Source organism: Paenibacillus glycanilyticus NBRC 16618 (assembly GCF_004000805.1).
In the GTDB taxonomy this organism is placed as follows: Bacteria; Bacillota; Bacilli; order Paenibacillales; family Paenibacillaceae; genus Pristimantibacillus; species Pristimantibacillus glycanilyticus.
The window spans coordinates 1-115,343 of sequence record NZ_BILY01000013.1; the positions used below are offsets into that span (position 1 = coordinate 1).

Below are 115,343 nucleotides of genomic sequence, written 5' to 3' on the forward strand. Positions count from 1 at the left end.
ATCCATAAGACCCTCTCAGGGTCTTATTCCGTATTTCGCCTGCTTCCGCGGGCCCTTTTCGGCTACCCGCAAATGCGATAAGCCCCCATGAGGGTCTTATCATCACCATTTAGCTCCTTGAGCTTATCCATAAGACCCTCTCAGGGTCTTATTCCGAGTTTGGCCTGCTTCCGCGGGCCCTTTTCGGCTACCCGCAAATGCGATAAGACCCCATGAGGGTCTTAGTCCTATCCATGCTCAGCAATCGGCCCTCTTACGCAAAATGACTTAGTACAAACACCGCAGGCGAATTCCAGTAGATCGTCACTTCGTTTGTCGAGTAGCTTTCCATCACATCGGCGAAGGAAGCGGCAGGTGCTCTGCCTGCCAGATGCTCGCGGGCATAGTCGTCCTGAATGCCAAGGTTGGGCCCGCCGGATACTAGCCCCGGAACCGGATCGTCCACGCCATCGCCTTCGGATGGGCGATGATGCGGATGTTTAACCGGCCGGCTGCCGAATCCCGTTACATAACTGATGCCCATTACGTTCATCCCGAACAGATAATGAACGTGATCCAGCGCCAACTCCGCATACGCAACGGTTCCCGCCACGCGATCCGCGATTAGCAGCAGCATCGCACGGTTAAGCACCAGCATGTTGCTGCCCCATATGTACTCCTCCGGCTGTAAAGATACGCCGTAGCCGTCCTTCCGGCTTACAGCGGCCAGCCGCTCGGCTCGTTCCAACAGACCGGCCCGCAGCTGTTCTATAACAGCCGGATCTCCCTTCCGTTCCGACAACAGATACGAGATTGTCCCGTAACCGCCCATATCGGCCCAGCCCAGCTCATACTTGTCGAATTCCCGCTCCGCCAACTGAAGAAAAGCCTCGTGATACCGTTCTTCTCCCGTTGTACGATATAGCTCGGCCGCCGCCCAATACCGCTCATCGGTGTCCACCTCATCACCATATTCACCGGTTACGATCTCCGGCGGATTACGGAAGCCCGGCACCTCCGGATGCTTCTGAAGCCAATCCCATGCCCGTTCGGAGGCTGCTTTGCATTCGGCAGCAAACGCTGCATCAAAACCTCCGTACACGCGCGCCGACATCGCCATAATAGCAGCAAAGCAGCCCGTTGCCGTGGCCGATACCGGTGAAACGTACAGCTCGTCCGTATCGTCTTCCGGCATTGTATCCGAAGCAGGGAAGCGCAGCGTTGTCAGCTTGTGGAATACGCCGCCGGACTCCGCATCCTGCATGCGGTGCATCCATTCCAGCTCATACCGGCATTCATGGAGCACATCCGGCATCACGCCGTCTGTTTCAGGCAAAGGCACCGCGACAGAGAAAGCTCCCGGATAATATTCATAAGCCAGCAGCAAATCCGCAACGGCTTTTGCACCCGGTCCCACGTATTTGCCATAGTCGCCGGCATCATGCCATCCGCCCCAAGCATCCACTTGCCTCGTTTCATCTCCGTATACGATCGCAGGCGTCAGATGGCAGGCATCATGCTTCCATACTCCCGCATACGGCTCTTCCAGCTCGATTCCGCAGCGGAAATAATAAAACGCTTTCAATAATGCTTGATGAGCAGCCTTATAACCCTCGTCTCCAATGACAAACCAATCCGAGACTCGCCCTTCCTCCGTCTCCAGCTTATAGATCCCCGCTTGCTGCACACTCGAAAAATCCGCCCGGCAAACCTTCCTGCCGCTGGATCTGTCCTCTACGGCAGTCCCGGTTTCCCCCGCCAACACCACTTCGCCCGTTTCCTGGCTAATCAATCTGAACGTTCCGCCTTCACCCTCTATAACAGCCGTTTTCCGGTCCAACCGCCGGAACCCAAGCTGATTAACCGCAATTTTATTCCGTTTCTCCCGTTGCATAAGCAATCCCTCTTCTCTCAGGAAATCATTGATGCCGCTACAGTATAGCTCATCCTCTCGCGAATGGAACTACCGAAACTATAGAACATCCTGCAGGATCTTCACATCTCTCCATTCCAACAACGTTCCCAACGAAAAAAAGGCCCTCATAGCTGAGCAGCCTTTGCATCCAATCGCTTCTATTTCCTAGCGGAACAACACCTTGTCCACATTGTATTTCGCCCGGAATTGATTGATCAGGTAAGTCTCGTAAATTTCCCGCTCCACCGGATCTTCATTCACGTAAATCTCGATCTTGGTCACTTCGTCGCGGTGATTCTTCATTGGGGATACGCTGTCTTCGAAATGCTTCTTAATGCGCGGTCTCAGCTTTCTCGCTTTGCCCACAAAGAGCACGTCTCCTTTGAAATTGTAGAAAATAAAGAAGCCGCCCTTTTCACGCGTAATCAGATGGAAATCCGTAAAGTTGTAAATATGGCTAAGCTGCGGGTTCGTCTGCTTGTAAATCGTAACGTCCGGTTCCGGAATCGTAATCGTAATCAAAAAAATTCACTTCTCTTTCCTTAGTTAGGTCTCCATCGTATTGTATCACATCTTAGGGGAACCAAGCCTTACGCAACCCAATAATTCCTTCACGGATTTTTTGCTCGTTTAGTCCGCCAAATCCAAGCATGATGTACGAGGGCGGACATGCCTCCGGGTGCAGCCAATGCTTCCTTGGCGTATAAGCAATAACCCCATATTCCAATGCCTTCTCCACAAGCTCATCGCCGGAGCGCCCATAGACGTCAAGCAGCAGATGCATGCCCGACCGCTCTCCGATAATGCCGACTTGGCTGCCGAGCTGTTCCTGAATCGTACGAAGTAGCATCCGGTGACGGGCCTGATACAGCTTTTTCATCTTGCGGATATGGCTTTCGAAATACCCTTCCTTCATGAACCGGTACATGGCGGCTTGAATAAGCGGCGATACCGACTGGCTGTACGCTTGCAGCTTGCTTCTGAAATCTTGCGCAGCCCGTTCCGGCATCACCATATAGCTGAGCCGTATTCCCGGCAGGAACGACTTCGAGAAGGTCCCCAAATAAATAACCTTGTCCCCGGTGTCCAGCGCCTTAAGCGCCGGAATAGGCTGCCCTTGATAACGCAGCTCGCTGTCGAAATCATCCTCAATGATATAGCCGTCCCGCTCATATGCCCATTGAAGCAGCTTGATCCGGTTGTGAACCGGCATGATCATCCCTAGCGGAAATTGATGGGAAGGCGTCACGTATACCATACTCGCTGCGCTTTCCCTCAGATGCTCGACCGAGATTCCGTCATGCTCGAGAGGCATAGGAATGATCCTTCGCCCCATGTTCATCAGAACCGTCCTAACCCCGTTATACCCCGGCTCTTCCATCGCAATCGCCTCAGGCAGAGGCAAAAGCTGGGCCAGCAGGCTGACCATCGTTTGCGTCCCGGCGCTCAAAAAAATTTGATCCGGCGCGCAGACCACCCCGCGTGACTGGTACAAATAACGGGCAATCTCCGACCGGAGTCCCTTATGCCCCTGACGGTCGCCGTAGCCGTATACCTCCGTCGTACATTCCTCCAGCGCATCCACCAGGCACTTCTTCCACAGCCGCACCGGAAAATGCTCCAGCTCTACATCGCCGTATTCAAAGTTGATCGCGTTAGGAGGCAGCCTCACCGCGCCGGACTTTACCTCTGGTCTGGCCGGCTTTGACTTCTTAACTCCCTCAAGCTGATCAAGAGGCATGACGTATAAGCCGCTGCGAAGCCGGCTCTGTATATAGCCTTCCGCCAAAAGCTGCTGATAGGCGGTTTCGATGGTATTTTTGCTGACGGACAAATAAACGGAGAGCTGCCGGATCGAAGGCAGCCGGTCATTTTCGCGCAGCATGCCCAATTCGATCTGTCCTTTTAAATAGGCAAATAGCTGCTGATAAAGCGGAATCCCACTCTGTTTATCCAATTCCGGCGTTAAGCTGATCATCCTGTCACCTCAATCTGTACCCCTTATTCCGAACAAAACTGTACCTTTTGACAGGGACAGTTTCCTTCTACAATGATAACACAATGAACAATAAAGAAAGGCAGTGAAGTAAAATGTTTCCCATCCGCTTGCAAAAAAGAGCCTGCACCGATGCTGGCAAAATCGAACGCTTCCTGGGGCAGGCCCGGACCGGATTTCTTGGCCTTGCCTCGGATAATGTTCCTTACGTCGTGCCTTTAAACTTCGTCTGGAAGGATAACGCCATCTACTTCCATGGTGCATCCGAAGGACGAAAAATCGAAATGATTGCCGAAAACCCGGCGGCCTGCTTTACGGTCAGCGAAGAGTACGGCACGATCGCGGATCCCACGCCAGCCCATGTGGATACCGCTTATATGAGCGCCATTATTTACGGGACCATCGAGAAAGTCGTTGATTGGGAGGAAGCAACCGCGGCGATGCAGGTCATGCTGGACAAATACGTTCCCGGTTATTTCGACCGGCCGCTTGCAAGAACCCATCTGGAACGGTACGTCTCTTCAATGGGCAGCAAAACCTCCGTATTCAAGCTGGTATCCAGCTCCATCTCCGCGAAGGAAAGCGAAGTGAATCCGGCAAAAATGTACTTCGAGGGCCGGAAAAGCCACGAAGACCGGCATTAACACCGATCGGAGTCTACAACAAAAAAGAGGCTGTTCCCTCTCAGGGACAGCCTCTTTCGCTTTTAGTTTTTCAATTCCGGAATGACGTATTGAGGCTCTCTGCCGTATAAAGCATCCACAAGGTTGCGGGCCGCAACCATAGCCATGTCGTTCCTCGTCTTCTTCGTTGCCGAGCCGATATGCGGCAGCGTCACCACATTATCGAGCTGAAGCAGCGGATTGTCCGGGCTGACCGGCTCCTTCTCGTACACATCGAGGCCTGCCGCATAAATGCGTTTCGTGCGCAAAGCCTCAATCAGAGCTGCTTCGTCAACCGTCTCGCCGCGCGATACGTTAATAAAGATCGCGGTCCGTTTCATCCGGTTAAACTGCTCTTCGCCGATCATATGCTTGGTCTCCGGCGTAAGCGGAGTCATCAGCACGATAAAATCCGACTGCTCCAGCAGCTCGTTCAGCGCCAGGTAATTTACGCCGAGACGCTCCTCCGTCTCCGGCTTGCGGCTGCGGTTATAATAGGAAACCTCCATATCGAATCCGAATTTGGCGCGCTTGGCAATCTGCTCGCCAATGCGTCCCATCCCGATAATGCCAAGCTTGGCATGATGCACGTCAAGTCCAAACAGCTGCTCGCCAACACCGCGCTGCCATTCTCCTGCACGGACGAGATTATGCAGCTCCGTTACTCTGCGAGCTGCTGCCAGCATAAGGGCAAGCGTCAAATCCGCCACCGTCTCATCCAGCACGTAAGGCGTATGAGTGCCGATAATGCCGCGTTTATTCATCGCGTCCAGATCGTTATGGTTGTAGCCAACCGAAATATTGCTGACTGCACGCAGCTTCGGCGCTGCGCTTAACAGCCGCTCGCTGATTGCATTTCCGGCTGCAAGCAATCCTTCCACGTCGCCGATCTGTTCGGCAAGCTCCTGCCCGGTAATCGCTCTCTCCGGGTTTTGCCACATTTCGCATTCACAATATTGGTCGAGGTATGCTTTTACCTCATCGGATACTTTGGATGATATGTACACTTTTGGCCGCATGCCGTCATCTCCTCTCGCGTTCTGACTCTATTATACCTATCTCCCCGGCGATTTGGCGAATGGTTGCCTTTAACGCCCAAGCCCACTACAATGAAGAAGGCAACCTGTCGCCTGCTGGCGGCAAGTGCGGAATTAAACTTCAACGTAAGGTGGGACCAGCAAAGGTGGAGCCGTTTAACGAGAAAGTTGTCTATGAAAACCCTTTGTTATCCTTGCGTGTCTGGCAGCCGATCCGGAAGGATGACGATTTCACCAACTGGCATTATCACCGGCAGCTTGAGCTGCTCTATATCATAAAAGGCAGGCTGGATGTGGATGTCGAGGAAGAGAGCTACCATCTGCAGCCCGGCGACATCATTATGATCGGCGCTTCCCAGCTGCACCGCGACAAGAGTGTCGGGCATCTCGACTACATCGTCCTGCAGTTCGAGCTGGAGCCGTTTTTCGATCAGAGCACGATTGCTTATATGCGTTATTTCTCCGAGACCGAGAATCCGCTCAGCATGGCCAATTATATTTTCCAAGAGAACGGCAAAGTGAAGAAGCAGATCGGAGATTACATCCGCCAGCTGCATCATGAGGCGGAACGCAAGGAGACCGGCTATGAAATCGCGGTTAGCGTGCTGATCAAGCAGATTCTGCTGACGCTGCTTCGCAACGATAACCGGAAGATGCTCGCCGAGCAGGACGATTTCGACCGACTGCGGCTGAAGCCTGTCCTGGACTATGTCGAGAACCGGCTGACCGACCGGATTCAGGTAGAAGAAGTATGCCGGATCGCCAACATGAGCTATTACTACTTCGTCAAGTTTTTCAAGAAAACAATAGGGATGTCCTTCACGGAATTCGTCAATTACCGGAAGATCAAATGGGCGGAACGTATTCTTCTTACGAAGGATCTAAGCATTACCGAGGTCGGGGAACGGATCGGAATGCCTAACATGGCCCACTTCTATAAGATGTTCAAGAAGTACAATGACTGCTCCCCCAAGCAATTCCAGCGCAAGATGCTGGATTGGAACCGGCAATAGCGCAAACAAAAAACTCGTCCACCTTATCCCTTTGGTGTGACGAGTTTTTTTGACATGACTAATTTATAACCGACGCCGCGAATCGATTCGATCTGTACGGATTGGCCAAGCTCCAGCTTCTTGCGCAGCGAACTGACATGGACGTCAACCGTACGCTGGCCGCCGATATAATCAAAGCCCCAGACTACGTTCATCAAATCATCGCGCGTAATAACCATCCCAGGACGCTGTACGAGATACAGCAGCACTTCGAATTCCTTCGGACGAAGCGGAACGGTCTCCCCGTTCAGAATCACTTCGTACTTCTCCGGATAAATCGACAAATCTCCCACGGTAATGACCTTCTCCGACGTCTCGATCGGCACGCTGTCATCCTGCTGCGTCCGGCGCAATACCGCCGATACCCTCGCGAGGAGCTCCGCAACGCCAAACGGCTTCGTAATGTAGTCATCAGCGCCATGCTTCAGCCCTTGAACGACCTCTTCCTCCGCATTGCGGGCGGTCAAAATAATAATAGGCGTCTTAACCCCGTTCTGGCGAAGCCTTGTCAATATTTCAAAGCCGTTCAAGCCTGGCAGCATGATGTCCAAAATAATGAGATCAAAGGTGCGCTGCAAAGCAGTTTGAAGCCCGGTTGCACCATGATCAATAACAGTCGTATCGTAACCCTCTTGCGTCAGATTATACGATAATAGTCGCGCGAGTGTCGGTTCATCCTCAATAACGAGCACTTTATGTGACATGAGTACCTCCAGCTTGTCCAGCCTGGACACAAATTTTCTACCTTAGTTTAGCACGATTTCATGAAGAATGGGTAAATTTTTCGGCTGGCTGTTATTGCTGGAGAACGGGCAGCTCAATGACAAATGTGGAACCAACGCCTACGGCGCTTGTCACCGCTATTGTGCCTTTGTGCAGCTCAACCAGATGCTTGACGATCGACAGACCAAGCCCGGTGCCTCCTGAACTGCGGGATCTTGCTTTATCCACCCGGTAGAACCGCTCGAAAATCCTCGGCAAATCCTTCTTCGGAATGCCGATGCCGGTATCGCTGATCTGAATCCGGATATGATCCTCATCGATGCTTTCGATATGAACCGACACTTTACCGCCTTCTGGTGTATAGTTTACGCCATTTGCAATGACATTCATCATAATTTGTCGTAAACGGTCCTCATCGGCTTCCACGTACAAGCCATGCTCCATCTCCAGCTGCAGCTTGATCGATTTCTTGGCTGCCTCCGGCTCCATCATCGTAACGGTCTTCGTCATGAACGAATCCATCTCCACCGGCGAGAAATACAGCGGAACACGCTTCGATTCGATTTTCGACAACGCCAATATGTCCCCGATGAGACGGTTCAGCCTGTCGCTCTCGTCATAAATGATTTGCAGGAAGGAACGGGCGGTCTCCTCATCGTTAACCGCGCCGCCAAGAAGCGTCTCGGCAAAGCCTTTTACCGCCGCGATTGGCGTCTTCAGCTCATGCGATACGTTTGCCACGAATTCGCTGCGCATCCGCTCAAGCCGGCGGATCGCCGTCACGTCCGCAAGCACGAGCAGAACCCCGCCGAATTCCTGGTTCTCCTGAAGAATCGGCACCAGGTTAAGCTCCAGCAAGCGTTCCTCCGGGAAGTAGAACGTAATCTCCTCGCGGATATGCTCGCGGCCCTCCAACGCCTCCTGAATCAGCTGGGACAGCTCGTATTGCTGCTTGGCTTCCGCGTAATTCCTGCCGACAAGCTCGCCGGTCGAAATACCGAGGAGTTCTCCGGCGCGGCGGCTCATGAGCAGAATCTTGCCGGCCGGGTCGATCATCATAACGCCGTTAATCATGTTTTCAAGCACGCTCTCCAGCTGGCTTTCGTTTTGCCGGATCCGCGTCATCTGTACCTCGAGGCTTTCGGCCATGGCATTAATAGCATGACCTAGCTCGCCAACTTCATCCTGCTTCCTGACCTTCACCCTTGCTTTATAATCCATTTGCTTGATACGCTGGGCAACCTTCGTAATTTGCTCAAGCGGACGTGTTAAGCTTAAGGCGATCCGGTAACTGATAAAAGCGGCAACGATAAACAAAATCAGCAGCCCGATAATCAATACGGTCCATAGCTGATCGATACTCTTGTCGACTTCCTTCAGACTCATTGCAAGACGGATAACGTTAGAGTGAGGATCGGAAGGATTCACCGCCAAGGCAACGTATAATAAATTCTCCTTCAATGTGTCGCTGTAGCGTATAGCCCGTCCAATGCCGTCCTTATGAGCCTTCACAACCTCAACCCGGCTGCTGTGGTTATCCATCGTTTCCGGAGCATGGTCCGAATCGCCAAGGACGGTTCCGTCTCCTGCTATGAAGGTAACCCTGGTATCCGCATAGGTCTTAAGATTCTCGGCTTCCTCCGTGAAATAAGGGAACAACGACGCGTTATCTCCCTGCTTCCATTCGGTCTTGGCCAGAATGATATGCATCTCCCGGATCATATTGTCCTCAAGCGCATTAATATGGTTATCCTTAAACGTTTTTGCCATGAAGAGGCCGGCTGCGGTTACGGATAACGCAAGGATAATGATCATGGTTAACGTTAATCGGTTGCGAAAGCTGTTCATGGCCTTTCATCTCCAATATGCCTATTTGTCACTCGTTTTATCGTACATGCCGTCATGCGGCTTCGCTAGTCTTGTTTTTGTTAAGTTTTTGTAAAACAAAATGATGCACCGTCGCAAGCGGCTGCTGCACAAGGATAGAGAGCACAACCGGTACGGCAGCCAGCGGGCTGAAATAGCCCAGCGCCAGCACGATGCCAAGCGAAATATTTCGCATGCCGGTGGCATAGGAGACGGTTACCTGCACCTCTTTGCCTCCGAATTTGGCCGTTCCCAGGAAGCCTACTGCATAACATACCCCCACAAGCACGATAACAAGCGGGATCAGCTTCAGCATGTCATGCTTTAACTGGTCGACATACGGCGCAATAGCCGAAGCGTTTAAAGCGACCACCGCAACAAAGCAAAGCTTCGAGATTGGCATGGCAACCGGCTTGACCTTCTCCTGAATACGTCCCTTGCTGAGCTCGTACAGAGCTACGCCAATGATAGTCGGCAGAACAACGATAACAAACAAGTCGAACATAATCGGGCCAATCGCAATATCAACCGAGGTATTAAAAAATAAATGAATGCCGTAAGGCACAACAAGCGGGCTTAACGCGGAGTCCAGCACGACCATCGCAAGCACAAGCGGCACGCTTCCGCCTGACATCCCGACCCACAGAACGGTGGATACGCCAAGCGGAATGATCGTAAAGAGTACAAGCCCAACCACATAAGGAGAGGACGCTCCAAAACATAACGAGCCAAGCCCGTAGGCGACCAGCGGAGACAATAGATGAGCCAATATCAGCGTCCATACCAGGATGCCTGGCTTTTTGACCACCTCGTATAAATGCCGGAGTCCGCAGCCAATGGCCATCGTCAAGGTCACGTAAGCGAACAAATACGGTACGGCTTCCACCATCGGAGCAAGCGTATCGGCAAAAAGAAAACCCAGGACAAGCGATCCCGGGATCAGCAGAAACATCCATCGTTCGAAAAAGTGATTAAACGCAAGTCCAAACTCCCTCGTAAGCCATCCCTCGTTTCTATATGATGTCGATCAACATTATAGCCTTTATAATAGCATACTACTTGAGAGATAACTGTCCGAAAACAAAGAAAGACACCTGCACATTCCGGATGCCTCTCTGATATCTTCCTTCATTTACCGTCACCCGTTTCATCTTGATTCTGTACGTTTGCGGCGGGCAAACAAATATGGATCGTAGTCCCTTCGCCTTCCGTGCTTGTTATATCAAGCGTTCCGCCATGCGAATGTATGATTTGCTGGGTGGCCATCATGCCAAGGCCCGTCCCGTTCTCTTTGGTTGTATAGAAGGGAGAGCCAATCTTTGCGATAAGCTCCTGCGGGATGCCTTTTCCCGTATCGGACACCTGAATCATTAGCGTTTCCGGGCTTGGGCTGGAGGCATGGATATGTATGACCCCGCCGCTAGGCATAGCTTCCATGGCGTTTTTAATCAGATTGATAAATACTTGCTTCAGCTGCGCCGCCACGCAACGAATTTCCGGCAGACCATCCAGGCCCGTTATTCGGAGCTCCACGTTATTCATTAAAGCCTGTGAGCTCATGAGCATGTTAACATCCTGGATGATTTGGCAGATTCGTTCATCCTTGAATTCCTGAGCCTGCGGCTTAGCCAGGTATAACAGCTCGCTCGTAATCAGCTCGATTCTGCGCAGCTCGTCCTTCATAATCGTAAAATAATTAGCGCTAACGCCCGATACAGTCTGTTCGATGAGTTGAACAAAACCTTTCAGCGAAGTGAGTGGGTTCCTGATTTCGTGAGCAATGGAAGCTGCCAGCTGGCCAACCGCCGTCAATTTTTCCGCTTCCAGCAGCTTTGTTTTGTTTTGATTTTCCTGCATAATGCTTTTGGCAACGCCAAAGACTCCCACGGATTCATTATTGACGATAATCGGCATGTTCGTTACTTTCACGTCAATAACTTTGCCGCTCTTGTGAATTGCCTTTGTTTCATAATGCTGCGTAATCCCCTTTGCTGCCAGCTTGAAGAGACTTTTTGTTTTCTCCAGCTCCTCCGCGGGAATAAGCGGAATATAGGACATCTTCAAGAATTCATCCGCCTCATAGCCTAACAGCTGCTCCATCGCCGGATTTACGCTAAGATAATTCCCCTCCAGATCGAAGGCAAATACCGCATCCGGATTATATTTGAAAAGCGAGGCGTAGTGCTGCTCCTTAAGCAAAGACAAGCCTTTTTTCTTCGTAATATCATGCAGGTATACGGAAAGACCGCTCTCGGAAGGATAAGCTTTTACCTCCAGCCACATCGAGATGGGCGGACAGTAAGCTTCAAATTCGACCCGAACCTGCTCCTGCATCGCTTTAAGATAATGCTCGTAGAAAATGCTATAAATCTCTTTTGGATACGCACTCCATATGCATTTGCCAATCGCTTCTTCCGGCGTGCAAGAAAACAATTTGGCTGCTTCTTTATTCATATAAGTAAATTCCCAGGAGTTATTGAGAGCAAAGACGGCATCTGTTATTCGATTAAGAACCTCGCTTCGTTCAACATAATGGCTCATATTTCCTACTCCTTGTCCGAAAATAATTTACCCATAATAAAAAACCTAAATACGAGCCGCATATTGCAGCTTTTATTTAGGCTGATGTCCAGCGATCTATCTGGTTCATTACCGCCAATCATTGATTCGGATTTAAAATGAACACCATGACGCTTTTATCCAGATGGAAATCCCAGTCAACAAACAGATCTATAACCTTTGCGTTTAAAAACTCCTGAAAATGACCATTGTTATGCAGATGCCCTTTTTCAAGATTGCGCTTGGCCAGTCTCAAGCTTTCTTCATGTCCGATCCGGATCAATTCTTTCTCGATGCTGATCAGAATTCCCACCCGAATAACGAGTAGAGTTCTATCATTGATGAGGCAAGAATACAACTCGTCCGGGCGCTTCTGGACCTGCTGGCTGATTAGACTGATTTCGTGCTGGAGCTCATCTTTCCCCGTATATTCGCAACCGAGCAAGGGTTGGCCTTGGGCATCCCGGCCCTCAACGCCAACCATAACGCCCGAATGATTGTGCAGGCCCCAGTCATAATAAAATTCCTGAATATCCATGCCTGCCAGCAGCAGCAGGTAGGCTTTGATCTCGGGAATCAACGACTTCATTAATAGGTCTCTGGTCGATTGAATCGAGTGGATTTGATCTTGCTCAAGAAGAATCTTCTCCGTCGGCGACAGGAAGTTTCTTAGATATAATACGACAAACGGCCGATTGATGCTGACATAAATGGATTGCGGTCCTCTCCCGAAAGCCTCTCTCAGCAATCTGCCAACATAGCTCGCTATTTCGGCTTGAGCCTCTTTTTCCAAGATCATTCATCCTTAATTTAGGCAAAAGCATTATTTCTTTCGCCCCAGATTTATTGTAGTAATATATTCGGAATAACTCAACCGAAACTTTACCTATTATTTTCCTTTGTCCGCATCTTATCCGTTTCTTCATTTAGGATTCGGATTTAGAATAAATACGATAACGCTTTTATCCTCATGGAAATCCCAATCTACAAACACGTCTAAAATCTGCGATTTGATGATCTCCTGGAAGCGGCTGCTGTTAATCAAATAGCTTTTTTCCAGGTTACGTTCCGCAAGCTTCAGGCTTTCTTCGAATCCAAGGCGGATCAACTCCTTGCCGATGCTGATCAGGATTCCCCTTCTGACGACCAGGAGTGTCCGATCATTGATCATGTAGGAATAAGTTTCATCCGGCTTCTTTTGGATTTGGTGACTAATGCGATCGATTTCATCGTGCAGCTCCTCTTTCCCCGTATACCGTTCCTGCGGTCTGAACCCGAGGGAATCATCCTCCGCTTCAATGCCAACAAGCATGCCGGAATGATTATGAAATCCCCAGTCATAATAAAACTCCCTGATGTTCATACCCGCAAGCAGGTGGAGGTAGGCTTTTATTTCCGGCATCAGCGATTTCATGACCAGGTCACGGGTATGCTGCACGGAATTCACCTGATCCTGCTGAAGAAGAATCTTTTCGGTTGGCGATAAGAAATTCCTCAAGTAGATCACGATAAACGGGCGGCTGATATTAACAAAAATCGATTGCGGGCCTTTTCCAAAAGCTTCTCGCAGTAGTCTTCCAATGTGACTCGCAACTTCTTTTTGAATTTGCTTTTCATTTTTTTCCAAAAAATCCATCCTTAGTTTTAGGTAAACCTGATCTTTACCTTCAATATAAAATTCTAATAGAGACAAAAAAAGCCTAAATAAAAGTTGTAAAAAACCAACTCTTATTTAGGCTTATGTCCAGCTCCATCTCTGGTTCATTAATGCCGAATTAGTCGTTAACCGTTAAAAAGCAATTTAAAAAGGCAAAAGCTTTATTTCCTTTACCCAAGGATTATTTTAATGATTTTTTTAAATTAAAACAAGATAAATATTTAAATAAGTTAAGTTAACAAGGCTATTTGGCTATTGTTCTCCGTTTATAATCTTAGTTACCTCTTCGGTGATCGAATCGCCGCCAAGCTCCTTCCACTTCAGGAGGAAATGATCAAACGCATCGACCGGTTTGTCTCCAACAATGATCTGCAAATACATGCTGCCCCTTCCCGTATGGCCGTAAACCATCCGCCTCCTCTTACCGCGAGGCTAACGAAACTACGTATCGTTATTTCGCCTAATTTGCTGTTTCCCATTTCTAACGAAACGTAGTATCGCTATTGGGCTGCATTTGCTCATCTGGCGGGCTTTTTCCAGCTGATAGCGTGTCTGCGTTTCGTTAGAATTCCGAATGCCCTCTTTTCGGGCAAATAAGGATACGTCGTTTCGTTAGAATTTACCGCATGTATGCGGGAGTCCGCGGAATTATGGTAGGATATTGTAAAACAAGTACTGATGCACGAGGGATTAGAGAGGAGTTTGCGTAACGGATGGAAAGTCATTTTTTCGCCTATATGTACCGCCTGAAATATATTGAACGCTGGAGTCTGATGCGAAATACGACCAAGGAGACCGTTGCGGAGCATTCCTTCCACGTAGCGCTGCTTGCCCATATGCTATGCGAGATCGGCAACAGCTTTTTCGGACGCAGCTATAACGCGGACCGCGCCGTAACGCTGTCCTTGTTCCATGATGCGACCGAGGTCTTTACCGGCGATATCCCGACTCCCGTGAAGCATCACAATCCGAAAATGCTCGCAAGCTTCCGCGAGATAGAAGCAATGGCAGCAGAGCGGCTACTCGGCATGGTGCCGGAACAGCTGCAATCCTCGTATGCCCCGCTTCTCGGCAAGCCGGGAAGCACGTTATCCGAAGAAGATCAGCTGCTCCACAAAATCGTAAAAGCCGCAGACCTGCTGGACGCTTACTTGAAATGCCTGACCGAGGTATCCACCGGCAACCGGGAATTTCTCGTGGCCAAGGGGCAGACGGAAGCCGCAATGAAGCAGCTCGGGCTTCCGGAAACGGAGTGGTTCCTCGCCCATATGGCGCCAAGCCTCGGCATGACGCTGGATGAATTATCGTAAAGAGCAGAGTCCTGCTCTTTACGTTTCAGTAGAAAACAGCAATGTTTTTGGGGGGAGTAATCATGACGTTCAGAATAACCAGAGGGCATGTCCTTTTCTTACTCGGAGTTATTTTCCTATTACTCCTTCTCGGGTGGAATTATTTCAGCGGCTTATACTGGCTCGCTGCTGCCGTATCTCTATTCCTTGGTTTCTATCTTACCGTAAGCTGCAAGATTCAAGATGGGATACTTACGAAATCGACGCTATTCTTTTTCAAGAAAAGCCTCGTAATCAAGGACATTAAGTTAATAGAAGCCGTTACCAAAAAGAAACTGGGTTACATCTATATCAATCTCACAAAAAATCCGACGGAAGATTACTACCTTTTACTCTTTAAAGATTTGACGACCTGCAAACTCGATTCTCACTTGTACTATAAGGGTCAATCAATAGGCAGATTCCTGGCCAAGGAGTATAAAATCAAGCTAAAAGAAAAAGAGGTCATGCAGTATCTGTACGGAAATTGATTAACCAAGGCTGGTGAGTCTTATGTCCATTCAAAACACGATGGAGCGGATTAATAGTGAGTTAAATCAGATATTAGGTGAATACGAGTATTGGTTTGCTGCTCCGGAAGCTTTGCAAATGTACCAGCCTCTCGAAGGATGGAGCATCGCTCAAATTCTGGAGCACGTTACTCTTACGAACCATTTTCTGCTGATCCTCATTCGAAAAGGAAAAAACAAGGCCCTTATGCTCGCAGCCAAATTGAATTTGGAAGATTCGCTCAATCATTATCAAGATAATCTGGGAGAGCTGGATCAGATCGCGGAACACAAATCTTTCAAATGGATCAGGCCGGAGCATATGGAGCCAAGGAGAGAAATGCCGCTTGATCAGGTTCGCAAGTTGCTAGAAAGTCAGGTTGGGGAATGCCTGGACATTTTGCAACAATTAAGCAATGGCGAAGGAATCTTGCATAAAACGATGATGAGCGTAAATAACCTAGGCAAAATCGATGTGTACCAGTACATCTATTTCTTGGCTCTTCACGCCAAGCGGCATATTGCTCAGATGCAGAGGGTAAAAACGGAATACGAGCAACAATGAAAAATCGGTCTCCGTGGGAGACCGATTTTTCATTACCGCAATAGAGCAGCCGCGATAGTGGTTTTTCTTAGATTTCCTGCCATAGCCGCTTTACGTTATCCATGGCAATGCGGGAGGCCATGCGGCACTCCTCCATCCCTTCGAATTCGACAGTCAGATAGCCATCGTAGCCGGATTGCTTGATCTGACGGAAGATTCGCCGGAGGTCGAGATCGCCGTGGCCGGCAATCGCGCCGCGCAAATAGGTGCCATGGGCGGACTTGAACCAATCGCCGCCTCCCGGAGACTCGTCGCTAGGACGAATATAAAAGTCTTTAATATGGATCAGCGATGCATAGGGCAAGTTGCGGCTCACGCCAACGAGCGGATTCTCGTCGACGCACAGAAAGTTGCCAACATCGAGCGTCGTCTTGAAGTTCGGACGGTTCACCTCATGCAGCACGCGTTGCACGCGGTCGCTTGCCTGCACGCTGAAGCCATGGTTCTCGATGGTTGTCGTAATGCCGTACGCCGCAGCGTAATCGGCGATCAGCCGGCTTCCCCTCACCATGTGGTGCAAATTCTCCTCGAACCATTGAATCGTCATGCTCTCGGGAGGAAGCGTAAACGCCGTCACGTCATGACGTATGTGCTTCATGCCGAGCCTATTTACCAGATCGACATGATCTTTAACCCGCGCGACTTCAGCCTGGAACGCGTCTTCGCCGTCTTGCACGAAGTTGGCCGGCATCGAATAGTTGGACAGCTCGACTCCAGCTTCCTTGGCCTTCTCCCGCACGGCATCCGCAAGCTCCGGCTGATCGACAAGCGTAAAGCCGTAAGGAACGATTTCCATATGCTCGCCGCCGTTCCCGGCAATCCACTCCACAACGTCAAGCACCGACATGTCCCCCGCCTTAAGCGCGGGGAGCAGACTGTATGTACTTAATCCAACCTTCATAACGTCTCCCCATCTCCCCGAAATGCGTCTTGTATGGCATTCAGCAGCCGGCGGGTCCGGTCGCAGCCGAATTCCCAGAACATCAGACCGCCTAATCCGCTAGCTTTCACGTAATCGCACTTGCGCCGGATCGATTCCTCATCGTCGTAAGAGATAAAGCTTGAACCGTTAAACAAATAAGGCGCGCGAGCTTCCTCGTCCCAATAACGAACAAAGCCGTTTTTGCCAATGTATTCTTCAGTTAAAGCCGTGAAGTCCGGCCCGTACCCGCCAACGCTGCCGGCCATCTGGTGAAGCCCGTTGTTCCGGTCCGGCACCTGATTCCACATCCGCGAATAGAAGGCAGCACCGATTACAATCTTCTCCTTCGGCACCCCGGCACGAACAAACAAATTGACGGAGGCATCCGTACTGATCCGGAACAAGTCTCCCGTCGGTGTATAAAGGTTGGTATGATGACCGGTCAGCACCTGAAACCCGCCGCGCATATCGTAGGTCATAAGCTGAATCAGATCCAGATATTTCTGTGCCTGATCCATCTGGGTTCCGTCAATGTAATACTGATCGGCTCCCGCCGCGATCGTAAGCAGATAATGCCTGCCGTCCAGCTCCCCTAGCTTATCCAGCGCTTCCCGGATGGCAGCGAGCAGCAGCGTAAAATTCGTGCGGTCCTCCGGGCTGGCCCCGATTCCGGCTTCCCCATAGCAAGGATACTCCCAATCCAGGTCAATTCCGTCAAAAGGATGCTCGATCACCACGCGAACCGCCGATTCCGCCATGCGGTTTCTTCCTTCTTCCGTCGACGCCGCTTCCGAGAAACCTCCGGCGCTCCATCCTCCGACGGAGAGCAGGATATTCAACTGCGGACGTTCCTTCTTAATCCGCGCGAGCTCGTCCAGATGGCGCAAATGATCGATTGAAATAGCATCGCTCTTGACATGGCCAAACGCGACATTCAGATGCGTAAGCTTCGCCAAGTCTTCTACAGTCAGCTCGGCAAGATGGTTATCGCTCGCATAGCCGGCGACCACGTAGTTCTGCTTTGTCATTTAAGATTCACTCCCTTTCGCTTGCGATGATTCGTTGGTCTGCCTTACGGCAGCCAGCGCTTGCCATGCCTCTTTCCCCATTCCGATCTTATAGCCCGACGCGGCATAACGGATGCGATCCTTGCCATCCAGCACAAACAGATGCGGGTAGCCCGCCTCGCTGACCGCCGCCTGCGGCAGGGAGACCTGTGAGCGATCTCTCGCGAATCGTACCTCTGTCGGCAATAGCTCGTATTTCGAAGGATCAAACGACGAGGTCCATTCCGCATCGCCGATAATGAGCAGGATCACTCCTCCGAGCTGGTTCAAGGAAACGGCTAGCTCCCCCAACTCGCGAAGCAAATGCTTCGTTGGCTCGCGCTCCGGCTCGATCCAAGCAACGACCGCGCCATCCTCCATGATCTGTTCGCCTATCGTCAGCTCCGAGCCGTCCAGCCCTTCGAGCGGTCTCGCCCGGTCCATAACGCCAAGCACGGGAAGATCGCGGGTGGCCTTGCGATAGGTGAGCCATACATCCGTATTCTCGCCTGCGCGTACGAGGAAATAGGTAAACCGCGCCAATACCGTGCCGTCCCGAAGTCGCATGCCCGTCGTAAGCCGGTACGAACCCGGCTCTGCCTCAAGCAGCTTGCCGTACACATCGCCAAATTTGTCCGGATAGACTAACGTTTTGTAGAATCCGTTCTCCTCAAGACGTGCAACCGAGAAATTCTCGGCATACGACGGCTCTGGCGCATCATCCGATGCTTCGGGATCGCGTTGCAGACGAATGCTGCCCTTGCTCCCGATCGAAGACTGAAGCGCATTCGCGCCTTGCATCGCGTCCCGCCATTCGCCGTCAGCCATGTACTGCGAGGTTAGCTCATGCGGATGCAGCCGCGCCGGTATGCCTAAACTTCGGCAGACGGCTACGAAGAGAATGTTCAGCGAATCCGGGTCGCCCCATTGCAGCTTAAACGTGCCGACCGGATTGCCTTTCCCCTTCAGATTCGGAAGGTCCTCCCATTCGCCATGCCTTTCGCTCAGCCAGCGCATTAGCGCAGTTGGGTCCAACCGAAAGGCTTCCCGCTCCGGCTTCGTAAAAGCCGCTTGGAAAAACTGCCGGTACGGCACGATCAGCTCGTTCAGCACGCGCGGACAAAGCACGTAAGAAACGAAATCCCCGTCCGGCAGGCTTCCGCAAGCGGCAAGTGAGCCGATCAGATGATCGTCCAGCGTGTCCTTTCTCGTATCGATCCAATCTTTCTCGCGGAGGCTCTCCAAAAGCAGCAGCGGCCACTGCCCGTATTCGGCCGTCCGCTCCCGCAGGAAAGACTCGATTTCGCGGAAGTTCCCGCGCGAGCGGCTCAGAACATTCCACACCCGTTCTCCCGGAAGCCCAAGCGAAGCAGCCAATGCCTCGGCATCCTGCTTGCTTGCGAACGTGCTCTCATAGACGGCGCGAAGCTTCGCCCCTTCTTCAAGCCGGCGAGCATGCTCGCTCTCCCGCTCGCCGGACAAGGGTTCTGCAGGTTCGCCTTCGCCTTCCGGCGGAGGAACCATATCCAGATCAAAGATGCCTTCCGGCTGCCCCGTTCGATCCATAACCAACTCATGGAGGTAATCCCCATAAGCAGCCAGCTTAACCTCGCCCCATCGGCCGTTCCAAGCACCGCGGACCAGCAGATCGCCATACCCCGTCTTAAAGCTGACTTCTCCCCGTTCGTCCGCCAAGAGCGTCGCGATCGGATAAAATTCAGCCATGTTGTAAAGCTCGAAGCGCACTTCGGCGCCCGGGACAGGATTTCCGGCACTGTCTTTGACCGATAGATTAACGGTACGCGTTGGGGCGTAGTTTTCGAGCAAATTAATCTCCGTAAACCAATCGCTTGCTACCGTAATATCCTCCGGACCCGGATAGTCGGCCAGGATGCGCGTATTCAGAAGCATCGCCCGTCGGGCCGGCGGGCCGAACCACCCTTGGTCGAGCCGCGCTTCCGGCTCGCAGGCGCCGAGGTAATGCCATTTTCCGTCGGCCCAAGCCTCTACCCAGGCATGATTATCGTCGCAATGCGCCCACCTGGGCGTATAAACCTGGCGGGCGGGAATGCCGATGCTGCGCAGCGCCGCAACCGCCAGCGTCGACTCCTCGCCGCAGCGGCCCCTTGCGCTCTTGATCATCGTAAGGGGCGACATCGTTCTCAAATCGCTGCCGGTATAGGCAGCCTTCTCGTGACACCAATAATTCGTCTCCAGAATGGCCTCTTCCATCGTCAGCGACTTTATGCGATAGGCTAGCTCGTTGAACAAAATGCCGCGGTGATCCTCGATATTTTCCGTATTGACCCGGTAGGGGAGAACATAATGCAAGAACAGGGAGTCGGGCACCCGATCGCCCCAAGGGACAAGCCGGCGAATCGCCAGCGTCCTGCGCACATGGCTCAAGAACAAAGCGCCGTCATAATCCGCGAGATCGTTCACCGGCATATAGGCAAACAAATATTTGAGCGCCCAGCACTCTTCCTCCGTCAGTTCCTCCCGAAATACATCGAATAACTCGTGTTCCCTGGCCTGCGCCAGCTGGCGTTTTCTATTGAATTTGCTCTCGATCAGATCCCGCTCCGCCCGATTCAGCGAAAACGGCGAAGTCCAAGTCGTCATGGTCCCACTCTCTCCTTCCACAGCTTCCCGTCCTCGCGAATGCACCACAGCGACGTTCCATCCTCCGACAAGGCCGAGATTTGAAACAGGCTGCGCGTCGTCTCGACGGCTGCTTCGATGGACCACCCATCGCCTTCCATCAATCGCTTCGCATCCGCTTCATACCTGCCTTCAGCCGCGTAATGGTTGCGCTGGCGGTAATACAGCTTCCGCAGCTCCCACTTGATGCGCTCGTCCTCCGGCATCGCAAAAGAATGCGGACCGTCTTCGCCGGAAAACACCACATAGCCCCACAGCTCCGGGTAATGCATGTTCACTATGCCCATCGGCGACCACACCCAGTTGTCCTCCGGATAGGGCTTGCCGATCTTCGGATTGATCACCTTGCGGTAGCCGCCTTCCGCCGGCTCCGCCTGCCATTCCACCCTGGAAAAGTTAATGCGCCAGAACTCACCGATAAGCGGCGGCCTGCTCTCCGCCGCGCACTCCCGCAAGCTGGCCCAAGGAATAGCGATTTCGACGCTCCACATGCGGTTGTCCGCCGCTGGATTGTTCAGCTCGCCTTCGATATAAACGGCGCTCCGGAGTCCGGCTATATCCCAGCCGTTCACCGGCGGTCCGCCGTCGCGGTACGGCTTGACGAGAAGCAGATCCCATACCGTATTCAGCGCATTGATCTCGATCTCGTAATAACCATGCGTGTCCCCGTCAGGATCGATAAAAATTTCAAAATCGTTATCGTAAAAAATAACCGAGTCCCGCTCAGTAAGCGTTGCCCAGATCTGATCCTCAAACAGCTCCGCTCCGACATACAAATATTCGTCGTCCCACAGCATTTTGACGCGAGTCCGCTTCGCCGGCTTAGGTCGAACATCCCCTTCGATATCCGTAAAATCCTCGGTCCAGTCGGCCGCTTCCCAGAACGGCTTGTTTAAGCATCCGTCAAGCGCGAGCGGCCCTGTGGCACGCCGGCAAATATAATGCCTTGGCCCGTAATCGATCACCGGCTCCGGCACTCCGCTAAGCATCATGTCCTGTCCCCCGATCGCATTGTTCTGGCTAGTTATGGGTCACTACGGCTCCTGCGCCTCCGTAAAACTTTACTTCCTCGTCAAATTCCAGCTTCAACACCGTTACGTGCTCATGCGTGTCTTCCGCCGTTAGACCGATCCAGGTCGTTCCCGGAATATCGAACCAAGGAACGCCTCCATGAATGTGATGCGACAGTTCTTTCCCCGAATGCAGCACGGTAATCCGCTTAATCGGATTGCATAACCCTTTCAGGCATACATGTTCCTTCGGATCGTCATAGACGAACAGGTAGAGTGTCTTCTTATCGGGGGTCAACGTGCTTCCGCCCAAATAATAACGCGTCATGATGCCTTCTCTCGTTCCGTAAACCGCCTCCGCATGCTGACGGATCCATTCGCCGAGGCCAAGCAAAATATCTTCCTGACGCTTGTCGATTGTACCGTCCTCCCGCGGCCCGATGTCCAGCAGCATGTTTCCGCCCATGGAAATGCAGTCGCAGAACATCCGGATAATCATGCCAAGCGATTTATAACGGTTGTCGGTCGGCACATAACCCCATGAGCCGTTAATCGTCGTGCAAAATTCCCAAGGCCCTTCCGGTCTCGTAATGGGAAGTCCTTGCTCCGGCGTCTTGTAATCGCCATGTCCCTGCAGCCGCGAGTTAACGATCACATCGGGATTAAACGACTTCAGATACTGCTTGAACGCCGGCAAATTCCATTGGTCAGCGCTTCGCTCCCAATCCCCGTCGAACCACAGCAGATCTACCCGGCCGTAATTCGTCAGCAGCTCCCGAAGTTGGCCTTCATTGAATCTTAGGAACCGCTGCCATTTGTCCCCGTCCTCGATACCGTCCGCCGGACTGGAAAACCGGTTGACCTGGCTCAGATCCTCGGGAATCCTGCCGTCCTGATAGACGCTTGGATAATCCGGGTGCGACCAATCAATCAGCGAGTAGTACAGGCCAAGCCGAATATCCCGCTTCGCTATCGCGTCCGCGAACGGCTTGACCAAATCCCGTTCTGCCGGCGTCTTCTTCACGACATTCAGGTCGCTAAGCTGCGTATCCCACAATGCTACGCCATCGTGATGCTTGGTCGTCAGAACGGCATACCTCGCACCCGACTTCTCGATCAGATCGGCCCACCTTTCCGCATCGAAGCTTGAAGCCGTAAACCCGCCAAGCTGCTTCATATATTGCTCATAGGTCATGTTCCCGTTGTAGAAGGACCATGATTCCGCCACGCCGTCAACCGCGTAAATTCCGTAATGAATGAATATGCCCAGCTTGGCGTCTTCGAACCAACTCTGCATTCCGAATCATCCCTTCTAGCGATAGTTATGCATGAATCCGGAAGACATGCGCGATTGGCGCTTCCTTCGCGGAGCGCTCCGTTTCCGGCAGACGAATGGCAATCCCGCTTTCGGTACGGCGATAGGCAAGCCGCTCCTCTCCGCCGACCAGATCGATGCTTCCGGCCTCTCCGTTCCAAGGAATAACAGTCTCCTCCGGTACTTGCTCGTTTGCGTCCTTGTACAGGTAAAACGCATAGACGACGCCGTTTTTCTGAGTAAAGCATGTATTCCCCTCCGAATACGGCTCGCAGACCCGAGTGCCATAGATCGCTTCACCGTAAACGTTCAGCCATTTTCCCATTCCTTTCATGCGGGCGATCGCTGTCTCGGGCAATCTGCCATCCGGCTGAGGGCCGATGTTAAGCGCCAGGTTGCCGCCTTTTGCCACAATTTCGATGAGCAGCTGGATAAGCTGACGCACCGATTTGTAACGGTCCTCGTAACGGAAAGAAAACGACGTCCCCATCGTAATGCAGCTCTCCCACGGCACATGCAGCGCCCGTTCCGGCAGCGTCTGCTCCGGCGTGATCAGGTTCTCGTAAGGTCCTCCGACGGTCCGGTCCGCCGAGAGCAGCCAAGGCTGGATTTCTCGCGCCTTCTCGACCACTTCTCCCAGCCGGATATTTTGTTTGCGGTAATCGTTCACCCAGCCGGCGTCCAGCCACAGCACGTCTATCCGGCCGTAATTCGTCATCAGCTCCATAATCTGCTCATGCGTAAATTGAACGAATTTCTCCCACAGCCACGGGTATTCCGTAGGATCGTAACTCGGTCCTCTGGATGTCTTCGTATCCGGCCGTATTCCCGGCGTCCAATAATAGGGAGAATGCCAATCCGCTTTGGAGAAATAGGCGGAGATGCCAAGCCCCTTGTCCCGGAACGAGTTGAACAGGTGCTTCACGATATCCGCGTGCTTATGGGTATGGAACGGACATTCTTGTCCCGTAATGCGATATTCGGTCGTGCGCGTATCCCACATGCAGAACCCGTCATGATGCTTGGTGGTGAAATTCAAATATTTGAAGCCGTTCTCCGCCGCAAGCTCGGCCCACAGCTCGGGCTGGAAACGAAGCGGATTAAACGTCTTGTTCAAGGCAAAATATTGCCGCTTCAGCTCTTCCGAATCGATATCCCAGTCGATACCGTCCCGGGACCAATCCCCGTCCTCGTCGCTCAAAGCCCATGATTCAACCAGGCCCAGCTGGGAGTAAGGCCCCCAGTGCATCATCAAGCCAAGCTTCTGATCCTTGAACCACTCGAGCCGCTCGAGCAGCAGGGGATCCTCCGGCTTCACCCAGCTCTCCTCGCTGCTGTAGTTATGTACCCCTTGCTCGACTGCTTCTTCCGATTCCGCAATTGCCTGTTCCTTCTCACTCATCCTAATTCCTCCTAAAAAACCATTCTTTCAATCCGATTAACGTTGTATAATAGATTTAATTTTCAGATATTTAAGATTTGTAAAAGAGATAGATAACCGTTGTCAGGGGGCGTACCATTTGAACCGGAACTATTTCAAGTCCAAGCTTTTTCTGAAATACACTTGGTCCTATTTATTCATCTTGTTGATTCCTTTGATTTTTACGTCGATCTTTATTTATGAAAACGCATCGCACCGCCTTCGTTCCGAAATCGAACGCTCCCATCTCGACCAGCTGACGCAAGCCGAAACGATCATCGACGGTCGAATGAAGGAACTAAGCGAGATTGCGGTCCGCATCTCGTACGACCACAGGCTTGCCTCTTACCTCGTGCACGATCCGATTCATAGCGGAGAAGCCATTGAAGCCCTTGACCAATACAAAGCGACAAGCTCGATCATCGGGGAGCTGTACTTGTATTTCCACAAGGACGACCGCATTTATTCCAGTGAAGGGATGAACCATTTCGACGTATTCACGAGCAATCTTCTGTTCCAGAATTGGAATAAAGACGCGGTATACCAGGATTTAAACGACGTCAAATTCCCGACAATGCGGCCTGCCGATATGGCAAGCAACTCTTCCGGCCGGAAACAATCGATGCTCGCCTATCTGATTCCGATCAAACCTAATAATCCGAATCCATACGGAACGGTTATGTATTTGATCCAGAAATCCGAGCTGACGAGCCTCATCGATTCCATTCTGGGCAATTATCAGGGCCAGTCGTATATTCTCGATAACCAAGGCCAAATTCTGGTGGACAACCTCCAAGGCGAGACGTTATCGGATACGGACACCCGTTCTTTGTTCGGTCATTTGACCCCGGGTATTCAAAAGCATGTTCTAAACGGCAAGGAGCATTCGATCGTCTCCGTCCAATCGCCGGTCAACGGCTGGACCTACGTGACCATCATGCCAAGCGAGCAATTCTTCAGCAGTGTCCTGCATGTTCGCAGCTTTATCATTATGCTGCTCATCTTTGTTGTGGCCGCCGGAGCGGCAATCGCGCTGCTCTTGGCCCGCATGCAATACCAGCCGATTTCCACGCTGGTTGAGTTCGCTGCCTCCAAGAGCTGCAAGCCTCTGAGCCGTCCCGGCGAGTCCCGCAACGAATTGGACCGAATTCGGACAACGCTGCTGGAATACAGTGCCCGGGTCGATCTGCAAGAGCCGTTCGCCCGCCATCATCTGCTCTCCATGCTGCTCCGGTTCGGCAGCTCGCGGATTCTGACGCCGGAGTTAAGAGAGGCGCTGGACCTCCGATTCGACCGCTCGCTTCACTTCGTCATGGTGATTGGCTGGATTAGCAGCGAAAAAAACGGCGTATTGGAGCATCAGCAGATACTCGATCTGTTAACGCATATGGAGTTCCCGAATCTGAACAGCCACGGGTACGGCGTCGAGCTTTCCCAATTAGGCCAGATCGGCGTCCTGGTCAGCTTCGATCCGGATGAAGCTGCCGGCGAATTCGAACACAAGCAGCTTATCGTTGAAGCTTTGCGCAGTCATTTGACGGACTCTTGCCAGATTCAGCCGGTCATCGGCGTCGGCACGAGCTATTCCGGTCCGGAGGGGCTGAATCAAAGCTATATCGAAGCCTGTTCCGCCTACGACCTGCGAGTATCATCGAGCGCCGGATCGGTGAATTATTTCGAGAAACAATCGGTTGCGACGGAGCAAACCTTCTGGATACCGAACAACACATTGTTAAAGCTCTCCCAGAGCTTAAAGCAAGGCAGCTTCGAAGTAGCTTCGCAAATGATCCAGTCGGCCATCCTGAGCCTGCGGCAGTCCGAGCAGTCCACGCTGCTCATCCGCTGCATCGGCATCGATCTGTTGAATACCATTCTGAAGACCGCCTCCGAACTCGAGAACCAGCGGCTGATTCAAGAAATTGCGCCGCAGATGATCTCGGGCCAATCGCTGGACGAGCTGGAGCGCAATCTCCTTCATTTGGCTTCCCGGCTATGCGAGCAGGTGGAGCAGGCCAATCAGAAGGAAGAACAATCGCTTACCGACCGGATGATCGCTTACATCGAAGAACATTTTGCGGACAATGCCCTTAGCCTCGAGACGGTCGCTTCCGAATTCAGCCTGTCGCCGTCCCACGTCAGCCGCTCCTTCAAGGAGAAGATGGGCGTGAACTTCGTCCAATACATCTGGCAGAAAAGGCTGGAAGAAGTGATGCACCAGTTGAAGACGACGGACGATTCTCTCAAAGACATCATTGTCCGGGTCGGCTACGTGGACGCGCCTAACTTCATCCGCAAATTCAAGAAGGAGACCGGCTACACGCCGGGGCAATACCGCAAAATGTTCGCGTACGTCCAATAGAATCAACCGCCAACGACCGGGGTCGTTGGCTTATTCCCGTTACTTGCCCGACTTCCAGCGGTCGTACGCGCCTTGGTATACTTCCGCTATACGGTCTCCGCCCATTTTTTTAACCTGCGCCAGATACTTGTCCCAGCCCGACATCGGCTCTTGTCCTGTTACGAACTTCGCTTCCATCTGCTGAACGTAAGTGTCCAGATCGGACAGCAAGGACGTAATTTCGCTTTGCTCGTCATTGGTCAGATAGACGTTAGGGAACGGAGCCTTGCCGATTGGCTTCAGCTTTTCTTCGCTTTCCTTTTGAATCCAATTATCGAATTCGGTCGTAAGACCATTCGTTAGTTCGTTAATTTTGATACCCGGCGTTAAGATCCCGAAGTTTGGCGTAAGCGTGCCGCGGAAATCTTCGCGATCCTGGCCGTTCGGAAGCTCGACCCATTCCTTCTCGTGCGTATCCTTGTTCTTGTACTTCCAGAGCATGCCTTCAGGTCCTTGGTTCATAAGCGTTGCGCCTTCGTAGCTGTATTGATAGTCAACCCAGCGCATGGTCGCCTCCGGATTCGGATCCTTGCTCGTAATGGCAAACGTTCCGTTCGCGGAGATGCCCGGATGCATGCCATAGACCGGCGTTCCCGCGATTTCGCTGCTGACCGGCGTCATAAGCGGATTATCCCCGCTAGGCTCGCCTCCAAGCGTGAAGTAAGGGAAATAGTCGTTAAACAAGGCGATCTGGTTATTCTGGCCTTTCGCTTTTTTCTGGTCGGAGGTTTGCGAGAAGGTCTCGTGATCCAGCAGGTTCTCGTTCCACAAACGATTCATGAACGTCAGGTAACCCTTATAGCCTTCCTCTTGCGGCGAATAGTGAACCTTGCCATCCTTATCGGCATAGATCGTCTCGTCATACATGCCCCAGAATCCAAAGAAGAACATGCGCAGATCGTCCAGCTTCACGGAAGTGAGCGGGATTTCGTCCTTCTTCCCGTTCCCGTTCGGATCCTCGTCCCTCACCCGCTTCAGAAAGCTGTACAGCTCCTCCGTCGTCTTCGGCAGTTCCGTTACGTTTAACGCCTTGAGGAATTTGCCGTTGTACCACATCGGACTGCGGTACCAGATCGCCGACAGATCGATATACGGAAGAGCATACATATGTCCGTCAGGCGTCGTAAACGATTTGCGGATGTCCGGATGCTCGTCGAAAATTTTCTTGAGATTCGGCGCGTAGCCCTCGTCAATATACTTCTCGAGCGGAATAAGCACGCCTTGGGTTCCGTACGTCACCTGTTCAGCCGGCGTCAAATCCGGAGCGTAGAGGACATCCGGCAGGTCTCCGCTCGCGAATACGAGGTTCTTCTTCGTGGAGAAGCTGTCCAGCGGCGTCAATTGATAGGTGAACTTGATATTCGTCAGCTTTTCCATTTCCTTTAACGCCGGCATGGTGTTCCAGTCTGCTTTGCCCACGTCCTGCGACATCATCTTAAGAGTGATTGGCTTGTCTACGATAGGAAAGCCGTCTTTTTTTACGCCGCTATCGGTAGAAGCCTCGGGTGAAGAAGAATTTGCAGAAGAGGATGGCGAAGCGGAATTGTTGTTCTCGCCCGAAGAACTGCAGGCAGCCAGCATGCTGGCTAACATGGTAACGCTGAGAATAACGGATGATGCCCTGGAAATCCTGTTCATGCAATACACACTCCCTTTTATTAGTTGATTGATATGGGAAGATCAGCCCTTAACGGAACCGATCATTACACCCTGAACGAAATAACGCTGCAAGAATGGATAAATCACGATAACCGGAATGGTAGCGACGATAATAACGGCATATTTGACGAGCGCCGCAATCTCCGCCTTGCTGTTCATGGCCGTTGCCGAAGAGATGTCGATCGCGCCTCCCCCTTGCGCTCCCATCTCCTGAAGAACCAGGATTTGACGCAAGACAAGCTGCAGCGGATACTTTCCGGCCTCGTTCAGATAAATCAGCGCCGAGAAATAACTGTTCCAGTTGCCTACCCCGTAAAACAACGCCATTACGGCGATGATCGGCAGCGAGAGCGGCAGTATGATTCTGAAAAACAGCCGCATATTCGAGCAGCCGTCAATCTGCGCGGCTTCCTGCAGCTCCTTCGGAATGGAGCTTTGAAAAAAGGTGCGGGATACGATTATATTCCAGATGGACGCGGCGGACGGAAGAACGATCGCCCACATCGAATTCATCATGCCTAGTTCCTTCACGAGGAGATAAGTTGGGATCAGACCGCCGCTGAAGAACATGGTAACCATAAACATGCCCATGAAGAAGTTTCTCCCGACGAAATCTCTGCGGCTTAGCGCGTAAGCTGCGGGCAGCGTCACGAACAAGTTGATCGCCGTCCCAACTACCGTATAGATGATGGTATTTTCGTAGCCAATCCAGATATTGGTGTTCTTGAACACCATCTTGTAGCCTTCTAACGTAATGCCTTTCGGCCACAGCCACATCTCTCCCGAAGCTACGGCCTTCGGATCGCTGATGGATGCGCTGATCATATACACCAGCGGATAGAAAACGATCAGAAAGGCGAGAAAAACGTACAAGTAATTGCAAGCGAGAAATAGTTTATCGCCCCTGCTCTCTTTAATGCCATGGAACATGCGTCTCCAGCCTCCTTCTTCGTAAGCTTTCACTTTACCACAAGCTGTTCTCGCTCGTCCTGCGAACAATCTGATTTACGGCTATCAGCAGAATGGCGTTTATGACGGAATTAAACAGGCCAACCGCTGCCGAGAAGCTGTATTGGGCATTCTCCAGACCGGAACGGTAGACGAAGGTAGCGATGACGTCGGAAGACTCCATATTAAGCGGATTCTGGAGCAGCAGGATCTTTTCGAACCCAACCCCGAACAAGCTCCCCATGTTCAAAATAAGCAAAATGGTCATCGTCGGAACCAAGACGGGTATATTAATGTGGCGAATGCGCTGGAACCGCGAAGCCCCGTCGATAATTGCTGCTTCATGAAGCCCGGGATCCACGCCGGATAAGGCGGCCAGATAAATGATCGTCCCCCAGCCCGCGCTCTGCCACACATTCGAGAATACGTACATTGTCTTGAACCATTTGGGATCGGTAAGAAATTCCGGCGTGCCAAAGCCAAGCCATTGAATGACATGAACCAGAATTCCGGTAGACGGCGACAGGAAGGATATGATCATCCCGGCCATGACGACAACCGATATAAAGTGAGGTGCGTAGGTGACCGTCTGGGCCATCTTTTTGAAAAAGCCGTTGCGTACTTCATTAAAGGCCAGCGCCAGTATGATCGGAATCGGAAAGCCAATCGCTAGATCATAGAGACTGACGCTCAGCGTATTCCAGATCAAGTCCCAGAAATAATAGGAATGGAAGAACCGGTCAAAATGGTCCAGTCCAACCCAAGGACTTCCCATTATTCCTTTGGTCGGGATAAACGATTTGAACGCGATCTGGACGCCGTACATCGGCAGGTAACAAAAGATAAGAAAGTAGAAAAAAGCCGGTGCAACAAAAAGGTACAATTCCCAGTTCTGCACGATCCTTCTTCCGAGCCGCTTGGTCGAAGTCCCGGATCGTAGCGCCATGCTGCCCGTTGCGGCAGCCTTCGAATCTTGCATCGGATCACCTCTTCCAAATAGGTTCAAGTGCTCTCGCCGCGAAGGAACGTTTGCTTGTCCTTGTCAGCGCTTACTTCCGAGGATAGAGCATGGAGTCGGCCAACGTAAATATGTCGTTTTCGTGAACGTGAAAAGCACCACCCGGCAAGGCCGTAGCGATGATGACAATCTCTACAGACAATCGGACAATATGTTGTTTTCGCAGCGGGATTAGGCGCCCAGCCTGTCCTTGTCAAAATTGACATATTCGAATCTATCCGAAGACAAAGAAAAGCCGGGTCAACAAGGACCCGGCTTTCCCTATTATAAGGGCAGCTTTTTCGTTCTGACAATGGAAACATTCCCTGTTAAGGCTTCAGGCAGCTGAACATCAAGCTCAATCTCTTCCGGAGCCGAAATTCGAAGGGACATGGCGTCATCCGCGATGCTCCAGTCCACCTCGATGGTTCCTCCGTTTGGAAGCGGTACTGCGCCTCTTGCCCATTTCAAATCGCATGGAGCCGGCTCGATCCTCACTTTGCTCCAGCCGCTGTCCAGCCGTTTGACTCCAAGCACGTTGCGTCCCAGGAAATAAGCCGGGCCAGCAGACCACGCATGACAATGGCTGCGGGTAAGCAGATCGGCATTGGCACGATTTTCCGTAAAATTCGGGTACATCTCCCAGCATGTCGTTGCATCGTTTGCGATCATCAAGCCGTAATTGCGGCGGATATCGTCAAGCATGGCGGGGATATGCCGCATCGCTTCCAGCGCTTCATAGTAGAAGAACGACATAAACGGACTGCCGATCTGCACAAACGAAGCCGGGGGCTGAAGAAGATAGGATTCCAGCTTTGCTCTGCGCTCCCCTTGAGCGATGCCGCACAATAGAGCAACGACCTGCGTCTGCATGCTATAGATGTCCGAGCGCCGTCCGTCCGCATGAATGCAATCGAGGTAAGCTCCCCGCTCCTCATCCCATAAACGGTCATTTATGGCTTGCTCCAATAATCCGGCCGCTTCGGCAAAAGAAGCTCCTTCATCCGCTTTCCCTGCTTCGACGGACATTTGTGCCGCCTGCCGGAGCGTCTTCGTCAGGAACAGATTCTGATGGGTGACAATCCCTTCGTTCGGCTGGTCAATCGGCGCCCAGTCGAGCAGGTTCCAGCCCCGCATGTCGAGCAGCCCATCCGCATTGATATGGGTCAAATAATGCTCGAGCGTAAAGCGGACATGGGGCCACATCTCGGCGGCAAAAGCCTTGTCTCCCGTATGCTCCACATATTCCATCGTCGCGAGCACCCAGAAGAACGTCCAGTTCGGAATAACGCTTGTCCAGCCGCTTGGCACCTGATCCATATAGAGCGGGGATCTGTCCTTCGAGCCCGGGACAAGACGCAAGCAGCGTTTCACGATATCCAGCTCGCCAAAAACATAATAGTTAACCAATGCCTCGTTTCGGCTGTCTCCCACCCAGTAAGTCTGCTCGTAAGAAGGACAGTCTACAAACGTATCCTCCATGCAGTTCCGGGTCGTGTGCTGGCTGATCGCCCAGATGTCGTTCAGCAGCGGGTCGGAGCTATGGAATGTTCCGGCTTCCGCAACCGGATAAGTGCTCTGCACCATATAGACCTCATGCAGATTAACAGGCCCTGCCGCTCCTCTAATGGTCAGCACCGCGTAACGGAACCCGCGCCGGACCGGCGATTCGTATTGCTGCCGGCCTTCCCGGCAAACGTATCTGAACGTATTATCGAGACCAAACGTATGCTGGCGGAAATCGGCTTTTAAGTATTCAAGGCCGTATACATCCACAACCGTCCCAGCCGGAGCCTCAAGCTTGAAGCCGAAAAAGCCGGTCCGCTGCTTGCCGAGATCAATGACGAGCTCGGTATCTCCGTCTTGGAAGCGAGGGATTACCGCATATTCCCGCGCTGCCGTCAGGCAGGCATTAAGACCGGAAGGCATCGCATACCGCTCGGCTTCCGGACGCCATACATTGGAGCCAAATACGTCCTGTTCGGTATAATAAACGCCTTCCAGAGGGCGGATCCAAGACTGAACGGCAGCAAGCTCCTCCATTGAAGCGGCTCCTGCTGCTTTTATATAGTTAGGCTCATTCCTGTCAATCTGCCTGTTTTCCCTCGTATCGACGTATTCCGTATCGTCAAAAGGTCCAATTAGCAGCCACGGCGTCTCCCCGGCCGGATCGAGAGAATGAAGCGAGAACTTCCGCTCCGAATGGATCGCTACGTGGTAAGCCCCCCCATGATCCCCTTGGGTAATATCAAGCAGAAGAAAATGCTCGCCGGCTTCCAGCTCTACCTCGTAGTAACGCTCCGGATCGTTGCCGTAACTCTTCTCAATCCGTTGTCCGTCGATCCAGAGCTTCTCGCCGCGGGATTGCAAGATGCCAACCGTTACCTGGCCGGCTTCAGCAAGCGAAAGCGTCGTTGCCATGTAGCCCATATATTGAATAGGATTGGCATGCTCCACCGAACCGGGAACCATTGCGTTACGAAGATCAATAGCTGCCGTCCAGGCAGGCGGCTTGACCCGCTGGAGGGACTCAATGCGGGAAGGATACAGCTTCTCTTCCGTCAGGAACGGGATATCGCGGGGAATCAGCTTCTTCCACGGCCCTTCCCCGACTTCAGCAACGTGTGAAGCCTGTAACCAAGAAGAATCGTCGTAGGCTGTCTCCGTCCAATCGCCATCCGATTCCCTCGCATCGTAAATTTCCGCAAAGCCTTGCTGACACGACATCCGGGGAGCCGCGGTATGATGGCCTCTCAGCTTCTCCGTCTTCCAGGACGTATCCGTCGCTGCCAGCACGTCAGCGCCTGAAGCGATTTCCGCGAGAAGACCGCCCTTCCCCCGCAAATAATAGAAGTTGGTTACGCCAAAATGCAGCACAAGAACGGCAATCGTGTTCCTTCCGCCCGACTGAAGTAAATGACCGATGGAATAGGTATCGTAAAACTGCTCCTCCGGCCAAGAACGGACCGGACCTCTGCCGACTTGCACCCCGTTCACATAAGCAACGTATCTCGAATCCGCACTAATTCGCAGCTGCGTATCGGATGCTCCCTCCCCCGGCACGTCAAACGTTGAACGGAAGCAGCGCCATTCGTTGCGAGGGCTTTCCTCCTCCCCTCCCCAAATCCATCGAGCCTTCCAAGCCGTTTCCTTCATCGTCTTTTCCTCCTCGTCCTATTGAAAGCATTTTCTGACTGCCTTGTCTTCACCGCAACTTAATTCCAGTTATTGGCGTTAAAGGAATAGAGCTCATACCTTAACTACCAAGGAGGAATAGGTTTGTCGGACAAGCTAATGGGCGCCGCAGCGATTATTACAAATACCGAAGGCAAGGTGCTGCTGGTCAAGCATAGTTATGGCAAGAACAATTGGGATCTGCCGGGAGGCAAATCGGAAGCTAACGAATCGGCACAGCAGACTGCCGCAAGAGAAGTGGTTGAGGAGACCGGGCTGACGGTCGAGATTGGCGCGTTAACGGGGATCTATTACGATCCGGCTTATGATATGCACCACTTTGTCTTCTTGGCGGATATTCATGGCGACCAGCATCCCGTGCCAAGCTCTCCGGAAATACTGGAATGCCGCTATTGCGATCCCGCTGATCTCCCTCGGCCAATTAGCGATTTTACCAGCAACCGGATTCTTCATGCGCTAGATTCAAACCGCAAGTCTCTCTTCCATACCATTGGCCCTAGGCAATGGATTTAAGAGAATCCTCTGGTTAAAAAACAAAGCTCCTTCGCATCCAGCTCATGCTGGCATTAGAGGGAGCTTTATTTTGTTTCTTATTTTCTGCCAAGGGCTTGCCGGATGAGCCCCACTTCCTGCGTTGTCAGCGGCTCTCCCGCCGCCAACGCGTTGGATTCCACCTGACGGATATTTTTGAAGCCGGGAATGACGCATGCATTTGGAGATTGTGCCAACGCAAATTGAATAGCTGCTCTAACCAGATCCTGCGTGCTTTCGCCAAAATGCTCTTTAAGAGGCTGAAGCTGTCTGCGGATCTCGAGCAAGCGTTCCTTGGAATAGGATTGATTCGTTGAACGGATATCCCCTTCCCCAAACTTTGGAGGATGCTCCGGATCGAATTTATCCAGCAGCAAACCTTGAGCAAGCGGTCCGAATAAGACCATGCCTAGATTTTGCTCTTCCGCCCAGCGGAATAGATTGGTATTCTCCCGATCAAATTCATTGCCGAAGGCGTTGTAATGGAACTGCAGCACATCCGGACGAGTTACCGGACATACCCGCATAAAATCGGCATAGCTGTATGCCGATTGGCCAATGACGCGAACCTTGCCTTCCTTCTGAAGCTCGCGCATCGTATCGGCTGCTTCCTCCAGATAGCGGTCTTCCGGGCCAAAGTTCGTATTATGGAAATAATAGAGATCCACATGATCCGTTCCGAGATTCGTAAGCGTCTGTTCCAGCTGGTGGCGGATATGCACCGGCTGCATCGCGTTAGGTGCGGTTCCTCTGAACCATCCTACCTTGGAGGCTACAACGACGGAGTCGCGGGGAACATCCTTCAGGAACTGTCCGATTACCCGCTCCGAATGGCCGTTGCCGTATACATCCGCTGTATCCAAATGGTTAATGCCTAGCTCATGCGCTCTGCGCAAGCCGGCAAGAGACTCGTTGTCATCATTGCCCGACCAGCCAACGGGTTCACCGTCCCGCCACGATGGCCCGCCAATTGCCCAGCAGCCCAAGCTAATCTCGCTTACCTTCAATCCGGATCGTCCTAGTACACGGTATTCCATGACTATCACCTCTAAGTGAAATATGAATATTTGATATAACATATGATTCCATTCATTATAACATTAGAGATTTTGCGGAATAAGAAGTGAAAAATTATTTACTTAGTTACTCCAGGATACTGTGGGATTGCGACATCAATATGAAGACAATTGGCTTTAAACCGCAATAAAAAACCCCTTCCGGGCTACCGGAAGGGGTTGCTAACTCGGGATAATGGAAGTTTACCCTCGAAACAGGAATATTTGCTTTACGTACCTTAAAAAATGAACATCCGTATAGGATGCCAGTCGTTTGTTTAGATCGCGATATTCCTCCAGTTTGTCTGAATGGCGTTTACTTCGTTCATCGATCTGCCTATCAAAGAGATGAAGCTCGCTCTTAAGCCGGGTTCTGGCAGCCTCCAATTCACTCGTTAAGGAAGCCAGCTCAGGATGATGGGCCTGCTTGATCAAATCTAATTTTTCCTGTGCTTCGGTTTTATACGTTTGTTCCGTATCGGTTAATTTTGACTTTCGACCCTTATACTTTAACGCTATGGCAGAGATTTCACTGTGAGGAAGAACTGCAGGAATTTTAGTCCGGTACTTGCGTTCGATTTTTCTTTTCCAGTCGACCAGCGCCTTCGCTTGAGACCGGCTCATGCCTACATGAACGGAACCGCCGTTTTTTAAAATCAAATAGGCCCTATCGATTTGTTTGCGGCCATAGGACTGATTGATCGTAATGTCCATGAAATCGGCCGGCGTTCGAATTCCGTTCGTTCTTAAACGGCGTTTCATTTCATCGTCGATTTCCGGAATTTTTTCCTGGCTTATCTTATGTTTCGTTATTTGCTCTTCCAGCCATGTTTTTTGGAACGAGGCCAATTTGCCGGACAACTCCGTTTTTTCCTCATGGTCAATGTTCCGTCTTTCGCCAAATAACCCGTTTAAATGAATATGAAGCTCCTTCTCCACCGCTTCCTTTTCATGCCTTTCCCGATAAGCGGCTTCCTCGAGCTTTTGTACGCAATCGTAGATCGATTCCTCTTCCATTTGACTAAAGCTTTGCTTGTTATCGTTTAATTCCTTCAATTCGCTTCTCAGTTCGGACAGGACAAGCTCCAGCCTTTTTATGTTTTCGCGCGTTTCTCTCTTTTCCCGGACGGCGGGAACCTTTCCGTAACGCCAGCTTAAAAAGGCCATCTCCGTTCCAAAACCTATAATCGAACAGAAGAGTAGCGCTGCAACCGGGGCACTGCCGTACAAAGCAGCCGCGGCTAGCGCTGCCGCGAGTAAAATCAGGTAAGAAACGAAGCTGTCCCGCAAAAGCAAATACGTTGATCGCTTCTTGCGCGGCGCCCTGTCCAACGTAATATGGTCCAACACCCAGGACGTCCCGCCGGAATACGAGGTTTCCGGCGGCGATATGACGGCAGCCTTCCTTGGCATTCGCTTCAAGAACCGATCATACAAGACAATTAGTGAATTCTTAAAAGCCCTATTTTTGGAGGTGGATGAGATATGGAGGCTTGAAGGCTGCATATCCTTCTCTCCCTGATCAGGAACCGAGAGTCTAGGCACCTCCGGCACTTCCATGGCCGCGAAAACGCGGAGAGCGTTTGCTGACTTGCGTACCGCTTCTTCCTCAACCATCGTCAGTAATTCGAACGCCCGTGAAACATCCGGACTAACAAAGTCATTCCGCCGAAAAAGAAGGCTTTCCTCCGCCTCACCCGCTTCAAGCGAATGCCATAATGAGGGATCGGAACGAACAGCTTCGATCGATATCCAAATCACCCATGCCGAAAAGTGATCGATATAGGGGCCGAAATGTCCTTCATTCCTTCCCGGGTGCTGGTAGTTTCGATGACCAAGCTCGTTGCTTGGCATGCCGTTTAAAGCGGGGACATACATCCCGTCGTAATCGATCATTATGATTTCATTATTGTGGATCAATATATTTCCATGCTGCAAATCGCCATGCCCGATATTGGCCAAGCTCAACTCGCGGGTCATTATTATCCATTTATCGGAGAGCTCCTGCAGCAGGTCGGCACGATGCAGGTTCCGCTCCATGTAATCGAGCAGCGACTCTCCTTCCACCCACTGCATTTTTACGATCGGAAACCACTGGCCGTTAATGTTGATGCCTTCGGAAAGATATTCGAATGGGACGAGATAAGGAAGAGGATTGGAGCGTAAATGCAAGCTGATGGCATCGTAGCGGATCTTCTGATCCTTCACATTGTTAGTGAAGCACCTGACCGCCCACTCTCTTTCGCCACAATTCAGTTTGTACACGCTGGCGAAGCTTCCCGATATCGGACGGGGGAGGCCGAGCTTATCCAATTCAGGAAGGCCAGCCTGCAGATCCGGGTCCTTGAAGCAGATACGCGGATTTTGGATGGCTTCCCTATAATCCTGCGGAGTGGGCCAGAACAATAGCCTCACTTCCCTTTAACCAGTTTTAGACGAATGAACGTAACATCATCATTTCTAAGATAGAAACAGCCTTCACGATGAGGCCGCCGTCTTTCTTCATGCACGAGAGTGTTAAAGTCGCGCTCGCCGGCCAGCTTTTGTATGATGCTTATTACGCTGCTATCTTCCTTGTATCGAGTGAGCAGCCAGCAGGCTAGGGCATCGGTCATCAACCAGAACTCGTCTCCCGCTTCCGCGGTACCGCTCCATTTGCGAACAAACGCATGAAGCTGGACGTTATTGGCCGCGTTACTCGAGATGAGAACCGGACGACTCCCGAAATCATCGGTTGTGCTTAAAGGAAAGGAAGCGATCATCGTATCCTCTCGAACATGAAAAATACAGCTGTCGCCGACCGCAATCGCGTCAAATGCCGCGGACTCCGCATCCACCGCGAATCGGAACGTAATCCCCGCTAATGTGGAAAACGCCCCGCTGCTGAGCTTCTCTTGCGCATACCAGGGAAGGCTTTTGCCGCTGGTTTTTTTCTGCCAGGCTTTCGATAATGGGGAGACTGATCTATGGATCTGGTTATCTCCCAATCTGCCAAGGCAATAACCCTTTACGAGCAATCTCGCCCATAGTTCAGCAAACGAGGACTCGCTTGCCCCATCGGCTATGGCGAATCTACAGCATGTCGTCTCCTTGTGAACATGCGTGCTGCTATGGGAGGCATCCTCGTATTCATCGGTGCGATTTCCTGCCTTCGGCAATAGAAAACATTCGCTTTCGATTCGCATAGCTTTAAGCTCTATCGCAGATTGGCCGGACGCGTTCCGATATCAAGCGCCTGGATCACGAGAGTCAAATCCGCATTGAGGACAAAACCTCTGGCTCCATCAGAAAGATTCAAGTCGTATTCCTGATTGGCGACTCGGATCATAAAAGGCGTCAGCGAACTTGAGCCTTCGTAAAGCATCCTGGAATACGCGTCGGGCAGCGCGTCCGCGGTTTCCGGAAAGCGGAGCTCCACCGCACTTGGACTATCGGATATGTGCAGGTTGAATAGCAGGACATTTCCGTCATCGGTCGAGAGTGCTCTAATTTGTTCCATTTCAAGTGTAGGATCGCCGTCGGTCGATTCCCCATCCGTGATATGAATGACAACCGGCGGAAAACAATGCGTGTACTCGCTGATCCATTGAGTCAGAACGGTTTGAGCCGTTCTCATCGCTTCGCACATCGGCGTGCCTCCGTTTGCAACGGGCTCAAACCAGACCGGAAACTTGACGAGCTGATCAACCAGTCCGCCTGCCCCATCCGGCACTTTTTTCAACCGCTTATCCAGCTTTGAAGGGTTATCGGCAATTTCGCTAATCGGCACCACTTCTTTCCCCGCTAAAACACCTCCGAACGCCGGACCTACACCGGCGCCGTAGCCAATTACGCCAACATGATAGTAATCGCGTATCCCTTCCGACTTCGCGCACTTGATAACGAGATTTTGCAATAACCGGTTGATGGCGTCCGAAACGCTCTCGGACTTCGTGCTTGCCCCAAACGGATCGGACATCGACCCGGATTGGTCGATAATAAACAAGATACACGATGGATTCGAACGGCTGATTTCAGCTGAATACATGCGCTCACCCCTCCTAATAGATACATAGTTATACCTATTCGAAAAGGGACAAGATATTGACAATAAATCATTAATAAGGACTCTTGCATCATTCAAAATCTACGATGTTGCTGATCTTTCATGGTTCTACTTGGAGTTTTTTCAATTCGTCGATAATTTCCTGAGGCTCCATTCGTTTCATGAAATCCGGATTGACGTACGCACGGCGGATTATCCCTTCTTTATCTATAACAAACGTCGCTGCAAGCGGCAAAATCCAGCGATCGGTTTTGTTGAACACGGTCAGATCCAAACCGAAATTCGAGAAGGCGTCCTGTAGGTAATCGGGCAATTCATACAAAACACGGTAACTTTCAGCGACTCGGCCGTTCAAATCACTCAGTACCTGGATAGTCAGATTCTCCTTCTCTTTATGCGACAACGAATTGTCCGGGCTTTGCAAAGATACAGCAATGAGCCGGCCGCCAAGCTTCTCCATATCCGGCAGCGATTGTTGGTAAGCCCGAAGCTGAATATTGCAGAACGGACACCAGCTGCCGCGATAGAAGGTTAGAACAACCGGTCCCTTCGCAAGCTCGTCATATAGGTTCACTTGCTCATCGAGCGGATTGGTTAGCGTAAAATCAGGAGCTTTGTTCCCTTCCTTTAAACCGAAAACAATACCAGAACCCTGTTGCTCCTTAATATGCCGAAAAACCTGCGAGTACACCTCTTCAGGTGCTTTGGCGATAAAGCCTTCCTTCGCTTGATCCAATTCATCTTGAACCGCCATTGTACAACACTCCTTTTATGTTTTGTTCATATAACCATTCAAGGAAGTTCTTTCCTCCTATTTTAATCTAAGACTGAAATAACACTAAAAGAACCTGCGACACAGTTCTCGCCGGCGTTCTCCACGCAGCTGGGCCCTTTACTTCAACAAAACAAAGCTGCAGCTGATCTTCCGATCTGCTGCAGCTTACGACTACAAATACATATTTTATCTAAGATTATGCGTATTGAAGTACCCATTCTTTAATTTGAGCTGCTACAACAGCTACTTCGGCAACCGTAGTATCGACAATAGGCATTGGTGGGCTATATTCTTTATCTGCATGATCAACTAACCATTTTGCAAATTCCTTATAGTCCTGAATCATTTCTTCCGGCCAGTTTCTTGCACGTAATCGTATTTCACGAGTTTCATCATCACAGTGTAAATTTAGATAATATACATGTTTAAAATAAGGGTAATCCACACACTTTTTAATATCCCATGGCATTGCTGTTCCACATATTATTGTCATCCGTCCACTTTCAGCAGTATTTCGTGCAACCCTAAGCCATACGTTTCTTATTTGTTGTTCGTCAGTAATGCCGACTTCGCGGAGATTATCGATATCAAAAATATTGAAATGAGGTAATATTTTTCGAAGCTCATCGATAACATAAGTTTTTCCGGAACCGCTTGAGCCTGTCACAATGAATAGCGGTATTTTTTTCTCCATTAGAAAGTTTTGTTCATTGCCCATATATAGTCCACCTTTACGCAAATGTAATTCGCTCACTTAACCCTCATCACGTATGAATCTCTATATTCTTGCGGTGAGCAGCCTGTTGAGCTTTTGAAGAACCTTGTAAAGGAGGTAGCTGATTCATAACCTACTTGTCTGGCAATCTCATGTATTTTAATGTTTTCATTCACTAACAATTCTTTGGCTCTTTGAATTCTGGCTGCATCAATGAATTCCGTTAAATTCTTTTTCGTTTCTTGCTTAAATATTCTTGATAAATATGAGGGGTTTAAATACACTTGCTCGGATAATCGAACAAGAGACAAATCCTCACCGAGATGTGAAACTATAAAATTTTGAATAAACGAGATTACATTATCAGCCCTTCTTTTTTGCTCTAGCTTTTGAAGTTCAAAAACGCATACGGAAAGCTTTCTTATATAAGTGACTGCATCGGCCCAACTACAAAAACTAACCGTATTAACAAACCGGATTTCACCTATTTTGCTGATTACCTTGTCACGCAATCCCCAACGATTCATATAAGACAATAAGCACATTGAAATAGAGCAATACACTTGCTGGGCAACCAGATTATTTTTATTTTTTATCAAGCTTAAAGGCAGCAAAATTTGCTCCAGCTCTTCAAAATACTTATCCTTCAGCCCTGATTCTAAATATTGCTCTATGAAAGTAAACAAATTGGTAGTTGTAAGTGACAGTAATTTTTGCTCTGCTTCAAATTCCTCATCGTTAGAGCATTCCGCTTTATTCTCCGCTGCAGCAGTCGAGGGCACTTCATCATCTACTAATAATACCGTATTCTCTGTTCCAATTCGGTAATTCAAAAGGGAATGCAAGGCATGATATTGCTGCGAGATATCATTCCATGTCGTCGGTTTACTGCCAACGGTAAAGCTGATAGAATGATTGAGCTTATCCTGGCAGCTTTGCTGGACGGACTCAAGCATTCCCTTTATATAGTGTAACGTATGGACATAATCTTCCGTAGCCGGGTTTACGTTTTCCTTCGGTTGTATAAGGATCGTAAATCTAAAATGATCGTCTAAAATGATGACGCATTTCAAATTAGTGGTAAGATACCGCTTGATCATTTGTCGAACAGAGTAAATTTGCTGTATTTTCTCTAAATAGTTATCGTCTTGGAGCGATAGATCATCTAATTTACCTACAACAAGGATAACCGGGGCTTCATCCGTAATGGGCAGAGAAAGCTGGTCAAATTGCTCCTTCGTTGCCTTTACCATGGAGCTCCCCTTTAATAAGTTAAGCAGATAACCTTCCTGAAACAGTTCCAATGCGATGTGAATTTTTTCTTTGGCTTCTCTGATGAGATCACCGGTTTTGATTTCCTTACGGATTTTAAACACCGTCTCCTCAACAACTTGTATGATCTTATCGATATCCTCCAATTTCAGAATATAGCTTACATCGGGATGCTGGATCGCTTTATAGATATAGCTAAACTCGCTGTGACCCGTTAAAAAGATGATTTTGCATTGCGGCCACTGCTTAAATATTTCATCCATCAGTTGCAGCCCGTTAATATTCGGCATATCGATATCCGTCAACACAATATCCATACGGGTGCGATGCAGCCACTCTATCGCTTCTTCACCGCTATATGCCTTATACACGTCAAGCGATAAGTGGTCCATCCCTCTAAATACCTCAAATAAATGATTAACTATAATTTCCTCGTTATCTACAATCAAAAGTCTTAACATGGCTACTCCCTCAGCTTAGCATGAATTTGCAATCTGACTAATAATCCGCCCAGCTCACTTCTTGCTACCTGCAGCCCATACTCCTCACCATAGATCAGTTGCAATCTTCGATGAATATTGTTCAGCCCAGACGATTCGCTGCTGTGTGCTTCCATGAATTGTTTTTCTAGATCCAGCAATTTTTCATCGGTTAATTGCTTTCCATTATCCTCGACAAAAATCGATAGCTTATCATCTGTCGTTTGGAAATAAACCCGAATGGTGACGGGACCTTTTGAATGCTCTACCGCATATTTAAAAGCATTTTCGATAATTGGCTGTACGATTAATCTAGGGACGCTGATTTCCTTAAAGAAAGGCGGACAGTCTTCAAATTCAATCGTCAGCTTGCTTGGATAACGCATTAACTGAATATCGGCATAGGTTCTTGCATGCTCAATTTCCTCATACAAAGAAATAAAGTCGGAATCATTTTTAGTAATAAACTGAAAATACTCCCCTAATAGCTTGGTGAAAGGAATCAAATTCTCATCCTTTACTTTCGCCATCATGTTCATTAAGAAAAAGCTATTGTATAAGAAGTGGGGGCTGATTTGAGATTGAAGATGCTTTAACTCGGCTTTTTGTTCAAGAATTTTGTGTTTATACACTTGATCAATGAGATTCGAGACGTTTTGAACCATGGAATTAAAGCCCTTGTTTAAGTAATCAAATTCATTGTTGTGATTCACTTCCACTTTGACATTGAAATTGCCCTTTTCAACACTGCGGAACGATTTCACAAGCTCCTTCATCGGACGTTGAATTAACTGGTAGGTGTAAGCATAGATAAACGTGACAAGGATGAGTACTACACCCGTAAACACCCATAGCCACACGTAAAATCCTTTTGTCGGAACCAGTACAGCATCTTTAGGTATGAATCGAAACAGCACCATATTTAAGTATTCGGATTTCTCCGCGATGATAAACGTGTCGCCATGACTAATCACTTCGCCAATTTTGAATTCGCTTTCATTTCTTGCGAACGAATGAACGACATCGTCGAACATGTGATCCTCGTCGCTATATATCGTTAACCCGTTTGTTAGATCCAGCAAAATCGACTGACTGTCGGGATAAGTATCGAACTGCTTTAACGCTTCCCGGAATACTTCCGTATTTAGTTCGATTTCGATCATAAACAAAGGGCTTAACCCCATGTTGCCCGATAGAAATGTACTGAGATGAAGGTTCCCATTATACATTAATAATTGAGCGCCCTTCATCCCTTCCGGAATTCTTAGTGCTTCAAATTTGTCCCTATTCAAAGCGCCCACTGATTTTTTGGAGGAAATGGTCTTTTGTATAGGGTAAATATGCGCGCTAACATTTGAAATATAAGCATTGCTATTTTGTATGGATACCAGGCGATGATGCAGCTTTCTCATACTCTCCATCTTTTCGTAATCGTCCATAATCGTATATCGTATCGCAAGCTTATTTAAATCCTCATCATTTAAAACATCATATTGCAATATTTTTATTCGATCGATTTCTGCCTCCAGCCCCTCTAAATAAAAGGTAACCTGAGCCGTCGTTGATTTGTAAATTTCATCTTTAACCGTCTTTAAGCTCCAGTTGTACATATAAATACCTAAAGCGACAATGACCAAGATTGCGGCTAAAAATGTAGCCATTAATCTAACAAAAATGCTAGATTTAATTGCCACCCCCTCCTTCTATTTCTTTTCCTACATATTAACAAAAAATCATAGCACAAAACATGACTATTTGTTTCACCGCTAGCGGCCTCTTGGACGGCTGATCGCGATCAGCCTTTAACACTGCCTAGAACCATACCTTTTACGAAATACTTCTGTAAAAATGGATAAGCGCAAATGATCGGCAGAGCACCTAAAAAGATCTGTGCGGACTTTAACGTTTTATCGGAAATTTTAGCCATTACTTTCGCTTCCTCAGGTGTTAATGTCGTAAATGATTTTTGCACAACAACCGTTTGCATATAGCTTTGCAGCGGATAATTGCTTTGATTATTCATATAAATGAGCCCATCAAACCAGCTATTCCAATGACCAACCAATGAAAACAATAAAATCGTTGCAATAGCCGGCATGGATACCGGAACATAAATGCTCCATAACGTTCTCCAATGGCCTGCTCCGTCTATAAATGCGGATTCGCTTAATTCCTTTGGGGTTAGCCTAAAGAAATTCAAAAGGACGATTACGCTAAATACAGGTACCGCACCAGGCAATATTAATGCCCAAACCGTATCGATGAGTCCTAATTCCTTGACCAGCATGTAGGTTGGGATTAAACCGGCACCAAAAATCATCGTGATGAAAAAGGTCCATGCATAGAAGGCTCGAAAACTAAAGTCTTTCTTTTCCTTGGATAAAGGATAGGCAATCGTTGTCGCTAACACCACATTAATTGCGCCGCCAAGAGCGATGCGCTGCAGGGATACAAGCATGGAGTCCCAAAAGGCTTTACGCTGAGCAACAAATTCATAGGAGGTTAATGAAAACTCTTTGGGCCAAAAGGTTACCGTACCGGTAGACGCAATCGCGCTTGACGATAAGGATATCGCTAAAATATGAATCATCGGAAGCACGCAAGCCGCAGCGACCAGAAGGAGAAAGATATTGTTAATGACTAAAAACCAGTCTAGTTTTTTTTTGATTCGCATTCCTATACCTCCTAAAAGATTCGATAATCAGCAAATTTATAAGCAAAAAAATAAGAGGTTGAGACAAGGATCAATGCAATGACGGATTTAAACAAACCGACTGCCGTAGCTACGCCAAACTGCGCATCCAACAAACCGATCCGATAGACGAAAGTGTCGAGTATGTCTCCACTCTCATAGACCATCGGGCTGTACATATTAAAGATTTGGTCAAAGCCTGCATTCAGAAGATTCCCTAAGCTCAAGACCATCAATAATACGATAACCATCTGAATGCCGGGTAAGCTAATGTGTATCGTCTGCTTCCAACGATTCGCCCCATCCATTTGAGCCGCCTCGTACAGATTCGGATTAATCCCGGTTAACGCAGCAAGATAAATAATCGTTCCGTACCCGAAATCTTTCCAAGTATCCGTTAATATCATCGTATACGGGAACCACTTATTGTCACCCAAAAAGAATATGGAATCAAAGCCAAGCTTATTAATCAACGTATTAATAAGTCCATTTGTAGGGGACAGGATGTCGATAAAGATGCCGCCCAATACGACCCAGGAGAGGAAGTGCGGCAGGTATATCGCCGTTTGAATGCTGCGCTTCAATAGGACATGCTTCATTTCGTTTAACAGCAACGCAATCACGATGGGAACAACTAAGCCCAAGATGACCTTCAAAGACGCAATATAAAAGGTATTCCACAAAATATTGTCGAAATTGGGCAGGCTCATCACATATTTAAAATTTTTCAAACCGACCCATTGTTGATCGCCAAAGAGCCTTTTAGCCGGAATAAAGCGTTGAAACGCTATAATAATGCCAGCCATAGGAACATAGCTAAATAGGATGACGAATAGAAACCCTGGCAAGATCATGAGATTTAACGGCAATTCTCTTTTCAATTTTTTTAAATTCAGCTCAATCACCTTCTCCTATGGATTAAGAAAATGGAAAGCAAGGATGCTCCTTGCTTTCCATAACGTGTTATTTGTTTGATGCGTACCACTCATTGACTTCTTTCGTGATGTCTGTTCCGCCAACTTTATACCAGTTGTCCACGAATTTATCGAAATCATCCAAAGGCACCGCACCCATAATAATTTTGACGAATGTTTCTTTCTCCAATGCCTCTAATGTAGATTTTCTTTCAGCCATCGTTTCTGTCGGCGGACCGGCAAACGCTTCATACTTGAATCGTTCATTATCCATATAATTAACCCCATGCCTGTAAACGCCCTCTGCTCCGTAGATCTTAGGCCAACCCCATTGCGAAACATCCCCGTCTTCGAAAGCTTTAATATTGCGATAAATAGCTAATGCTTCACCCGTTAAGCTGTCAAAGCTATTATCTTTTCTAGCCTTTTCGATTTCTTGGAAGGCTCGAATGTTTTTAAATGCTGACGCGGGCTGAACCGGGGAATACTTCCACACCCCTACGCTATCATTTGCTGCCGGCATGTAATAGTAGTCAAAATCTCCTGTTTTGCCCCAGTTAAGCTCCACGTGTAAATTGAACATTTTGATAAGCGCCTCAGGGTTAGAGAATCCCTTTCTAACTACCCAATAGCTGTCCGCTTGGAATCTTTGCGGAGAAAGGGCCGGTTTACCGTCTACGGAAACAAGAGCATAACCTACCCAGTTGGCATTTGGATCATTTTGATAATTGCTGATGAGCGGATACATGGGATTCCATTGAGCGCCAAAATCAATGCCGATTTTACCGGCTGCAATACTCTCGGCTACTTTGCCACCGTCTTTAACCCCGAACTCTTTATCAAGCTGACCTGCCTTATACATATCGGAAAGCGCTTTCAATGATTCCTTAACTTCAGGGAGCGTGCTGCCCCAAACTAACTTTCCTGAGCCGTCATCAATCCACATATTCGGATAAGCATGGTAGCCCGCAAAAAATCCTTCCAAGCCCATTGCGCCGCCGTATAAATCTTTTGTTAAAGCTAAGCCATACGTATCATTTACCTTGTTCCCGTCTGGATCCTGTGTTGTAAACGCTTCGGATATTTTCAGCACATCCTGCAGGGAGGTTGGCTCAGGAAGCTGTAATTTGTCTAACCAATCCTTGCGGATCCATAAATAAACACCATCACCGTAAACGTCAGCCTTACCAAGCCCCACAATCTTTCCGTTAACTGCAGCAGAATTAAGCACAGCCGGTCCTTGTTCAGCGTAAAGTTTCTTTAGATCTTCCGATGCGTACTGCTCCCAATATGGCGTTAAATCCTCGATTAAATCCGCTTCGGCTAGCTGCTTCATTTGCGCTGGCGTTACGCGAAGCATATCTGGCAAGTCACCGGATGTTAACGTAACATTCATTTTTTGGGTATAAGCATCGCCGGTGCTAACTGTCCAGTCATACGTAACATTAATGCCCAGCTTCTCAGAAAACGCTTTCAACCATCTGTTGCTTTCAATCGTTTCTCCTGGAGTTTTAGGAATGATATTATCTTGGGTGTCATTGTCAACATCACGAGTAAAGCGAATCGTAAGCGGCGTTTCATACTTGCCGAACGGATCAGCATCTCCGGAAACCGATTCCTTCGGTTCATTGTTGCCCGTACTACTGTTGTTTGCTGGACTTTGAGCTCCCGTATTCGATTGTTTCTCGGGTGAATTGGAGCTGCATCCTGAAATAAAGCCCGTTGTAAGCATCAGCGATAACATAAGAAGTATTGCTTTTGAAGACGGTTGATTTTTCTTCACCTTAAAACCCCTCTCATATAGTGTGAATACTAAGCACATTTTAAATTCTATGTTATTTTTTACTGATCGTATATTTTCAATTTGTTACTTCATTATCATCTCTTTACTCCATGCCATTTCCCTATGCTTTCACTTTTTTAGATCGTTGTCATTTTTTTACCTTCTCGTCTAAAGCACGCATGCCCGTTTCAAAACAAAAGCTGCAGCAGATCCTCCGATCCGCTGCAGCTTTTGTGATTAAACTATAGTTGATATCGCAACTCCGCTATTCTTCATTTGACTGTAGAGCCGTTTAAACTATTGTCTCCCATAGCTTAAAGATAAAAAGGCTTTATTTTCATCCGGTAGACTCCTGCCTCACCGAGAAAATCATCTCTTATAACTTTCCGGAATCCAATCTAATAATTGCTTTGCATCCCCTTCGAAAACCTCTTGGTCTATCCTATTTATACCTTCCTTCCAACAGTCCAAATTAAAATCAAGAATTTTTACGTCTCCATATAGGTTTGTAATCTCAGTTTTAGAAAGGATCTGATCACAAGATAGAAAAAGGGATTCTTGATTTTGTGGGAACATTCTTGGACCAACAAAAGGGGAAATAATGAAGTCTAAGCTATTGTGTAATATCAAAGCTGTTTCAATTGTACGTTTGGTTGGACTTACAAGCATCAAATCATCAGGGTTAATTATTACTTTCTCTAGCAGTTGAGCTACCTGAAACTCGCCGTATTCTGTCAGACTAGGGTGTAAAGTATTCAACCGATTAGGATAATCGTTGAGGTGTTCTCCGTGACCGTGTCGAATAAATAAAAACTCCATCTATCTGCCCCCTAGCTTTATAACTCCAATGGCTAATCACCTATAAATGCTTTTCATAGAAAACCATTGTCATTTTGTCGTTAATTACTTTTGTTGCACCTGTTTTTTTATAGCCTATCTTCTCATACAAATAACAGTTTCCTTGCTCTTGTAGGATGGTACCCAACTTCCATGACTTTGCATCATCATATAGCTGCTCAACCATTGTAAAAACTTTTTGAGCTATTCCTTTTCCTTGATGTTCTGGCAGTATAAAAATTGGGCTAATACTATAAATTTGATTATCTTTTTTCACGACTCTAATTCCACCAACAGCAGCCTCAAGATAATGAATGATGAAATAATCCATGGAAGATTGATTGATTTGAGTGATAATTCTTTCTAAGGTTTCATTGGCGGGGCTTGTTTCAAAATCCTGATATTTTTCCAACAAGGGCATAAACGCTTTGACCTTCATTTCATGAATATTCACTGCATCTTTTAAATCTGCTTTACATAATGAAACCTCCATTAAATAGATCCCTCCAACATTAAGGATTAGCATAGCCTCTTTCAGTGCAGCTCCTTTAAGTTACACGATCGGAAGAGAGTAGAATAATGATTATTTTCGAAAGATTTCCCGGAGCAAGCGTTTCCATAGATTCTATATTTTGACAGGTTGTAAACCTGGTAAATATACAACATCATATAGTTGGGCGTTTGTCAAATTGACAAAGTGTCCGAATACGATGCGGTAAGCCGTAGGCGCACCGGATCGAAAAATAAGGAGGATTTTCATTTATGTCAAAACGATTTGGCAGAATGCTCGCGTTCCTCTGTTGCTTGGTAATGGTGGCATCGCTAATGTCTGCCAGCTTTGCCGCCGCCAATGACAACAGCGAGTACGCAGAAGCACTTGATGGCGACCTCAGTTCTACAACTCTTGCAAGCTTGCAGGCGAATGAAACGCCGACCGCCATTTTCGGAACTCCTGAACTCGGGTCAAACGACCCACTGTGGGCTTTGACAATGGAACATCCCATCAACAAAAGCACTGTACCCGACGACCCTAGACCCCATGCCACGGGCACAGCCAGAATCCTTTGGGACCACGACTACCTGTATGCCCGCGTAGTTGTGGAGGACAGCAATCTATATAAGGGAGCCGGCGGAGATTACCAGTACGACAGCCTGGAGTTTTATGTCGGCAATGGATCCGGAGGCTCAAACCAATGGCGTGTCAGCGCGACGGGTGTGTTTTCAGGACAGTCCGCTCCTGGCAGAGCTGCGTGGACCCAGATCACGGATACTGGATATATCGTGGAGATGAGAATACCCAAAGGAACCTTGACCTTACAGGAAGGTAAGCTTACCTTCGAGGTCTATATCAATAACTCGACGGAAAAGGGCGGTGACCGCTATGAAGTCGTTTCCTCTTTCGGAGTTCCGGACGCGGGTTATTCCAGCGATGCTTCATTTACAGACAGCCTGCAGCTCACTTCAGCCAATGAAGAGGATACCAGATTCTCAATCACCGCCACGGCGGGACCGGGCGGTACAATAACGCCGGACCCTCCCGGCGATGTTCTGAGACTTGCTAAGGGCTCAAGCAAACCATTTACGTTTAACCCCAATCACGGCAAAATTGTGGATACCGTAACGGTAGACGGCGAGGCCGTGACTCTAACTGCTGGCACTTATACCTTTGCAAACATTGAGGCTGACCATACCATTCACGTGACATTCAAGAACGATCCGAACGCGAAGCAGCTTCCCTTTATCGTATGGAATGACAACTTCGCCCGTGGCGAGTACACGACGGCCGTCATCATTGACTTAGGCGATGGGAAGGCGGCGTTAAGCTCCGCGCTTAAACCGGGCTTGTTTACCGTATCGGCTAGGAACACGACCCTCAGCGGCGACTCGGTGACCTTTGAAGGGACGCGCAAGATCACAAGGGTATACGCCAACAACGAACCAAAAGTACGCGGCTATCTGGGCACGGTAAGCCATTCACCGGATTATCAGGAAGGACTGGCAAGCGGCCGTTACATCGTAGTTGAGTTTGAGTTTTATTCAGAGAGCGGCGGCAATATAACGCTGGACGGCAACAGTAACTCGACAAAGCAGGTTTACAACATCGTCCAGAACGACGAGATCCAACTAACAGATGGGAGTTCGCTTCGCAACGTGGTTTTTGAGCAGGACAAAGTTGTGAATCCAATCCTTGACAAGTTTACGACACCTACGGGCGATTCGGTCAATCGCGCGCTCTACCTTCACAAGGATGGCAACGGTAACGTGGTGCAACGATTGCCGCTGTATGTCTATACCCATGGCCGGTCACGCGGCGGCACAAACGCTGAAACAGACCCTAAAGCGGCCATGAAATCCGCCAATGGCTCGGTCGCTTTAATGAAGAAAATGGAGGAAAATCCTAAAAAATACGCCAGCCATATCCTGAATATTTCCTATAATGGCGTATCTACTCCCTCCACAGCCAATGTTAAGAAGGTTATAGACGACCTGGTTGCCAGCGGCGCAGTAGACCCTAACCGTATTTACGTGGCCGGCTTCTCATGGGGCGGCTTGTATACGAACACCTTAGTTAACGACTACCCCGGCTTCTTCGCGGCCGCAGCACCTATGTCTCCGGTAAACGGTTCACCGAACGCGAGCACCAACGACGCTCACGCCAAACTGGCCTATTGGATGTTTATTAATGCGAATAACGTTGGAATATACCAGACTAACCTCGCTACCTTCATAAACACCAATATGCCGAAAATGACCAACGCGAGAGCTTCCCGCTTTGAGAGCAATGAGGCTCTTACATGGCCCTACAATCAATATGATCAGCCGAGTCAGAGGCCGAATCCGGCCAATACACCTGCCCTGCCTGATTATATAGCGCACGAGGTTGAAGCTGCCGTTCTTTACAACCAGATAACGATGGGGAATTGGAGCATAGCTCCAACGGCGCAGTCCCCTAACTTGCCGACTTGGAGCAATGACTACACAGACGTCTTTGATTGGATGTTCGCGCAGAGAAAAACGGACGGTCCCGGTGCTCCGGGCAGCTTCAAGGCAACGGCGGGCGACGGACAGGTCGCATTAAGCTGGACTGCTCCGGCTATCGACGGTGGCAGCGCGATATTGGGTTACAAGGTCTGGTATGGCAGCGTGAAGCTAGTCACACTGGGGGCAGCGGAGACCAAATATACCTTCACGGGCCTGACAAACGACCAAGCCTACACCTTCAAGATCGTTGCGGTAAATGCGAAGGGCGAAGGCGCGGAGATCAGTGCAACGGCTACGCCGACGATGACGACAACTTCTGGTGGCAACAGCGGAAATTCGGGCAACGGGACAGACGCGGGATCGAAGTCGAACTACACTTTGAATACACCTAAGGATAAGCCCGCGGTCACAGACAAAAACGGCAACACCACCCTGCCCGGCGGCGGCGAGATCGTGATCAAGGGTGGAACGAAAATTAAGGCACCCGAAGGCACAACTATAGACTTAAACGATAAAGTGACCATTCCGGCGGGCAAGAACGCCGAAGTAACGCTACCCGGCGGCATGTCGCTGAACCTCCATGAGGGTACGGAGCTTGTGTTAGATGACGACACCCCGCTGGGCTTCCTCGTGATGTCGGGTAATCCTTTCAGGGATGTCAACAAGGACGACTGGTTCTACAGCTACGTAAACTTCGCCTACACATACGGTCTTTTCAACGGCACGACGTCCACGACGTTCTCACCGGGCACCTCTATGACACGCGCGATGTTCGTGCAGGTACTAGCCAATCTTGAGAACGTAAACCGCTCCGACTACACGAGTTCCCGCTTTAGCGACGTGACGGACGGGCAATGGTACACGGCGGCAGTCGAGTGGGCAGCCGAAAGCGGCATAGTCAACGGTATAAACACAGACCTGTTTGACCCCAATTCACCGATGACGCGCGAGCAGATGCTGGTAATCCTGTACAACTACATGAAGTACAAGGGCTATGAGATACCTGAAAGCCAATCTAAGTCCTTCGCGGACGAGGGTGAGATGAGCTCATGGGCGCTTAAGGCCGTTCAGGCGCTGCGGGGCATCGGCATTGTATCAGGCAAGCCGAACAACCTCTTTGACCCGAACGCCACCGCCACCCGCGCCGAAGTAGCCACTATCTTTGTAAGATTCGTCGAATATATGGCTAAGTAAAAGCGTAAACAGAAAAATGCAGCCCCTTCCGGCTGGACGCGACACTCCACATGCGCTGTCTGAGTAAATCGTCGCGGGATATGCTCGAGTAATAAATCGATTAGATTGCTAAAAAATAGAAACAGCGGTAGCCTTGGACTCAGATATGTAGTCCAAAACTACCGCTGTTTCTTGTACTATCGAAAATCCCCATTCCACATTTTTGTTACTTCTTTTAGTTCTAAATTTTCAAAACTTAATTTATAAATATCCGGTTTCTCTAGTCGATTAAAAAAATCCAAACCATAACTCGAATCAAAATAGTTCATCATCAATGTCATTACAAGCCCATGAGTTCCGATAGCTATTTTTTTCCCGGAGCGTTCTTTTAATAATTTTTTTATCACTGATACAGATCTATTCTGGCATTCATAATTAGACTCCCCACCCGGTAAACAATAATCGAAATCATAAAATTTCTCATGAATAACCGACATTAAATCTTCAATAACTTCGCTAGCAAAATGCCTTTCCCTGAGATCTTCAAATATTTCGATATCTAATCCCACGTATAGTGCCAATCCCTCGATACTCAGAATTGCTCGGCTATACGGGCTGGATATGACGACATCAATTCCTTCTTCTTTGAGAATTTCTGTAACTTTTTCAACATCGTCCTTGCCCTTATCGGTAAGTCCCCTTGTTCTTTCTGTTCCTTCATTGTATGGTGATTCAGCATGCCTGACCATATAGATGATGGTGTTCATATCGTCCTCCTTAAATTGTTAACTTATGGTCCCGGTTTCGAAGCTTTAAAATACTTATCATCTACTTTTATTGCAATGGCTTGATTGGGGTCTATTCCTTTTATTTCATACAAAATACTTCCTATTGGTATGCGCAGGTCATTTGAGTCACCATTTTTTTTCGGCATAGGGGTTGTTTATATTATTCCAGGCAACAGCGCTTGGATATGATGAGCTTGACTCTTTATTTTGGTCACTGCAACCCGCTAAGAGGAAAGACACTATCAAAACTAATACTATCATCCTCATAGATTCCCTCCTCCCCGAAAGTAAATTGGAAAATATCTCCTTCACAAAAAACGTAAAAGGATATTGATTTGTTGCAGGTAACTCTTGCCTCTTACCTTAAAAAAATGCCCCTGAACGTCAATCATGACGAGATCAGAGGCATTTCTATTGTTACAGCGCTACATTCCAGCCAAAAGGGTATTGCGCGGATAGCTCAAGCGGTAATGCGCCGCTTGGCTTCAGCTCGCCGGTTAATACTTTGGCGGCTGATTCCAGGGCAAGCGGACGGCATTCATATACGGCCAGGTAGGCTTTCGCATCGGGATATACGTTCAGATCCAGCGGATTGCGGACAGACACCGCAACGGTGCGGTCGCCTGCCAGCTTAATGACTTGCTCTGCGATCTCGCGTTCAATCGGATGTTTTGTTGCATCGTAAGTGACAACAACAATCTGCTCGAACGTTTCCACGCCGGCAAGCGGATCCGAGCCGCTCATGGAACGCTCCTCGATTTGATCAAGGCGATCCTTCAAATAGTCCCCAAGCGTACCGTCTCCCGACAACATCTCATCCGCAACGGATACCGGCTTGATATCCGGCCACAGCACAAGCGTACGGGCTTCCCGGCGCAGCGGAAGCAGCGAGCCTTCATTTTTCACTAGCGTAGCCGAGGCTTCGCTCCACTTCCGTGCAACCGCTTGGTTGCCGGAGGTTGCAAGCTTTGGCTCAACCGCTTCCCAAGCCGCAAGAGGCGCTTCAATCTCATAATCCTGCTTCAGCTGCATCACTCTGGCGAGCGATTCGTTAATCCGCTCCTCGGACAGCTCGCCGTTCTCAACCGCAGCTACCACGGCTTCAAGCGCAGCCACTTGCTTTTCATACGTATGGCTGACGAGAACCATGTCCGCTCCGGCTAGAATGGCCTGTACCGCGCCATTCGCCGGTCCGTAAAATCGATCAATGGCATCCATCTCGAGGCAATCGGTGACGATAACCCCTTTGTAGCCCAGCTCTTCACGCAGGAGGCCGGTTAAGACCGGCTGGGACAAAGTCGAAGGCTTACCCGACGGATCGAGCGCTGGCAGGCAGACATGCGCCGTCATAATAGCAGCTGTTCCAGCCGCAATTGCCGCACGGAACGGCGCCAGCTCGATCGCATCCAGCCGCTCCCGGCTATGAGGCAGCACCGGCAAATCATGATGGGAGTCTACCGAGGTATCGCCATGGCCCGGGAAATGTTTTACCGTTGCGGCTACCTTTGACGCCTGATAGCCCAGCAGGGCAGCTTTCCCAAGCTCGCTGACAATGTGCGCCCGGTCGCCATAGGAACGGACGTTAATAACCGGATTATCCGGGTTATTGTTAACGTCAAGACATGGCGCGTAGTTCATCGTAACGCCTAACAAGCGAAGCTCTTCGCCGCATACGCGGGCGGTCTCTCCCGCTCCCTCAGCCGAACCCGTTGCTCCAAGCGCCATATTGCCGGGCATCAGCGTGACCCCGTCTACAATCCGGGCCACCATGCCGCCTTCCTGGTCGATCGCCACAAGCATGTTCGGCCGGCCGGCACGACCGGCAATAGCCTTCAGCGAGCTGGACAGCTGATGAACCTGCTTCGCATTGCGTACGTTGCGTCCGAAGTAAATCGTGCCGCCAATGCCATATTTTTCAATTAACGATGTGATCTCTTCCGTAGGTTCATAGCCGTGAAATCCGAATACAAACAGCTGTCCAACCTTCTCCCTTAGCGACCAGCCGTTCCAATTATACTCTCCCATTACCTTCCCCTCTTTCCCCGCTAATCTAGCTTTCCTGCTCCTCCTGAACCAACTGATGCTTGCTCCGGTAATCCGTCGGATTCTCCCCGGTATACTTCATAAAGACCTTTGTAAAATACCGCCGCTCCGCGTAACCAACTTCCTTGGCGATCTGAGCGATGCTTTTCATCGTATCGGCGAGAAGCGATTTCGCCTTCTCCATCCGTTCGCGGGTCACGTATTCAATAAAGGTTTCGTTATAGGTTTGTTTGAACAGCAGGCTGAAATAAGAGGTGCTTAAGCCGACATGGGTCGCTGCTTCCTCTACGCTCAAATCCCGGTAGAGATTGCGGCCGAGGAATGCCTTTGCTTCCGCCATGGAGCGTTCGGACTGTTTTTTCTTGTCCGTCGACTTCTCGGCAACGGCCTTAGTCACCTGCAGGATGACCGACAACAGATCCTTAATGCCGAACCTGCGGTCGAGCTTCAGCCAGAGCAGATCCTCCTGCTCGCGCGAAAAAATCCCCATTTCCTTCGTTTCGCGCATCAGATTTAATACAAAGAAATGCAGCATCGGCTTAAACCGGCCAAGCGAAGTCTCGTTCATCAACTGCAGCTGGGCGGTCAGATGCTTTAGTTCCTCGTCAACAACCGATGTATCGCCCCGTTTGACAGCCCCAATCAGCTTCTCGGACGTATCCCAGAAAGCTTGGTCTTCCCTTGAAGCCCCGGCGCAATCATTCGGGTAGACGGAAATCTGCTCCTGCACCGGCGTAAGCTGCATCCCCTGCTGTACCATTTTGTATGCCTGCGACAACGCCTTGATATCCGCATAATCCCGATAAATGCCGGCATACAGCGATAGCTTGACGTGATTTTTCACCGCCGTAAGGAGCAGCTCCGTCCAGATCGTAATTTGCTTCAAATTGTAAGCTAACGTCTTCTCGCATTCGATAAGCACGCACCACTCGCCGTCGCGGATTTGGATTACCGCATGATGCAGGCCGTTCTGCTGAAGCCTCTCCCGAAGGACATTGCAGACCGCGAAGTTCCACAGCTTCCGCTCCTTGTCCGACCATTCCCGCCAATCCTTGGTTCGCTCCGAGCTGACGTCGAGATCAAGTACGATCAGCACATACTTCTTATCCAGCTCCTGCTCTTCCCCGTTAAACAGCCAGTTGCCGCTTGTAACCTCGGTATAGTCCATCAAAATATCATACAAAACCTTCTCGCTCGCAAGATCAATCATGCGGCCGATTTTCTGCTGCTCTTCGCTTTGCTGCTTTTTCTTCTGGCGCTGATTAGCCATTACCCGGGCAATAACTCCCGTTAATTCGTCATAAGGGATAGGCTTTAAGACATAATCCTTCACGCCGTATTGAATAGCAGCCCGGGTATAGGCAAAATCCTGATAGCCGGATAGCATAATAATGTCGCTTTCCGTCCCTTTTTCCCGAATATGCCTGACAAGCTCCAGCCCGTCCATAACCGGCATCCGAATATCGCATAACACGAGATCGAACGATTCCGATTCCAGAAGCTCAAGAGCCTCCATCCCGTTTTTCGCCGTTCCGCCAACGGTTAAGCCAAGCATCTCCCACGGAATAACCTTCTCGAGATTTCGGGTAATATGCGGTTCGTCGTCTACGAGCAATACTTTGCCGTTCATAATCGTTCACCTCTGTTCTTCGGAATGGTGCAGCGTATAACTGTGCCATATCCTTCCGCGCTGCAAATCCTTAATCCGTAAGATGGACCATAATGAATGCGAAGGCGATCCGCCACGTTGCGGAGCCCCAGTCCCCGTCGTTCTCCAAGCTCTGCGGCATTGCGCCGTTTCCCGCTTGGCAGCTGCTGTTCTCGTTCGGCGAATTTTTTGAGCGTCTGCTCGTTCATGCCATGTCCGTTATCGCTGACCATAATAACAATCTGATGGGCTTCGACCGTGACTTCAATCGTAATTATGCCTGCCCCGTCTTCCAGCCCCTCAAAGCCATGCTGGATGCTATTCTCAACAAGCGGCTGAAGCGTCAGCTTGAGTATGGAATACTCCAACGCCTCTTCCGATACGTTTAATTCATACGTAAATAAATCCTCGAATCTATACTTCTGAATTTCCAAATAACTGCGGACATGCTCGATCTCCTGGCTGAGGAAAATCTCTTCGCTATGATGCATGCTTGTGCGCAGCAGATTGCTGAGCCGCCGCACCATCATCATAATCTTTCCGCCTTCATTCTGAGCAGCGAGCGCATTAATGGACTCCAGCGTATTAAACAAGAAATGCGGCTTGATCTGCGCCTGCATCAGCATCATCTCGGCATGCTGCTTGCGCTCTTGCTCCGTTCGAACTTCCGTGAGCAGATCGCCAATGCGCTGCACCATGCTGTTAAAGCTGTTGGCGAGAAGCACCGTCTCATCCTTGCCCTGCGCATTAACGCGGATATCCAGAAGACCTTGCTCAACGAGACGCATTTTGCGGACGACCTTAATGATGCTTTTCGCTACCCGGTTCACGAAAAAGATATTAAACAGAATAGCCGACAGGATACATAGAATCGTAATCATCCCAATCCATTGGACAAAACGTTCGTTTTCGTTCGTCAGCATATCCCATGACTTTACGGATACGAGCACCCAGTCGTTAAAGCCGAGATTATAGGAAGAGACAAGGCTGTCTTCCCCGTTAAAACGCAGTCTTGCGCTGGAGTAATCGGCCGTATTTTGCGGTAAAACGCTGGAGTATTCCGATATATTGGTCCCTTCGAAATGCTTGCCGCTGTCCAGCATGACAAGTCCTTCGGAGTTAACAATAACGTATCTGGAATTGGGGCCTTCCGCCTCCGGATTGAGGAAGGTATTCAGCATCGAATAAACTTCTTCGGTCTTATACTGCGTGATCATAAGGCCTAAGTCGTCAAGGGTTTCATAGTCTTTAACAAGTCTGAGCTGGGTAAATAGAGGCGGTTCAACCCCAGTCAGCTCTTGATGCTCATAAGGGCCAATCCACTTCGGACGGCCTCCTAATTGAATCGTTTCATTATATAAGGACTGATCCTTTAACGCTTCGAAGGCAATCGGCCGGAACGTCGTTGGATCATTGCGGAATGCGCGGAACATCGTTCCATCCATCGCATACAGCACCACATAGCTTACAGCCGGATGCTGAAACAGGATACGCTTCATTTCCTTCTCGGATTGGTTAATGGCAATCAGGGTGCTGGCGTCATCGCTGGAATAATATTTCGTGTAATTCAGCGTATCCTGTACCTCGGAGCTCGTTAAATTAGTGTCGGAGAGCTGATCAAGCTCCTTGAAGAAGTACTTGATATTCCCTCCGACAGCCTTGAGTGAGATCTCGGTCTGCTCGCTGTACTTTTTCTCCAGCACGGCTTCCGTATTAAGAAAAGACACGATGCCAAGTCCAATCATCGGAACCACGACCAGAAATATAAAAGCAAGCATCAGTTTCGGTCTCAAGTTCATCTAGCGGGCCCCTTCCGGTCATCCTCAGCCCTTCACGCTTCCCGCCGTCATGCCTTCGATAATTTGCTTCTGCAAGAAGAAGTACACAACAAGCACCGGAATAATACTCATAATAACGGCAGCCGATAATGCGGCGAAATTCGTACGGTAACCGTCATTAAAGCTGGCCATACCCGTCGGCAGCGTGCGGAGCGATTCGGATGTTATAAATAATTGGGATAAAATGTATTCGTTCCAGTTGCCGATAAAATTAAGAATCGTTACCGTAACGAGCGCCGGCAGGGAGATTGGCAATACAACCTTGACGAATAAGCCGCCGGCCGTCAGCCCGTCCATAATTCCAGCTTCCTCAAGCTCACCCGGAATAGATAACATAAATGCATAAATAATAAATACGGTTATGGGCAATGCATATGTGCAGTATACCAAAATAAGGCCGAAATGCGAATTGTATAAATGAATGCCGCCAAGGCTCATTTGCTGAATCAAACGGTACAGCGGAATGAACAGCGCCCCCGGCGGGACAAGCAGGCCGAACAGGATAAACTGGTACACCGCTTTGTTCATTCGGGAGTATTTCATGCGGGACAATGCGAAGGATGTCATCGCCGCAAAGAGCAGCGTGACCAGACAGGCGATAACCGTAACTTTTACGCTGTTTAATGCGTATAGGCCGATTTTTGCCGTCTCCCAGGCTTGCCGGTAGTTGTCAAAATTGAAATGCTTGGGGAAGCCCCACGTATTAACCGTTATCTCGCGGCTCGTCTTGAAAGAGGACATTAGCAGCCACACGAGCGGGAACAGCGTTGCGATAATGTACACGATCAAGGAAAAATGAATCCAGAACTTTCCTCTGCGAAGGCCCGTAATTGCTGCATTCATCAGTACTGCACCTCCTCATGCTTCGTCAGTTTTTGCAGGATGCCCGTAAGCACGAGAATCAGAATAAACATCGTAACGCCAATCGCGCTGCCGTAACCAAGCTCCATCGAGCGGAAGCCGACCTTCAGCATGTACGTGGACATAACTTCGGTCGATTGGAACGGACCGCCGTTCGTCATAATCTGAACGATATCAAGCACCTTCATCGTGCCGGATACCGTGAGAAGCAGCATAACGAACAACACCGGACGAATCAGCGGCAGAGTAATAAGCCAAGTCTCGCTCCAGCCGTTGACGCCGTCAATCTTGGAAGCTTCGACAATCTCCTTCGGAATATTCAGAATGGCAGCCAGACAAAGGACGATAAAGAAGCCGATGTTCTGCCACGCGTTCGCAATCAGAATCGAGAGCATCGCAAGCTTCGGATCCGACAGCCATTCGCGTGCCCAGCTGTCCGGCGCGACCAGACGGATAAATTGGTTGATAAGACCCGAATCGTAGTTGTACAACACGCCAAACAATATAGCGACCGTTGCCGTCGAGATTACGACGGGAACAAATACGGCCGACTTGTAAAAGTCACGCATACGGCCAACCTTACTGATCAGAATCGAGATAAGGAAGACGAGCGGAATATTCACGATCAAGGAGAACGCCATAAAGTAGAAATTGTTCGCAAGCGATTTCAGGAAAACGTCGTCTTTCCACAGCCGGGTGAAATTGTCCAGGCCGATAAACACCTTTTGCGTAATGCCGTCCCATTGAAAAAATCCGTAAACAAACGATACGATAACCGGATATACAAAAAACAAAGCATACAATACAAGCGTTGGTAGAATGAACGCGATATAAGTATACGGATTTCTGAGAGCCTTGTTCATAACTTCGCCTCCTGCTTCCTTTGAAAAAAACCTTTACCGAAGCCATTTGAAGATGTTCGACCGCGATAGAGGTGGGTTTCTGGTAAAAAAGCTAAGGTTCGCAGAAAACCTTAGCTTTTTCCCATTCCTATTCCCTTGCCTGTGAAGTTGTAAGGATGTTCTAGCGCCGCACCAGCGGAGCAGAAGAGTCATTCTGGAGAAGTGGAACGCTCGCTTTTGCCAGCCGAATTTCATCCGCTTAAGCGGATTCTAATGAAGAAATTCGGTGGCAATGGCGATTGGAAGAATGACTCTTCTGCGTAGCGGTCTTTCGCGCAGCGGCCTTACTTCGCAGCAGCGTTCGCCTTATCTTGTGCGGCCTGAATATCCTTAGCAACCTTCTCAGGCTTGCTCACCTTACCGATCAGCTCTTGCAAGCCTACGTTTACAACAGCGCCTACGGCAGGTTGAACGATAGCGTCGTAAGCTTTCCAGGAAGTCGAAGCGTTAGCCATAACCGTCAGCACGTCAGAGATCAGCGGATCTACGCCGGACAGGTCGGACAGCTTCATCGAAGGAAGAACCTTGTCTTCGAGCAGCGTGCGTTTTTGGATTTCTTCACTGTAGAAGTTAGCGATAAATTTCTTAACCATGGCAACTTGATCTTCGTTCAGGTTAGCCGAGAAGCCAAAGCCGTTCGAGTAAGACGCGTTGATCGACGTTTGGTCGCCTGCGCCGCCCGCGATCGACGGGAAGTTGAAGTAGCCGATTTGACCTTTCAGGTCGCCTGCTTCGTCGCCGGTGAAGCGGTTGGCATCCCACGAACCCGTGAATACCATCGCTGCTTTGCCGGACAGGAGCTGCGCGCCTTGATCCGCATAAGCAAGACCCAATGCGCCTTTCGTGAAGTAGTCTTTGTTTACAAGCGTTGCGTAGTCCGTGAAGCCTTTGATAAAGCCTTCATCCGTCCATTTGGTTTCGCCGGTAACAAGCTTGTTGATTGCGTCGATACCTACGTTACGCTCCATAACCGTGTTCCAGAGCATGCCGTTAACCCAGCCGTCTTTTGCTGCCAGACCAAGCGGCGTAATGCCTGCTGCTTTGATTTTGTCCGCTGTTTCGAGCAGTTGATCCCAGCTGGTCGGAACGGAAAGACCCAGATCGGAGAAGATTTTCTTGTTGTAGAAAATGCCTTCCGAATAGCCGCCGAACGGCAAGCCGTATACTTTACCGTCAACCGTGAACTCGTCAAGGCTGGCGAATTTGTCTTTAATGCCAAGCTCTTCAATGATTGGGGTCAAGTCGAGCATGCGGCCTGCTTTTACGTACAGGTTCAGGTCGGCGCCGCCGAACACTTCGAAGATGTCAGGCGGGTTGCCTGCCGTCATTTCCGCTTTCAGCTTCTGGTCGCGGTTGACGACTTCGTCGATGCCCTCCAGCTTGAAGGTCAGGCCAGGGTTCTCATCCTGCGTTTTCTTAACAACATCCTCGAGAATTTTAAGGCGGTTTTTGCTGGTCTCTTTAATTTGCGTATGGCGCAGGGACAATGTTACGTCCTTCGCTGCCGGAGTAGGGGTTGCTTCTGTTGTAGCTGCCGGCTCTTGCGAAGCTTCTGTGCTTGCAGGAGTGTTATTGCCGCCGTTATTGTCCGATCCGCAGGCCGAAGCGACCATGGTGAATGCGGCAAGCAACGTGGCGGTGAGCAAAGTACTTTTTTTCATTTAAGAAGACCTCCTCGATATGATCTTGCTTGTTTGCCTTGCACCCTTATTATAGATTCGATGATTCCTTGCTCGGGAGGTCGAAAATAAGCCCGATGAGGGATACAATTCTATTATTTTTCGAAACAGGGATAAAAAAACACAGCTTATCGGGTTACTATTACCGACAAGCTGTGTAATGATAATTCACCTATTACTTACGCATATCCTCAATATGGGCTCGGATTGCCTTATAAAAAGCTCTCCACTCTTCATTTCCTTGCTCAGAACCTGACGTCTCCGAATCTTTGCTCCCCTGGTCCGGCTGATCGGGTCCAGGGGAACCGGTGTGCCGCTCACTCATTGCTTTCGCCCACTTGTCCTTTTCTCCAGACATTTATCCCCCTCATCCCTTCAGCCAGTTTTTGCGGAGCGCGAACAGCTCCTTCAGCTCATCCGTAGACAGCTCGGTAATCCATTGCTCTGACTGCCCGACGACCTGCTCATTCAGCTGCTGCTTGCGGTCAATCATCTCGTCGATTTTTTCCTCAAGCGTGCCAAGCGTAATAAACTTGTGAACCTGTACCTGCTTCGTCTGACCGATCCGGAAAGCACGGTCCGTGGCCTGATTCTCGACAGCCGGATTCCACCACCGGTCGAAATGGAAGACATGATTGGCCGCCGTCAGGTTAAGACCGGTACCTCCGGCTTTAAGGGACAGCACGAATGCGCAGCATGGCTCCTCCGGGTTCTGGAACTTGTCGATCATTTCGTCCCGCTTGGCCTTGGGCACTCCGCCGTGCAAATACGGAACCGGAAGCCCCAGCCGTTCCTCGAGAAGCTTCTTGAGCTGCTCGCCCATATCCACGAACTGGGTAAAAATCAGGCAGCGTTCGCCTTCGGATGCAATCTCCTCCACCATTTCCAGCAATCGCGCTACCTTGTTCGAACGGTTCTCATCCCACTGCTGCTGAAGCTCGCGCTCTTCATTAAGCATCGCCGGATGATCGCATAGCTGCTTCAGTCTCGTAAGCGAAGCCAGAATCAAGCCCCGGCGCTGCATCGGACCCAGCTTATCCAGCTTCTCGAGCAGATCGGCAACGATATTTTCGTAGATCGCCCCTTGCTCCGTCGTTAAGGTCAAATAGGTCTTTGCTTCATTCTTTTCCGGCAGCGACAGCTGAATCGCGGGATCCTTCTTCACCCTGCGGAGCATAAACGGCTTCACCCAACGTTGAAGGCCGCTGATGACCTGTTCGTCGCGGGTTCGTTCAATCGGCAGTACAATCGCCTTGCGGAACTCGCCCATGCTGCCCAGGTATCCCGGATTAATAAAATCATAGATCGACCATAGCTCGGTCAGCCGGTTTTCCATAGGGGTACCGGTCAACGCGATCCGATGATTGGCCGGCAGTGCGCGAATAGCGGCAGATTGCTTCGTGTATACATTTTTTATATTTTGAGCTTCATCCAGACATAGGGCATCCCATTCGATCTGATTCAGCTCTTCTTCATCGATTTGGGCAAGCGAGTAAGACGTAATGACGATATCGGCACCCGCAACCGCTTCTTGAAGCGCCTCGCCTTTTTCCCTTTTTGGACCGTAATGGAGATACGCCGTTAAGGTCGGGGCGAATTTCTCCAATTCCTTCTGCCAGTTGCCGATAACGGAGGTCGGACAAATCAGTAGAGAAGGTCCGAGACTTTGGTTTCCGTGCTCCTTCACATAGGACAGATAAGCCATGAACTGAATCGTCTTGCCAAGACCCATATCGTCGGCAAGCACGCCGCCAAGGCCGAATCTACGAAGGAACAGCAGCCAGGAAACCCCTTGCAGCTGGTACGGACGCAGAGAGCCTAGGAAGCTGTCCGGTATATCAACCAGAGGAATTTCAGCCGTATGCTGAAGCTGCTCGAGCCATCTCGTAAGATGATCGTTCAGCTCTACCTCTGCCCGCAGCTGGGCGGAAGCATCCTCTCCGTCCTCCATAACGGTACCGCCGAGCAAATGCATCTCCATCACATCGCGGAACGACAGCCCTTTGCGCTTGCCGACCCGCTTGATCCAGTCTCGAATCTGAGCGACATCCTGCGGATCGAGATGAACCCATTCGCCGCCGATATTCATGAGCCTCCGGTTCTCTTCGGCAAGCCGCATAAACTCGGATTCCGACAAATCGATATTGCCAAGAGCCATCTTCCAGTCGAACTGCACAATCTGGTCCAAGCCGAACATCGGCTGCGCGTCGGAGCCTACCGACGATTTCATCTTTGCTTTCAGCCTTAAACGGCGGGAGCGTACCGCTTCCCACCAGCCTGGCAAGAGCACCGGGCATCCAGCCTCCAGCAGCTGCAGGCTCGCCTTCTCCATAAAGAACCAGGCATCGTTATCCGTAAGCTGTCTGCGCAGCTTTTCCGGGTCCGCTTCATCCCTCCACTCCGGCAAGACGGCAAGCCATTTGCCGTGCTCCTTGGCCAGTCTGGCATCCAGATACGGCCCCCAGTCCTCGGGCAGCGGGCCGTCCTGCTCGAACAAGACCTGCCATTGCCCTTTTGCGTAAGCAACGGGAATCCATGCTCCGCCGTTTCGGTCCTGCAGCGCGGGACGAAGCTGCCAGCTTGCGCCTTCCACAGGCTCCGCGAGCTGCAAAGCGACCTTAAACGGCATCGTATCCTTATGAAGACCAAGCGCAATCAGCCAGTCCTCTTCATCGGCTGCTTTATGAAGCAATACGGATTCTCCGCCAGCCGCCGAGGCAATTTTGCGCCACGCCGCCGCGGCGGGACCGTTTTGCGCCAAAATCTCTTCAACAGCCTCGCTTAACCACTGATCGGCACCGGTTATCCCGGTATCCCTTACAAGCTCCTGCCATTCCGCGGCAAAAGCAGCCTGTTCCACCGGAACCTCCAGCCGCCACGCGCGCCGGTGCTCCGACCATCTGCTCCAATCCGGCTGAAACCATCCCTCAAGCAGCGCCTCGCGAAGCTTCCCTGCCATTCGCATCAAGTCTTGCAGCCGATCCGTCCATTCCACTTGCAGAAGCCGGACATGACGGGGCGAGGATAAGTAATCGACGGCAAGCAGGGGAGGCAGCTTAAGCGCCTTCCCGATTTCCGAATCTATCTCCTCAACCTCCGCGCCATACCAGGAGGCTTGATGCCAGGCGAAGAGCACCTGCTTCAGCCTTGCCGGACTATCCCCCCGGTCTGCCGCCGCGAGTATAATCGCACTGTCTTCTGCTGTATCGCCTTGCTTCCAGTAACCGTCCACGAGTAACGTCCGAGCGCCGATGAATGATTTCATGTTACGATTTTTCCTTTCCACAGCTCTTCCTGAAACGCGCGCAGCCGTTGATACTTGCTTGCGATTCCTTCAATGTAACGCTCCCATTTATCCGCATGCTTATCGGCCTTGTACAGTCTCTCGAGCTTTTTCAGCTCTTTCACCGCAAGGCGGTAGCCCTGCCGGTTGCGCGAATGAATTGCCTCTTCAATCGACTGATGATAAAGAGGAATCATAACGCCTGGGGCCGCCTTCGAAACCTCGCGCACATTCTGAATGCCGAGATCATCCGGCTTCATGCCGATCAGAAGCTGAAGATCCGCCCATTCCTCGTACTTTTGCACGGCCAGCCAATGATCGGACAGATCCGCATAGGAATGCGGAAGAAGCTCAACCATATACCGGGTCCAGCGCGGTTCGTCGGGCTGATCCGTATCGGCCCTCCGGCACAAGGTCATAAACGGTCCAATCGTTCTCGCATTTTTCACTCTGGAAATATGGTCGTACAGGAAGCTCATCCAGTGGCCGATCAATTCCCAGTCCCCCTCCTCAAGCCGCTGCGCGACGCAAGGGTAGATTACCTTCTGCGAGCGCTGGAAATCCGTCTTGCCGAAATGCGCCAGCGCCTCTTCGTCATTGCGCCCGAAGAAACAGAGCATGGCCGCCGCCGTATGCACAAAGGTACTATTAACCGGCTCTTCCGAATCGCGGAGCTCCTCCTTCCTCATGGCATCAAGCTCATGCTCATACCAATCTGCATCTACCGCCATCCGCTCGCAAATGGCCAAATAGATATAGGTCCAGTCAAACAGCTGCTGCTCGTTTTTCACGGCTCTGCCCTTCGCGTAACCGGCAACGTAATCAACCCAGCTGCGGTCATGGCCGGTAACCTCGGCAGGCTCCAGCTCAAGCGCCAGCGTATAATAATGTTCCACCCACGGCTCCGCCATGCGCAGAAACGACATTTCATGATAATAACGGCTGAACGTATCGACCGTCTTGATGGCCTGCTCCGCTTGGTCGAGCACGAATAAGATGACGCTCATCCAGTGCAGCCGCTGGCTCTTTTTGTCCCAATGCTTCGTTGTTCCCTTAAGCGCGGACAGAACCGGCTGCAGGGCATGAAGCGAATGCCGGCAGCTGCGCCAGGTTTCGCCGTATTCGGCATCCATCCACAATCCCCATTCTTCCGGCGAAGCATCGTCGGATGGCTGGACATGACGGCCGCTAAACTTCGGCACGCTTACGGTAACCGTACTTCGCTGCTGCTTCCGGTCAACGCCCGTAATCCGGTCGTAGGCCGCTTTGGCAGCCGTTTCGCCGTCAAGGCTATGGCAATAGGCGAAATATACAGCCGCCATATGCTTGCAATAATCATTAAAAGGACAAGTGCATTTGCTGTATCTGAAATGGTCTGAATCAAGCAAAACCGAATAAACCTCGGACCCCTGTACGGCGCCGTATAACGTATCCTCGTCTGCCTGCTTGACGTTCAGCACCTGGCCGCTCCGATAATAATCCCATCCGCGGCGAATGATCTCTTCGTTCAAATGCTGCCCCAGACTGTGTTCAAGCGCTGTATGAAGCTTATCATCAAGACTTGCCAAGTTCGTTCACCTGCCCTCTTTCCGTTCACCTAGCATCTTATTAGTATACCACAAAAAATGCGCCCTCAGAAAAGACAAAAGCAGCCCATTTCACTTCGTTGAAAGTGAACGGGCTGCCAAGCTTACAAATGTTATTAGTGCGGGATGCGGATAAAGAAGGTAATTCGGTCTTCCACTTCGGCATGGATCTGTACGGTTCCTTTATACTGCTCGGTAATGGATTTGACGGTAAACAAGCCAAGTCCCTGATGGGCATCGTCCTTGGTGGAGAAGCCAGCGTCAAAGAGCGGCTTTTCCGTAACCTCCCGCGCATTCGAGCACGTATTGGTGATGCGGAACTCGATGAAGCCGTCTACCTGCTGTCCCGTCAATTCGACCATCCGGCATTCCTCGGGATACTTCATAACCTCGTCGAAAGCGTTATCGATCAAATTGCCAAGCATCCGGTTCACATCCAGCGTCTTAATGCCCATCTCCAGACGGTTAAGCCCGCTGAAGGAGCAGGTAAAGGCGATTCGGTAGCTTTCCGCCTGCGAGATTTTCGATCGGATCAACGCCGCAATCGCCGGGTTCCCGATATTAATAATATCGTTCATCAGCCGGATCTCGCCGGTCAGCTCTTTCGTATACGCGACAAGCTCCCTCGACTTGTTTAGCTCCGCAAGGGAATGGATAGTCTGGACATGGTTCAGGAAATCATGCCTCTGCGCCCGGATGGACTGGAACATGCTGTTGATCTCGTCTACGTACGTCTGCTGCGTCACCACAACAACTTTCTCGCGGGTCTGGCGGAAATACCGCATCGCGAAAGCAGCGATCAGGAGACTAATGCCCGTTACGAGGAATATGACAATTCCGATGTTCAGAAACTGGCTATCGAGCCTGTCCTGAATGACCTGATAATCGGATACGAGCGAAAGCACGTAGCCATGAATCGGGGTCCCGTTCTCGTCGACCAGGTTAACTCCCGAGCCCGTCGAGACCGGAATAAACATTTTGAGCACATGCTTGCCGTCAATCTTTTCTTTGGCAGAGACGCTCTTGCCGGTATTAAAAGCTTTCTTCACATAGTCGACATCTTTGTCTCCCTTGTAACGGTACGTTCCGTAGAAGATATCCTTCTGCAGCAAATGCCCCTGGACTTCGCCGGCTTCGTTAATCGTATCGAAGGAGCCTTTGCCAAACGTCATTGGATTAAATACCGTCGCCTCCAGCAAGGAATCGCTGCTCTCAATCGATTTGCCGATCAGCTCGTTAATGCCCGTCAGCTTCTCGTAGTCGGCAAGCGTCGTATAGTTGACGTACGGATCGATGATATAATTGGTTGTTCCGTCGTAGTAATAGCCCCATTTGTAAATGCTGTTTGGGTCCGTTGAAGCCACCTCAAACGGCCCGCTCCAGAAGTTCGGAAGCGTCTGGCCAAGCCAGTCGATCTTGACCTCGTGCTGGTCGAACAGCTGATTGAAGGCGACATACCAGGGATCCCAGGTTTTTGTCCCTTTGCCCAGCTCGTTCACGTCCGAGGACTTGTACAGGATAATGTTGTCTTTCGTCCGCTTCATCAGCGTAATATGTTCGACGCCCAGCTTGGCGCTTAATTCCTTGAGCTGGTCGTTTGTCACCTTCTCAACGTCCGGATCAAGCGCGTATTGAGCCGCGATCGATACGACCCGGAGCTCCCTCCCGATCTGCTCCTGGAACTTTTCGGCTCCAAGCCTCGATTGCTCGACGGAAAATTCAATTTGCTTCGCAACAGCCCGCATCTCATGGTTTAGCGCATCTTCCAACGTTTTTTTCGTCAGAAAATAATAAGCGGCATTGCTTAATAAAACGATGATAACGCTCAAGCTAATCGCCATGAGCCAGATATTGCGCGGCATATGATGCTCCTTTAAGCTCTCGTAATGTAATTCGATTATGGATGATTTTCACGGAAACAACAATATGGCATGCGGCAAAATAAACAAGCAGTTCTTTCCATCATCCCCGGGTCTTGCGGAAGTACAAACGGAGAGCCCATTTGCGTTCCGCGCGCTTCTTGTAACGAGGCAGCGAGCGGTAAATCCGCAGCCCTTCCGAAACGGCCTCCATCGCATCCGCTTTGCGGTTCATCTGCTCATGGATATCCGCAAGCCGGTAGTAAGCTTCGCAGGAGGAAGAATGAATCTCCTGAAAGGCCTCGATATAAGAGAGTGCCCGTTCCCCATCCAGCTTCGAATAATAAGCGGCCAGCCTCAAATAAGGTGCGCCGTATTTCACTCTTGGATTAAGCAGCAGCGCCTTGCTCATGGCCGCTTCGCCGGCTTCCGGTTGTCCGGTCTGCATCAGGCAAAGTCCAAGATCATCCCAATATTCGGCGGAATCGTCAAGCATCCGCTCAAGCGGCTCAAGCAGATTAAGCGCCTCCCGGTATTTCTTTTTCTCGATCAGAATTCGGGCAATTTCTACTTTGGCGGATGTATCGTTGGGAGATTGGGCGATATGCTTCTTCAGCTTGCTTAAACGCGAGGAGCGGCGAATCGGCTTCAACAGGCTTGGGGACAGACCGATAAACCGGCGGTCGATAACGTAAACGATAACTAACAGCGCAATGATGGCAAGAATGGGATTACCGAACAACCACGTAAAGAAAACAAACAATAAAAAGAGTTTTCCCATAGGACCCTCCTAAAAAGAAATTTTACTGCTTAAACTTTTTTTGCGTCAGTTTGTGTCGATTTTTGTTTGTATACGTGCATTTTAAGGTATATTTTGGTGAAATATGTGTTTATTAATAGTAGCATAACCCTATCATCTTGAGAAATAGATTTCATCGATAACCTTATCTCCGGAAAGCATGAAAGGCCTGTTACAGAATATTCCTCAATTGCTCCGATTACCATTAAAAATCGGCGAATGATGATTATAACACGAAAAAAAGAGCTGTCCATACAGCCTTATTGAAAGGCTGTACAAACAGCTCGCCGCATTACCTGCCGCAGCTAACGGGTGTTAGCGGTACAGTCTGCGGTCTTCCGCTTCGCGTACCCACACCTGCATAAATCCAGCTTCCCGGTTATCCCACGCGTAATACGGGATCAGCTCGCAGGAACGGCCGTCCAACGTTCTGCCGCGCAGCACCGTTACTCCGCCAAGCTGATCGCCGGCATACTCGGCAACAAACGGTTCAGCGGCTTTAAACGCGAATTCGTCATAGACAAGCTCCTGATTACCCGCCTGCTCAATGCAATAAACGACGGGACCGCGCTGGAAGGCGATCCTTCCGCGGTTCGCTTCCACTTCTTCGAGGGAACGCAACGCGGTTACCGGCATATCCAGCTCCAGCACGACCGTATCGCCAGGCAGCCATTGCCGTTTAAGAACGAGGTAACCGTTCTCGGCCAGCGCCTCTTCACCGGTTACGGATTCGCCTTGCGCATAGATCCGGTAGCTTCCGCACCAGCCCGGCAGGCGCAGACGGAGGACGAATTCATCCGATTGCTCCGGATTTACGCGAAGCTCTACCCGGCCATCCCAAGGATAAGCCGTTGTTTGGGCAAGCGTCACGCTGCTTCCGCCCGCAAGCTTAACGGTCGTCTCGCTGCTTAAGTACTGGTTCACCGAAATCCCGTCTTCCGACGCCGCATACACGTATTGGCCAATCGACGGCAGGAATCTGGCAAGGTTCGTCGGGCAGCAGGAGGTATGGAACCATTCCACCCGGTGATGCTCGCCTTTGGATGCGAGCGGATTTACGTAGAAGAACCGGTCTCCGGATAACGAGATGCCCGACAGCGCCCCGTTAAACAGCTCTTTCTCCACGATATCCGCGTATTTGCCGTGACCATGCAGCAGATTCATCCGGTGATTCCAGAACGCCATCGCGATCGCCGCGCAGGTCTCGCAGTAAGCCGATTCGTTCGGGAGGTCGTAATCAAACGTGAAGCCTTCGTTATGGACGGACGGCCCAATGCCGCCAGTCACGTACATGTTCCGTTCTACCGTATGCGCCCATACGCGGTCGAGGGCTTCCATATAAGCCGGATCACCCGAAGCCAGCACGACATCGGCCATCGCCGTGTACAGATACATCGCCCGGACCGCATGCCCTTTTACCTCATGGATGTCCCTTACAGGCACATCGTCCTGGCAGTACGCCGGTCCCCAATCCTCTTTATCCCAGATGGCGCCAACGCCGTGGCCATGGCCGCGTTCCTCGAGAAGCCATAGAGCAAGCTTCCAGTACCGGTCTTCACCCGTCACGCCAAACAGCTTCACGAGGGCCAATTCAATTTCTTCATGCCCTTCCGCCCAGTGGCGCTTGCCCGGTCCAAACAGCGTGTCGTAATGATCCGCCATTCGGCAGGCGACATCCAGCAGCCTGCGCTTGCCCGTCGCTTGATAGTAAGCAACGGCTGCTTCAATCAGATGGCCGCCATTGTACATCTCATGCTTTTCCATGTCGGTCCATTTAAGCTCCGGCGCTTCCAAAGTGTAATACGTAGACAAATAACCGTCGCTCTCCTGAGCGGCCTCGATCAGTTCCGCAATCCGGTCGATCTCCGCCTCCAGCTTGGGATCACGGTCCGTCATAAGCGAGTAGGCCGCGCCTTCAAGCACCTTGTACACATCGGAATCGTTGTAGTACATGCCTTCAAACTTGCCTTCCGTCAATCCGCCGGCGATGGCAAAGTTGGCAATCCGTCCCGTTTTCTCGCATTGGTCCAGACAGACGCCCATCGTTACGTTTTTGAGCGTCTCGAGGCGCGGACGCCAGAATGCATCGTTAATCTTTACTTCCGAGAACGGAACTCCGCGCCAGCCTTTAATCTGTTGATTCGCAATGGTCACGTTTCTTCCTCCTTATTCGCCCTAGTTAACCTTTCAACCCGGTAAGCGTAATGCCTTCCAGGAAAAATCTTTGACCGATCAAAAAGACTAATACGCATGGCAGTACTACCGCCGTTGACGCAGCCATCAATAAATCCCATTGCGCATTATAGCTGCCCTGGAACATCTGCAGGCCTAGCGCAAGCGTAAAACGGCTGTCGCTCTTCAAATAAATGAGCGGGCCCATGAAATCATTCCATGAAGCAAGGAACGTAAAGAGCGCTACAACGATAACGGCCGAACGGCTGAGCGGCAGCAGGATGCGCCAATAGATCTGGAAGTAGTTCGCGCCGTCCACTAGAGCCGCCTCGTCGAAATCCTGCGGGATTGACATGTAGAACTGGCGCAGCAGGAAGATATTAAACATGCCGCCCCCGAAATACGCGGGCACGATCAGCGGGTAGAACGTATCGTAGAAGCCAAGCTCCTTCCAGCCGATAAAGCTTGGAATAAGCGTTACCGCTCCCGGAAGCATCATCGAGGACATCAGAATGGCGAATACCATGTCGCGCCCCTTCCACTTAATGCGGGAGAAGCCAAAAGCGGCGATGGTACTCGAGACAACCGTTCCGAGCAGAACCCCGGCTACGATAATGAGTGTATTTTTGAAGAAGGTCCCGAACGGTACGACAGTCAAGGCCTCCTTGAAGTTTTCAAAGTGAAAAGGCTTCGGTATCCATTGCGGCGGCATGATGAAAATTTGCGACAAATCCATCACCGAGCTGCGAAGCAGCCAAAGGAACGGCACGATAAACATCGCGGAAACGATAAGCAGGGAGGTAAACCCAGCGGTAAGCTTCAGCCTGGACTCTCTCATTGTTTTTCCCCCTCATAATGCACCCAGGATTTCGAGGTCTTAAAGACAAACACCGTAAAGATCATAATAATGATGAACAATACCCACGCCAGCGCGGAAGCATAGCCCATTTCCGTATCGCGGAATGCGGTACGCCACAGATAAAAGACGAAGAACAAGCTTTTGTTATTGGGTCCGCCTTGGGTCAGAATGTACGCTTCGCTGAACACCTGGAAGGAGCCGATAATCGTCATAATGGTATTGAAAAAGATCGTTGGCGTCAGCATCGGAACCGTGATGTGGCGTAGCTTGCTATACCATCCGCCGCCGTCAACGTCAATCGCTTCATAGTAGGATTTCGGTATACCCGACAGGCCGGCAAGGAAAATGATAACCGTACCGCCGATCCCCCATAATGTCGTGAGCACGATGGACGGGATAACGCTGCCCTCTCCGAACAGCCAGTTGCTAGTTGGCAGATGAAGCCAATTAAGCGCCATATTCAGCAGGCCTAAATCCGGATTCATAAGCCACAGCCAGATCATCGAAGCGGCAACCGCCGGGACAATGCTCGGCAGGTAGATAATCGTCCGGAAAATCGCCCGGCCCTTGACGTTCATATTAAGCAGGATCGCTAAAAAGAACGAAATAATGATAACCGCCGGCACGCGCAGAATAACGAAATAAAAGGTTGTGCCAAGCGACTTGTAGAACAAATCGTCTTCTCCGCTGAACAGCTTGACATAGTTGTCCAGACCGATAAAGCTGGTCGTGTCTTTAAAGACGTTGTAATCCGTTAAGCTCAAATATAAGCTGGCAATCATCGGCCCTAGCGTATAGATAATAAAGCCGAGTATCGCCGGCGCTGTAAAGAGCAGGCCGTAGAACAGGGCCTTGCGCTCCCTTTTGCTGCTCTTTCTGGCAACCGTCTTGACGGACTTGCCCGTGTTTGCCGAAATCTCCATGCCGTAACCCTCCCTGTCTATGGCAGAGGACAGCGATTCATCGAATTCCCGAACCGCTGTCCTCTCCTGTTATCCGCGGTTTGCGGACAGCTTACTCGACGTCGCGCCGGCCTTGTACCTGCTGCTGCGCCTTCGCGGCAATGGAATCAAGAGCTTCCTGGGCGGTCTCTTTGCCCAGCCACACTTTATCCAAAGCGGGGTTAACGACATCCATGATTTTATTGAAGTTTTTCACGTAAGCCGTAGGCGTTGCATGGCTGTGATTCAGAAGCATGTCAATAATCGCGCCGTTATAGCCGGATGGGCGGGCTGCCAAATCTTTGGTCCACTTGTCCAGCTTCTCGCTGTCGGTGTACCAATCTTTAGGAGCAGGCATCCATGTTCCGTTAGTCAGCATGTCAAGCGAAGCTTCCGGATCAAGCAGCGCCTTCAGGAGCTCCCAGGATTCCTGCGGATGCTTGGTCGATTTGAAGATGGAGAACATGCCGGCTACTACGGTCGTTACCGGCTCTTTCATAACCGGCAGAACGCCTACGTTATAGTTGAACTTGGATTCCGCAAGCGAGGACGAAGCCCATTGTCCGTCAATAGCCATCGCAACCTTCTTCGTCTGAAGCGCGACGTTTGTTCCGGGAATATTTTTCGATTGGAGCGGAGATGGAGCGACATGGTACACGTTGATCAGGTCGGCCATCTTCTGGAACACTTCTACCGCCTCCGGTTGGTTAAGGGCGAAGGTTTTGCCGTCGGCCGACAGGAAGTCGCCGCCGTTGGAGTAGATAAAGTTACTGTAAGCGCCCCACCAGGTTGGCAGGTTGATGCCGAATTGCTTAATATTTTTAGGGTCGAAATTCGGATCCGCCGCATTGCGTCCCTTATTGTCGAGAGTCAGCTTCTTCGCAACGTCTACGAATTGATCCCAGGTCCATGCTTTGGAAGCGTCGGATGGAGGCGGTTCAATGCCGGCATCCTTGAATACGTCTTCGTTATAGAACAGTCCGAATGTCTCCGGACCGGGACCGATGCCGATAATGTTGCCCGGCGCCTGGGAGTACGTAATATTCGGAACAATCGAATCGAGCGTGATCTGCTGATCTTTAGAAAGGAAGTCCTGCAGGTTAAGGAACTTGCCTTCTTCCGCCAGAGGGAAGGCAATGGTCGCGGATTCCATCATCGCGACATCCGGCTCGTCGTTGCCGGCTACCATTGTCGTCAGCTTCGTATCGTAATCGCCGCTGCTAATAGACTGAAATTCGACTTTCACGTTCGGATGAGTCTTCTCGAAATTGGCAATGGCGGATTTGTACGCCGCTACTTCCGCCGGTGCGCCCCAGCCGGTCAGCTTCAGCGTAATTTTTTCTCCGCTGCTGGCACCGGTATCGGCACCGGAACTGCTCGTATTGGCCGAGCCGCTTGCGTTATTCGTGTTGGATGAGGAATTGCCATTGCTGGAACTATCGGACTTGGTGCAGCCGGACATGACAAGCACGGCCGACAGAACCGTAACCATAAATGCGGAAGTGTATTTCCATCGATTCATAATCATTTTTTTCGAGCCCCTCTCTCATTTCATCCTCATGGCTCATAGCTGCAGTCTATGATTGCTTTTATTGTAGATGATGGATAACGCTTACAAAACCCGAGCATTTCTAGAATGGTGGACTTTTATTGGGTCTTGCTCGGCAGATGGATGACGATGCTTGTCCCCTTGCCGGGAGCGGAATGAATGCGGATGCCGTATTCGTCGCCATAGGCCATTCGGATGCGAGAGATCGTATTTTTAATTCCGATAGACGCGGATTCCTTGTACAATATCGTATCGATCCCTTCCTTGCTGATCCCCCGTCCGTTGTCGCGAACCTCGAAATAACGGCTGTCTTCCTCGATCCAGCCGCGTATCGTAATCTGCCCGCCTTCCTCCACGCCGCTGAATCCGTGCAGAATGGCATTTTCCACAAAGGGCTGGAAGAGAAGTCTTGGCAGCTTTTTCTCATAGAGCGCCGGCTCAATCTCGTAAGCGACCGTGAACTTGCCCTCGAACCTGGCGGACATGATAAAGAAGTAATTGCGCATCCATTCCAGCTCCTCCGACAGATGAACGGCCTCCCAATCTTTGCGGGACGTATAGTGCAGCATATTGGACAGGCAGACCAGCATCTTGCTGAGCTCCGTCTGGCGATTCTCGAGAGCGGTCCAGTTCATGATGTTCAGCGTGTTATATAAAAAATGAGGATTCATCTGCATGTTAAGCGCCTGAATCTCCGCTTCCTTCTCCTTCAGCTTGATCTCGTAGTTTTCTTTCACGAGCATGGCAATCCGGTCATTCATCCGGTTAAAGCGCTGGGACAAGAGACCGAATTCGTCTTTCCGGTCCACGTCCACGCGGGCTTCAAAGTCCCCTTCCCCTACCGAACGCATCGCGCTCATGAGCTTCTTGATCGGACCCGTAATGCGGCTAATGATGAAGTAAGCAAACACCAGGGCTACTACGCTTAAGGCGATGGCGCTGACGATCGTTGACGTCCGGAGAACCGGAACCAGGGAGCTTACGAGCGCGGATTGCGGCGTAATGACAATCGACATCCAGCCCGTCACTTCCGAGCGGGCGAAGCTGACGATCTGGTTATGCCCGTTCAGCTTGATCCGCTGGCTCCCGCTGCCTTGCTCGCGGAAATGATCCATCCAGTCCTCATCGAAGCGCTTCGTTACCTGCGATTGGTCGCTCGAAGCCACGACGATATTGTCGGGATCAAGCACCATATACGAGGAACCAGCCGGGATACTCCGCTCGAACAGCTCGTCCATCACCGTCGACTTGAAGCTGATCGCAAGCACGGGACGCTCGACTTCCGGCTTCAGCTTGACCAGCGTGCTGTCCTCCATGTGGGAGAAGTTAAGCAGCCTGGTTGCGGAGAACAAGTAACGGTAATCTATCGTCCCGTCTTGAAGCCAAGGCTGGTCGTACATCTTGATGAAATCGTAGGTCGGGTACCAGACCATCTTGCCCCCTGCCTTAACCGCTTCCTTGTAAATCGCGGACTGTACCGGATTGCCAAGCGGCATCAGCATCGTGCTTCCGAAGGTGTAGTAAGAGGTCCACAGCTGCGCGGAATAGACATCCGAATTCTGGGAGAAATATTTGCTTAAGATGGCCGTAACCTGCCGGTCGGCCGCGACAAGCTCCTCTTCTTTTGCCGGATTCAGGTTGTTGAAAATCTGGAACAGGTCCTTGTCCACGAACAAGGACCTGCTGTTCTGGTCGACGATCCCCAGCTTGGTGTCGATCACGTCGTTGTTTTTCATCACGACATCGTGAACATTGTTTTGCGCCTGCTCGGTAACGACCTTTAAGCTTGAATTGTAAAACAGCGTGCTCAGCACAAGCAGCGGCAAGGCGATAAGCGTCAGATAGCTGAGCAGCAGCCTTAATCGAAAAGTCATGGCCTATCCCCGCCCCACGTCTGCGGACGCAGCGTATGCTTATAAGCTTCCGGCGACAACCCTACCTGCCGCTTGAATATCCGGGTGAAATATTTCGTATCCCGGTAGCCGCATTGCTCCGCAATTTCATAGATTTTAAGCCGCCCGCCGGCCAGCAGCTCCTTCGCCGCCCGTATACGGGCTTCCGTCAAATGATCGGAGAACGAGCGTCCGGTGCGGCTTTTTATCAAGGTGCTGAAGTAGGAGGGGTTGAAATGAAATTGTTCCGCTGCTCTATCAAGCGTCAGATCCTCCGCATAATGCCCCTGAATCCAATTCAGGCATTGCTCCACCGCCAGCTCCCCGCTGCCCTGCTTCCGGTCCGTCAGCGATTTGTGCACCTCAGCTAGTCTGACCAGCATCAGCTCCATCAGCATACCGCTGCTCGCGCAAGAAGGAATTGCCGTAGACGCGGTATCCGCGAGAGCGCTTCCAACCTGTTGGTCTATGATGCCCGAGGTCCGGCTCTTCAGCTTCATCAGCGTAAGAGACGCATAATTTTTCATCAGCTTCGGCTCCGTGTAACCCTGCGAGGACAGCTCGGCAAAGGCAGCCCGGCACATGGCTTCTGCTCTTTCGAGCGACTGCTCCTGCAGCGCTTCGAACAGCAGCTCGCCATCCAGCTGGAAGACGGGATTCGTATGGCCCAGCCCGATTTCATGACCAAAGGTTACGACGCTCGCCCATTCCTCATGGAAAGCATATTCCAATGCTTCCTCCGCCTCGCGGTAAAGCTTGGGGATAAAGATCTCGGCGGGATTCAGACTATGCTCCGTCTGCAGAACCGCAATGCCATGGGAAACCGCGCCGCAAGCGCGCCATATCTCCGTCTGCTCCGTCAGGCAGGAGCGCAGCTCCTCTATACCCGCTGCCGGCTGGGTCTCCCGCTTCAGCACGGTGACCAGGCGAATGCTGTGCTGCGATACCGTCTGCAAAGGAAACACGCAAGCCTCGCCATAGACCGATACCCGCTGCTTAAGCTGTTCGACCAGCTCCGTCACGGGGAAAGCTTCTCCTTCATTTCGGATTTCCGTCAATACGAGAGTGTTCATTTGCCTAAGCAAAGGCCACTCCTCCAGGTCAACCTCTTCGCCAGGAGGAAGTACGCCGTGCAGCCACTGGTGCAGCAGCCGGCTACGGTAGGCAGAAGATGCGAGCTCAAGCTTTTGCTTCATCTCGGCCGACTCGCCGCGCTCCCGTTCTTCTTCCGCAAGCTGCCGGTCAAGCCGCTGCAGCAGGACCTCCACCTTGTCCACGTCGACAGGCTTGAGCAGATAGTCGTACGCGCCATGGCGAATCGCTCTTTGGGCGTACTCGAACAAATTATAAGCCGATACCATAACGACCTTGGTCCGCAGCTCCTCTTCCTTCAGCCGCTGCAGGAACGCAAGCCCGTCAAGCTTCGGCATTTGTATATCGCTAAGCACCACATCGGGCTGTTCTTCCCTGACCAGGGCAAGGGCCGCTTCTCCATCCTTGGCCGTTTTCACCTTGGCCTCCGGGCGCATCATTTGAATCATGCCGGCCATTCCTCTCAAATGCCGCGGTTCGTCGTCAACGATCAATATGTTCATGAGACCAGTCCTTTCCACCCTTTTTTCAGCAGGCTGTTTTCTTAATACAGTACTACGCGCCTTGCCGCTTGAATAGGGGGATAGAGCTTTAACGATATGCCAATTGTTATCATAAACTCTTTCGGAATGAGGAATAGTAGTGGAGTATTAGGTAAAATCGACTTTAAATTGGAAATGGAGGAAATGCTAAAATGTCCGCAAACGATACAAACGGCACTCATGCGGCAGGCGCGGGCGGAGCAGCCGACAACCGCAAAGCGGCAGGCGAAACCGATCTGACGCTGACGACGAGACAAGGCCATCCGGTATCCAACAACCAGAATACGAGAACGGTTGGCAACCGCGGGCCGGCTACCCTTGAAAATTACCACTTTATCGAGAAAATCACCCATTTCGACCGCGAACGCGTTCCCGAGCGGGTTGTTCACGCCCGCGGAGCAGGCGCGCACGGTTATTTCGAAGCTTACGGCACATTCGGCAACGAGCCGATCGGCAAATACACAAGAGCAAAGCTGTTCCAGGAAAAAGGCAAAAAGACGCCAGTCTTCGTCCGTTTCTCGAGCGTGATCCACGGCGGGCATTCGCCGGAGACTCTCCGCGACCCGCGCGGCTTCGCGACCAAATTTTATACCGAGGACGGCAACTGGGATCTGGTCGGCAATAACCTGAAGATCTTCTTCATCCGCGATGCGATGAAATTCCCGGACATGGTTCATGCCTTTAAGCCGGATCCGGTAACGAACGTGCAGTCGATGGAGCGCTTCTTCGACTTTGTCTCGAATTCGCCGGAAGCGACCCATATGATTACCTTCCTGTTCTCCCCTTGGGGAATTCCGGCGAATTACCGCCAAATGCAAGGCTCCGGCGTCAATACATACAAATGGGTAAATGCGAAGGGCGAAGCGGTATTGGTCAAATATCATTGGGACCCGCAGCAAGGCGTCAAAAACCTGACTCAAGCCGAAGCCGAGCAAATTCAGGCGAAGAACTTCAACCATGCTACGCAGGATCTGTACGAGGCGATTGAACGGGGAGATTATCCGGCCTGGGAGCTGAAGGTACAGATCATGGAGGACGGCGATCATCCGGAGCTGGACTTCGATCCGCTTGACGATACCAAGCTGTGGCCGGAAGACCAGTTCCCGATGGTGCCGGTAGGCAAAATGGTGCTTGATAAAAACCCGGAAAACTATTTCGCCGAAGTGGAGCAGGCGGCATTCGGAACGGGCGTATTGGTGGACGGGCTGGACTTCTCGGACGATAAAATGCTGCAGGGGCGCACCTTATCCTACTCCGATACCCAGCGCTACCGCGTAGGCGCGAATTACCTGCAGCTGCCGATCAATGCGCCGAAGAAGCGTGCCGCAACCAATCAGCGCGACGGTCAAATGGCCTTTTACGTAGATGTCGCTCCGGGTCAGAATCCTCATGTGAATTACGAACCCTCCAGTCTGAACGGACTTTCGGAGGCTGAAGCTTCCGGCGCCCCGCATGAGCCGCATTACGACGCGAATCTCGTCCGCCAGTCGATAGACCGGACCAACGATTTCGCCCAGGCCGGCGATACGTTCCGCAAGCTGGAGCAGTGGGAGCGCGACGAGCTTGTTCATAATCTGGGCGATGCCTTGTCAACCTGCGCGCCTGTTATCCGGGACAAAATGCTGTCCAATCTGACGCAAGCGGATCCGGAGTACGGCCGTCTTGTAGCGGAAGCCATCAAGAAATCCTCTGCGATGAAAGCTGAGCACAAAGGCACTTTCCCCGCCCGCGAAGGGATGGAAGTCGCCGAGGAGCTTGGTCACAAAACAGACGGATACTAAGTATGGTTTAAGCAAAAAACAGAGAAGGGCTGTCCCCTATGTTCAGTAACGATGAGCATGAGGGACAGCCCTTCTTTTATTATAAGCGCCCATTTTCCCTACATACAGCACCATTGCCATAGCCATTTCATACAATAATTTGACTGTATCCCTTAACCTTGTTAAACCATAAAAACCCGAGCAAGGAGGGGTGACAAACTTGAAGGGTAGCGACCATAAAAGCAAGTTCCTATTAACACATCGTGAACGCGAGGTATTTGAGCTGCTGGTGCAGGATAAAACAACTAGAGATATTGCGCAGCAATTATTTATCAGCGAAAAAACCGTCCGCAACCATATTTCGAATGTCATGCAAAAGTTAAATGTTAAAGGTCGTTCGCAAGCGGTTGTCGAGCTGATCAAGCTTGGGGAGTTACAAATCTAACCATCCCATTCATGATTTGGGCTATTTCATTTCCCCGCTCCTTATACAGGATGCGGGGTTTTTACTTTGTTTCAATTTCGACAAAGTTCTTTAATCTTAGACTAAGGTTTCTTCGATACAATCATATGCATCAACCCCACAGTTGATACCATTTCTAGGACAGGCCCGCTTGCTTCGCAAGCGGGCCCTTTTTTTGTTTATTTTCGGCTATTAGCGGTGATCGTAAATATAAGGAGTGGTGTGCTTGGCCATATTCGAGTTCAGCTTCGTCGCATTCGCCGGGAAGATGCGCTCTACCATGGCATTAAATTCGGATACAAAGCCTTGAATCGGGTGACCCAGGCGAACATCGCCCATATAGCTGTTCATGCGGTCCACAAAGTCCGGGCTTGCGGATACATAAACGTTCTGAACCGACGGATGCAGCCGTTTCACTTCCGCGGCGATATCGCTTTTGATTTTATCGGTCAGCTGGCTCTCGCCGGTGTTAGTTGTGCTCAGGCCGCGAATGCCGTCATTATGGTAACCGCCCATCGTACCGTTCATGCCATACGTTCCGTTCATGCCGTTCATGCCGTATTTCCCGCCGCTTGCGCCATACGTGCCGTTCATGTGGCGGTTCGTATCGGTAATCGGGCTGCTCAGGTTTGTGCGGTTGTAGCTTTTTGCGCTTAAGCCGCGCGTATGATCTTCAAAGGATACGGCAACATAAGCATTATGATCGGTCAGCATGACATTGGCTGTCTTAACCGTATTCATAGCCACAAGCTTCTTGGCGATTTCCTCGCTCATTTCCATTTTATAATTTTTATGACTGCCAACAATGTTGTTGCTGTTGAGACGACGGCCATTGACGCGGTTCATCTCGTTCATTTGATCATTCGCGAAACGTTTGTCGGTCAATGTTCCCGGAGCCGCCAGATTGCGGATCACATTCCCGTTAGCATCATAACGCACGCTGTTGGGACGGATGTTTTTATTGCCGATATCTCCCTGATTGGACGCACACCCCGTTAACGTTGCTGCTAAAGCCACACTTGCTGTAAGAAGAATGAATTTGTTTTTCATGAACTGGCCACTCCTCCATTCGAATAGTTAGGCTTTGACCCGTGTCTTATTGTGCTCGGTTACGGGGAAGCTATCCGCAATAAGGCTTGACAAATCCATTCAAATTCAGTAATTTAATATCAAGTATTAGTACCTGGTACTAACAAAATGCCAAGAAGCGATAGTATGAAATGAAAAGGAGCTGTTTCTAATGGAAAAGCAATTGCAATCCAACGCAGCTGTTACGGCCATCGGCACTTATATTCCGGATAAAGTATTGTCCAATGCGGATTTGGAGCGTATCGTCGAAACCTCGGACGAATGGATTGTTCAGCGCACAGGCATCCGTGAACGCCGGATTGCGGCGGATGACCAGTTCACGAGCGATTTATGCATTCGGGCGGTAAGGGATATGCAGGAGCGGTACGGGGTGGAAATCGAGGATGTGGATTACATTATTGTCGCTACCTCTACTCCGGACAATGTCATCCCAAGCGTTGCCGCCCAGGTTCAGGCCGGCCTTGGAATCCGTCATTGCGGCGCAATCGATATTCAGGCCGCATGCGCAGGCTTCACATCGGCCATTCAGCTGGCGAACGGCCTGCTTCTGTCCGGCGTTTACCGCAAAATCCTCGTCATTGGCGGAGAAACCTTGTCCAAGGTAACGAACTACGAAGACCGGACGACTTGCATTTTGTTTGGCGACGGAGCCGGCGCATTCTTAATGGAAGCCCGTGGAGACGGGGATGTTCTGGCGATTTCCGCCCAGACGGACGGCGCCGGCGGACATCATGTTTACCGGAGCGGCTTGTCCCCCGTCATTAACGCGGCGGATATCGATACGACAAGCCGTATCGTTCAAAATGGCCGCGAAGTATACAAATGGGCGCTCAGCCACGTATCGGAAGGAATCGCCGGATTGCTGAAGGACAGCGGCTACACGCCGTCCCAAATCAACTGGTTCGTTCCGCACAACGCGAATCAGCGCATTATCGACGCGTTATGCGAACGGACCGGCATAAGCGAGCAGCAGGCTTTGTCGAGCATCGAGCGCTACGGCAATACGTCTGCCGCATCCATTCCGCTTGCCCTTGATGCCGCCGTCCGGGACGGCCGCGTATTGCCGGGACACTTGCTGCTGCTCTATGGTTTTGGCGGCGGATTAACGCAGTCTGGCGTCCTGCTTCGTTGGTCCATTTAATTCATGAAGAATTAGAGGAGCGGGAATAATATCGTCAGCATCGTCTGAAGACGGTTCGCGTATTTATGGTCCCGGAAAGCCCGGTACATGCCGCGAAGGGCGATTTGCTGCCGCTCCTCTTCATGCTTCAGGTAATATTCCATCTTCTCGATCAGCTCCGCCGGCGAGGAATAGGTAACGATTTCTACTCCCGGGGTAAAAAAGGAAGCAAGATCATCCCGGGTATCGCATACCTGCAGTACGCCGCAAGCGGCAATCTCAAAGGTCCGGGGGTTAGGGGAAACAGCCGTTAATCCGATTCGGTTGCTGTTGTACAAGGCATCGTCATGCGCCCTATGCATATTGATCACGATTTTGGAAGCATTGTACGTCAAGGCTGTTTCTGCCGGTCCCATCCAATTATTCAGCTTGATTTTGGAGCTCAGCAGTTCATATTTCGCTAAACGGTCCCACCAAATACCGGATATTAACGTATTTTTCCCCGCCAGATAAGGAGTTAATTCATTGAAATAGCTAACCCGGTTCAAATAGGCGGATCCGATAAACGTAATTTCTTTGCGGCTTGAGCGTTCGGGATTCGTCGGGCGATATTGCGCCGGATCGAAGCAAAACGGCAAATAAAACACATTCTGGCAGCCAAGCTGCTTGTAATAGTCCACCGAGTTGCGCTCGAGCGTAAATACCGTATCGTAATACGGAACAATCATCGTTGTAATATCCATATAATAGGGATCGTCGGTCAGCCAGATCGCTGTCCGGATTCCGTTTTCCCGAAGCTTTTCGATCTGGGCGACATCAAACTGCAGTCCATCCAGAACGATAACGACATCCGGCCGGTCAGCGAGCGCAAGCTCCGCCACGGACTGTGCCGCGTTAACAACGGTCAACCTCTGGACCATAGACGCTAAAGTCCCTCTTACGGCTTCGTCGATCGGCGAGTAAGGAAAGCCTTTGCCTGTCTCCACATACATGGCGTGAATCGGCCATACTTTATTGTCCTTCGGAATACGGCTGATCGCTTCCTCGCATAACCCGAACCAGTATCCGTGATCCCAGCCCAGCTTATATCCCGCCGCGCGTCCAGCCTCCTCATCGCTCTTCCTTTTGACCACTGGCGCCATATTTGTCACTCCTACATCAATAGATTCAAAAGCGTAGCGATTCGCGTAGTCATCGTGTGATCACGCAAAGTTCGGTACAAGCCTCTCATGGCAATCCGCAAGCGTTCTTCTTCATGGGTCAAGTAGTAATCAATTTTCTGCAGCAGCTCCTGCGCATTGCCGTAAGTTTCGATCTCATAACCGGGACGGTACTGGGAAAACAGGTCATCCCGGATATCCGTTAGCTGCAGCGTCGCGCAAGCCGAAACATCATAGGTTCTCGGATTCAGCGATAAGCCGGGTGCCTGCGCTTCAATCTGATTATCCTTCCCTGGGACATCGGACCGGTGCATATTGATCACAATCTTGGAGCCGTTGTAATAATGGGCGGCCGCTTCTGGCGCAATGCCCTCCGGGTGAATATTGGATGCTAACAGCGGATATTGCTTCAGACGGTCCCAGTGCCCTCCGGCAATAAACAGCTTTCGCTTCGACAGCTGCCCGGCGATCGAATCAATCAGCTCTACCCGGTTCCAGAAGGCTACACCGATAAAACAAACCTCGTATTCATACGTCTTATCCGCGCGAAAAGGACGGAATACCGTCTCGTTGACGGCAAGCGGCAGATGATGCACCTGAAGACATCCTTGCTGTTGATAGAGCGGTATTGTCCCGCGCTCATGCGTCAATACAATATCGTAAGCTGGCGCGATCTGGACCGTTTGGGCCGTCATATACGGGTCATCCACAAACCAGATCGCCGTCTTAATCCCTAGCGCGCGAATCGCGGCAATCTGCTCCAGATGATCCGGCGGGAAAGTGTATAAGCCGTTCAATACAAGCACAAGATCGGGCCGAATGGCGGCCGCTTGCTGCAGCAAGCCTTCCTGCGCGCCTACATGCACTTCGCTGGCGCATCGTTGCAGCGCCTGAATAATGCCGGAATCAATGGCGTCAAAGCCTAATGAGCCTTGCGGTATATATAACACGCGCAAAGGTATTGCTTCCGGAACCGGAGTTACGGGAGAAGTCTTTGCCCATTCGCAAGCCCCGTCCCGCCATCCTGCCTGAAATCCGGCCGAATAACCCTGCTGCCTGCCTTGCCGAAAGGACGCCGCTGTTGCCTTGTTCAAATTTCCCACTCACCTGCCCGTTATCCGAAGTTATACAAAAAAAGCCTTATTCCTGATTTGTCCATTCTGGCATGAACAAGGCAGAGCTAAGACCTCTATCTTTCGTCTGTGCGATTAAACCTGCGTCTCGTAAGCAATCTGATGGCCGTCTTCAAAGCCTTTGGCGAAGCCGGTATTATACCCGTCGTTATAGGCTTGGTTAAAACCGTAATCGTAGCTGGCCTGATCAAAGCTTACGCTTTTTCTTCTTTTTCTGGCCGAAGACTTCCGGCGTTTCATCGTGCTTTTGCCGGGCTTCTTCTTCCCCGCCGTCTTCCGGGCTCCGTTTACTTTGCGTTTAGTCCTTACACCAGGCTTGCGTTTGGTTCTCCGTTTGGCTGAAACAGCGCTTTTCTTCTTCATATCAAACGCCTCCTTCATGGATGACTTCTATCTTTACAGCCTGCTGATCTTGGCGTTCAGCCAAGGGCTGCCGGGGCGCCCCCGCTTCAGACGCTTGCCGCGCATGGTCAGCCCCGTTACCGACTCCGCTATATTTTTCTGCATGGACGTTAGGAGCTTCACATTCTCGGCAATGCTTCTGGCAAGCGCCGGGGAAGCCTCCGATACGTCGGCGATGCTGTTCAGAATGCGGGCAAGCGCCGTCTGGCTGCTTGCGAGAGAAGAGAGAATCTCCAGCTTCACTTGCTGTTCTCTGGACGACTGGAATCTCAATTCATGTCACCCATGCCGCCGAACAGCATCTCCTCGTCGTCCCCGTCATGATTGCCTCCGCCCTCGTTGCTTTTAGGCAGAACCGAGCGCATGACGGATAGGATCCCTTGGCTCATTTTGTTAACGCCGTCCAATAGTTCAATCACCTGTTCGTTGATTTGGGCTGTCTGTTTAAGCTGCGTTTGATCGCCCAGGAAGGATGCCGCGGTAATATGATTACATATCCAATGACGCGCTTTCTCCGTTTCTTCGGCCTTAGCCTCCAGCATTTTGGCAATATTCCACTGCATATGGGCGGTAGCGCCCAGCATTCGCATATAAGCCTGATCCCGGTTCATGACAAACATCCTCCTTCCGGCAAGCTTACTCTTCTTCCTCTAGGCGAAGCTCGCGGACCGTAAACGTCAGCTGCGCGGCAAGCGTCTCCTGCAATTCGGCTATCGTTGTTAAGTAAGAAACAACTCCGCCAAGCAGAGCTTGCGTATTCGACAGCAGTCCATCCGTTCCTCCAAAATTCGGATTGTTGTCGGGGATGGCCTTCACAACCTCGGCCATCCGCACGACAACATGCCGCTTGGAGTCAATCATGCGAGCCATTTGTTGATGGGAATGCGATAAATGCTCTATTATTTCGTTTACGATCTGCTGCAATTTCCAGCCCCTCCTTTGCAGCAATAAACGTGTCAAGTTCAATTGTCGTCGTCATACTAGCATATGCATCTTTGAAAAAGGGTGATACTTGCGTATGCCTACAGGACCTGACGCAGCTTAACCGGCGGAATTAGAGGCAGCCCCTCCGGCATTGCCTGCAGCTCTTCCGAGGTTAGCGGATATTTCGCCCTTTCGTTCAAATGCCAGGAGACGGCTGCTGCTTCCGTAATAATTTTTCGCTTGGTGCCATTCTCCAGATAATACAGGAAGCCGTCCAGCCCGCTTGCAACTTGCCCGTGCAGGGAAGCGCCGAAATGAACGGAGTGAAGCGCATGCCATTTGGATGCCGCTTCAACCGCGGGCAGCGCGTCCGCAGACGGCCAGCTCCGGAGCAGAACCTGCGGCAGACGCACGACCGGTCCGGACCATTCCCCTTCGATTGGACGTTTGCTTCCTTGTTCGATCCAATAAACCTGCGGGCCAATCCCCTTCACAGCGACACTTTCCGGGTAGAAGGCGATCTCTCCCTTTCCCTTAAGCGAAGCTGGCTTCGGATGGCTTGTGCGGACTTGATGAATCCACGCATACGGATTATTCCATTTGGTCATATAGTAAACCATGTTTCGGGTGTTAACCTGTTCAAGCTGATCGCCAAGCGCCTTGATGCTGACGCTTCCGAAATGATGGATAAAGGAGTCCCTTGCGATAATAAGGGAGTAACCGAGCAGCCTGGTCCGAATATTATAATCATCATCCTCATAGTTCCCGAATTCGAACCCTTCATCAAGAAAGCCGACCTGCTCCCACAATTCGCGGCGGAACAAGAGGCAGAAGCCCGGCAGCCTGTCTGTTCTCTCCCAGCGCTTCGGATCGGAAATATTATTGAGTCTCGCGAATTCCGGCATATCTTCTATTCTTTCGTAAGGAACCGGAATTTGCTGGTCTCCGCTAATATAATTCGTGACCGGCCCCACCATTCCGATTGCGGGATCGCTGTGCAGACAGATCAGCAAGTTGCCAAGCCAGTTATCGGTCACAAGCGTATCATTGTTGAGAATAAGCATTGTTGTGCCTTTGGCCATCATGAGTCCCATATTCACCGCACCCGCGAAGCCGTAATTCTGATCGAGAACCCGGTAACGCACCTGACCGTCCAGTTGCTCCAAATATTCGGCTGTCCCGTCAGTCGAAGCGTTGTCGACAACGATAATCTCGTGGGGCTGCTCCGTATTGTCCACGATGCTGTCGATGCAGCCGCGCAAATAATTCACCTGATTGTAGCTCGGGATTATAATGCTTGTTCCCTCGAACAAAGATTGATAGCTGCTTTGACCAGCAAGAAGTCCCTGATTGTATCCTGCCTGCAGACCGGCCTGATAGTTAGCCGAACGCCTTCCCTCTTTCGTAGGCGCGGGCTTGAGACGACGAATGCCCCGCGGTTTGCGTCTCACTCACAAATCTCTCCCGTCTAGTATTCTATATCCCAATATCGGGCGGATGCTTCCTTAAGCGACTCGAATGTACCCGCATCCATCCACCAGCCGGCTAACGTCCGGTAGGTTAATAGACCGGCAGCCGCGTAAAGATTATTCAGATCCGTAATCTCGAGTTCTCCTCTGCTTGACGGGCTGATATTCTCGATTCTCTCGAAAACATCCGAGCTATACATATATAAACCGGTAACCGATAGATTCGACTGCGGCTCCGCGGGCTTTTCTTCTATGTGCTTGATTGCACCGCTAGCATCAAAGACCGGAATCCCGTAACGGTGCGGATCGTCGACTTCCTTAAGAAGCACCATCGCCCCGTCTTGCTGCTGCCGAAAATCATGAATATAAGGCGTTAAATCCTCTTCAAACAAGTTGTCACCCAGAAGAACGAGGAACTTCTCGCCATCCGCAATAAACGGTCTGGCCAGCTGCAGCGCATCCGCAATGCCCCCGGCTCCTTCCTGGATCCGGTATACCAGCGACACCTTCCGGTCTTCCCCGCTGCCGAAATACCGGATAAACGTTTCCGCAGACTGACGGTTCGTGATAATCAGAATCTCGTTGATCCCTGCCCTGCGCAGCGACTCGATACCATGGTGGATCATCGGATGTCTGCCGACCGGCAGCATATGCTTATTGATATAAGAAGTAAGAGGCATGAGCCGTGTTCCGGTTCCGCCCGCCAAAATAACAGCTTTCAAAAGTGCAGCCCTCCTAACCATGTGCAGACTTACAAGGCCATCTCGCGCTTGCGCAGCCGATCCTCGAACCCGCCCCGTTCATCTGTGCATGACAGCAGCCAATAGATCGCCTCCAAATGATCGCCTAAAATTAATCGTTCAAGCGGGTTTTTCCTCTCCCGCTCCGGCCGCGGTTTGTTTATTTTGCCGACATTAACGGTGTGTACGGCCTTCACCTTAAGTCCTTGCTTCACAGCCATCGCGTGGGCAAGCGGAGGGACTGACAAGGCTTCCGCTCCAATCGTATCCAGGCATCTGCGGCTGATCGCATGCGGTACGGCCGTGAACGACATCCCCTTCAGGTCAGGCCTTTGAAGAACGGCATTCAAGGCATGCTTAGCCAGCACGACACTATGAACCTTCGCTTTGCGAACCGGACCGGAATAGTTATTCAACGCCGCGTCTACTCCTTTTTCTCTCACTGCGTAAATGAAAGGACGCAAATTAGCAGCTGATATAACCATATCTCCGTCAATAAACAGCAGTACCTCGCCTTTAGCTTCCAATGCCCCTATCGTTCTCCCAACGTCATGACCAAGAGGCTTCCCGAATTGCAGCACCCTTGCCCCCATCTTTCTAGCAATTGCTATGGAACCGTCTGTAGAACCATTGGCAACGACAATAACCTCCGTACGGGGATGTACCTTTGCCGCTTCGCGAATCACGCGCCCGATGGTCGATTTTTCATTCATAACAGGGATAATGACCGATACGGCCGGATTAGGATGAGGTGCGCGTTTCATCCACTGAATCACCTCGGTTTTACGCCTATTAATATTTGCAAGCATATTGATGCACATCACATAGTATGTATGCAGACTGTTGGCGCAACGGCATTTGTACAACTTCCAAGACGTCTGTCCCCCTCCCAATTAAAAAAGAGGATAGGAGCATAGATTTAGCTCCCATCCTCTATTAAATCTATGAATGTTACCGGCCAATGGCGATCCAGTTCATATATCCCTCAGGCTCAAACGAACCTCTGGAGCGGACAATATTTAGAATGGCGCTGCCTTCGGATTTGCTAAAGACGGATACATAGCATTCCGGATTATCGCAGATGGCGGTAATGGCATAGTCCGTATTGCTGAACGGCTCGTCGAATATAACTTCAATCTCCAGCATCTTCCCTTTTTTGAAGAACGAATACGGGGCAAGGCCGAACTGTTGAATGACCTGACCGGTTCCCGTGGAGCGGATATAGGAAGGCGCCGGTTCCGGCTCTTGCTCCGACTGTTCTTCCGCATCTTCTATGACTGGCGGGAATATCGCCGATACAAGCTCCGGCGCCAATTTATCCAGCGTTATTGCCTCTGTCGCAATATGCCAGCCGCATACGCTGTCTTCCGCCAGCTTCTCTCTCGTTACGCTCTCATTGGCTAGCTTCTCGGTTGTGATGCTCTCATCGGCCAGCTTCTCGGCCGTGATGCTTTCTTCTACCAGCTTATCGCCAGTGATGCTGTTGCCGGCAAGCTTATCGCCCGTCACGCTGCCGAACGCCAGCTTCTCGCGGGTAACGCTGCTATTTGCCAGCTTCCCGGATGTGACGCTATGATCCGCGAGCTTCCAAGTGGTTACACTGTCATCGGCTAGCTTAAGCGTTGTAATGCTGTCATCGGCCAGCTTCTCCGCCGTAACGCTCGCGTCGGCCAATTTGCTGCTAGTCACCGCTTGATCAGCCAGTTTATTGATCGTAACGCTGCCGTCCGCCAGCTTGCTTGCGGTCACACTCTCGTCGGCCAGCTTGCGGCTTGTGATGCTGTCGTCGGCTAGCTTCTCTGCGAGTATGCTGGCATCCTGAAGGATATTTCCGGTAATGGCATCTGCCGCCAGCTTCTCGGCCGTAATGCTTCCAGCCGCGAGCTTCTCGCTTGTAATGCTGTTATCGGCCAGCTTGCTTCCGGTCACCGCTTGATCAGCCAGCTTCTCGCTTGTCACGCTCTCGTCGGCCAGCTTATCGCTGGTCACACTTTCATCAATCAGCTTGCGGCTCGAAATACTGTAGTCGGCAAGCTTACCTGTCGAGACGCTCTCATCCGCCAGCTTGCTTCCGGTGACGGACAGGTCGGCTAGCTTGCTCGTAATAACATTTCCGTCAGCCAGCTTCTCGGAGGTTACGCTCTCCGCAATCAGCTTGCGGCTTGTAATGCTATCGTCGGCCAGCTTCTCGGTTGTCACACTTTCATCGGCTAGCTTGCGGCTTGTAATGCTAGCAGTGGCAAGCTTTTCTTCCGTGACGCTTCCCGCAGCAAGCTTCTCCGTTGTGACGCCCTCATCCGCCAGCTTGCTCCAAGTGACGGCCAGATCGGCCAGCTTGTTGCTTGATACGCTGCCGTCGGCCAGCTTCTCGCCAGTTACACTTTCATCAACCAGCTTCCCGGATGTAATACTGTCGTCAGCCAGCTTCTCGGTCGTGACGCTCTCTTCGGCCAGCTTCTCCGAAGTAATGCTTCCGGACGCCAGTTTGCCAGTCGTGACACTTTCATCGGCAAGCTTATCGCTTGAGATACTGCCCTCGGCGAGGTTCCAGGCCGTGACACTTCCGCCCGCGAGCTTGCGGGATGTAATACTTTCATCCGCCAGCTTCTCGGTCGTGACGCTCTCGCCTGCCAGCTTCCAGGTGGTCACGCTAGCATCAGCCAGCTTCTCATTCGTTACGCTGCCGCCTGCCAGCTTCTCGGTTGTAACGCTCTCGTCCGCGAGTTTACTGCCGGTAACGGCCAGGTCAGCCAGCTTTAGGCCCGTGACGCTTTCGTCCGCCAGCTTGTCGCCGGTCACGCTTTCGTCCACCAGCTTACGGGTCGTGATGCTATCGTCCGCCAGCTTCTCGGTCGTGACACTTTCATCCGCCAGCTTGCTGCCGGTAATGCTGTCTGAGGACAGCTTATCAGCCGTAATGCTTCCGGACGCCAGCTTCTCGCCGGTAATGCTGTTATCGGCAAGCTTGCTTCCGGTAACAGCCTGATCAGCGAGCTTTATGCTCGTCACGCTGCCGCCTGCCAGCTTATCGCCAGTCACGCTTTCATCGATTAGCTTACGGCTCGAAATACTGGAATCGGCAAGCTTCCCGGTCGAGACACTCTCATCCGCCAGCTTGCTGCCGGTGACGGACAGGTCAGCTAGCTTGCTTGTAATGACGCTTCCCTCCGCCAGCTTCTCGGTAATTACGCTTGCCGCGGTCAGCTTTCGGCTTGTAATGCTGTCGTCGGCCAGCTTCTCCGTCGTTACGCTTTCGTCGGCCAGTTTACGCCTTGTAATGCTTTCTGCCGCGAGCTTCTCAGATGTAACGCTTCCCTCCGCCAGCTTTTCCGTCGCAACGCTCTCATCCGCCAGCTTGCTGCCGGTGACAGACAGATCCGCGAGCTTGCTCGTAATGATATTTCCGTCGGCCAGCTTCTCGCTGGTGACACTCTCATCAAACAGCTTGCGGGTAGTTATGCTGTCGTCGGCCAGCTTATCGGTAGTGACGCTCTCCGCTGCCAATTTGCGGCCTGTTACCGCCTGATCGGCCAGCTTGCTCGTCGTTACGCTCTCTTCGGCCAGCTTCTCGGAAGTGACGCTTTCGTCCACCAGCTTGCGGGTTGCAATGCTATCGTCGGCCAGCTTCTCCGCCGTTACGCTGTCGCCTGCCAGCTTCCGGCCAGACACGCTTTCATCCAGCAGCTTCTCGGCCGAAACGCTTTGATCGGCCAGCTTGCTGCTCGTGATACTTCCGTCCGAAAGCTTATCGCTTGTAATGCTTTCAACAGCCAGCTTACTGCCGGTAATACTTCCGTCGGCCAGCTTGCTGCCCGTAATAATGCCATCCGCCAGCTTCCGGCTTGAAATGCTTTCATCCGCCAGCTTATCGCCGGTAATGCTGCCTCCGGCCAGCTTGCTGCCCGTTACGCTTTCGGCTGTCAGCTTATCGCCGGTGATGCTCTCGAATGCCAGCTTCCGGCCTGTCATGCTTGCGTCGGCCAGCTTATCGGCCGTAATGCTGTTATCAGCCAGCTTGTCGTTAGTAATACTGCCTGCCGTCAGCTTGCTTCCGGTAATGCTCTCATCCGAAATCTTCTCGCCCGTGACGCTGTTGTCGGCCAGCTTGCTGCTTGTGATGCTTCCTTCCGCAAGCTTGCCGGTTGTGACGCTCTCATCGGCCAGCTTCCCGGTTGTGATGCTGTCATCCGCCAGCTTATCGGTAACAACGCTGCCGTCAAGCAGCTTGGAGGTTTCGATAATCCCTTCAGCCAACTGCTCCGGCAAAATCGTTTTAGGCTTGAATTCATTAAGAACATCCGCACTCAGGTGATCGAAGGACACCGTGCCTTTCCGAAGATGATAGCTTTGAATGGAATCGGCCTTAATATGCTTGCTCGCAATCGTCTCCAGGCGCAGGTGATCGCCCGATACGGTATCAACTGCCAACTTGGCGGATGTTACCGCGCCGTTTTGCAGCTTGCTTTCATCGATGCTGCCCGGCGTCAGATGCTTCTCCTGAACGGACAACGGCTGGATATGATCGGCATTAACCGATAAGGAAGCCAGCTTGGTTTCCCGAACCGCACCGTCCGCGAGATGCTCCGTTCCGATAATTTCATCCTGCAGGGCTTCCGAATTTACCGCGCCGGCTTGGATATGGGCTTCCCCTACGCTGAGCGGAGCAAGCTTCGCTTCGGTGACTGCTTCATCGGTCAGATGAATGTTGCGAACGCTGCCCTCTACGATATGAATGCCAAGGACGGAATCATTCGCCAAATGCCTGCTTACGACCGCTTCGTTGCCGATATGGCTGGACTGCACAGCGCCGGTTGCCAGCTTAGGCGCCGTTACCGACTGATTAGACAAAGCCTCCGTGCCAACCGCTCCGCCGCGGATATGATCCGCTCCGATAATATCCTCCGTCAGATGCTCGGATTGAATGGAGAGCGGCTCGATATGATTCGATTGAATCGAGAACGGGCGTATTAACTCCGAGTAGATGGAGCCTTCCGCAAGTTTGCCAGCCGTAACGCTGCCGTCTGCCAGCTTGGAAGAGGTTACGCTTGAATCGTTCAGCTTTTCGGTTGTTACCGCATCCTTGGACAGCTTGCTTGCCGTTACGGCCTGGTCGGCAATATGATCCGTGTTCACGATATCGTACGACAGATTCATCTCGGTAACGGACTGATAACCCATATGCTCCGCTTGAATAATACCCGTCTGCAGATGCTCCGACTGGATCGCCTGAAGGCCGATTAATTCTGAATGAATCGAGCCCGGAGCAATATGATTCGATTGCACGCTGCCATCCGCCAGCTTGGAGGAGGTAACGTTCGAATCCGCCAGCTTCTCGCTTGTTACCGATTGGGCAGCCAGCTTGCCGGTTGTCACCGCGTGGTCGGACAAATGCTCCGTTTGTACGCTGCTTTCCGACAAATGCTGCCGCGTTACTGCTTCGTCCGCCAAATGAACGGATTGGATGGCGCCGTCCTCAATATGCTCGCTCGCAATAGAAGAATACTGAAGATGACCGCCATGGATGGAAGCAGGCTGAATCGCATCGGAATTCACCGCATCTTGCGCGATATGCTGTTCGTTGACGCTGCCATCGCCAAGCTTCGAGGCGGTTACGCTTCGCTCGGCCAGCTTGTCGGTTGAAACGGATTCGGGAGCAAGCTTCTGGGAGCCTATGCTATGATCAGCCAGATGATGCGGATGAACAGAGTTCGGAGACAGGTTAAACTCGGTAATCGCACCGTAAGCGATCTTGCCGCTTGTAACCGACAGATCCTGAATGGCATCCGTGCCTACTGCCTGATTGGCGAAATGCTGCTTCTCAATCGCCTTCGGCTTCAAATGCTCGCCGGAGATCGCTTCCGGGGAAATCGCATCCTCGGTTACGGAACCTGCCGAAAAATGATAGGCGCGGAGCGTATCGGGAGCAAGCTTCTGAAACGTAATAATCTCGTTCTTCAGATGACCCGTTTCGATGGCGCCCGCAGCGAGCTTGGAGCTTTTGACCGCGCCATCCGCTATTTTTCTATCCGTTACGGCCTGGTCCGCAAGCTGGTGCGTACCAACCGACTGGTCGCTCAGATGATCGGTCGTAATGGCTTGGGGAGCGATTTTCTCCCCTTTCACAGAGCCGTCCTGCAGCTGCTCCCTGCCTACGGAACCGGACTGCAAATGCTGACGCGACACCACCTGATGGGCAATATGGCGCTGCTCGATCTGGCCGATGGCAATATGATCCGAAATGATGCTGCTGCGCCCGATATGACGGGTTTGCACGGCTTCATTTGTCAGCTTGCTCGAGTTGACGCTTTGATCGACAAGATGCTTGCTCCCAATCTGTCCGGCCACGATATGCTCGCCGGAAACGGTCTCCTGCTGGAGATGACTTGCGTTAACGGCTCCGGGTGCTATCCGCTCGGCGTTTACGGATTGAGGCTGAAGGGCTCCGGTCCCTACCGCTCCTTCCGCCAGATGCTCCTGCGTGATGGCGCCTGGAGCCACGTGCTTCCCCAGGATAGCTCCAATCGAGACATGCTCCGCCAAGAGCAGCCCTTGCTTCAGATGAACGGACTCAATCGTATCCGAGGCCAGCTTGCTGCCTGTAATCGCTCCGTCCCGCAATTTGGAATGAGTAACCGATGCCTCGCCAAGCTTCGAATTCGTAATGGCCTCATTGGCTATTTTTTCCGTGCGGACGGCGCTGTTTTGAATTTTATCCGCAGAGATGGAATGGTTGTCGATCAGCTCTTCCGTGATGATAAACGGCTGAAGATGCCGCGATGTAATCGAGCTGTCCGAGATTTTGCTGGAATCAATAGTCCGGTCGGCCAGCTTCTCCGAGGTGATGCTGCCATCCTGCAGCTTGCTGCCGTTAATCGAGGAATCCACGATTTTATCCCCGGTAATGGAGCTGTTCGAAAGATGGTTGCCCGTAATGGCTAAAGGCGAAACTTTATTGCCCGTTACGGCTCCGGGGGCAAGATGAATATTTTGCACCGCATAATCGGATAAGGTGGAAGAGTTGATGCTGCCCGGACGCATTTTGTCCGAGTCTACCGAGTAAGGAGCAAGCTTGCTGCCTGTTACGGCGCCATCCACGATATCATCCGTATAGATAAACGGAAACGGTTTGTATAGGTCCTGCTTCTCCACCAGTTTGTCGAGCTTCTTCTCATAAGTTGGCTCAAGTCCCGGTACAGATGTTTTTTCTTCCTTCCGCTCCTGCTTCGATTCTTGCCCTTGCGCTTGCTTAGCTTCCGGCTTCGCTTCAGGCTTCGATTCAGGCTTCGATTCCTGCTTAACTTCTTGTTGCTTCAGTTCAAGCCTAGGCTCCTGCTTCAGCTCCGGAATCGGTACGGGATCAGCATCATAAGAAGCGATTTCCTCAATAAGCCGCTCTGTCTCAGCGTCGCTTATTTCAGCCGATGAGGAGGCATCGGCAACAAGGATCAATTCTTCCGTCAATACAGGGATCAAATCCGTCTCCGCTTGCGGGGCTTCTTCCACAGGAGCTATTGCGTTAATGTTCACCGGTCGGTTCTCTGCAGGTTTAGGCTGCGGAACAAGCAGGTTATTATTCTGAACCTTATTCTTTTTGCTTTTCAATTCATCCAGCCACTTTAATTCCGAGGCATTCGGATTATCAACAAAATAACTCGGCTTACGCCCTTTGGTGCTTTTCGACGATTTACCTTTTGTCATTGACCTCTCCTTCTTTCTTCCTCCCCAAAGTTATTTCACTATATGCTCATACCCATGGGCGCGCTACTAACGTTTAGGCAACAAAAAAGGACGGCAGCTCTTAACTGCCGTCCTCCCGGGTATAAGGCGTATGATTCAAGTAGCCCATTTCGTAGCTGATCATCTGCTCCTCCTCATGAGCCTTTTCCTGCACGAGCTGCGAAACCGACTCCGGATCTAAGTTTTCATCACTTAACTCCGGGTTGTCGCTGTATTTCAGGTCCGCTTCATTTCGTTGAATCTTTAACCACCGCTTCGCCGTATGTTCCCATGTGAACAGCTGCTCCACCCGCTGCCTGCTCTTTATCCCCATCTGCCGGCGCAGCGCCGCATTATGGAGCAGGAGCAGGAGCTTGGCAGTCAGCTCGGTTTTGATTTCCGTCTGATTGATGAGAAAACCGGTCTCTCCGTCCTGGATAATTTCCTGCATTCCGCCAGCACGCGTAGCTATAACCGGAAGGCCCGTTGCCATCGCCTCTACATTCACAAGCCCGAACGCTTCCCGCTTGCCCGAAGGCATGACGGCAATGTCGGCGGCCATGAACCAGCCAGGAACTTCCGAATAGGGCACGTACGGCACGAACCGGACATGCTTCTTGTACCGCTCCCCCATCTTTAACAGCTTGCGGGAATAAGCCGTCGTACGGTGCGACCCGTAGAATGGACTTCCGACAATGACGACAAGAAGATCGGGATGGATCTTGATCAGCTTTGGCACGATGGCGAGCAAATGATGCACGCCCTTAAGCGGAATCAGCCTACCGAGGAAAACAACTACTTTTCGGTGGACCAGGCCTTTACGCTCCCTGTGATGTCTTCGCGCTGCCTCCCCTTCCGCCGTATAGCGGGACTGGAAGCGTCTTGTCTCCACTCCCGGATATACGACGCGGAGCTTCGCGCTGGCTTCCGGCACCTTCTTAAGGATCAGACCTCGCAGAAATTCGCTGTTTACAATAATCCGGTCCGCTAGAGCAAAGCTTTTGCGGAGCTGCGTCTCGGAGATGTGTCTCGGACTGATGTAAGTGGAAGAATGAAGATTAAGCCATATTTTGGTTTTCGGGTTGGAATGCCTCAGCTTTATAACATAAGTTGGCCGGTTCTCGACCTGTATAATTTGCGGACCGAATTTCTTGATAGCACGTCCTATATTCGCAACATAAGCGGAACGTCTGGCAGCATGGAATCTTTCGCATACGACGTCATGAACAAGGCTACGGCTGGGCAAATTGCGCCCGGTTTTCCCGTAAATACGAGGCTCAACACTAGGACGCAGCAGAGGAACGAATTTTTCAACAACCCGTTCGACTGAGCTGCTGTTTCCCGATGGAATCGGATAGGCTCCAGGCGTAACGAATGCCACTTTCACAGGCGACATGTCGAAGGAAGGCCTCCTTCGTTATCAATTTGCAGTTAGCATACGCGAGCGATTCCGTTATTGCCACAAGGTTGCGCGGACGCCTATACTATTGATTTGTAGGAATGGTTGTGTCACACTGTTCGGAGGACACCGAAAGGCAAGATGCAAGGAAAGGACGTGAGTGAGCGGGCATGATGGGATGGTTGTTTCAAGCCATGACGGAGCTTAGTTCGCGCAAATGGATATCCAGACTGACCGGCCGCTTCGCGCAATCGAAGGCAAGCCGCGGCTGGATTCCGAGATTCGCCAGCATGTATAACATCAAAATCGAAGAAGCGGAAAAGCCGCTGGAAGCATACAGCACGTTAAACGAATTTTTTACGAGGCGCCTGAAGCCGGGCTCCCGGATTATTCATGAAGAGACTACAGCACTTATAAGTCCGGTGGACGCCTTGATCACGGGGGCAGGACCAATCAAAGACGGTACGATTGTTAACGTAAAAGGACAGGATTATACGATAGAGGAGCTGCTTAACCGCTCTCCGCGAACAGAGCTATACCGCGACGGATACTACATCGTATTGTACCTAAGTCCAACCGATTATCACCGCATACATACCCCCGTAGACGGACGGATTGTCGAGCGGGAGCATGTTCCGGGCAAGGTATACCCGGTTAACGACTTTGGCCTTCGCCGCATGCGCCGCGTCCTCAGCCGGAATGAAAGATTGATTACCTACATCAAACATGCCGGAGGAGAAACGGCAGTCGTCAAGGTTGGCGCCATGAACGTCAGCAGTATTCGTTATGTGGAGCCCATTCGCGACAAAGCCGAAAAAGGCGGCGAGCTTGCCTACTTCGAGTTCGGCTCAACGGTCGTATTGCTCATGGAGAACGATACCTTCATTCCCCGGCAGGATCTTGCGCCCGGATTAAAGGTGAGGATGGGCGAGAAGCTGGGGCAGTTGATTGAGGGGTAAAGAGCAGGCTCATTGCGCGTTAAAAGGCATGCTTATTGCCCGTTTAAAGGCATGCTCATTGCGCATTAAATGTTCTTCCGATCGCCATTGCTCGGGGATTCCTTTGAACAATCCTGGCGGATTGGAATCCCCAGAGCAAAAGCGACCACTTCGTTTCTACAGAATCATTTAATGCTCCAATCGCACTTTTACCCCTAAATCAACTTATAAGGGGTACAGTTAGCCATTTCATTACCCGAAATGGCCCTATATAGAAGAAAGGCGCCGAGGGATTATCCCTGCGGCGCCTTTTCTTGTTATTAACGGATTTCGGATGGGCTTCTGCCCGTGTATTGCTTGAACTGCCTGCTGAAGAAGAAAATATCCCTGTAGCCAAGCGCGTCCGCGACCTCCGTCACGTTCATGCCCTCATACATGAGCAGATGCTGGGCCCGTTCGATTCGTGTCCGGATCATATAAGATTGTACCGACATGCCGATCAGTTCCTTAAACTTTACGGAGAAATACCGCGGAGACAGCTGGGCGCGCATCGCCAAATCCTCAACCCGGTGAGCTACGCTTGGATGCTGCTTCACGTAATTGGCAACCTCTTGAATCGCTTCGGTCAGCTGGTTGCTTCCTTTGCGTTCTACCGGCATCTCCCGGTCCTCGCGCAGCAGATGGATCATCAGCTGCTTAAGCACCAGCAAGGCCTCCTCCTCCGCCGCGTATGTCTCAACGAGAAACAGCCGGACATACCGGGAAAGCAAATATTCGAAATCAACCGTATCCGTCAGCTTCCGGTAACGTTCCGGCACAAACTGCACAGGCTCGCGTACGTCAAAATGAATATAGGTCAGGACAAGGGGCTTTTGTGGATTATGGGTAGCACTCGTGTGGTCACCTGGCCGGAACAAAAAGCAGCTTCCTTTTCCTACCGGATACGCTGTTCCGTTAACTTCCACTTCCCCTTCGCCGCTCCATACATAAAATAAATCATAGTTCGCCATCGGCTTCTCGCGCCGCTGCCATCTCCAGTTTGGTTCACATACGATTTTGGCAATAGGCGGCAATTTAATGTACGAATCCGTAGATAAGTGCAGCATGCGAATCCTCCTAAAAGTTTAACCCCGCTTGCTATTGGTTGAAATGACATGGCAAGCATAATCCAAAGTTTACCAAATAATGCTTTTCGTAATGCCGAAAATTACTTCCCAGACGAATATTAAGGATCTCGCGACGTTTTTCCGAAGCATTTTTCGCGAAATTTCGAGTTCTTGCCGACATCATACAACAGCCTGAAACCCGCACGCAAGCGGGTATTGCCCTCCCGTTTGCACAAAAGTCAAAAAATATTGCATTTTGGTTGGTGTGCTTTGTTAAAAAAATGTTATAATAGCACCCGATAAGCGTTAAATGACGAATTGATTTCCCGGAAGGATGGAATGGAGTCCATGAACCCACTTGCTCAGCAGTTGAATGAGACGCTCAAAGCCGAAAGTCCGAACGTCTACGACATGTTGTCCGCTTTAGGAAAAGCGATTTATTTCCCGAAGGAAGGCATACTCAGCCAATCCGCAGAAGCAAAGGCCAAAGCTAAGAAATTTAACGCCACGATCGGCATAGCAATAGAAAACGGTCAGCCCATGCACCTTAAGGTTATACAAGACACATTGTCCTCGTATGATCCAAAAGATATCTACGAATACGCTCCGCCAGCAGGCAAGCCGGAGCTGCGTTCCGCATGGCGCACCAAAATGGTTAAAGAAAACCCTTCCCTTGAAGGCAAAAAATTCAGCAACCCTGTCGCTACGAACGCATTGACACACGGTTTGAGTATTGTTGCCGACCTGTTCGCCGACGTCGGCGATGCGGTTATCATCCCGAACAAGAACTGGGAGAATTATGAGCTGACATTCAACATCCGCCGCGGTGCCGAAATCGTTGAATACCCGCTGTACAATGAGGATTACCGCTTCAACAGCGCCGGTCTGCGCGAAGCTCTGCTCGCTCAGAAGGACAAAGGAAAAGCGATTGTCATCCTCAACTTCCCGAACAACCCTACAGGCTACTCGCCGGATCCTCAGGAAGGCGATGAGATTGTTGCGGCAATCCGCGATGCGGCAGAAGCAGGCATTAACGTAGTGGCCGTAACGGACGACGCGTACTTCGGCCTGTTCTTTGAAGACTCGCTGCATGAATCGCTATTCGGCAAGCTGGCCGATCTGCATCCGCGCGTACTGGCTGTCAAAGTCGACGGCGCGACTAAAGAAGAATACGTATGGGGCTTCCGCGTTGGTTTCATTACTTACGCTAACCCTTCCGATAAAGCACTGGCTGCTCTTGAGCAGAAAACGATGGGCATTATCCGCGCGACAATCTCGAGCGGCCCGCATCCGTCACAAACCTTCGTCTTGCGCGCACTGCAGTCGGCTGAGTTCGATGAACAGAAAGCGGAGAAATACGAAGTGATGAAAAAGCGCGCCAATAAAGTAAAAGATCTGCTCGACAGCGGACGTTACGGAGACGTATGGAGCTACTATCCATTTAACTCCGGTTACTTTATGTGCCTTAAGCTGAAAGGCGTCTCCGCGGAAGAGGTCCGCACACGTCTCCTGGACGAGTACGGAATCGGAACAATCGCGCTTGGCGAGACCGATCTTCGCGTTGCATTCTCCTGCATTGAGGAGCCGAACCTGGAAGAGCTGTTCGATACGATCTACAAGGCGGTTACCGAGCTGCTCGGTTAATTGCCCTTTATAAATAAAAAACAGCGGTGCAAGGGATGATCCCTGCACCGCTATTTTTATAACGAAAAACCGTCATTCCTCCTCCGCATCTTCGACTAGCTTGCGGCGCAAACGGCCGGGACGCAAGAACAGAATCTGCGCGTAAGCAGCCAACAGCGCGACAATCGCCGGAACGATGAGCCCTTGAACCAGCAGCATGATGGCTGCCGGCAGCCACATGAGGAATGAAACCGTCGCAAACGCCCACCGGTCTACAAGGATCAGGCTGTCCATCCGCTTGGCTTCAGGCAGCGGATAGACATGGCGCCAGACGGAATAGCGATGGGAATGCCGCAATCCCCCGAGCTGTACGGCTACCAGCTGCAGCAGGATGAAATAAGCTCCGGCAGCTCCCCAACCCGACAACCACCCGTCCTCCGCAAACCAATAAACGATAAGCGCAAACAATACGGTAAGCCGCAAGACGATGCCGCCAATCTCCGTTCTTACAAGAGACGCCGCGTACAAATATACGTAAGTCAGGCGGTGCCGGTTCGGAATATACCTTAAAACCCACGCCAGGTAAGCCCGGGATGCTGTACGGGAAGGCATCGTTGGAACATCGATAAATAAGCCGAAAAAATGATAGTAGCTTCTTCGGGTTCGAGCCTCCTCTTCAATCAGCCGTTCCCATGGGAACGAATGCTTGTCCGGCAGCCGGTACAGCAGAGCGAACAAGACAAGAAGCAGCAGCAGGAACAATGCAGCCTGCCACGGCGCGCTCGTCAGCGTAACCGCCAGCGCAAGCGCATTCGCCGCCCAGCGAAAAAACCGAAACAGAAGGCGGACACCGGACCAGGCGAATTTCCGTTCCTTCCACGCCCCCCCTAGGTTTGCCGCCCGCATAACCGCGCAAAAGAGCAGCAAAGTCAAAAAGCCGGCTTCCCCGTCCCCTTGCCGGTAAATCGGCCAGTAGAGCAGGAGCACAATAATCCCGAGCAAAGAAGTCATAATTGCCGAGCGGCGGAAGCTTCTGCGCATATAGCCGCCCATTTCCGCCTCACGGGGCATATGGAAGACAATATCAGGCGAGGTCAGCCAGGTTCGGAGCGGACTCCAGCTAAGAATAATAAACAAGGCCACGGTACCAACAAGCGTAATCGGAAATCCGCTTGGCAGATCCCGGATCAGCCTGATGTAACCAAAGGCGGATGACAACACGATAAACGACATAAACAACGGAAACCCGCTTTGCGCCATATAACCGAAATAAGGAGTTACTTCTTTCCGGAATTCTCCTGACCGCTTGAGCCATAAAGCCTCAAGCGACCGACCTCCCCCGCTCATTGGCGTCCCTCGGTGACAAGCTTGTAAAAGGCATCCTCCAGCGCCCCGCCGCGCGTTTCGATTCCGGCAGTCTTGCATACCTCTTCAAGCGTGCCGTATGCAGCCACCTTGCCTTGATGCATAACGATAAACCGGTCGCAATACGCTTCCACCGTCGACAGGATGTGGGAGCTCATCAGAATAGCCGAGCCTTTCTTCTTCACTTCAACCAGCCGTTCAAGCAGAGAACGAATACCTAACGGATCCAGGCCTAGGAACGGCTCGTCTATCATGTAAAGCGGCGGTTCGGAGAGCAGCGCATTCATAATCATTACCTTCTGCTTCATCCCCTTGGACAAATGCGAAGCAAATGCTCCGCGCTTGGGCCTCATCTGGAATTCGTCCAGCAGCTGCTCCTGCCGTTCGCCAAATGCCGGCTCAGCCACATTATAGGCCATCCCGGTCAGACGCAAATGCTCCTCCACTGTCAGCTCGTCGAATAGGACTGGCGTCTCCGGCACATAGGCAAAAGCGGAGCGGTAACGCTCCGCGTTGTCCTCAAGCGTAACGCCGTCCACTTTCACCTGCCCCTGATGCGGCTTCATAAGCCCGAGAATATGCTTGATCGTTGTGCTTTTGCCCGCACCATTAAGTCCTATTAATCCTACCATTTCTCCTGCGCGCACCTCGAACGTCACATCATGAAGCACGGGACGCCGCGGGCTGTAACCGCCGGTTAATCCGGCCACCTGCAAAATGGGCTCGCTCATATTCCGTCACCTACAATTACCTATAAAATAAGTTGCTCTTCTCCTATCAGCATACCGAATTACAGCCGCAATATCAAAAAAAAGCAGGTATTCCTTTCCACGAGGGAAGGAATACCTGCTTCCATTCAATTCTTATTAAAGGATCGTAATACCCGCAATAACGCCGTCTTTGCCTTGAATTCTAACATCATGGCCTGTTACGAGATTATTTCGGTCGCCGGCAATAAGCGCGTTATCCGCAACGTTATAAATGGTTACCGTTGTTTGATTTCCGTCTTGCTTCGAGATGGAGATCGTGGACAGCTTGCCGTTAGCGTTGTAAGTAATCGTGTTGATTTTGCCCGTAACGTCAAATACAGTGGACTGATCAACGGCTGCTTTAGTTACTTCAATAAACACAACTTTGTTCTGATAAGTGCGGACAAGAAGTTCGTCGCCGGCTTTCAGCGCGCTTACCGCTGCTTTCTTGTCTTCTCTGAAAATAAAGACGCTAGGATCCAAAGCAAGCGTTACATCCGTACCGCTCGATTGCGTAATCGTAATTTGACCGTTCGAAGCAGCTGCTTTCAGCTTGCCGGTAATAGCTTGTCCGTCGTTATCCGGAATTTCGGAATCCGTGCGGTCGAGCAAGGCAGCAAGCTCCGCGCGGGAAACCGGCTGGTTCGGACGGAACGTATTATCGTTGTAGCCCGTAATGATTCCTTTTTTGATAGCCAGAGCCACATAACCAACGGAACCCGCCGGAATATTTTTTGCGTCCTTGAAGTCCAGTTGAGTATTGTTAAGCGCCTTCGCTTCATCTTCCAGTTTAAGCGCTTTAACGAGAATCGTTGCCGCCCACAGACGAGTTGCATTTTCCTGAGGCTTCACCTCGAAGTCATTCTCGTTAAACAGATCGTTTTCAACCGCTACCGCTACGTAACCAACTGCCCACGGATACTTCTTCTTGATCAGATCGGCATCCTTGAAGTTCAGCTTCGTGCTCATTTCTGCCGTCGATTCCGCCTGATCGCGAAGTCCCATCAGACGAACCGCCGAAACCAATGTCTCAATGCGGGAAATTTTTTGGTTCGGTTTGAACGAACCGTCCTCATAGCCGGTAAATACGCCTTTCGATGCAAGACGCATAATATATTCCATTGCCCATTTCATATCATCTTCGTCTTTGAATTTCCAATTCACTTTAACTTCTTTTTTCTCGCCGCGATCGTCGCCTTTTTTTCCGCCATCGTCGTTATGTTTACCGTTTGCGAAAGCCGAAGACGCGCCGCCTGCGAGCATCATGACTGCCAGAGAAGAGATCACCGTTTTTTTCCATACCGCTTGTTTCTTCATAAAAAGCCACTCTCCCTTGTACTTTTTTGACGGAAAATATTCCGCTTGTACCTTCGCCTATACGTTTTCGTCGAAGGTCTAAAGTTTTGGGAGGGTGGCTTTCAAAAAAATTTCTTTTATTTGGTTTTTTATTGATTATCCTGATTTTCGCGCTTCGCCTTCAGCCACTTCGGAGCGCCCTTGTCCTTCTTGTCGCGGAGCCGCTCCTGCTTGGTTGCGGCCGGCTTTGGACGCGGGGCAGGAGCAGGGCCGTCAGGCTTGGCTGCGCCTTTTTTAGGCTTTCGTTCTTCCTTCAGAAGCGATTCCCATTCCTTGCTGTTCTTAGGCGCAACAAAGGAACGCGTGCTGACTTCCTGCTCTTCGGCATTCCTGCGCGGGGACGGTCTTGCCGCGACTTTGCTTGGCAGCTCGCTTGGAGCCACGAATTCGCCTTTGTACATTGCCTTCTCCGGCAGCTCGATACGAAGCGACTTGCGGAATTTGTCCATAATAAACCGTTCTTGAGGCGTAATGAGCGAAATAACGGTCCCTTTCCGCCCCATACGCCCGGTACGGCCGGCGCGGTGAACATAATGATCCGCATCAATAGGGGGATCCAGATTAATGACAAGCGGCAGCCCCTCTATATCTAGACCTCTCGCCGCTACGTCGGTTGCGAGAAGCAGCTGCGTTTTTCCTTCACGGAATCTGGCCAGCGTCGCTGCCCGGCGCTGCTTGTCCGAATCGCCGTACAACGTCTCTACGGAGAAGCCCTCATAGCTCAGCTTCGCTTCCCAATTCGCTATATTTTCGGTTACGTTCAGGAACAAAAGCGCAGACTCCGGCTTCAGCATGCGGACAATCCGTCTAGCGGCATCCGGCTTGTCCCGTTTATCGCATACGACGTAAAAGTTATCAATCGTCTCCGATACCCGTTGCTCCGGCGCAATCTGAATGCGGACGGTATCCTTCATCCATCGTCCTTCGAACCGTGCCATCACGTCGGGATACGTTGCGGAGAAAAAGGCCAGCTGGCGCTCTTGGCTCATGGCGAACAGGATCGTCTCCACCTCGCGGGTCGAACCAAGCTCAAATACCTGATCCGCTTCATCGATAACAATATGACGCACCTCGCTGAGCTTCAGCTTGCGCAGCTTTAACAGCTCATGAATCCGCCCCGGCGTACCAATGACAATCTGCGGGCGAAGCTTCAGCTTCTCGATTTGGCGCTTCATCGCCGCGCCGCCGATCAACTGCTGGACGCGAAGGCCAAGCGGCTCCGCATAGCCTTCGGCTACACGGACGATTTGCATCGCCAGCTCTTGCGTTGGAGCCAGGATAATCGCTTGAATGGCCCCCGATGTGGGCTTCAGCTGTTGAAGCATCGGCAGCAGATAGGCCAGCGTCTTGCCCGAGCCCGTCTGCGAACGCGCCGATACATCCCGGCCTTCCAGCAAGGTCGGAATCGCCTCGGCTTGGATGGCCGACGGTACCTTTATGTTGTTCGCTTCCAGCTTATCGCCCAGCGCTTTCGTAATGCCTAGATCATTCCATGTCTTTTGACTCATATACGTTCCTCTCTTATTTCACCGCTATTTTCGATTAAACCAGCCGCCGAATACACGGTCGGCGATGCGCGGGAACAGCTGATACAGCTTAATGCCAACAGCCGCTGTTTTTGGCAGGTCCACTTCGGCTTTCCGCCGTTCCATCACTTTAATAATTTGCGATGCCACGTATTCAGGCTTCATCATAAACCAGCTTACGTTCTTCACGTAAGTGCCCGAAGGATCGGCGACATCGAAAAATTCGGTACGGATCGGACCCGGATTAACCGCCGATACCATAACGCCGGTACCGTTCAGCTCCATGCGCAGAGAATTGGTGAAGCCAAGCACCGCATGCTTGGTTGCCGAGTAACCGGTAGACTTCGAGGAACCGATTTTCCCCGCCATGGATGCAATATTAACAATATGTCCTCTTCCCTGCTTCAGCATGTAGGGCAGCACGGCTTTCGTGCAGCGGACAACCCCCATGTAGTTGGTGTCCATCATCTGCTCGAAGCTCTCTACCTCTGCTTCCAGGAAGGTCTCGAATTTGCCAAAACCCGCATTGTTCAGAAGAATATCGATTTTGCCGTATTTCGCTATAATGGCATCAACGGTCTGCTGCACCTGCTTCATATCGGTTACATCCATCTGATACATCGGGCATGCCGCACCGATGACGGCCGCATGCTTGCGAAGCCGTTCCAGATTCCGCCCGGTCAAGATCGGCAACGCGCCAAGCTTAGCCAGCTGTTTTGCCGTGACCGCTCCAATTCCGCTGGAGGCTCCGGAAATAAGGACAATTTTCCCCTTTAACACTCATCATCACCTGCATCCGCTTCGCTCATTCTCATCTCTTAAGTGTACTTGATCAATCCCTGATTAGCAAAAAATAAAGCAAAAAAAATAGCTCCCGAAGGAGCCTGCTTCTATGTTACGATGCGACTAGGACTTGAATATCAAATTGACCGATTCCGTCCATAATGAGAGGTACCGTTAATGCCTGTCCTGCAGATAAGCTTTCGGCGCTAGCAGACTGAATAATTTTTGGAGGCGTAATATCTACGCTTACCCCTTGATTGAAAAGCATGGTGCTTGCGTTACCGCTAATCATGTTACCAAGCTCGGATATCGCGCTGCGACCGATCTCGTCAAGCTCGGAGATCGTAAATCCGCCCATCATGGCAGAGACCATCTTCAGAGCTACCTGCTCGCTCAGCCCGAATACAATGTCGCCATTCATTTGCCCATTAATCCCAATCTGAATCCAAATGTGATTTTCTACTAATTCGATATTCTTCAAGCCTAGCTTTCCGGTGGAAGGCCGAATCTGGATCACCTGTTCGATGACGATCGTTGCGGCTTCAAGAAACGGATTAATGTATTCTGCCTTCATTAGCGGGAACGCTCCTTTTCGACAAAATTCGCACGTAGTCTATTCTATTTCCATTATACTTAAATACGTAGGACAAGTATACTAATATTATCATTATTGAACCTTAAGTCCTACGCATATAGTCACTTTTTCATACTTAATTTGACAAAAAGTGGGGGTTTCCTTCCATGCCTAACGTTTGGGCGCATCTCATATTTGGCCAAAAAGTACTTGATCAGCTGCAAGAGTCCGGGCTTGCAGCCTCGGAACCGCTCCGCCGGTTATTTTATATGGGCTGTCAGGGTCCGGATTTCCTATTCTATCACCGTTTTTTGCCGTGGCAGGGACAATCGCCCATGATCCAGCTTGGCAGCGACATGCATAACCGGGACTGCGGGCCTGTCCTTATGAAGCTGCTTGATTCGGTTGCCGGACGTTCCGCGGAGGCCCGTCAGCCTGATCCGGCTGTTGTGTATGCATTGGGATTTGTGCTCCACCATGTGCTCGACCGGCATATGCACCCGCTTGTCTTCAGCAGATCCGGCTTCCGCAAATGGGATCATCAGCGTTACGAGGTCATGATGGATACGATTATTGCCAGGCAGCAATGGGGAATCGAAACGTGGAAAACACCGGTATGGCGTAAAATCGACATAGGAGACCGGTTGCCGGAAGCTGTAGTGAAAGCCTTCCAAGCCATTACCGGCAGCTTCTATCCGGAGCTTGCACCGGTCGTCCGCGAGGAAGATTGGAATAACGCAGTCCGGGATATGATCCGGGCTCAACGTCTGTTCCACGATCCAACTTCTATTAAACGATCCATTACCTTCGGGCAGATTGAACCCTTTGTCTTTCGGAAGCAAGTGCCTTACGACGTGCTGAACGAAGCCGGAACGCCATGGATTGATCCTTCGGACAAAACCGTTATCCGAAACGAGACCGCCTGGACCTTATGGAACCATGCGATGGAGGATGCGCTGCTGGTTATTCCCGCGGTCCTTCGCTATTTAAGAGAAGGCAGCGGAAGGCCGGAGCTTCGTCAGCATGCAGAAGGTCTTATCGGCAACCTCTCCTATGAGACCGGACTTCCCTGCGATTCCGACGCGAGCATTCGCTATGCGGAGCCGATTTGGCCGGATGGCGGAATAAAGGAAGCTCCCTAAAGCGGGAGCTTCCTTTATTTCTTCCCTCACCAATTACATCGCTTGCTGCTTCGCGGACTTCCGGTAGTGGAGGCGGACAAGGCGCAGCCTCTCATAGAGTACGTCCATCTGCTTTTCCTTCAAGCTGTCTTCCCCGTATACCTGCTGCAGCACGGGCTTCAAGTAACGGTCGCCGGCCTGGCGGAACGTTTCCCAGATCAGCTCTCTTTCCGTATCCGGCATATCCGCGAGCTCCCTGGCAATAAGCGGTTCAAAATCGTAGCCTTCCGTTTCAAGCTGTTCAATCCGGTCCATAATCTCGCGGCGGGGAAGCTCAAGCTCCGATTGCAGCTGTTCCATCGAACCGCCTTCAAAGACAAAGCTTAATATCCGCTTCTTCTGCTGCTGCCGGATCATATCGTTCTTGTATCGTGCTTCCTTCTGCTTATACATCCATTGGGTATACGCAACCGGCTCCAGCTTCTCGGTTACCCATTTCAGCGGAAAATCGGTCTCGCGGCCATGCTGAACCGTTATTTCCAAGAGCTCCTGCCCGTAGGCCGCATGCTTCTGCTCTCCCCAGCCCGGAATTTGCAGCAATTCTTCCGTTGTATACGGAACAAATGCGCTAATCATCCACAGCATCCGGTTGGTGGCAACCAAATAAGCCGAACGCTTCTCCGAGACTGCCTTCTTGCGGCGCCATTCCCGAAGCGCCTCGAACAGCTCCTGCTTCGCATGAAGCTCGCCGTAGCATTGCAGCATCGACAAGAAGCTGCCGGCTCCCCCCCGCTTCTCCTCCAGCATGCCGTCTACGACAGGCGTATAGCCTTCGCCCATTTTTACCGCAACGCCATGACGGAAGCCGATCAGCATTTCTTCCCAGGACGTACCTTCAAACCAGCTGACAGCCTCTGCATCCCCCTCCGACCACAAGACTGCCCAGATGCCGTCTCTCTCGCAGATGGAGAGCTTTCCCGTAACAATGGTGCCGTCCTCAACCGGTTTTTCAAACGTGTTCAGAAAAACGATTTGCATGATTCATTCACTCCTCGACCAAAATGGATAATCGCGCGAATAAACGTAAGCAAGCCTAAACGCAAAAAAAAGCACCCCTCCTGCAAAAAATGCAAGAGAGGTGCTTCCTCAAGTTCGTTTATTCGATTAGTTTAATGCTAACATAACCATACCTTTCTTACAAGCGTTTTCTTATTGTATAATGTGTGCAAACGATTTATGGAGGCTTTATCATGCTGCTGCCTGATTATGATTTTATGTCCGATACAACGGAAGATACGTCCACGAGATTCGTGACGTTTATTACGCCTAGCATGAAGCGTTTCGACCTCGCTATTATGTCGACGGCAAGATTTTACGGGAAGAAGCTGATTACCGATCTTCAAGCCGGACGTACGGCTATCATTGGCCCGGATGATCTGGAAGAGGAAGGATATCTGGAACATACCTTTCAACTGACGGAGGAAGAAGCGGCGGAGCTGGCCCAATTTTTATATTTTGTAGTAGGAACGGTGAATTTTACCGATTAATCAAGGGTACACTGAGAGGGCGAACGCAAACTTAAGCCATTTCAGGAGGAGATATCGGTGGATCGGTTTTTAAACGAAGACCGCAGCGAATACACGGATTTATCGACGGTGGAATCGCAAAGGAATGATCTCTCGCACGAGGAGTTCCCGGACGGTTCCTACGGCTCGAGCATAACGGGGCCAACTGGCAAAAGCGGTCCTTGGCGCATAGATCAGCGTTCCTCAAGGCCTTACGGCTATGAGAATCGCCAAATGCACGAGGAATACAACCGTGATTTTGCGGGCGATGATGATTACGACTCGCTCCCTGATGCAATGGATGAACCATAAAACAAAGCCCTGGCCAATGGCCGGGGCTTTGTTTGTCGTTATGGTCTTTGAGGGAATATGCCTCTCAAAGAGATAATAAAATTAAGTGCCTGGTAAGGCTGCATATTGTTGTGCGGCTGAGAGCCTCCTGTAATTCCTACCGCGATCGGATTAAGAGAAACATCCGTCTTATCGGAATAATACTGGATTCCGCCCCGGCCAGGCGCGCCCGCCATTGCCCAAATATCATTCTGCGCCTCCGTTTTGTTAGAAGCGGCTTGCGCGTTTGCCAGATGAGTATGGGCAGGAATTTCGGTTTGAAGCAGCGTTACGCTAGGCTCACCGTTCATCTCGCCTAAATCTCGAAGCGAAAGCCCCGGCCCTTGTCCCCAATGCATCGGTGCGCGGCCTCGAAGATCCGGCAGAGCAAATGTCGTCTTGCCGTCGCCTCCGTACGTGACGCCAAGCAAAGAGAACAGAGCCGTATTTTGAGCGATAGACATAATTTGACCATTGCAGAATGCCCAGTCTCTCGGTGCGTAGTTGCCTGCAAACAACCTAATCTCGCCAATGTATGGATCCATTTTTTTCAGTCCTTTCTACTAATCTCTCGGAGGATAAATCCCTTGTAATGCGATGCAGAAATTGACAACCAAATACGGCTGCATATTATTATGGGGCTGGCTGCCACCCGCTTGCGCGATGGCATTCGGTGACATAGTCGCATTGGGCTGCGGAGCAAAAGGCGTAACGCTGGTGGAGGTTCCCCAGGTTTTTCCGGCCGGCCCCGATCCCGCAGCATCGGACCCGCCCTTAGCCTGATGATTATGCTGCGGCATCTCGTTAATGGTAATCGTATGAGCTTCTTCGCCGGCTGTCTGCCCTAATACGACGGTTTGGCTTGGATGAACCGGAACGCGTCCTTGCAAATTCGGAAGTGCAAAGGTAGTCCTGCCGTCGCCGCCATACGTTGTGCCAAGAAGAGAAAACAGCGCCTGATTCTGCTGTATCGACAGGAGCTGGCCGTTGCATTGCGCCCAGCCCTTTGGAGCAAAGTTGAACGGAAATTGTCTTACCTCGCCAACAAACGGTTCTGCCATGATATTTCCTCCTTGTTCTCTTTCTAGTATTGGGTCGGATAGATCCCCTCAAGGGCAATAATGAACGAAACAGCCAGATAAGGCATCATATTGTCGTGAGGCTGGCTTCCGCCGGTCGCTTCTATAGCTGCAGCGTTTAAAGTAACGTTGGGGGCTGCGTCGGAATACAGATTTTTGTCGCTGACCGCCCAAAAAGCATTCTCCGGACTGCTGCTCGTTCCCGATAAAGTCGAACTGTTCGCTGCATGGGAGTGAACGGGAAGCTGATTCATAGTCAACGTAACGGATTCGGCACCCGCATTCTGGCCAATCACGTACATACTGCCTGTCGTATTGTTGCGTCCCGTATGTACAGGCAAACGCCCCTGCATATTCGGCAGCGCAAAGGTAGATGTACCGTCACCGCCGTACGTTGTGCCGATCAAGGAAAACAAAACCTCGTTTTCGCTGATGGACAATACCTGACCGTTGCAAAAAGCCCAGCCGACAGGAGCAAAATTGCCTCCAAACATGCGAATTTCACCTACGTACTGATCACTCATATTAATTGCTCCTCTCTCGTATCCGGCTGCCAGGCCATAGAAATATAAGGAGATGTTCCTCCTATAGCCTTGAAGCCAAGTCTTTCGTACAACCGCTTTGCCTGACTGTGCTCCAATACGCTGAGCTTAACCGTTAGACCTGCTGCCGCTGCTTCTTCCTGTAGGCTTGTTATTACCGCCGTTCCAATTCCCTTATTGCGGTAAGCGGTCAGCAAGGAAATATCAACGAGATGAATAGAGCCGCGCCTGGACGCAATGATCCTTCCTATTCGATTCCCGTCATGCGTTATTACTTGCGTGACGGCCTCCGGGAACTGCAACGCATAAGACCTGGCCTGAAGCTCGAACTGCATGCGCAGAAAAGCTTCTGCGTCCCCTGCCGGCCATCCCCAGGCTTCCATCTCTTCGCGCCTTGTATCGGCATAAACCTCAAACAAAAAATCAGCATCTTCAGGACAAGCAGATTCGAATATCAGCATCGCACCCCCACTTTTTAAGTAGTAAATATTAGCAAAAAGTAGTGCAATTCTACTATAGATTTAAGAGACGGATATTGTCAATTAATGTATAAAAATATTAAAAAAAGCCCCTGCCTGAATTAGGCAAGGGCTTCAAAATGGATAGATTTATTCCGGTATAAATGTTTCGCCGCCACCGGTATCCCGTGCCGCGTCATGAGACCTTGAAGCTTCTTCAATAGCTCCAAACGCCCAGAAAGAAGCCGGTACATCCTTCCAAGTAGGTGTTGTTACGCCGGTTAACGGACCGCGGCCTAGAATCCGGTTAACGATGACAACCGCTTCGGCACGGGTCAACGGCTGGTCGGGACGGAACGTGCCGTCCGAGTATCCGGTCATGTAACCAAGCTTTGCCGCCGCAGCAATGTGGGCAGACGCCCAATGCCCTTTCACGTCGCGGAACGCCGGATTCGCGGCACCGGGATCAAGCTGCAGCCATTTCGCTATAATAGCCGCCATTTCAGCTCGCGTAATCGTGGCGTTTGGCTTGAAGCTGTGATCCGGGTAACCGCTGAGAATGCCTACCTGCTGCCCCCACCGAATAGCTTCGGAAGCCCAGAAGCTGCCGGATACGTCTGTAAAAGCGGTAACGGAGCCTTTGCCCGGAAGAGTGCCTGACAAAAGACGATACAGCATGGTGCTCATCTCCGCTCTTGTTACCGATTGATTCGGACGGAAAGTGCCGTCGGAATACCCCGTCATATAGGCGTTATGATGCACGGCTGCGCCTTCGGCCGACACAATCGTAAACGTACTGAACTTGTTTACCTCAATTTGAATGCCTACCGGGTATCCTTTGTCGTTATAGACAATTTTACCGCGCTGGAATACCTTCTCGCCGTCCGAGTGTTCAATGTACACGCCAAGACCGGCAAGGAAAAGCTTTCTTTGATTCAGGTCGCTTGGAATTACGTTGGAATCCAGCGGGAACGTCACTTGAACGGCTACTTTCGGCAGATTCGTCTCAATCGTCATCGGCATGCCGATCACGCTCACTTTGCCTGCGTTAGCGATTTTGCGGATCGCTTCCGCGTTAACCGTTCTGTCCTTCACCGCGTCCTGCTCTTCTTTCTTGCGGATCGGCAGGATATCGAAGAAGAACTCCTGACTGCCTTTCATTGCGCCTAATGCCTCGGTGGACAGATGAAGCGACGCATTTTCCGTTTGAATCTCCACTTGTATCGAGCTTTCGAGGAGATACTTGATGGAGTTGACCGACAGTTTTACTTTCACCTTATCTGCCGGATCTCCGGGAATGTCGTCCACGATAATTCTTATCGTACCTTGGTGGGCACCAATTGCGCTTTCAACCGCTTGTTTGATTTTGTCTTCGTTCATCATGACGGTGTCCACTTTCTTGCCGCCGATGACCTCGCGTACAATATCAATCTGCACGACAACCTGCGGATGATTGGGGTCTCCGACTTCAACCGTCACTTGGCGTACGTTTGTGTTGCTGACCGGTCTGTTGACCACATTTACGGTACGAATGACTTCTACCGCTTGATTGCCTGCAAGGTCAACCGCGTTATAATGCAGCGTGTAAGTTCCAAGCGCCGTCGTATTCACCGTTCCGGTAACCGTAGCAAGAGGAGCTGCCGGATTCGCATCCTGCACTTTAGCCCCTTGCTCCGTATAGGTGCTGCCGTTATAAACAATAACCGTATCATTGCCGTTCAACACGATAACCGGGGCCGTCTTGTCGATCTTCACTTCGACTGATTTGACCTCGCTAATGTGATGATCAGGGTCGATGACTCTTGCGTA

General features: G+C 50.9%; 91 protein-coding genes (1 of these 91 running past the window's edge). 15 read left to right on the forward strand and 76 right to left on the reverse strand.

Features of this window, described 5'->3' with window-relative positions; translation table 11 throughout:
• Nucleotides 1-253: 253 nt before the first annotated feature.
• From PGL01S_RS12385 to pdxR, 3 genes are all read right to left on the reverse strand, one after another.
• Nucleotides 254-1,873: a glycoside hydrolase family 9 protein gene (locus tag PGL01S_RS12385; protein WP_127494953.1), complete on the reverse strand. Its 1,620-nt coding sequence runs from the start codon at nucleotides 1,871-1,873 to the stop codon at nucleotides 254-256.
• A gap of 186 nt (nucleotides 1,874-2,059) precedes the next feature.
• On the reverse strand, nucleotides 2,060-2,416 hold the full coding sequence (locus tag PGL01S_RS12390) for a nucleotide excision repair endonuclease (protein ID WP_116393783.1): 357 nt from the start codon (nucleotides 2,414-2,416) through the stop codon (nucleotides 2,060-2,062).
• 52 nt (nucleotides 2,417-2,468) lie between these two features.
• Nucleotides 2,469-3,872 carry a MocR-like pyridoxine biosynthesis transcription factor PdxR gene (gene pdxR, locus PGL01S_RS12395; protein WP_127494954.1) on the reverse strand — a complete coding sequence of 468 codons (1,404 nt, stop codon included), beginning with the start codon at nucleotides 3,870-3,872 and terminating at the stop codon, nucleotides 2,469-2,471.
• A 113-nt stretch (nucleotides 3,873-3,985) separates the two neighbouring features.
• On the opposite strand from pdxR, the gene PGL01S_RS12400 reads away from it, so the two are divergent.
• Nucleotides 3,986-4,534 carry a pyridoxamine 5'-phosphate oxidase family protein gene (locus tag PGL01S_RS12400; protein WP_127494955.1) on the forward strand — a complete coding sequence of 183 codons (549 nt, stop codon included), beginning with the start codon at nucleotides 3,986-3,988 and terminating at the stop codon, nucleotides 4,532-4,534.
• 62 nt (nucleotides 4,535-4,596) lie between these two features.
• Here PGL01S_RS12400 and PGL01S_RS12405 read toward each other — a convergent pair whose 3' ends face one another.
• On the reverse strand, nucleotides 4,597-5,571 hold the full coding sequence (locus PGL01S_RS12405) for a 2-hydroxyacid dehydrogenase (protein ID WP_127494956.1): 975 nt from the start codon (nucleotides 5,569-5,571) through the stop codon (nucleotides 4,597-4,599).
• 59 nt (nucleotides 5,572-5,630) lie between these two features.
• Here PGL01S_RS12405 and PGL01S_RS12410 point away from each other — a divergent pair, with 59 nt between their 5' ends.
• Nucleotides 5,631-6,602, forward strand: coding sequence for a helix-turn-helix domain-containing protein (locus PGL01S_RS12410; protein WP_244935575.1), 972 nt, complete (start codon nucleotides 5,631-5,633; stop codon nucleotides 6,600-6,602).
• Between the two features lie 23 nt (nucleotides 6,603-6,625).
• Here the strand turns inward: PGL01S_RS12410 and PGL01S_RS12415 are convergent, their stop codons facing one another.
• The 7 genes from PGL01S_RS12415 to PGL01S_RS30820 all read right to left on the reverse strand — a co-directional run bounded on the left by PGL01S_RS12415 (nucleotide 6,626) and on the right by PGL01S_RS30820 (nucleotide 13,857).
• Nucleotides 6,626-7,345, reverse strand: a complete 720-nt coding sequence (locus tag PGL01S_RS12415; RefSeq protein WP_116393787.1) for a response regulator transcription factor — start codon at nucleotides 7,343-7,345, stop codon at nucleotides 6,626-6,628.
• Between the two features lie 91 nt (nucleotides 7,346-7,436).
• Nucleotides 7,437-9,212, reverse strand: a complete 1,776-nt coding sequence (pnpS, locus tag PGL01S_RS12420; RefSeq protein ID WP_127494957.1) for a two-component system histidine kinase PnpS — start codon at nucleotides 9,210-9,212, stop codon at nucleotides 7,437-7,439.
• A gap of 52 nt (nucleotides 9,213-9,264) precedes the next feature.
• Entirely contained in the window at nucleotides 9,265-10,182 is a 918-nt protein-coding gene (locus tag PGL01S_RS12425) for a bile acid:sodium symporter family protein (RefSeq protein WP_127494958.1), read from the reverse strand.
• Nucleotides 10,183-10,358: 176 nt separating this feature from the next.
• Nucleotides 10,359-11,771, reverse strand: coding sequence for a PAS domain S-box protein (locus PGL01S_RS12430; RefSeq protein ID WP_127494959.1), 1,413 nt, complete (start codon nucleotides 11,769-11,771; stop codon nucleotides 10,359-10,361).
• Between the two features lie 118 nt (nucleotides 11,772-11,889).
• Nucleotides 11,890-12,582: a Na-translocating system protein MpsC family protein gene (locus tag PGL01S_RS12435; RefSeq protein WP_373864157.1), complete on the reverse strand. Its 693-nt coding sequence runs from the start codon at nucleotides 12,580-12,582 to the stop codon at nucleotides 11,890-11,892.
• Between the two features lie 129 nt (nucleotides 12,583-12,711).
• Nucleotides 12,712-13,416 (reverse strand): Na-translocating system protein MpsC family protein, encoded by a 705-nt coding sequence (locus PGL01S_RS12440; protein WP_127494960.1) that lies wholly within the window; start codon nucleotides 13,414-13,416, stop codon nucleotides 12,712-12,714.
• Nucleotides 13,417-13,698: 282 nt separating this feature from the next.
• Nucleotides 13,699-13,857, reverse strand: coding sequence for a hypothetical protein (locus PGL01S_RS30820; protein ID WP_164775450.1), 159 nt, complete (start codon nucleotides 13,855-13,857; stop codon nucleotides 13,699-13,701).
• Nucleotides 13,858-14,159: 302 nt separating this feature from the next.
• Between PGL01S_RS30820 and yfbR the strand changes: the two genes are divergently transcribed.
• Complete coding sequence (gene yfbR / locus PGL01S_RS12445; RefSeq protein WP_127494961.1) at nucleotides 14,160-14,756, forward strand: 5'-deoxynucleotidase; 597 nt, start codon at nucleotides 14,160-14,162, stop codon at nucleotides 14,754-14,756.
• A gap of 531 nt (nucleotides 14,757-15,287) precedes the next feature.
• On the forward strand, nucleotides 15,288-15,848 hold the full coding sequence (locus PGL01S_RS12450; RefSeq protein ID WP_127494962.1) for a DinB family protein: 561 nt from the start codon (nucleotides 15,288-15,290) through the stop codon (nucleotides 15,846-15,848).
• A gap of 67 nt (nucleotides 15,849-15,915) precedes the next feature.
• On the opposite strand, the gene PGL01S_RS12455 is transcribed toward PGL01S_RS12450, so the two are convergent.
• The 6 genes from PGL01S_RS12455 to PGL01S_RS12480 are packed head-to-tail and all read right to left on the reverse strand — an operon-like array spanning nucleotide 15,916 to nucleotide 24,243.
• Nucleotides 15,916-16,788, reverse strand: coding sequence for a sugar phosphate isomerase/epimerase family protein (locus PGL01S_RS12455; protein WP_127494963.1), 873 nt, complete (start codon nucleotides 16,786-16,788; stop codon nucleotides 15,916-15,918).
• Nucleotides 16,785-17,837 (reverse strand): glycoside hydrolase family 18 protein, encoded by a 1,053-nt coding sequence (locus tag PGL01S_RS12460; protein ID WP_127494964.1) that lies wholly within the window; start codon nucleotides 17,835-17,837, stop codon nucleotides 16,785-16,787. The genes PGL01S_RS12455 and PGL01S_RS12460 overlap by 4 nt, the downstream gene beginning before the upstream one ends.
• Complete coding sequence (locus tag PGL01S_RS12465) at nucleotides 17,838-20,477, reverse strand: transglutaminase-like domain-containing protein (protein WP_127494965.1); 2,640 nt, start codon at nucleotides 20,475-20,477, stop codon at nucleotides 17,838-17,840.
• The gene (locus PGL01S_RS12470; RefSeq protein ID WP_127494966.1) at nucleotides 20,474-21,508 is read right to left on the reverse strand and encodes a carbohydrate-binding family 9-like protein; all 1,035 of its coding nucleotides are present in this window, start codon (nucleotides 21,506-21,508) and stop codon (nucleotides 20,474-20,476) included. The genes PGL01S_RS12465 and PGL01S_RS12470 overlap by 4 nt, the downstream gene beginning before the upstream one ends.
• Before the next feature lie 28 nt (nucleotides 21,509-21,536).
• The gene (locus tag PGL01S_RS12475) at nucleotides 21,537-22,823 is read right to left on the reverse strand and encodes an alpha-L-fucosidase (RefSeq protein WP_127494967.1); all 1,287 of its coding nucleotides are present in this window, start codon (nucleotides 22,821-22,823) and stop codon (nucleotides 21,537-21,539) included.
• Between the two features lie 25 nt (nucleotides 22,824-22,848).
• The gene (locus PGL01S_RS12480; RefSeq protein WP_127494968.1) at nucleotides 22,849-24,243 is read right to left on the reverse strand and encodes an alpha-L-fucosidase; all 1,395 of its coding nucleotides are present in this window, start codon (nucleotides 24,241-24,243) and stop codon (nucleotides 22,849-22,851) included.
• A 118-nt stretch (nucleotides 24,244-24,361) separates the two neighbouring features.
• Between PGL01S_RS12480 and PGL01S_RS12485 the strand changes: the two genes are divergently transcribed.
• Nucleotides 24,362-26,620 (forward strand): helix-turn-helix domain-containing protein, encoded by a 2,259-nt coding sequence (locus PGL01S_RS12485; protein ID WP_127494969.1) that lies wholly within the window; start codon nucleotides 24,362-24,364, stop codon nucleotides 26,618-26,620.
• Between the two features lie 39 nt (nucleotides 26,621-26,659).
• On the opposite strand, the gene PGL01S_RS12490 is transcribed toward PGL01S_RS12485, so the two are convergent.
• The 4 genes from PGL01S_RS12490 to PGL01S_RS12505 form a co-directional block, all read right to left on the reverse strand.
• Complete coding sequence (locus PGL01S_RS12490; protein WP_127494970.1) at nucleotides 26,660-28,297, reverse strand: extracellular solute-binding protein; 1,638 nt, start codon at nucleotides 28,295-28,297, stop codon at nucleotides 26,660-26,662.
• 42 nt (nucleotides 28,298-28,339) lie between these two features.
• Entirely contained in the window at nucleotides 28,340-29,248 is a 909-nt protein-coding gene (locus PGL01S_RS12495) for a carbohydrate ABC transporter permease (RefSeq protein ID WP_116393804.1), read from the reverse strand.
• 34 nt (nucleotides 29,249-29,282) lie between these two features.
• Nucleotides 29,283-30,212 (reverse strand): ABC transporter permease, encoded by a 930-nt coding sequence (locus tag PGL01S_RS12500; protein WP_373864158.1) that lies wholly within the window; start codon nucleotides 30,210-30,212, stop codon nucleotides 29,283-29,285.
• A gap of 336 nt (nucleotides 30,213-30,548) precedes the next feature.
• Nucleotides 30,549-33,419 (reverse strand): family 78 glycoside hydrolase catalytic domain, encoded by a 2,871-nt coding sequence (locus PGL01S_RS12505; RefSeq protein ID WP_127494972.1) that lies wholly within the window; start codon nucleotides 33,417-33,419, stop codon nucleotides 30,549-30,551.
• A 123-nt stretch (nucleotides 33,420-33,542) separates the two neighbouring features.
• Here PGL01S_RS12505 and PGL01S_RS12510 point away from each other — a divergent pair, with 123 nt between their 5' ends.
• Nucleotides 33,543-33,971, forward strand: a complete 429-nt coding sequence (locus PGL01S_RS12510; protein ID WP_127494973.1) for an NUDIX hydrolase — start codon at nucleotides 33,543-33,545, stop codon at nucleotides 33,969-33,971.
• Nucleotides 33,972-34,048: 77 nt separating this feature from the next.
• Here PGL01S_RS12510 and PGL01S_RS12515 read toward each other — a convergent pair whose 3' ends face one another.
• The 13 genes from PGL01S_RS12515 to PGL01S_RS12575 all read right to left on the reverse strand — a co-directional run bounded on the left by PGL01S_RS12515 (nucleotide 34,049) and on the right by PGL01S_RS12575 (nucleotide 49,049).
• Nucleotides 34,049-35,026, reverse strand: coding sequence for an aldo/keto reductase (locus tag PGL01S_RS12515; RefSeq protein WP_164775451.1), 978 nt, complete (start codon nucleotides 35,024-35,026; stop codon nucleotides 34,049-34,051).
• A gap of 222 nt (nucleotides 35,027-35,248) precedes the next feature.
• The gene (locus PGL01S_RS12520; RefSeq protein ID WP_127494975.1) at nucleotides 35,249-37,450 is read right to left on the reverse strand and encodes a protein kinase family protein; all 2,202 of its coding nucleotides are present in this window, start codon (nucleotides 37,448-37,450) and stop codon (nucleotides 35,249-35,251) included.
• 5 nt (nucleotides 37,451-37,455) lie between these two features.
• Nucleotides 37,456-38,229, reverse strand: a complete 774-nt coding sequence (locus tag PGL01S_RS12525) for a protein phosphatase 2C domain-containing protein (RefSeq protein ID WP_127494976.1) — start codon at nucleotides 38,227-38,229, stop codon at nucleotides 37,456-37,458.
• An 11-nt stretch (nucleotides 38,230-38,240) separates the two neighbouring features.
• Nucleotides 38,241-39,071: a vWA domain-containing protein gene (locus tag PGL01S_RS12530; protein ID WP_116393811.1), complete on the reverse strand. Its 831-nt coding sequence runs from the start codon at nucleotides 39,069-39,071 to the stop codon at nucleotides 38,241-38,243.
• A 118-nt stretch (nucleotides 39,072-39,189) separates the two neighbouring features.
• Nucleotides 39,190-39,843 carry a peroxiredoxin-like family protein gene (locus PGL01S_RS12535; protein WP_127494977.1) on the reverse strand — a complete coding sequence of 218 codons (654 nt, stop codon included), beginning with the start codon at nucleotides 39,841-39,843 and terminating at the stop codon, nucleotides 39,190-39,192.
• Nucleotides 39,844-40,060: 217 nt separating this feature from the next.
• On the reverse strand, nucleotides 40,061-40,582 hold the full coding sequence (locus PGL01S_RS12540) for an ATP-binding protein (RefSeq protein WP_244935576.1): 522 nt from the start codon (nucleotides 40,580-40,582) through the stop codon (nucleotides 40,061-40,063).
• 32 nt (nucleotides 40,583-40,614) lie between these two features.
• A complete protein-coding gene (locus PGL01S_RS12545) occupies nucleotides 40,615-42,312 on the reverse strand; it encodes a response regulator transcription factor (protein WP_127494978.1) in 1,698 nt (565 codons plus the stop codon).
• A gap of 2 nt (nucleotides 42,313-42,314) precedes the next feature.
• The gene (locus tag PGL01S_RS12550; protein ID WP_174806558.1) at nucleotides 42,315-44,024 is read right to left on the reverse strand and encodes a sensor histidine kinase; all 1,710 of its coding nucleotides are present in this window, start codon (nucleotides 44,022-44,024) and stop codon (nucleotides 42,315-42,317) included.
• A gap of 101 nt (nucleotides 44,025-44,125) precedes the next feature.
• Nucleotides 44,126-45,004: a carbohydrate ABC transporter permease gene (locus PGL01S_RS12555; RefSeq protein WP_127494979.1), complete on the reverse strand. Its 879-nt coding sequence runs from the start codon at nucleotides 45,002-45,004 to the stop codon at nucleotides 44,126-44,128.
• An 11-nt stretch (nucleotides 45,005-45,015) separates the two neighbouring features.
• A complete protein-coding gene (locus tag PGL01S_RS12560; protein WP_201003924.1) occupies nucleotides 45,016-45,876 on the reverse strand; it encodes an ABC transporter permease in 861 nt (286 codons plus the stop codon).
• A 109-nt stretch (nucleotides 45,877-45,985) separates the two neighbouring features.
• Nucleotides 45,986-47,719 carry an extracellular solute-binding protein gene (locus PGL01S_RS12565; protein ID WP_244935577.1) on the reverse strand — a complete coding sequence of 578 codons (1,734 nt, stop codon included), beginning with the start codon at nucleotides 47,717-47,719 and terminating at the stop codon, nucleotides 45,986-45,988.
• 369 nt (nucleotides 47,720-48,088) lie between these two features.
• Nucleotides 48,089-48,538: a phosphoglycerate mutase family protein gene (locus PGL01S_RS12570; RefSeq protein WP_127494981.1), complete on the reverse strand. Its 450-nt coding sequence runs from the start codon at nucleotides 48,536-48,538 to the stop codon at nucleotides 48,089-48,091.
• Nucleotides 48,539-48,578: 40 nt separating this feature from the next.
• Nucleotides 48,579-49,049: a GNAT family N-acetyltransferase gene (locus tag PGL01S_RS12575; RefSeq protein ID WP_127494982.1), complete on the reverse strand. Its 471-nt coding sequence runs from the start codon at nucleotides 49,047-49,049 to the stop codon at nucleotides 48,579-48,581.
• A 269-nt stretch (nucleotides 49,050-49,318) separates the two neighbouring features.
• Here PGL01S_RS12575 and PGL01S_RS12580 point away from each other — a divergent pair, with 269 nt between their 5' ends.
• Nucleotides 49,319-52,732 (forward strand): S-layer homology domain-containing protein, encoded by a 3,414-nt coding sequence (locus PGL01S_RS12580; protein WP_127494983.1) that lies wholly within the window; start codon nucleotides 49,319-49,321, stop codon nucleotides 52,730-52,732.
• A gap of 176 nt (nucleotides 52,733-52,908) precedes the next feature.
• Here PGL01S_RS12580 and PGL01S_RS12585 read toward each other — a convergent pair whose 3' ends face one another.
• The 17 genes from PGL01S_RS12585 to PGL01S_RS12665 form a co-directional block, all read right to left on the reverse strand.
• Nucleotides 52,909-53,478, reverse strand: coding sequence for a histidine phosphatase family protein (locus tag PGL01S_RS12585; protein WP_127494984.1), 570 nt, complete (start codon nucleotides 53,476-53,478; stop codon nucleotides 52,909-52,911).
• A gap of 438 nt (nucleotides 53,479-53,916) precedes the next feature.
• Nucleotides 53,917-55,524: a glycoside hydrolase family 3 protein gene (locus PGL01S_RS12590; RefSeq protein WP_127494985.1), complete on the reverse strand. Its 1,608-nt coding sequence runs from the start codon at nucleotides 55,522-55,524 to the stop codon at nucleotides 53,917-53,919.
• 25 nt (nucleotides 55,525-55,549) lie between these two features.
• Entirely contained in the window at nucleotides 55,550-57,172 is a 1,623-nt protein-coding gene (locus PGL01S_RS12595) for a response regulator transcription factor (RefSeq protein WP_127494986.1), read from the reverse strand.
• Nucleotides 57,169-58,989, reverse strand: a complete 1,821-nt coding sequence (locus PGL01S_RS12600; protein WP_127494987.1) for a cache domain-containing sensor histidine kinase — start codon at nucleotides 58,987-58,989, stop codon at nucleotides 57,169-57,171. The genes PGL01S_RS12595 and PGL01S_RS12600 overlap by 4 nt, the downstream gene beginning before the upstream one ends.
• 24 nt (nucleotides 58,990-59,013) lie before the next feature.
• Nucleotides 59,014-59,871 (reverse strand): carbohydrate ABC transporter permease, encoded by an 858-nt coding sequence (locus PGL01S_RS12605; protein WP_127494988.1) that lies wholly within the window; start codon nucleotides 59,869-59,871, stop codon nucleotides 59,014-59,016.
• On the reverse strand, nucleotides 59,871-60,752 hold the full coding sequence (locus PGL01S_RS12610; RefSeq protein ID WP_116393825.1) for a carbohydrate ABC transporter permease: 882 nt from the start codon (nucleotides 60,750-60,752) through the stop codon (nucleotides 59,871-59,873). Before PGL01S_RS12610 ends, PGL01S_RS12605 begins: the two co-directional genes overlap by 1 nt.
• 323 nt (nucleotides 60,753-61,075) lie before the next feature.
• Complete coding sequence (locus PGL01S_RS12615; protein WP_127494989.1) at nucleotides 61,076-62,452, reverse strand: ABC transporter substrate-binding protein; 1,377 nt, start codon at nucleotides 62,450-62,452, stop codon at nucleotides 61,076-61,078.
• A gap of 385 nt (nucleotides 62,453-62,837) precedes the next feature.
• Complete coding sequence (locus PGL01S_RS12620; protein WP_127494990.1) at nucleotides 62,838-65,735, reverse strand: DEAD/DEAH box helicase; 2,898 nt, start codon at nucleotides 65,733-65,735, stop codon at nucleotides 62,838-62,840.
• Nucleotides 65,732-67,321 (reverse strand): SWIM zinc finger family protein, encoded by a 1,590-nt coding sequence (locus PGL01S_RS12625; protein WP_127494991.1) that lies wholly within the window; start codon nucleotides 67,319-67,321, stop codon nucleotides 65,732-65,734. The genes PGL01S_RS12620 and PGL01S_RS12625 overlap by 4 nt, the downstream gene beginning before the upstream one ends.
• Nucleotides 67,322-67,455: 134 nt before the next feature.
• Entirely contained in the window at nucleotides 67,456-69,201 is a 1,746-nt protein-coding gene (locus tag PGL01S_RS12630) for a sensor histidine kinase (protein ID WP_127494992.1), read from the reverse strand.
• Between the two features lie 100 nt (nucleotides 69,202-69,301).
• On the reverse strand, nucleotides 69,302-69,979 hold the full coding sequence (locus PGL01S_RS12635; protein ID WP_127494993.1) for a tetratricopeptide repeat protein: 678 nt from the start codon (nucleotides 69,977-69,979) through the stop codon (nucleotides 69,302-69,304).
• Between the two features lie 333 nt (nucleotides 69,980-70,312).
• Complete coding sequence (locus tag PGL01S_RS12640) at nucleotides 70,313-72,151, reverse strand: glycoside hydrolase family 127 protein (protein WP_127494994.1); 1,839 nt, start codon at nucleotides 72,149-72,151, stop codon at nucleotides 70,313-70,315.
• Between the two features lie 25 nt (nucleotides 72,152-72,176).
• Nucleotides 72,177-73,007 carry a carbohydrate ABC transporter permease gene (locus tag PGL01S_RS12645; protein WP_116393833.1) on the reverse strand — a complete coding sequence of 277 codons (831 nt, stop codon included), beginning with the start codon at nucleotides 73,005-73,007 and terminating at the stop codon, nucleotides 72,177-72,179.
• The gene (locus PGL01S_RS12650; RefSeq protein ID WP_127494995.1) at nucleotides 73,004-73,951 is read right to left on the reverse strand and encodes a carbohydrate ABC transporter permease; all 948 of its coding nucleotides are present in this window, start codon (nucleotides 73,949-73,951) and stop codon (nucleotides 73,004-73,006) included. Before PGL01S_RS12650 ends, PGL01S_RS12645 begins: the two co-directional genes overlap by 4 nt.
• Nucleotides 73,952-74,042: 91 nt before the next feature.
• A complete protein-coding gene (locus PGL01S_RS12655) occupies nucleotides 74,043-75,497 on the reverse strand; it encodes an ABC transporter substrate-binding protein (protein WP_127494996.1) in 1,455 nt (484 codons plus the stop codon).
• Nucleotides 75,498-75,616: 119 nt separating this feature from the next.
• Nucleotides 75,617-77,392: a sensor histidine kinase gene (locus PGL01S_RS12660; protein WP_127494997.1), complete on the reverse strand. Its 1,776-nt coding sequence runs from the start codon at nucleotides 77,390-77,392 to the stop codon at nucleotides 75,617-75,619.
• Nucleotides 77,389-79,005 (reverse strand): response regulator transcription factor, encoded by a 1,617-nt coding sequence (locus PGL01S_RS12665; protein ID WP_127494998.1) that lies wholly within the window; start codon nucleotides 79,003-79,005, stop codon nucleotides 77,389-77,391. The genes PGL01S_RS12660 and PGL01S_RS12665 overlap by 4 nt, the downstream gene beginning before the upstream one ends.
• Nucleotides 79,006-79,196: 191 nt before the next feature.
• Here PGL01S_RS12665 and PGL01S_RS12670 point away from each other — a divergent pair, with 191 nt between their 5' ends.
• Both PGL01S_RS12670 and PGL01S_RS12675 read left to right on the forward strand, forming a co-directional pair.
• On the forward strand, nucleotides 79,197-80,825 hold the full coding sequence (locus PGL01S_RS12670; protein WP_127494999.1) for a catalase: 1,629 nt from the start codon (nucleotides 79,197-79,199) through the stop codon (nucleotides 80,823-80,825).
• Between the two features lie 199 nt (nucleotides 80,826-81,024).
• Nucleotides 81,025-81,249, forward strand: coding sequence for a helix-turn-helix domain-containing protein (locus PGL01S_RS12675; protein WP_006040330.1), 225 nt, complete (start codon nucleotides 81,025-81,027; stop codon nucleotides 81,247-81,249).
• A 210-nt stretch (nucleotides 81,250-81,459) separates the two neighbouring features.
• Here the strand turns inward: PGL01S_RS12675 and PGL01S_RS12680 are convergent, their stop codons facing one another.
• Nucleotides 81,460-82,317, reverse strand: a complete 858-nt coding sequence (locus PGL01S_RS12680) for a YhcN/YlaJ family sporulation lipoprotein (RefSeq protein WP_127495000.1) — start codon at nucleotides 82,315-82,317, stop codon at nucleotides 81,460-81,462.
• 190 nt (nucleotides 82,318-82,507) lie between these two features.
• On the opposite strand from PGL01S_RS12680, the gene PGL01S_RS12685 reads away from it, so the two are divergent.
• Nucleotides 82,508-83,497 (forward strand): ketoacyl-ACP synthase III, encoded by a 990-nt coding sequence (locus PGL01S_RS12685; RefSeq protein ID WP_116393840.1) that lies wholly within the window; start codon nucleotides 82,508-82,510, stop codon nucleotides 83,495-83,497.
• 11 nt (nucleotides 83,498-83,508) lie between these two features.
• On the opposite strand, the gene PGL01S_RS12690 is transcribed toward PGL01S_RS12685, so the two are convergent.
• The 11 genes from PGL01S_RS12690 to PGL01S_RS12740 form a co-directional block, all read right to left on the reverse strand.
• On the reverse strand, nucleotides 83,509-84,618 hold the full coding sequence (locus PGL01S_RS12690) for a CgeB family protein (protein WP_127495001.1): 1,110 nt from the start codon (nucleotides 84,616-84,618) through the stop codon (nucleotides 83,509-83,511).
• Between the two features lie 11 nt (nucleotides 84,619-84,629).
• Complete coding sequence (locus PGL01S_RS12695; RefSeq protein ID WP_127495002.1) at nucleotides 84,630-85,730, reverse strand: CgeB family protein; 1,101 nt, start codon at nucleotides 85,728-85,730, stop codon at nucleotides 84,630-84,632.
• 114 nt (nucleotides 85,731-85,844) lie between these two features.
• On the reverse strand, nucleotides 85,845-86,132 hold the full coding sequence (locus PGL01S_RS12700; protein WP_116393843.1) for a hypothetical protein: 288 nt from the start codon (nucleotides 86,130-86,132) through the stop codon (nucleotides 85,845-85,847).
• Nucleotides 86,133-86,165: 33 nt separating this feature from the next.
• A complete protein-coding gene (locus PGL01S_RS12705) occupies nucleotides 86,166-86,444 on the reverse strand; it encodes a hypothetical protein (protein WP_116393844.1) in 279 nt (92 codons plus the stop codon).
• Nucleotides 86,441-86,782, reverse strand: coding sequence for an alpha-helical endospore appendage domain-containing protein (locus tag PGL01S_RS12710; protein ID WP_127495003.1), 342 nt, complete (start codon nucleotides 86,780-86,782; stop codon nucleotides 86,441-86,443). Before PGL01S_RS12710 ends, PGL01S_RS12705 begins: the two co-directional genes overlap by 4 nt.
• Before the next feature lie 25 nt (nucleotides 86,783-86,807).
• Nucleotides 86,808-87,095, reverse strand: coding sequence for a hypothetical protein (locus PGL01S_RS12715; RefSeq protein WP_015843055.1), 288 nt, complete (start codon nucleotides 87,093-87,095; stop codon nucleotides 86,808-86,810).
• Nucleotides 87,096-87,193: 98 nt separating this feature from the next.
• The gene (locus tag PGL01S_RS12720; protein WP_127495004.1) at nucleotides 87,194-88,546 is read right to left on the reverse strand and encodes a glycosyltransferase family 2 protein; all 1,353 of its coding nucleotides are present in this window, start codon (nucleotides 88,544-88,546) and stop codon (nucleotides 87,194-87,196) included.
• 17 nt (nucleotides 88,547-88,563) lie between these two features.
• Nucleotides 88,564-89,286 (reverse strand): sugar phosphate nucleotidyltransferase, encoded by a 723-nt coding sequence (locus PGL01S_RS12725; protein ID WP_127495005.1) that lies wholly within the window; start codon nucleotides 89,284-89,286, stop codon nucleotides 88,564-88,566.
• Between the two features lie 29 nt (nucleotides 89,287-89,315).
• Nucleotides 89,316-90,068: a glycosyltransferase family 2 protein gene (locus PGL01S_RS12730; RefSeq protein ID WP_116393848.1), complete on the reverse strand. Its 753-nt coding sequence runs from the start codon at nucleotides 90,066-90,068 to the stop codon at nucleotides 89,316-89,318.
• A gap of 187 nt (nucleotides 90,069-90,255) precedes the next feature.
• Nucleotides 90,256-97,002 carry a WIAG-tail domain gene (locus tag PGL01S_RS12735; protein ID WP_127495006.1) on the reverse strand — a complete coding sequence of 2,249 codons (6,747 nt, stop codon included), beginning with the start codon at nucleotides 97,000-97,002 and terminating at the stop codon, nucleotides 90,256-90,258.
• Nucleotides 97,003-97,102: 100 nt separating this feature from the next.
• Nucleotides 97,103-98,416 carry a glycosyltransferase family 4 protein gene (locus PGL01S_RS12740; RefSeq protein ID WP_127495007.1) on the reverse strand — a complete coding sequence of 438 codons (1,314 nt, stop codon included), beginning with the start codon at nucleotides 98,414-98,416 and terminating at the stop codon, nucleotides 97,103-97,105.
• A 173-nt stretch (nucleotides 98,417-98,589) separates the two neighbouring features.
• Here PGL01S_RS12740 and asd point away from each other — a divergent pair, with 173 nt between their 5' ends.
• Nucleotides 98,590-99,378 (forward strand): archaetidylserine decarboxylase, encoded by a 789-nt coding sequence (gene asd, locus PGL01S_RS12745; protein WP_127495008.1) that lies wholly within the window; start codon nucleotides 98,590-98,592, stop codon nucleotides 99,376-99,378.
• 299 nt (nucleotides 99,379-99,677) lie between these two features.
• Here the strand turns inward: asd and PGL01S_RS12750 are convergent, their stop codons facing one another.
• Nucleotides 99,678-100,463, reverse strand: coding sequence for a helix-turn-helix domain-containing protein (locus tag PGL01S_RS12750; protein WP_127495009.1), 786 nt, complete (start codon nucleotides 100,461-100,463; stop codon nucleotides 99,678-99,680).
• A gap of 348 nt (nucleotides 100,464-100,811) precedes the next feature.
• On the opposite strand from PGL01S_RS12750, the gene PGL01S_RS12755 reads away from it, so the two are divergent.
• A complete protein-coding gene (locus tag PGL01S_RS12755) occupies nucleotides 100,812-102,107 on the forward strand; it encodes an aminotransferase class I/II-fold pyridoxal phosphate-dependent enzyme (RefSeq protein ID WP_116393853.1) in 1,296 nt (431 codons plus the stop codon).
• A 72-nt stretch (nucleotides 102,108-102,179) separates the two neighbouring features.
• Here PGL01S_RS12755 and PGL01S_RS12760 read toward each other — a convergent pair whose 3' ends face one another.
• The 6 genes from PGL01S_RS12760 to PGL01S_RS12785 all read right to left on the reverse strand — a co-directional run bounded on the left by PGL01S_RS12760 (nucleotide 102,180) and on the right by PGL01S_RS12785 (nucleotide 108,439).
• The gene (locus PGL01S_RS12760) at nucleotides 102,180-103,433 is read right to left on the reverse strand and encodes an ABC transporter permease (protein WP_164775452.1); all 1,254 of its coding nucleotides are present in this window, start codon (nucleotides 103,431-103,433) and stop codon (nucleotides 102,180-102,182) included.
• Nucleotides 103,430-104,182, reverse strand: coding sequence for an ABC transporter ATP-binding protein (locus PGL01S_RS12765; protein WP_127495011.1), 753 nt, complete (start codon nucleotides 104,180-104,182; stop codon nucleotides 103,430-103,432). Before PGL01S_RS12765 ends, PGL01S_RS12760 begins: the two co-directional genes overlap by 4 nt.
• A gap of 135 nt (nucleotides 104,183-104,317) precedes the next feature.
• Nucleotides 104,318-105,517 (reverse strand): S-layer homology domain-containing protein, encoded by a 1,200-nt coding sequence (locus PGL01S_RS12770; RefSeq protein ID WP_127495012.1) that lies wholly within the window; start codon nucleotides 105,515-105,517, stop codon nucleotides 104,318-104,320.
• A gap of 128 nt (nucleotides 105,518-105,645) precedes the next feature.
• Nucleotides 105,646-107,064, reverse strand: a complete 1,419-nt coding sequence (locus PGL01S_RS12775; protein WP_127495013.1) for a DEAD/DEAH box helicase — start codon at nucleotides 107,062-107,064, stop codon at nucleotides 105,646-105,648.
• A gap of 24 nt (nucleotides 107,065-107,088) precedes the next feature.
• Nucleotides 107,089-107,862 (reverse strand): SDR family NAD(P)-dependent oxidoreductase, encoded by a 774-nt coding sequence (locus PGL01S_RS12780; RefSeq protein ID WP_127495014.1) that lies wholly within the window; start codon nucleotides 107,860-107,862, stop codon nucleotides 107,089-107,091.
• 115 nt (nucleotides 107,863-107,977) lie between these two features.
• Nucleotides 107,978-108,439 (reverse strand): chemotaxis protein CheX, encoded by a 462-nt coding sequence (locus PGL01S_RS12785; protein WP_127495015.1) that lies wholly within the window; start codon nucleotides 108,437-108,439, stop codon nucleotides 107,978-107,980.
• Nucleotides 108,440-108,606: 167 nt separating this feature from the next.
• Here PGL01S_RS12785 and PGL01S_RS12790 point away from each other — a divergent pair, with 167 nt between their 5' ends.
• A complete protein-coding gene (locus PGL01S_RS12790; protein ID WP_127495016.1) occupies nucleotides 108,607-109,581 on the forward strand; it encodes a zinc dependent phospholipase C family protein in 975 nt (324 codons plus the stop codon).
• 33 nt (nucleotides 109,582-109,614) lie between these two features.
• Here PGL01S_RS12790 and PGL01S_RS12795 read toward each other — a convergent pair whose 3' ends face one another.
• Entirely contained in the window at nucleotides 109,615-110,598 is a 984-nt protein-coding gene (locus PGL01S_RS12795) for an HRDC domain-containing protein (protein ID WP_127495017.1), read from the reverse strand.
• Nucleotides 110,599-110,810: 212 nt separating this feature from the next.
• On the opposite strand from PGL01S_RS12795, the gene PGL01S_RS12800 reads away from it, so the two are divergent.
• The gene (locus PGL01S_RS12800; protein WP_174806559.1) at nucleotides 110,811-111,107 is read left to right on the forward strand and encodes a DUF3055 domain-containing protein; all 297 of its coding nucleotides are present in this window, start codon (nucleotides 110,811-110,813) and stop codon (nucleotides 111,105-111,107) included.
• Between the two features lie 57 nt (nucleotides 111,108-111,164).
• Nucleotides 111,165-111,437, forward strand: coding sequence for a hypothetical protein (locus tag PGL01S_RS12805; RefSeq protein WP_127495018.1), 273 nt, complete (start codon nucleotides 111,165-111,167; stop codon nucleotides 111,435-111,437).
• A 38-nt stretch (nucleotides 111,438-111,475) separates the two neighbouring features.
• On the opposite strand, the gene PGL01S_RS12810 is transcribed toward PGL01S_RS12805, so the two are convergent.
• The 5 genes from PGL01S_RS12810 to PGL01S_RS12830 form a co-directional block, all read right to left on the reverse strand.
• Nucleotides 111,476-112,000, reverse strand: a complete 525-nt coding sequence (locus PGL01S_RS12810; RefSeq protein WP_127495019.1) for a phage tail protein — start codon at nucleotides 111,998-112,000, stop codon at nucleotides 111,476-111,478.
• Between the two features lie 18 nt (nucleotides 112,001-112,018).
• Nucleotides 112,019-112,516 (reverse strand): phage tail protein, encoded by a 498-nt coding sequence (locus PGL01S_RS12815; RefSeq protein ID WP_127495020.1) that lies wholly within the window; start codon nucleotides 112,514-112,516, stop codon nucleotides 112,019-112,021.
• 23 nt (nucleotides 112,517-112,539) lie between these two features.
• Nucleotides 112,540-113,058: a phage tail protein gene (locus tag PGL01S_RS12820; protein ID WP_127495021.1), complete on the reverse strand. Its 519-nt coding sequence runs from the start codon at nucleotides 113,056-113,058 to the stop codon at nucleotides 112,540-112,542.
• Nucleotides 113,055-113,537, reverse strand: coding sequence for a GNAT family N-acetyltransferase (locus PGL01S_RS12825; RefSeq protein ID WP_127495022.1), 483 nt, complete (start codon nucleotides 113,535-113,537; stop codon nucleotides 113,055-113,057). The genes PGL01S_RS12820 and PGL01S_RS12825 overlap by 4 nt, the downstream gene beginning before the upstream one ends.
• 147 nt (nucleotides 113,538-113,684) lie before the next feature.
• Nucleotides 113,685-115,343, reverse strand: partial view of an S-layer homology domain-containing protein gene (locus PGL01S_RS12830; RefSeq protein WP_127495023.1) — the end only. 6,024 nt of this gene lie beyond the right edge of the window; the window shows 1,659 of its 7,683 coding nt (coding positions 6,025-7,683); its start codon lies beyond the right edge, outside the window — the gene reads right to left on this strand; its stop codon occupies nucleotides 113,685-113,687.

Excerpts from the sequence above, each read along its gene's own strand:
- PGL01S_RS12385 (WP_127494953.1), bottom strand. The coding sequence starts at position 1,873 with ATGCAACGGGAGAAACGGAATAAAATTGCGGTTAATCAGCTTGGGTTC.
- pdxR (WP_127494954.1), bottom strand. The coding sequence starts at position 3,872 with ATGATCAGCTTAACGCCGGAATTGGATAAACAGAGTGGGATTCCGCTT.
- PGL01S_RS12400 (WP_127494955.1), top strand. The coding sequence starts at position 3,986 with ATGTTTCCCATCCGCTTGCAAAAAAGAGCCTGCACCGATGCTGGCAAA.
- PGL01S_RS12405 (WP_127494956.1), bottom strand. The coding sequence starts at position 5,571 with ATGCGGCCAAAAGTGTACATATCATCCAAAGTATCCGATGAGGTAAAA.
- PGL01S_RS12410 (WP_244935575.1), top strand. The coding sequence starts at position 5,631 with ATGGTTGCCTTTAACGCCCAAGCCCACTACAATGAAGAAGGCAACCTG.
- PGL01S_RS12415 (WP_116393787.1), bottom strand. The coding sequence starts at position 7,345 with ATGTCACATAAAGTGCTCGTTATTGAGGATGAACCGACACTCGCGCGA.
- pnpS (WP_127494957.1), bottom strand. The coding sequence starts at position 9,212 with ATGAACAGCTTTCGCAACCGATTAACGTTAACCATGATCATTATCCTT.
- PGL01S_RS12425 (WP_127494958.1), bottom strand. The coding sequence starts at position 10,182 with ATGTTTCTGCTGATCCCGGGATCGCTTGTCCTGGGTTTTCTTTTTGCC.
- PGL01S_RS12430 (WP_127494959.1), bottom strand. The coding sequence starts at position 11,771 with ATGAGCCATTATGTTGAACGAAGCGAGGTTCTTAATCGAATAACAGAT.
- PGL01S_RS30820 (WP_164775450.1), bottom strand. The coding sequence starts at position 13,857 with ATGGTTTACGGCCATACGGGAAGGGGCAGCATGTATTTGCAGATCATT.
- yfbR (WP_127494961.1), top strand. The coding sequence starts at position 14,160 with ATGGAAAGTCATTTTTTCGCCTATATGTACCGCCTGAAATATATTGAA.
- PGL01S_RS12450 (WP_127494962.1), top strand. The coding sequence starts at position 15,288 with ATGTCCATTCAAAACACGATGGAGCGGATTAATAGTGAGTTAAATCAG.
- PGL01S_RS12455 (WP_127494963.1), bottom strand. The coding sequence starts at position 16,788 with ATGAAGGTTGGATTAAGTACATACAGTCTGCTCCCCGCGCTTAAGGCG.
- PGL01S_RS12460 (WP_127494964.1), bottom strand. The coding sequence starts at position 17,837 with ATGACAAAGCAGAACTACGTGGTCGCCGGCTATGCGAGCGATAACCAT.
- PGL01S_RS12465 (WP_127494965.1), bottom strand. The coding sequence starts at position 20,477 with ATGACGACTTGGACTTCGCCGTTTTCGCTGAATCGGGCGGAGCGGGAT.
- PGL01S_RS12470 (WP_127494966.1), bottom strand. The coding sequence starts at position 21,508 with ATGATGCTTAGCGGAGTGCCGGAGCCGGTGATCGATTACGGGCCAAGG.
- PGL01S_RS12475 (WP_127494967.1), bottom strand. The coding sequence starts at position 22,823 with ATGCAGAGTTGGTTCGAAGACGCCAAGCTGGGCATATTCATTCATTAC.
- PGL01S_RS12480 (WP_127494968.1), bottom strand. The coding sequence starts at position 24,243 with ATGAGTGAGAAGGAACAGGCAATTGCGGAATCGGAAGAAGCAGTCGAG.
- PGL01S_RS12490 (WP_127494970.1), bottom strand. The coding sequence starts at position 28,297 with ATGAACAGGATTTCCAGGGCATCATCCGTTATTCTCAGCGTTACCATG.
- PGL01S_RS12495 (WP_116393804.1), bottom strand. The coding sequence starts at position 29,248 with ATGTTCCATGGCATTAAAGAGAGCAGGGGCGATAAACTATTTCTCGCT.
- PGL01S_RS12500 (WP_373864158.1), bottom strand. The coding sequence starts at position 30,212 with ATGGCGCTACGATCCGGGACTTCGACCAAGCGGCTCGGAAGAAGGATC.
- PGL01S_RS12505 (WP_127494972.1), bottom strand. The coding sequence starts at position 33,419 with ATGAAGGAAACGGCTTGGAAGGCTCGATGGATTTGGGGAGGGGAGGAG.
- PGL01S_RS12515 (WP_164775451.1), bottom strand. The coding sequence starts at position 35,026 with ATGGAATACCGTGTACTAGGACGATCCGGATTGAAGGTAAGCGAGATT.
- PGL01S_RS12525 (WP_127494976.1), bottom strand. The coding sequence starts at position 38,229 with ATGCGAATCGAAAGCGAATGTTTTCTATTGCCGAAGGCAGGAAATCGC.
- PGL01S_RS12530 (WP_116393811.1), bottom strand. The coding sequence starts at position 39,071 with ATGTATTCAGCTGAAATCAGCCGTTCGAATCCATCGTGTATCTTGTTT.
- PGL01S_RS12535 (WP_127494977.1), bottom strand. The coding sequence starts at position 39,843 with ATGGCGGTTCAAGATGAATTGGATCAAGCGAAGGAAGGCTTTATCGCC.
- PGL01S_RS12540 (WP_244935576.1), bottom strand. The coding sequence starts at position 40,582 with ATGGGCAATGAACAAAACTTTCTAATGGAGAAAAAAATACCGCTATTC.
- PGL01S_RS12545 (WP_127494978.1), bottom strand. The coding sequence starts at position 42,312 with ATGTTAAGACTTTTGATTGTAGATAACGAGGAAATTATAGTTAATCAT.
- PGL01S_RS12555 (WP_127494979.1), bottom strand. The coding sequence starts at position 45,004 with ATGCGAATCAAAAAAAAACTAGACTGGTTTTTAGTCATTAACAATATC.
- PGL01S_RS12560 (WP_201003924.1), bottom strand. The coding sequence starts at position 45,876 with ATGATCTTGCCAGGGTTTCTATTCGTCATCCTATTTAGCTATGTTCCT.
- PGL01S_RS12570 (WP_127494981.1), bottom strand. The coding sequence starts at position 48,538 with ATGGAGTTTTTATTTATTCGACACGGTCACGGAGAACACCTCAACGAT.
- PGL01S_RS12575 (WP_127494982.1), bottom strand. The coding sequence starts at position 49,049 with ATGGAGGTTTCATTATGTAAAGCAGATTTAAAAGATGCAGTGAATATT.
- PGL01S_RS12580 (WP_127494983.1), top strand. The coding sequence starts at position 49,319 with ATGTCAAAACGATTTGGCAGAATGCTCGCGTTCCTCTGTTGCTTGGTA.
- PGL01S_RS12585 (WP_127494984.1), bottom strand. The coding sequence starts at position 53,478 with ATGAACACCATCATCTATATGGTCAGGCATGCTGAATCACCATACAAT.
- PGL01S_RS12590 (WP_127494985.1), bottom strand. The coding sequence starts at position 55,524 with ATGGGAGAGTATAATTGGAACGGCTGGTCGCTAAGGGAGAAGGTTGGA.
- PGL01S_RS12595 (WP_127494986.1), bottom strand. The coding sequence starts at position 57,172 with ATGAACGGCAAAGTATTGCTCGTAGACGACGAACCGCATATTACCCGA.
- PGL01S_RS12600 (WP_127494987.1), bottom strand. The coding sequence starts at position 58,989 with ATGAACTTGAGACCGAAACTGATGCTTGCTTTTATATTTCTGGTCGTG.
- PGL01S_RS12605 (WP_127494988.1), bottom strand. The coding sequence starts at position 59,871 with ATGAATGCAGCAATTACGGGCCTTCGCAGAGGAAAGTTCTGGATTCAT.
- PGL01S_RS12610 (WP_116393825.1), bottom strand. The coding sequence starts at position 60,752 with ATGAACAAGGCTCTCAGAAATCCGTATACTTATATCGCGTTCATTCTA.
- PGL01S_RS12615 (WP_127494989.1), bottom strand. The coding sequence starts at position 62,452 with ATGAAAAAAAGTACTTTGCTCACCGCCACGTTGCTTGCCGCATTCACC.
- PGL01S_RS12620 (WP_127494990.1), bottom strand. The coding sequence starts at position 65,735 with ATGAAATCATTCATCGGCGCTCGGACGTTACTCGTGGACGGTTACTGG.
- PGL01S_RS12630 (WP_127494992.1), bottom strand. The coding sequence starts at position 69,201 with ATGCCGCGCAATATCTGGCTCATGGCGATTAGCTTGAGCGTTATCATC.
- PGL01S_RS12635 (WP_127494993.1), bottom strand. The coding sequence starts at position 69,979 with ATGGGAAAACTCTTTTTATTGTTTGTTTTCTTTACGTGGTTGTTCGGT.
- PGL01S_RS12645 (WP_116393833.1), bottom strand. The coding sequence starts at position 73,007 with ATGAGAGAGTCCAGGCTGAAGCTTACCGCTGGGTTTACCTCCCTGCTT.
- PGL01S_RS12650 (WP_127494995.1), bottom strand. The coding sequence starts at position 73,951 with ATGGAGATTTCGGCAAACACGGGCAAGTCCGTCAAGACGGTTGCCAGA.
- PGL01S_RS12655 (WP_127494996.1), bottom strand. The coding sequence starts at position 75,497 with ATGATTATGAATCGATGGAAATACACTTCCGCATTTATGGTTACGGTT.
- PGL01S_RS12660 (WP_127494997.1), bottom strand. The coding sequence starts at position 77,392 with ATGACTTTTCGATTAAGGCTGCTGCTCAGCTATCTGACGCTTATCGCC.
- PGL01S_RS12665 (WP_127494998.1), bottom strand. The coding sequence starts at position 79,005 with ATGAACATATTGATCGTTGACGACGAACCGCGGCATTTGAGAGGAATG.
- PGL01S_RS12670 (WP_127494999.1), top strand. The coding sequence starts at position 79,197 with ATGTCCGCAAACGATACAAACGGCACTCATGCGGCAGGCGCGGGCGGA.
- PGL01S_RS12680 (WP_127495000.1), bottom strand. The coding sequence starts at position 82,317 with ATGAAAAACAAATTCATTCTTCTTACAGCAAGTGTGGCTTTAGCAGCA.
- PGL01S_RS12685 (WP_116393840.1), top strand. The coding sequence starts at position 82,508 with ATGGAAAAGCAATTGCAATCCAACGCAGCTGTTACGGCCATCGGCACT.
- PGL01S_RS12690 (WP_127495001.1), bottom strand. The coding sequence starts at position 84,618 with ATGGCGCCAGTGGTCAAAAGGAAGAGCGATGAGGAGGCTGGACGCGCG.
- PGL01S_RS12700 (WP_116393843.1), bottom strand. The coding sequence starts at position 86,132 with ATGAAGAAGAAAAGCGCTGTTTCAGCCAAACGGAGAACCAAACGCAAG.
- PGL01S_RS12710 (WP_127495003.1), bottom strand. The coding sequence starts at position 86,782 with ATGAACCGGGATCAGGCTTATATGCGAATGCTGGGCGCTACCGCCCAT.
- PGL01S_RS12730 (WP_116393848.1), bottom strand. The coding sequence starts at position 90,068 with ATGAAACGCGCACCTCATCCTAATCCGGCCGTATCGGTCATTATCCCT.
- PGL01S_RS12735 (WP_127495006.1), bottom strand. The coding sequence starts at position 97,002 with ATGACAAAAGGTAAATCGTCGAAAAGCACCAAAGGGCGTAAGCCGAGT.
- PGL01S_RS12740 (WP_127495007.1), bottom strand. The coding sequence starts at position 98,416 with ATGTCGCCTGTGAAAGTGGCATTCGTTACGCCTGGAGCCTATCCGATT.
- asd (WP_127495008.1), top strand. The coding sequence starts at position 98,590 with ATGATGGGATGGTTGTTTCAAGCCATGACGGAGCTTAGTTCGCGCAAA.
- PGL01S_RS12750 (WP_127495009.1), bottom strand. The coding sequence starts at position 100,463 with ATGCTGCACTTATCTACGGATTCGTACATTAAATTGCCGCCTATTGCC.
- PGL01S_RS12755 (WP_116393853.1), top strand. The coding sequence starts at position 100,812 with ATGAACCCACTTGCTCAGCAGTTGAATGAGACGCTCAAAGCCGAAAGT.
- PGL01S_RS12760 (WP_164775452.1), bottom strand. The coding sequence starts at position 103,433 with ATGAGCGGGGGAGGTCGGTCGCTTGAGGCTTTATGGCTCAAGCGGTCA.
- PGL01S_RS12765 (WP_127495011.1), bottom strand. The coding sequence starts at position 104,182 with ATGAGCGAGCCCATTTTGCAGGTGGCCGGATTAACCGGCGGTTACAGC.
- PGL01S_RS12770 (WP_127495012.1), bottom strand. The coding sequence starts at position 105,517 with ATGAAGAAACAAGCGGTATGGAAAAAAACGGTGATCTCTTCTCTGGCA.
- PGL01S_RS12775 (WP_127495013.1), bottom strand. The coding sequence starts at position 107,064 with ATGAGTCAAAAGACATGGAATGATCTAGGCATTACGAAAGCGCTGGGC.
- PGL01S_RS12785 (WP_127495015.1), bottom strand. The coding sequence starts at position 108,439 with ATGAAGGCAGAATACATTAATCCGTTTCTTGAAGCCGCAACGATCGTC.
- PGL01S_RS12790 (WP_127495016.1), top strand. The coding sequence starts at position 108,607 with ATGCCTAACGTTTGGGCGCATCTCATATTTGGCCAAAAAGTACTTGAT.
- PGL01S_RS12795 (WP_127495017.1), bottom strand. The coding sequence starts at position 110,598 with ATGCAAATCGTTTTTCTGAACACGTTTGAAAAACCGGTTGAGGACGGC.
- PGL01S_RS12800 (WP_174806559.1), top strand. The coding sequence starts at position 110,811 with ATGCTGCTGCCTGATTATGATTTTATGTCCGATACAACGGAAGATACG.
- PGL01S_RS12810 (WP_127495019.1), bottom strand. The coding sequence starts at position 112,000 with ATGGATCCATACATTGGCGAGATTAGGTTGTTTGCAGGCAACTACGCA.
- PGL01S_RS12815 (WP_127495020.1), bottom strand. The coding sequence starts at position 112,516 with ATGGCAGAACCGTTTGTTGGCGAGGTAAGACAATTTCCGTTCAACTTT.
- PGL01S_RS12820 (WP_127495021.1), bottom strand. The coding sequence starts at position 113,058 with ATGAGTGATCAGTACGTAGGTGAAATTCGCATGTTTGGAGGCAATTTT.
- PGL01S_RS12825 (WP_127495022.1), bottom strand. The coding sequence starts at position 113,537 with ATGCTGATATTCGAATCTGCTTGTCCTGAAGATGCTGATTTTTTGTTT.